Consider the following 84,942-nt stretch of genomic DNA (forward strand, 5'->3'; position numbering starts at 1 on the left):
CAAGCACGGGGCGACGGCGGATTTTAAGGGTCGTTCTGTACGCAATAAGAGGCAGTAACTCGGGCGATCGCTTCCCTAGCCCCCGTCAGTGCACGAACCGCGCCACCACATCCCGGTAGCTCCGGCTGACCTTCACCTGCGCGCCTGAGCCGAGCACGAGGAAGCACTCGCCATTGGTGTGTGGCTTCACTTCTTTCACCAGATCGAGATTGACGATCGTCGAGCGGTGCACGCGCTGGAAGCGGCGCGGGTCTAGCCGCTTTTCCAGATCCTTCATCGTCTCGCGCAGGACGAAGTTATTCTCGCCGGTGTAGATCACCATGTAATCGCCCGCCGCATCGATGCGTTCGATCGTGTCGATGTCGACGCGGAAAATCTGGCCGCGATCCTTGATGTTGATGAGCTTTTCGAAGCGGCTCGACGACGGCGTCTCGGCACTCTCGACCAGATTTTCGACCGAGTCAGGCGCGACTTCGGCCAGCACTTCCTTCAGCCGGTCGACTTCCTCCGCCCCGCGTTTCTCCGCCAGACGTTGGCGGACGCGGTCGAGCGTGTCGGCGAGGCGGCTCTCCTCAACAGGCTTCATCAGATAATCGGTCGCCTGCGCTTCGAACGCGCGGATCGCGTGATCACTATAGGCCGTCACGAACACGAACAGCGGCGGTTCGACTTCCATCAGCCCCTGGACGACCGAAAAGCCGTCAAAGCCGGGCATCTGGATATCGAGGAAAACGAGGTCGGGCTTGTGGGTCTTGATGCTGCGGATCGCCTCGCGACCGTTCTGGCAGGTGTCGATGATCTCGACGTCGTCATGCGCTTGCAGGCGGAGCTGTAGCCCCTGGATCGCGAGCGTCTCATCGTCGACGAGAATGGTACGTATCGTCATGCGGCCTCTTTCACCCGTTCTTCGAGTTCGAACGGAATTTCAATTTCGACTCGGAAACCGCCCCCGGGCGCCTGCCCGGTCTCAAATCGGTGGTCGGGCCCGTAAGCCTGCGCCAGCCTGTCCCTGATATTGGCAAGTCCGACCCCGGTTGAAAGGCTGGGGCGCGATTTAGTTTCACTCAAGCCCGGTCCGGTATCGGATACGACGATCTGCACGCGTTCGCCGACCAGTTGTGCAACCACCTTGATATCGGCACCACCTTCCTGCGGCGTGACCGCATATTTGATTGCGTTTTCAACGAGCGGCTGGAGCAGCAGCGACGGCAGCCGTGCCTTGGCAACGCGCGGGTCGATCGAGAAATCGGGGCGGAGCCGCTCTTCGAAGCGCATCTTCTCGATTTCGAGATAGAGTTTGAGCGTTTCGACTTCCTGCGCGATCGTGACATGCGCGGTCGGCTCATTGGCGAGCGTGTAGCGCAGGAATGACGACAGGCGGCTGAGCATCATGTTCGCGCGTTCGGTCTGCTTGAGCAGCACCAGCGTCGAGATCGAATTGAGCGTGTTGAACAGGAAATGCGGGTTGAGCTGATAGCGCAGCATTGCCAGTTGCGCGCTCGACGCCTGGCTCCCCAAGCGTTCGAGCTGGTCGATCTGGTCCTCGACGATCAGGTAGAAGTTGATCCCGAAATACAGCGCCGACCACCCGGCCAGCACGATGAAGTTCAGGAACAGCGTCGCCAGCACCAGCGACAGGTTGATGCCGGGGCTGTCGAGCTTGATGAACGAGAAGGAAAAGGCGTCGAGCACCGAATAGAGCATCGTCGCCAGCCCCAGCGTCACCGCGCTCAACAGCACGAACGGAACGCGCGGCAGTGTGCGGAAATAGCCGTACAGCGCCGACAGCAGCAGCGTGATGCAGTAACCGACGATCGATTCGATCACCACCGGGATGATCGCGGTCAGCGGCAGGCCGTTCGATATGCTCGACACCGACCGCAGCAACAGATAGCCGGTCCACCCCGCCGCCTGCAAAATCCAGAACGCGCGGTTCTTGCGCTCGAAGAACGGGCGCGAGATGATGTCAGGCCGGTGGCGGCGGTCGATCGCGGGTGGGGGCGGCGCTAGCGATGCCATGCCCGCTTATACCCGCTGACAAGCGCATCGGAAGGGGCGTATGTTGCGCGCAGAGGGAGAGAGACGATGAGCGACGCCGAGCTGATGGCAGACCGCGCCCAATTCACCGCGATGATCGAGGGCACGCAGGAAGACTGGACGACGATTGCCACCCATTTTCGCGATTTTTCGAAAGGGCTGCCCGATCGGGTGCTGACGCATCTGAAGCTGCTCGACGGCGATTATGGCGGCTTCCCGGTCGACCGGCTCGAACATTCGCTGCAGACCGCGACGCGCGCGTGGCGCGACGGGCGCGACGAGCCCTATGTGGTAACGGCACTGCTCCACGACATCGGCGACACGCTGGGGAGCTTCAACCACCCCGAGATTGCCGCGGCGATGCTGCGCCCGTTCGTGAGCGAGGAACTCCACTGGATTGCCAATAATCACGGCGTGTTCCAGGGCTATTATTATTTCCACTATCTCGGCATGGACCGCGACCTGCGCGAGCAATATCGCGGCCACCCGCACTTCGAAGCCTGCGCCGAATTTTGCGAGAAATACGATCAGGCGGCGTTCGATCCGAATTACGAAAGCGCGCCGCTCGATTTCTTCGCGCCGATGGTCGCGCGGGTGATGGCGCGGCCGATCAACAGCATCTACGCCAAGGTTTGAGCGGCACGCACCGGCGCTCTGCGCCTCGGCCACATCGCGCCATTAGCCCAAAAGAAAACCGCCGCTCCCTCGGGTGAGGGAGCGGCGGCTGATGTTCGGCCGTGACCGGGCGCTTAGAAGGTGAAGCGCGCGCCGATACGGATCGAGTAGGTCGATGCGTTGAAGTTCGGCGCAAGGTTCGTTTCCGGCGCGCGATAGGCCGAGAAGCGATACTGTGCGCAGTTCTGCGACGTGTTGGTGTTGACGATGCCGGCCCCCGGCGTAGTACCCGTCGCGACCGGCGCGCTGAGGCACTGGACGCTGACGACAGCCGCCGAACCGATCGACCGCAGACCACCCCAATCGGCGTTGATCAGGTTGGGCAGGTTGTTGATGTCAGCGAAGATCGCGATGCGCGACTTGCCGACGAACAGCGGGATTTCCTGCTCAAGGTGAAGGTCGATGCGAGTCACCGCACGGTTGCGCGCAATGTTCTTGGCGGTCACCCGGCCACGATAGTTGCGCAGCGCCGTGTTGTTGATCAGCGTGTCGAGGGCGTTCTGCGTGTCGACCGAGTCATAGCTGACGATCGGATCGTTGGTGCCGGTCGGCACATAGAGCAGGTTCGACGGCGCGTTCGAGGTCAGGACGGTACCGAAGACCGACGAGCGCGTGCTGACGTTGTCGAGCATGTAGAAGCTGAACGGGTTGCCCGCGCGGGTTTCGCCGAACAGTTGGATCTTGGTGCGATAGTCCTTGTAGAAGGCATGATCGTAACCGATGCCGTACTTGAACTGCCAGCGCGTCTGGTTGTCCGAGGTGCCGAGCACCGGGATGTTCGGGTCAGCAAACGTCTGGAAGCGGTAGTTCGAGTTCGGCGTCGATGCGCTCGCGCTGCCGACGTCGCGCACATCCTGCAGGATGTAGGCGCCGTTCAGCGACAGACCGAAGTCGAACTGCTTGTCGAAGCGGATCACGCCGATGTGGCTGCGGCCACCCTCGGTGTTGTAGGTGACGACGTCCCAGCCGTTGTCGTTGAAGCCGAGGCGACCGGTGTAGCGCGTGCGGCCATCCGGCAGGCGGCCGATCGCGATCGAGCGTGCATCGTAGAACGCCACGTCGTTGCGCGTCTTCGAGAACAGATAGTCTGCGCCGAAGTGGATGCCGAAGAAGTCCCATTCAGCCGACAGCGTGGCCTTCAGCGACGTCGGCAGCCGGAAGTTTGGCGACAGTTCCGCGGTGTTCGTGCCGGCTGCCGCCGTCCCGCCCTGCGCGAACTGCGTCAGGAGCGGATTGACGTTGGCGCCGATGTTGTTGAGCGCGGCCGCGCAAACCGCGGCGGTCAGGTTGGCGGTGCCAGTGCAGCCTGGTGCCGTCGCCGACCGCGTGATCGTCAGCGAGTTCGTGGTCACCGTGTTCGAGAAGCTGTTGGACATATAGATGTCCGGGTTGCCGCCCGCCAGAATGCCGACGCCACCATGCAGGCGCAGGGTCGGCGTGACCTTCCAGTCCATGCTCAGGCGCGGTTCGAAGGTTTCCTGGCCGGCATAGGTGTTCAGGTTGCTGAAGCCGGTGCGATCGGTGAACGCTTGGTTGAACACCGGCCGTTCGTTCATCGCATAGATGTTCCAACGGAAACCATAGGTGACCGTCAGACCGGGGGCCGGACGCCAATCGTCCTGAAGGCCGACCGAAATCTGGTCATAGCGGAACCGCGCGGCAGCGCCGGTTGCGCCGGGAACGACCACGGCGGCGTACTGGATCTGGTTGGCGTTGCCGGCCTGGAAGTCGGCGAGCGAGTCGAAGTAATAGCTGCCCAGGCTGTTCGGCACGAAGTTGTTGAACGTCGCGTTGCGGGTGAATTCCGCCAGCAGCTTGAGTTCGTGATTGTTCATGCTCAGGCGGCCGAGGAACGAGCCGCTGTAGGTGTCGGTGCGCAGCGTGTTGGTCTGGCGGAAATTGTCCGGACCGAAGAAGATGCGCGGCACGCCGGTCGAACAACCCGTCGTGCTGCCAACCGAGGTTGCGTCCTGACAAATCTGGAACTGCGAATTGCCGCGGCCGCCCAGCGGTTCCTGACCGCGGACATAGCTCTTGTAGCTGAAGCGGATTTCGGTCGACAGCGAGCTCGACCAGGTCGAGTTGAGCTGGGCGATACCAGCGCGGAGCAGTTCGCTCAGCGTATAGGCGTTCGACGTCAGGCCGTAGGACGGCGTCGTGCCCGAGGTCGAGGTGTTGTTCGGGCTGACGAGCGAGTTGTAGGCGTTGACATAGGAGATCGACAGACGCTGACCGTCGGTGATGTTCCAGTCGATGCGCGTTGCGAACTTTTCGTCGAGGCGCGGGTTGATGCGCAGCACGTCGCCATAGGCAGCACCGGTGATGCCGTAGCGCGGCGCGGCAGCGAGCGTGCCGAGCGCGGTCACCTGCGTCAGCGCGAGGCCAGGGATGTTTTCGGGCTGCGTGCCGAACGAGCGCGGGTCGCTGTTCTTTTCGTAGGAGAACATCAGGAACAGCTTGTCCTTGATGATCGGGCCGGCGATCGTCGCACCATAGGTTTCCGACTTGAAGCGCGGCAGGACCAGCCGGGTCGCGCCGATGCGGTCGCCCGACAGGCCATCGGTGTTCTGCGAATAGAAACCGGTCAGGAACAGCTGGTTGGTACCCGAACGCAGCACGGCGTCGATCACGCCGCCCTGATAATTGGTCTGGCGAATGTCGAAGTTCGCCGCCGAGGTCGTCACCTGGCCGAGCGCGTCATAAGGCACCGGACCGCGGATGTTGGGGCTCGCGTCCTGGTTCAGACCGAAGGTGTCGCCGACGGTCACGCCGTTGATGGTGAAGCGGTTGAAGCGCGGGTTGACACCGGCGAAGCGGATCGCGCCGCCGCGGTCGGTCGAGTTGCCGAGATCGAAGGTGGCGAACGGGTCGCGGCGCTGGATGTCGCGGATGTCGCGGTTGACCGAGGCGACCTTCGAGATGTCGTCGGCGTTCAGCGTGGTCTGCACGCCCTTCGAAACGTTACCTGCGCCGCGGATCTTCGACGCGGTCACGACGACTTCGTTCGACGACTCAGCGCCGAGTTCGATCGGCAGGTCATAGGTCTGCTGGACGACCGTGTAGATGTCGGTGACCGAGGTGTTGCCCTGGCTGCTCTGGACTTCGACGGTGTAGGGACCGCCGACGCGCAGGCCGGGGAGAGTGAACTGACCGTCCGACGACGTCGTCGTGCTCAGCCGGGTGCCCGATGCGACGTCGGTCGCGGTGACGGTCGCGCCCGCAACCGGTGCGCCTTCGCGCGTGACCGAACCACGGATGATCGAGGTGGTTTCCTGCGCGTTGGCCGCTGCCGGAATGATGAGCGCAGCCGCTGCCACGCCCAGAAATAGCTGATGTCGCATAATATTCCCCTTGAGACGACGAGTCGCTTGATAGCGCGGTGTCTTTCACCGTCGGCGACGGCCCCTGCACCGCTATTATTTCGCTTCTATGACAGCGCCGACCGTGGGAGATTAACCCTGCATTAAGCTGATGGTGCGTTGCAAAAAGGCATCACTGGCAAGGTCGGCTTTTCGCTACGAAGCGGCAACGATCGCCGCCCATCCGGCCTCATCAATCACTTCAATGCCCAATTCGGCGGCTTTCTTCAGCTTCGATCCGGCGCCTGGCCCTGCGACGACCAGATCGGTCTTGGCCGATACCGATCCCGCCACGCGCGCGCCCAATGCCTCGGCCTGCGCCTTGGCTTCGTCGCGGCTGATGGTTTCGAGGCTGCCGGTGAAGACGATGGTCTTGCCGGTGACCGCCGACGCGCGGACGGTCGAGACGAAGTCGGCGGGCGTTACTTGGCCGAGCAGGTCCGCCCAGGCGGTGCGGTTATGATCTTCCGCAAAAAACGCGATCAGTGCGTCGGCGACGACCGGGCCGACGCCCTCGACCGAGGTGAGTTCGGCGCGGGCGGCTTCGTCGTCGTGGGCGCGGATCGCTACATCGGCGACCTTGGGTACGCTGCCGAACGCCTTGACCAGATCGCGCGCCGTCACCGCACCGATATGGCGGATGCCCAGACCAAAGAGAAAGCGCGCCGGATCGGGCGTCCGTCGCGCCTCGATGCTGGCGAGCAGATTGTCGACCGACTTTTCCTTCCAGCCTTCGCGCGCGAGCAATGCGTCGCGGTGCGCACGCAGGCGGAAGATATCGGCGGGGCTGTGCAGCCAGCCGAGATCGAAGAGTTCAATGATCGTCTTTTCGCCGAGGCCATCGATGTCGAGCGCGCCGCGCGACACGAAGTGCTTCAGCCGCTCGACGCGCTGGGCGGGGCAGATCAGCCCGCCGGTGCAGCGGACATCGACTTCGCCGTCCTCACGCACCGCGTCGGATTGGCATTCAGGGCAGACCTTGGGGAAGGGCCAACTCCCTCGCGCCTCATCGCGCGAGAGATTGTCGACGATCTGCGGGATCACATCGCCCGCGCGCTGGAGCACGACGCGGTCGCCGGGCCAGACGTTCAGCCGCGCAATCTCGTCGGCATTGTGAAGCGTGGCATTGGTGACGACGACGCCGCCGACTGTTACCGGTTCGAGCCGCGCGACGGGCGTGAGCTTGCCGGTGCGGCCGACCTGAATGTCGATCGCGCGCAAGGTGGTCTGCGCCTGCTGCGCGGGGAATTTATGCGCAAGGCCCCAGCGCGGCGCACGCCCGACGAAGCCCAGCCGCGCCTGCCATTCGAGCCGGTCGACCTTATAGACCACGCCGTCGATGTCGAAGGGCAAGTCGGCGCGTTCGGCCTCGATCGCCTTGTAGGTCGCAAGCGCGGCATCGAGACTGGCGCCGGGCTGGAACTGTGCGGTAACGGGAAAGCCCCAGCCGCGGATCGCGGCGATGACTTCGGACTGGGTCGTGCCGCGCAGGGCGCTCGCTTCGCCCCAGCCCCATGCGAAGAAGCGCAATGGGCGGCTGGCTGTGACGCTCGCATCCTTCTGCCGCAGCGATCCGGCGGCGGCATTGCGCGGATTGGCGAACTGGCGCGCTTCCTTGCCCGTCGCTTGCGCCTCGGCGGCGAGCCGCGCGTTGAGATCGGCGAAAGCGGCTTTCTCCATGTAGATTTCGCCGCGCACTTCGAATGTGTCGGGGGCGTCGGCGGGAAGCGTGGCGGGGATGTCGGCAATCGTGCGGACATTGGCCGTCACATCCTCGCCAACCTGCCCGTCGCCGCGCGTAAGCGCGCGCACGAGGCGGCGGCCTTCGTAGCGGATCGAGCACGACAGTCCGTCGATCTTGGGCTCCGCCGTCAGCGCGACCTCGGCATCGTCGGCAAGCGACAGGAAGCGGCGGACGCGGCCGAGGAAATCGGCGACATCTGCGTCGCTGAACGCGTTATCGAGGCTGAACATCGGCCGCGCATGCGCCACCTTGGCGAGGTGCGCGGCGGGCGCGGCGCCAACAATTTTGCTCGGCGAGTCGGCGCGGATCAGGTGCGGGAAAGCGGCTTCGATTGCCGCATTCGCGCGGACGAGTGCGTCATATTCCGCGTCGCTGATCTCGGGCGCGTCATCGGTGTGGTAGCGCCGGTTGTGATGCGCGACCTCAGCGGCAAGCCGTTCGAGCTCGGCGGCGGCTTCAGCGTCGGTTGCGGGGAGCGGCGGCATCGGCCTTGGCTACCGATGGCGGCGGCGGGGATCAAGCGACCGATCCGGATTATCGGCTTTCGCTCGACCCCGGAAATGCGAGCATCGGACGCTAAGCTCCCGGCGGGCTGCCGGAACAAAATGGCTAGGCTTGTGTCTGCGAAACGGAGCCGACCTTGTGTCGTGCCAAAAATTCAAACAGAACGACAACCAAGCCATAGCCAGCGAGCACGACCGTGCACCAAATGGCGGGCCAAATCATCGTCTGACCGCCGCTGCCGTCGCCAAAGCCAATGGCGGCAAAAACCAGCATCACGAACAAATACCCGGCCAAACTGACCCCGAATCCAAGGCGCATGTTGGCGGCAATTTTAACGGCCTGCTGGACCGCGTGCTGTTTGTCCTTCTCGTCGCGATTTTCGGTGAGGTCTGACGTCGCGATATTGAAAGCGGCCGCCAGCGCCATCAGCGATTCATTCGAGGCCTTTTCGCCATTTTCGATGCGTTGAACGGTTCTGACGCCGATGCCTGCCAAATCGGCAAGATGTTCCTGGGACCAATGCCGGTCCTCGCGCAGCTGTTTCAACTTTGCCGCATCCAAGCTTATCGACATCTGCTACTCCCGTGATCCGGCGTTGACCCGTGGTCGCCGTTATGGCCGAACGGGACGGCACACGCTACGTCACCAGCCCGCCATTGATCCGTCAGTTGCAGGCCGGGTTCGTTGTATCGGGCGTGGCAGAACAGCCCTCACGCCGCCTCCAGCAACCGTACCGCCTGCGCCCGGGCTTCGTCGGTAATCTCCGCGCCCGACAGCATCCGTGCGATTTCCTCGCGGCGTTCGTCGTCGCTTAGCGTGCGGACACCGGTGCGCGTGACCGTCCCATCGTGGCTCTTGGCGATCAACAGGTGATGCGCGCCGCGCGCGGCGACCTGCGGGCTGTGCGTTACCACCAATAGCTGGGTGCTCTCGGCCAGCCGTGCCAGCCGCTCGCCGATCGCACTCGCCACCGCACCGCCGACGCCGCGGTCGATTTCGTCGAAGATCATCGTCGCCGCCCCGCCGCGCTCGGCCAGCGCGACCTTGAGCGCCAGGATGAAGCGCGACAATTCGCCGCCCGAGGCGATCTTGGTCAGCGGAGCAAAAGGCGCGCCGGGATTGGTCGATATCTCGAACTCGACCCGGTCCTTGCCCGCGCCCGACCAGGCCTCCGCCCCCAGCGGCGCCACTACCGTGCGGAAGCGGGCGGCGTCGAGCTTCAAGGGCGCCAGTTCGCGCTTCACCGCTGCGTCCAGCCGTTCGGCGGCCGCAATGCGGGCCGTGGTCAGCGCCGCCGCGGCATCGTCATAGGCTGCCGCCGCAGCACTGGCATCGGCGGCAAGCTTGGCGATGCTGCCCGCGCCGCCTTCGATCCGTTCGAGCTTGGCGGCAAGCTCCTCGGCCAGCGCCGCGAGATCGTCGGGCTGGACGCGGTGCTTGCGTGCAACCGCACGCAGTTCGAACAGTCGCGTCTCATCGGCTTCGAGCTGGGCGGGATCGAAGGCGAGCGCGCTGGCTGCCGCGTCGATACGGTCTTGCGTCAGCGTGGCATCGTTGATCGCTCGGTCGATCGCCGCGAGCGCGTCGCCGAGTGCGTCATGCTCGTCGGCAATCCGCTCGAGGATGCGCGCCGCTTGCCGCAGCCGCGACAGACCGCCGTCGCTGCCGTCGAGCAGGTCGGCAATCGCTTGCAGGTCGACCGCGATCTTTTCGCCGCGCTGCATGTCGGCGCGGGCGGCGGCGAGCGTCGCTTCCTCGCCGGGCTCGGGGGCGAGCCGCGTCAGTTCGGCGACGGCGTGCTCCAGCCATTCACGGTCGCGCGCGGCACTGTCCTGCTCCGCGCGGGCAGTGGCGAGCGCGGCTTCGGCAGCGCGCCACGCCGTCCAAGCATCGGCAGCGGGCCGTCTGTCGATCCGCCCGAAAATGTCGAGCAGCGCGCGGTGCCCGGCGGGGCTCAGCAGCCCGCGATCGTCATGCTGGCCGTGGATTTCGACCAGCAGGCCGCCAAGGGCACGCAGCAGCCCGGCCGATGCCGGCTGGTCGTTCACAAAGGCGCGGCTGCCGCCGTCGGCCTTGACGATACGGCGGATCAGCAGCGGTTCGCCGCGATCGAGGTCGAGGCCATTAGCCTCGAACAGCTCCGCGATCGGGCCGTCGGGTGCGGGCGGATCGAAGGTCGCGGTCACCACCGCCTGGCTGGCACCCTGCCGCACCAGTCCGCTGTCACCGCGCGCGCCGAGCGCCAGCCCCAGTGCATCGAGCAGGATCGACTTGCCCGCGCCGGTCTCGCCGGTCAGCACGCCGAGTCCCGCCCCGAAATCGAGATCGAGCGCGTCGATCAGCACGACGTCGCGGATGGCAAGCGCAGTCAACATCGCGCTTGTCTCTGCCCTAAGCCATCGCCGCGTGAAAGAGGGTCAGGCCTGCTTTTGGAAATGCGCAAGTTGCGCATGCCAGACGAAATTGGCGGTCCGCCAATTTCTGAAAAGGCTCTCAGGCGTCCTTCTTGACCTTGGGCGGCTTGACGCGCTTCTCGCGCTTTTCACGGATATCGCCGTTGCGCGCGATCAGCTTATAGGCGCGATCGTACCAGACGGTCCCGGGATAGTTGGCGCCAAGCACCGCCGCGGCCTTCTTCGCTTCTGCCGGCACGCCGAGCGCGAGATAGGTTTCGGTCAGCCGCATCAGCGCTTCGGGGACGTGCGTCGTGGTCTGGTAATCGTCGATGACGCGGCGGAACCGCATCGTCGCGCCAAGCCATTCGCCGCGCTTTTCATAAAAGCGGCCGATCTCCATTTCCTTGCCCGCAAGGTGATCGCGAACAAGGTCGATCTTCAGCCGCGCGTCGGCGGCATAGCGCGATCCGGGATAGCGGCGCGACAGTTCGCCGAGCGCGTCGAGCGCCTGCTGGGTGATCTTCTGGTCGCGTGTGACGTCGGAGATCTGCTCATAATAGCAGAGCCCGATCAGATAATAGGCATAGGGCGCGTCGCGGTTGCCGGGATGGACCGTGAGGAAGCGCTGCGCCGATTCGATCGATTTGGTGTAATTGGCATCGAGATAATAGCTGAACGCGCTCATCAGCTGGGCACGGCGGGCCCACACCGAATAGGGGTGCTGGCGCTCGACTTCGTCGAACAGCACCGCCGCCTCTGGATAGCGCCCGCGATCGAGAAATTTCTTAGCGCTGGCATAGAGCGTCGACACGTCGCGCGCGACATAAGGCACGTCGCCCTTCGACCGGTTGCCGCCGCAGGCAGCGAGCGGCAGGGCACAGGCGCCAATCAGCGCGAGCGTGGCGAAGCGGGACGTTGGGATACGCATTGCCGCTTCATTAGCCGAGCCGGGCTTGCGCGAACAATGGTTTTTCGTGCGAGGGGCGCGGCAGGCGGATCGGATGGCGCGGCGGGCGCGTTCGCGCTAGAGGCCATGCCCAGCGGAGAACCTAACCGATGCCAGCCACGCTGCTTACCACCCGCCGTGTCGAAAAGCCCTGGGGCAGCCATAAGCTGTGGCCGGGCTTTGCCGATCCCGCGCCGGGTGCGCCGCCGGTCGGCGAAGTCTGGTTCGAAGCACCGGGCGAGCCCGACCTGCTCATCAAATATCTGTTCACCAGCGAGAAACTGTCGGTCCAGAACCATCCCTCCGACGAAGAAGCGCACAAGCGCGGGCTGCCGCGCGGCAAGGACGAATGCTGGCTGATCCTCGCCGCCGAACCCGACTCGACGATCGCGATCGGCCCCAAGGCGCCAATGACCGCCGACGAGCTGCGCGCGGCGGCGCTCGACGGGTCGATCGAGCACAAGCTCGACTGGAAACCGGTGCAGGCGGGCGATTTCTTCTATTCGCACTCGGGCGTCATCCACGCGATCGGCGCGGGACTGACGCTGATGGAGGTCCAGCAGAACAGCGACACCACCTATCGGCTCTACGACTATGGCCGCCCGCGCGAGCTGCATCTCGAAGACGGCGTCGCGGTCGCGGAGCTTGTCCCTTATGTCGCGCCGTCGGCCCCCGGCGAGGTCGCGCCGGGGCGGACGATTTTGGTCGAAGGCCCGAAATTCGTGCTCGAACGCTGGGGTGGTGGCGCGCGCGACATCGTGCTCGGCGCGGGGCGGCAGGGCTGGCTGATCCCGGTGACGGGGGCAGGCAACGTTGGCGGCGTCCCATTTGAAGCCGGCCAATGCGTGCTGGTCGAGGGCACCGAAAAGCTGGACGCCGATGCGGGCAGCGATCTGCTGTTCGCTTATTCTGGAGACAGTCGACTGTAGCGAGCGAGGGGAGGCGGCAATGGCGGGTGCGGGGCTGGAATGGTGGCGGAGCGGACGCGGCGCGCTCGGCCGGATGAAGCCGCTGCTCGGCGACTGGGCCACGGACGCTTCCGGCCCCGGTGGCACCGGGACGATGCACTGCACGCGCAGCTTCGCGCTTTGCCTCGGCAACAGCCATGTGATGCTGAACGCACGCTGGCAGCTTGGCCCGTCGAAAACCTATGAGGAAATCGCGCTGTTCGGCAAAGCCACCGACGGCCTCGTGTTCCACTCCTTCACTTCCGACGGCAAGCGTTCCAACGGCGTGGCCGTCGATGCGCCTGACGTCCACGCGCTTGCGGTCGCGTTTGAAGCCGACATGCCTGCCGGGCGGGCGCGGATGCTCTATTGGCCGGCCGAAGACGGCGCGCTGTTCTTTGCGGTCGAAAGCCGCACCCAAAAGGGCTGGAACCGGTTTCTGCAGCACCGTTATCACCGGACCGCCCCGAATCCTTAACCCGGGCGCGCTATGGCACGCGCGATGCTGCGGGTCCTGACGCTATCCACGCTGTTCCCCGATGCGACGCGCCCCAATTTCGGGGTGTTCGTCGAACGGCAGACGCTCGGGCTGTCGCAGCTACCGGGCGTTGAGTTGCGCGTCGTCGCGCCGATCGGGGTGCCGCCATGGCCGCTGTCGGGCCATGCCCGCTACCGCGCTTTTACCGATGTGCCGCCGCAGGAGAACTGGCGCGGGCTCGACGTGCGACGGCCGCGCTTCCTCAATCTGCCGGGGACCGGGGGGCGATTTCATGCGGGTGCGCTGGTGCGACGGTTGAAGCCGCTGCTGACCGAACTCCGCCGCGATTTCGCGTTCGATGTGATCGACGCCGAATTTTTCTTCCCCGATGGCCCCGCCGCCGTTGCGCTAGGCAAGCATTTCGGCGTGCCGGTATCGATCAAGGCGCGCGGCGCCGACATTCACCTCTGGGGGCAGGGCGCGACCCGTGGGCAAGTGCGCGCGGCCGGGCAGGCGGCGGACGGCATGCTGGCGGTATCGGCGGCGATGAAAGCCGACATGGTCGCGCTCGGGATGCCCGAGGACCGCATCATGGTGCACCACACCGGCGTTGACGCGACGCGCTTCGGGACAGTGACGCGGGGCGAGGCGAAGGCTGCGCTCGGTATCGCCGGGCCGATCGTGCTGTCGCTCGGCGCGCTGGTCGCGCGCAAGGGGCATGACATCGTCATCAATGCCGTTGCCGCGCTGCCCGAGGCGACGCTGCTGATCGTCGGCGAAGGACCGGAACGCGCGAAACTCGAGGCGCAGATCGCCGCGCTGGGCCTCGGCGAGCGCGCCGGGCTGCTCGGCGCGGTGCCGCATGCGGAGATGGGGCGGCTGCTCCCCGCCGCCGATGTGATGGCGCTGGCCTCAGCGTCCGAAGGGCTCGCCAATGCCTGGGTCGAGGCGCTGGCCTGCGGCGTGCCGATCGTCATCCCCGACATCGGCGGCGCGCGCGAAGTGCTGACCGATCCCGCCTATGGCCTGATCGCCGACCGCTCGCCCGCGGCCTTTGCCGAAGCGATCGGGATGCTGATCGCCGCCCCGCCGCCGCCCGAACGGGTGCGCCAGGGCGCCGCGCGCTTCAGCTGGGATGCCAATGCCGCGGCGTTGAAGGCGCATCTGGAGCGGCTGGTGGCGGGGGGTTAGCGCCCGTTCACTGGACATGAACCGTCATCCCCGCGCAGGCGGGGATCCATAGGCATGGCGCGTCGTTCGCGCTTCAAATCTCAGCCAATATGGATTCCCGCCTGCGCGGGAATGACGGACGGGTCTGGGCGGGGCCGATCCCGCAATCGTTCAATGCGCGGCCTTGCGCTTAGGCATCAGCTTGAGCGCCACTATGATCACTGCGCCGATCACGATCCCGACGATCGCCGATCCAATCGCGGTAACCAGCCACTCGACCGCCGCTTCGCCCGCCGGCAGCGCATGTGCCGCGCCGACGGCAAGCTCGTGGATCAGATGCTCGGGCGCCTTCCAGCCGAACTCCGCGAGCGCGTGGACGACGATGCCGCCGCCGACCCACAGCATCGCCGCCGTGCCGATCACCGACAGGATGCTCAGCAGCACCGGCATCGTCTTCACCAGCGCGCGCCCGATCGCGCGCGTCGTCGCCAGTTTCCGCTTCGCCATCGCCAGGCCGATGTCGTCCATCTTCACGATCACCGCGACGACGCCGTACACGCCCGCCGTGATGCCGAACGCGACCGCGATCAGCGCCAGTGCCTGATTGAGCAGCGGCTGACCCTCGATCGTGCTCAGCGCAATCGCCATGATTTCACCCGACAGGATGAAATCGGTGCGGATCGCCCCGCTGACCTGCCGGTCTTCTAGCTGCCGGGCGTCGAGCTTGACGATCGCTTCCTCGGCATGCGGTTCGTGGCTGAGTGCATGGACGATCTTTTCGGCGCCTTCGAAGCACAAATAGGATCCGCCGACCAGCAGAAGCGGGGTGATTGCCCAAGGCGCGAACGCACTCAGCAGCAGCGCGGCGGGGAGCAGGAACACCAGCTTGTTCTTGAGCGACCCCACCGCGATCTTGCCGATGATCGGCAATTCGCGGTCGGGCGTCAGGCCGACGACATAGCTTGGCGTCACTGCCGCATCGTCGATCACCACGCCCGCCGCCTTGCTCGCCGCCTTGGCCGAAGCGCCCGCGACATCGTCGAGCGATGACGCCGCCAGCTTGGCGATTGCGGCAATATCGTCGAGCAGCGCTACCAGTCCGCCGGGCATGTCTTTCCCCTTAGTTGTCGCACAATGTCCGTTCGGGCTGAGCTTGTCGAAGCCCTGTTCTGCCTTGTGAGCGATCGCAGCAGAACTACGGCCCTTCGACAAGCTCAGGGCAACCGGAAATTGGAGCTTGCGAGTGGTTTTTAGGCGCAGCCTGTCACGCCGCCACGCCCTCCAGCGCCTCGCTTGCCTCCAGCCACGCCGCTTCGGCTGCCTCGAGCTGTTCGGCGACATCGGCGCGGCGCTTCATCAGGTCGCTCATCGTCAGCTTGGCAAGGCCCGGCGCCGCCTTCGACGGATCGAACATCGCCAGATCGATCGCGCTTTGCTCCGCCGTCAGCTTGACCACCCGTGCCTCGGCCTCGCTCGCGGCTTTCTTCACCGCCGCCAGCCGGTCGCGCTCGGCAGCCGCCGCCTTCTTGTCCTTTTTCTTGAAGCCTTCGCCACTGCCCTTGGGCTGGTTCTTGCCGAGGATCAGGTCGGTATAATCGTCGAGGCTGCCCGAATATTCCTTCGCGGTGCCGCCATCGACGAGCACCAGCCGGTCGGCGGTCAGCTCGATCATGTGACGGTCGTGGCTCACCACCACCACCGCGCCCGAATAATCGTTGAGCGCCTGCACCAGCGCCTCGCGCGCGTCGACGTCGAGGTGGTTGGTCGGCTCGTCGAGGATCAGCATGTGCGGCGCGTCGCGGGTGATGAGCGCGAGCGCGAGCCGCGCCTTCTCGCCACCCGATAGCGCGGCGACCTTGGTCGTCGCCTTCATCCCCGAAAAGCCGAACCGCCCGAGCTGCGCACGCACCGCCGCGGGCGACTTGCCGTCCATTGCCCGCGTCATGTGTTCGAGCGGGGTGTCGGCGCCGTCGAGTTCCTCGACCTGATATTGCGTGAAATAGCCGACGCGCATCTTGCCCGATTTCGACACATCGCCTTCCATCGCGGGCAATTGCGCCGCGAGCAGGCGCGCGAGCGTGGTCTTGCCATTGCCGTTGCGCCCCAGCAGCGCGAGCCGGTCGTCGGGGTCGAGCCGCAGGTTCAGCCGCTGGAGGATCGGCTTTTCGGTATAGCCCACTGCCGCCATGTCTAGCGTCACCAGTGGCGGGCGCAGCGGCTCAGGGCTCGGGAAGTCGAAGCTCAAGGTCGGGTCTTCGGCCATTGCCGCGATCGGCTGCATCTTCGCCAGCATCTTCATTCGCGACTGCGCCTGCTTCGCGGTCGAGGCACGCGCCGAATTGCGCGCGACATAATCCTGCAGCTTGGCGCGCTGCGCTTCCTGATTCGCCCGCGCGGCGGCGAGCTGGGCGATGCGTTCGGCGCGCTGGCGTTCGAAATCGTCATAGCCGCCGGGGTAGAGGAACACCTTGCCCCCCTCCAGATGGAGGATGTTGTCGACGACATTGTTGAGCAGGTCGCGTTCGTGGCTGATCACGACCATCATCGCCGGATAGCTCTTCAGGAAATTTTCGAGCCACAGCGACGCTTCGAGATCGAGATGGTTCGACGGCTCGTCGAGCAGCAGCAGATCGGGTTCGGAGAATAGCAGCGCGGCGAGCGCGACGCGCATCTTCCACCCGCCCGAATAGCTGTCGAGCGGGCGCGCCTGCATTTCGTCGTCGAAGCCCAGCCCGACGAGGATCTTCGCCGCCCGCGCCTCCGCCGTATAGGCGTCGATCGCCTCCAGCCGCTCGTACAGCTCGGCGATGCGATCGGGATCGTGGCAATGCTCGGCCTCGGCGAGCAGCGCGGCGCGCTCGGTATCGGCGGCGAGCACGGTTTCGAGCGGGGTCGCGGTGCCGTGCGGCGCTTCCTGTTGCAGATAGCCGATCCGCGTCTTGCGCGGCATCTCGATCTCGCCCTCGTCGGGGTCGATCGCGCCGATCATGACCTTCATCAGCGTCGATTTGCCCGCGCCGTTGCGCCCGATCAGCCCGACCCGGCTGCGCGGCGGCAGCGCCGCGGTCGCGCGGTCAAGGATCGTCCGCCCGCCAAGGCGCACCGTGATGCCGTTGAGATTGAGCATGCGCGGGCGGGTAGCATGGGTTGGGGTTTGGTGCGAGGGGCCGCAAAACGAAACGCCGACCCCTATGCGACGACGGGCGTCAGCTCGCGTGTTCGAACACCACGCGCCAGTGGTCGTTGCGTCGTTCCCAAAGCTGCGTGGAGATGCCGCCCATCAACCGCTTTCCATCCCGGGAGATCGACCAGCGCACAACCAGCAGCGCAGCATGATCCGACAGATCGCGCTTGTGCAGAACCTCCCCCGAAAAAGTCCCCATCTGGTCAGGATGATTCGAAAAATCTGCCCGCATCGCGTCAGCGAATTCCTTGAGGCCGAATTCGATGCCCGAACGGTTGACCCAAGTCATCGCAGGATCGTCGAGATAATAGGCGAGCGCCTCCTCAAGCCTGCCGTGATTCCAAGTGTCCCGCTGGGCGTGGAAGCTGGCTTCAGCATTTGCGGAAGGCGTAGCGGGAACGGGCGCTGCCGCGATCAGCACCAACACAGCCGCGCGCATCATGCTGCCCGAAGACGCGCAACAAGCCCTTGGCCGATGATCGCTTCCCAGCCCGCCGTCAGCGACGCGCTCAGATTGGGGCCGATCCGACCGAATACCGAGTCGGTCAGACGGATCACAACCGTCCCCTCTGTCCCGCCAATGTCGAGCCCGATGTGGAGGAGCGAGGTCGCGGGCCCGCCGTACCGGCTGGCGAGCTGGCCGGCGAGATCGATTGATTTGCCCGGTTCGACAGCCACGACGCGGTACCACTCAATACCCGCGCCACTGTCTGCCCTTTCAGCCAGCGATCCGCCGAGCACCGCGTCGAGCATCATCGTCGCGCCCGCCGGCCCCGCCCGATGTTCTAGCGGCCACCATTCGCCCACCTGGCCGGTCAGCACCTGCCATACGGTCTGCAACGATGCAGATACCGTCCAGTCCATAGCGACTTCGACGATCTGTGCCTGAATTTGGTCTGGAGTCGTCATGTCGGTCCCCTCCGAAAGTTGCTGGACGGTGGTGAGCGCCATCGCAAGGCCATGCGCGCGCGGCGGCATCCAGCGCTGATAGAGTGCCGCTAGCGGCGCGCGGTTGAGATGGTTGAGCCGAAACTTGCCGTGACGCCGCGCCGTGATAAGCCCGGCCTGCTCAAGGATCGCGATATGCTTCATCACCCCGAAACGGGTCATCGGCAGGCCCTCGCACAGGGCAGATGTCGTCTTTGGGCCTTTGCTCAAAACATCGACCAGATGGCGACGGGTGGGGTCGCTTAGCGCCTGCCAGAGATCGGGCCGCGCGAGGGTTGAATCGGCCACTGCATACATGTGACCATATGGTCACATGATACCGGTTGCGTCAAGGCTCGTATCGACGCGTGCTGACTTGCTTGGAGCATTATCGCCCATTGCATCCCCCGCCGCCCCGGCGCACCTTCGTCTGCAAATAAAGCGAGGTGAGGATGATCCGGGGCGTCAGCCAGATTGGAGTGCGGGTTCGGCATGCGGGCGAGATCGCGCCGATCGCGCGGTGGCTCGCGGCGGTGCCGGATGCGGGCGGCATGTGCTGGCGGGCGGCGAATGTGCAGCTTGTGGTGGCTGAGGGTGCGGACGATAGCGGCGCGGCGCTCAAGCCGCATGAGCAGGGCATCACTCATTTCTGCCTGCAAGCGCGCGATCCGTGGCCGATGTTTGACGATCTTGCCGCGTCGGACATCCGCTTTACCGCGCCGCTGACGACGCTCGGCAATGGCACGCACTATGCCTATGGCGCGCTGCCGTCCGGCCCCTTCATCGAGATCGAAAGCGCGACGTTCGTGCCCGAAGCGATCAGGGGCGCCTGGGTCGCGCATGTCGCCTTTGCCACGCCCGATCTGCGGCGGCTGAGCGGCTTCTACACCGCGCTGACGGGGCGGGCCTTTACCGGCGGGTTCAGCGTCCCGCCGCGTGCCGAGAACGGCATCATCACCGGCTATGACAATCCGGCGATGCGCGTCGGCTGGGTGCCGTGCGGCAACATCATGCTCGAATTCTGGCAATATGCCTCGCCACCGACGTTGCCGCGCGACGCCCTGGCGCCCGACGCACCGGGCTATACCGCGCTGGTGTTCGAGGTGACCGGGCTGGGGCAGGGGACCGAGGCGCTCGCCGCCGCCGGAGTCGCCGATCTGTCGCCGGTGCGGCGCGAGGAGGACGGCGCGCTCTATGCGCAGGGGCGCGATCCCGATGGCAATGCGATCGGCTTCGTGTGTTTCGACGACGTGCCCCATTCGCCGCGGGCGCTCGCCGCACTCGACGATCCCTGGCTGATGCCGCGCCTCAGCGCGCTGCGTTCGACGCTGCCCCCGCCCCATTTTCGACCGGAGATGACATGGTGACACCACTTGCAGGACAAGTCGCGCTGATTTCGGGCGCGGCCAAGGGCATTGGCCTCGCGACCGCGACGCGGCTCGCGCGCGACGGCGCCGACATCGTCGCGCTCGATCTGGCGGGCAGCGATGTGAGCGCGCTGGCGGCCGCCGTGGCCGAGGCGGGGCGCGGCCTCGAAGTCGTCGAAGGCGATGTCAGCACGCCCGAGGGCTGGGACGCGGCAGTCGCTGCGGCAGTTGCGCGGTTCGGCGGCATCGACATTCTGGTCAACAATGCCGGCATTTCGGGGCCGTTCGCGCCGATCGAGCGCTATCCGATCGAGGATTTCGACCGGGTGATGGCGGTCAACGCACGCGGCAGCTGGCTCGGCATCCGCGCGTGCATTCCCGAACTGCGCAAGCGAAAAGGTCGTGTGGTCAACATCTCGTCGACCGCCGGGCTGGGCGGCCCGCCGACGATCAGCGGCTATACGATGAGCAAGCACGCCGTGATCGGCCTCACCAAGATGGCCGCGATGGGGCTCGCTGCAGACGGCATCCGGGTGAATGCGGTGTGCCCGTCGCCGACCGACACCGACATGATGCGCGGGCTCGAAGTCGGGCGCAGCGACGCCGAAGCGCGGATGATCCGCGCGCGCTTCGAAGCCGATTGCCCGCTCGGCCGCTATGCCGCGCCGGAGGAGATTGCGGCCGCGATTGCGTTTCTGGCGGGGCCGGAATCGTCGTTCGTCACGGGCGCGATCCTGTCGGTCGATGGCGGGGTGAAGGCGCGTTAGCAGTTGCGGATGCTGGTCCTTCGTCATTCCCGCGCAGGCGGGAATCCATAGCGGCTAACATCGCGGCTGGTCACTGCGTCCGGCGATTATGGATCCCCGCCTGCGCGGGGAAGACGGGCGGTGGTGACGGAGAAGGGCGTTAGGCCGCCAGCAAGCTCGTCGCGCCGCCCAGATCGACCGATACCAGCCTGCTCACCCCCTGTTCGATCATCGTCACGCCGAACAGGCGGTGCATCCGGCTCATCGTCACTGCATTATGGGTGACGATCAGATAGCGGGTCGCGGTCTCGCGGGTCATCGCGTCGAGCAGGTCGCAGAAACGCTCGATATTGGCATCGTCGAGCGGCGCGTCGACTTCGTCGAGCACGCAGATCGGCGCGGGGTTGGTGAGGAACAGGCCAAAGATCAGCGCCACCGCCGTCAACGCCTGCTCGCCGCCCGACAGTAGGGTGAGCGATTGCAGCTTCTTGCCCGGCGGCTGGGCCATGATCTCGAGCCCGGCTTCGAGCGGATCGTCCGAATCAACGAGCGCGAGATGCGCCTGCCCGCCGTTGAACAGCGTCGTGAACAGCCGCCGGAAATGCGCGTCGACGGCCTCGAACGCGGCGAGCAGACGCTGGCGCCCCTCGCGGTTGAGCGTGCCGATCGAGCCGCGCAGCCGGTTGACCGCCTGCCCCAGCTCCTCGCGCTCCTCGGCGTTCTTGATGCGCGCGGCATCGATTTCGGCGAGTTCGGTGTCGGCGACGAGGTTGACCCCGCCCAGCCGCTCGCGCTCCAGCGTCAGCCGCTCGTGGCGCGCGGATTCGTCGGATGGCCCGCGCACTTCGTCGGGGCGGAAGCCGACGCGCTCGGGAAGCAGGACGGGCGGGCATTCGAAGCGCTCGCCCGAGACGCGGCCGAGTTCGACCCGGCGCGCTTCCTGTGCCTCCGCGCGCGCGGCGGCGCCGGCGCGGTGCTCGCGCGCCTCGGCAAGCCGTTCGGCGGCTTGCGCGGCGACCTGCTCGGCGGTGCGCAAGGCGGCTTCGCCTGCGCGTTCGGCGGCTTGCGCGGTGTCGGCGTCGACGCGCGCGGCGGCGTGCTCGGCGTCGACTTCGGCGATGCGGCGGTCGAGGATGTCGGGGCGGACGGCGAGGATCGCGGCTTCTTCGGCGAGCGTTTCGGCGCGCTTGGCCATGTCGGCGATGCGGCGGACAGCATCGCCCGAGCGGGCGCGCCAGCTCTTCGCTTCGGCCTGCCCCTGCGCGAGCCGGTCGCGGTCGGCGGCGAGTTCGCGGTCGAGCGCGGCGCGGCGCGCACGGGCGTCGGCGGTGGCGGCGCGCGCGGCTTCGGCTTCGCGGCTGAGGGTGGCGACGCGGGTGCGGGTGGCGCTGCCGTCGGGAAGCGCGGCGATCGCGGCGTCGGCGCGGGCGACGTCGGCCTGTGCTTCATCGGCTTCGGCTTGGGTGCGGCGCTGGCGTTCCGCGAGGTCAGCGCGCTGCGCCTCGACGCGCTCGATCGCGGCGGCGGCGCGGTCTTCGGCGCGGGCGGCGTCGCGCGCGCGGGTTTCGGCGGCGTCGAGCAAGCGGCGCGCGTCGGCGGCGGCGCGTTTGGCCTCGGCGATCGTCTCGTCGATCCGGGCAAGTTCGGCTTCGGCAGTTTCCACCGCCCGGACGGCAGGCGCCCGCGCCTTTTCGAGCGCGCGCAGCCGGTTCATCCGTTCGAGGCGTTCGGCTGCCGCCGCCCCGCCCGAGCGCGCGACGAAGCCGTCCCAGCGGCGCAGCGTGCCCATGGGCGTCACCAGCCGCTGGCCGACCGCGAGTGGCTGGCCGTCGTCGCTCTCGGCGACGAACACCTGGGCGAGGCGGCGAGCCAGGGCGGCGGGCGCCTTGACCTGGGCGGCGAGCGGCGTGGCGCCCTGCGGGGTGCCGGGATCACCCGGAAGCGGCTGCGCGCCCGCCCAATGCCGCTCGCCCGCCGGGTCGAGGCCTGCCTCCAGATCGTCGCCAAGCGCGGCGGCGAGCGCGCGTTCGAAGCCCGGATCGGGCTGGAGCGCATCGAGCACGCGGTCCTTGCCGCTCGCCCGCGTCGCCTTGGCGAGCGCCGCGCTTTCGCTGTCGATCGCGGCAAGTTCGGCGTGCGCCGTAGCGCGGGCGGATTGCGCTGCGTCGCGTGATTCGCGCGCGGCGCGTTCGGTGCCGTCGGCGCGGGCGAGGCTGGCGCGCGCCTGCTCGGCATGCGCCAAGGACTGCGCGCGATCGGCCGCTGCAGCGTCGCGCTGGGCGATCAGCGGTGCCGGGTCGGCGAGCGCGCGGGCTTCGGCGGCGACGCGGGCGGCATCGCGCTGCGCCCGATCGAGCCGCGCCCGCGCCGCGGCAAGCGCGGCCTGCGCCACCCGCGCATCGGCGGCTTCGGTCGCCTGCTCGGCAAGCGCCTGCGCCAGTGCCACCTCGGCATCGCGCGCGCGGCGCTCGACCTCGGCAACGGCGGCTTCGAGCGCGGGCAGTTGCGCCGTCGCGGTCGCGAGCCGAGCCTCGATCGCCTTGGCCTCCTCGGCCAGTCGGGCGGTGGCGGCGGCGGCATCCTCGGCGAGCGCCCCCTCACGCTCGCGGTCGGCGACGAGGCGCGCCTGTGTGTCGGCAAGCTCGGCGATGCGGCGCACGGCGGTCTCGCGCTCGGCCTTCAGCCCCGCGAGCGCATGCCCCGCCTCGCTCGCCCGGTCGCGTGCGGCAAGCGCCGTCGCGCGCGCGGTGGCGAGCGCCTCGGTCGCGGCATGCTGGTGCGCGGCGGCGGCGCGCTGGGCTTCGGCGGCCTCTGCAACCCGCGCTTCAGCAGCACTCGCCTCCGCCTTCGCTGCATCGGCCGCCGCGGCCGCATCGCGCCAGCGCGCGAAGATCATCCGGGCCTCGGCCGTGCGAATCTGGTCGGACAGCGCGCGATAGCGCTCGGCCTGCTTGGCTTGGCGGCGCAGGGCCGCCACCCGCGCTTCCTGATCGGCAATCACCTCGTCGAGTTTCGCCAGATTGGCCTCGGTCGCGCGCAGCCGCTGTTCGGCGTCCTTGCGGCGGACGTGGAGCCCGGCGATCCCGGCGGCTTCCTCGAGCATCGCGCGGCGCTCGGCGGGGCGGGCGTTGATCACCGCGCCGATCCGCCCCTGGCTGACGAGTGCTGGCGAATGCGCGCCGGTCGCGGCATCGGCGAATAGCAGTGCGACGTCCTTCGCGCGCACGTCGCGCCCGTTGATGCGATAGGCGGAGCCCGCGCCGCGCTCGATCCGGCGGACGATCTCGGTTTCCTGATTGTCTTGGCCGTCGATCAGCATCGACACTTCGGCAAAGTCGCGCTGCGGCCGCGTCGCGGTGCCGGCGAAGATCACGTCTTCCATCCCGGCCCCGCGCAGCGATTTGGCGCTCGCTTCGCCCATCGTCCAGCGCAGCGCCTCGAGCAGGTTGGACTTGCCGCAGCCATTGGGGCCGACGATGCCGGTCAGCCCGGGTTCGATGCGCAGATCGGCGGGATCGACGAAACTCTTGAAACCGGTCAGCCGCAGCCGCTTGATCTGCACCCGTCAGCGATCCTTCAGGCGCCCGCCGCTTTCAGCGCGGGTTCGAGCTTGGCCCAGTCGCCGGTGTCTTCCAGCACCTTGCCGTTGAGGATGAAGGTTGGCGTACCGCGGACATTATATTGCTGGTTGGCCTTGTCCGCGTTGGCGGCGAGCGTTGCGATCTTCGCCTTGTCGGTCAGGCATTTGCGCGCCTGATCTTCAGGCACGCCGCGCTGCTTGACGAAATCGAGATAGCCCAGCTCCTCGGCAAAGGCAGTGGCGACCTTGGTGGGTTCGCCAAGTGCCGTTGCCTGCGGAATGACCTGTTCGGCCTTGGCAAGCAGCGTTGGCTGGTTCGCCATCATCTGGTCGAGCATCGGGAAAAAGGCATCCGCCGACAGGCAGTGGCCGAGCAGTATCGGCGCCACGTCGAGCGCGCCATGGATCGGATAGTCGCGGAATTCGTAGGAGACCTTGCCGCTGGCGATATAGGTCGATTTGAGCGGGCCCATGCCCTCTGCCGAGAACTTCGCGCAATAGGGGCAAGCACGCGAGCCGAATTCGAGCAGCTTCAGCGGCGCATCGGGATTGCCCATGCGATAGCCGCCCTCGGGCGTCGCCGTCACGACGTCGACCCACGCCTTGCCAGCCGGCGCCGGCTTGCCTGCGACCGGGGCGCTTGCGACCGGAGCCGAGCCGTTTTCGCTGCCCGCGCCACCGCAGGCGGCAAGCAGAGCGACGGGCAACAGGGCGATCGGGGCAGTCAATTTCATCGGGCTAAACTCCTGCACAAAAGTCATTGCGCGCCTTGCGCGCGGAGGATCGGTTCGAGCGATGCCCAGTCATAGACTTTGGCATCGCGCCCGCCGACATAGAAAGTCGGTGTATATTCGATGATCTTGGCGCCCGCCGCGCCGATTTTCAGCACCGGGTTCACGATCTGCGGATCGGCGAAGCACGCCTTAATCTGCGCGTCGCTCAACCCCTGTGCCTTGGCGATGTCGTTGAGTCCGATCGACTGCGCCATGATCCTGATCTGCTCGAGCGGCTTTTCGGCGGCGAAGCGGCGCAGCTCGCGGTTGACGAAATTGACGCCGAGCGGGCTCCATTCGTCCTGATGGGCAAAGATCGCCTCGACAGTCGCTGCATAGCGCGCCGGCCCCGTGCAGCGCGCGATGATGGCGGCGGTCAGGTCGAGCTGGTTCGACGTCAGCGGGCGAAATTCGAGGCTGGCCTTGCCCGACTTCACCATCTGGCCCTTGAGCGTCGCGGCCGATTCGCGGGCGAAGGCGGCACAATGCGGGCAAGTGAAGCTCAGATATTCGACGATCTTCACTTTTGCGGCCGGATTGCCGATGCGGACGCTGCCCGCGGGCGTGAGCGCGGCGACCTTGCTCCAGTCAGCAGGTGTGGTTTTGCGCTGCGGCTTGCCGGGCGCCGCGGGGGCGGCAACCGCAAAGCCGATGAGGGCGAGGGCGAGCAGCCTGTGCATCATGCCGCGTCCTCGCCATCGATCACCGGCGGGCCTTTGGTCGCAGCAACGCCCGCTGCCAGCGCCGCCAGCACTGCTTTCAGTTCGGGGTCGGCGATCGCGCGCAAGCTGTCGCCGAGTTCGACCGGCACGGGTTTAAGCGACGGCTGCGCCGCACGCGGGCGCGGCGGGGCGACATCGCCCTGACGCATCACCACGCGTGCGACGGCGGGATAGCCGAAGAAGCGGTTCACGCGCTCGATGATCTCGGGCGCGACATGCTGCATCATCACGCCGTGGGCGCCGCGCACGACGAGATGCAGCGTCCCGTCCTGCCGACTGCCGCGGGGAAAGCGAATCGATTCGGGGACCGATACGGCGGCAAAGCGCGTGCCGACGATTTCGGGCCAGCGGCTCACGATCGAACTCTGCACGAAGCCGAATTTCTTGAAGGCAACGCCGCCCACCGCTGGCAGCAGATCGCTCAGCGACCGCGCCGGGCCGCCACGCGGCGCTTCATCGGCTTTGGGCGCTTTGGGGGCTTGGGGAGGGCGCAGGGTGTTGCTCACGGCATCGTCCATGCCATAGCCGCGCGGTGGACGCCAAGCTTGATCATGACCCCGCCGCGATCGCGCCCGCGCTGCTCGGCTGGTATGATGCGCATGCCCGCGACCTGCCGTGGCGCGCGAAGCCGGGTGAAACCGCCGATCCGTACCGCGTCTGGCTGTCCGAAGTGATGTTGCAGCAGACGACGGTCGCAACGGTGCGCCCGCGCTTTGCCGATTTCGTTGCGCGCTGGCCCGATGTCGCGGCGCTGGCGGGCGCAGAGGATGCCGATCTGATGGCGGCATGGGCGGGGCTCGGCTATTACGCCCGCGCGCGCAATCTGCTCGCATGCGCCCGGGCTGTGGTCGACCGGCACGACGGCGCCTTCCCTGCCGACGAAACCGCACTTCGGCAATTGCCGGGGGTGGGCGACTATACGGCGGCAGCGGTTGCGGCGATTGCCTTTGGCCAGCGCGCCGTCGTCGTCGACGGCAATGTCGAGCGCGTCGTCGCGCGGCTGTTCGCGCTTTCCGATCCGCTGCCGGGGGCCAAGCCGACGATCCGTGCGCTGACCGATCGCATCACGCCGCACGATCGCCCCGGCGATTTCGCACAGGCGATGATGGATTTGGGGGCCACGCTGTGCAGCCCGCGCAATCCCGCCTGCGCGCTGTGTCCGCTGGCGGCGATGTGCGCGGCACGCGGCGAGGGAAATCCGCAGGCCTATCCGGTCAAGGCCGCCAAGAAGGCGCGGCCGCAACGCTATGGCACGGCGTTCTGGATTGAACGCGACGGCGCGGTGCTGCTCGTTCGGCGTCCGCCCAAGGGGCTGCTCGGCGGCATGCGCGCGTTGCCGACCGGGCCATGGGCCGATGCGCCGCCGGGCCTAGCCGGCGCCCCAACGCCCCACGCGGACTGGATGATGGCCGCGGGCACGGCCACTCATGTCTTCACTCATTTCCGCCTCGAACTCGTGCTTGCGGTTGCGCGCCACGACGGGCAATCAGGCGCCGTGCAAGGCGAATGGTGGCCGATCGACGATCTTGAGTCGGCGGGCCTGCCCACGGTGTTCGCCAAGGCAGCGCGATTGAGGAGAGAGTGATGGCGAAACTTAGGGCGATGACGGTGGCGGCGCTGGTGGCGCTCGGTTCGGCAACCGCGCTGGCAGGCGTCGCTTTTGCAAATCAGGCTCAGCGTCAGGCAGCGCCCTTGCCGCCCGCGCCCGTCGCGTTGACGACGTCCAACGCGCTGCTCGATAGCTATCCGGCGACGCGCAAGGCACCCGGCGTCGTCGCCGTCGTCGGCATCGGCGATACGGTCAACGTCCATGCCGCGGGCAATCTCGCGTTCGACGCGGGCGCGCCCAAGGCCGACGGTGACTCGCTTTGGCGCGTCTATTCGATGACCAAGCCGATCACGGCGATGGCGGCGATGATGCTGATCGAGGAAGGCAAGCTCAAGCTCGACGACCCGGTCAGCAAGTTCATTCCCGCTTACAAGAACATGACCGTGCTGGTCGACGGCACCAAGGACCTGACCGCGGTGCCCGCCAAAAGCCAGATCACCGTGCGCCACCTGATGACGCACACGGCGGGTCTCGGCTACACGATCATCACCAAGGGGCCGCTGCTCAAGGCCTATGAGGAAGCCGGCATCACGCCGTTCACTCAGACCGCGCAGATCGAGCAAGCTATGCGCAAGGTTCGCCCTGCCACGCTTCAGGCCTTTGCCGAAAAGGTCGCGACGTTGCCGCTGATTGCCGAACCCGGCACCAAATGGAGCTATTCGATCGGCCTCGACGTGCTCGGCGCGGTGATCGAGAAGGCGAGCGGGATGCCGTTCGAGGCTTTCCTGCAGAAGCGCATCTTCACCCCGCTCAGCATGAAGTCGACGTACTTCACCGTGCCCGCGGTGGACGCGGCGCGGCTGGCGACCGGCTATGCTTTCTTTGGCGAAAACCCGCTGCCGCTCGATCCCGGCGCGACGTCAGTGTTCCTGCAGCCGCCGAGCTTCCCCTATGGCGGGGCGGGGCTGGTGATGTCGGCGAATGATTACGACCGCTTCCTGCACATGCTGCAGAATGGCGGCACGCTCGACGGCGTGCGCATCCTGAAGCCGGAGACCGTCGCGCTGGCGATGTCGAACCTGCTGCCGGCGGGGGTTACCTACCCGGGCGCCGTCGCCAATACCGGTGGCGCGCCGGGGCCGTCGCAGGGCTTTGGTGCGGGCGGGTCGGTGTATTTGGTCGATATTCCCGGCGGCCCCGGCAAGGGCACCTATGGCTGGGGCGGCGCGGCCGGCACGATCGCTTGGGTCGATCCCAAGCACAAGCTGCGCGCGACGGTGATGGTCAACTATATCCCCGGCGATCGCTGGCCGCTGCGCACCGATTTCACCAAGGCGCTCTACGCCGATCTGGCGCACTGATACGCCGATGCTGGTGCCGGGCTTTACGGGCGGGCAGCTCGACCGTGCCGATCATCTGCGCCACGACGCCGAGGCGCTGGCGGCACTGCGCGGTGACTGGCGCGCGCGGCTGCTGAAGCTTGAGAACTTCGAGCCCGAACTGACGGGCGAAGGCAAGCTGGCGTGGACGTCGCTCGCTGATGCGCCCGACGATGCCGAACTGCTGCTGCTGGGGCTCGACGAGGGCAAGCGGCCGTACTTCGCGGCTTATGTGCCCGGCATGCGTGCGCCGTCCGGGCGGCCGATGCGGCTGTTTGCGATGCTCGATCGGTTCGCACCCGGCGAAGCCGCAACCTATGCCGCCGCGCGCAGTGTGCTCGACTGGCACAGCCGGCACGGCTTTTGCGCCAATTGCGGTACGCCGACCGCGATGATCCGGGCGGGCTGGGCGCGCAAATGCGGCAATTGCGGCGCCGAACATTTCCCGCGCGTCGACCCGGTGGTGATCATGATTGCCGAACATGATGGCCGAGCCTTGCTGGGCCGCGGCAAGGGCTGGCCGCCGGGGCGTTATTCGGCGCTCGCCGGGTTCGTCGAGCCGGGCGAATCGATCGAGGAAGCCGTCGCGCGCGAGATCTTCGAGGAAGCGGGCGTGCGTGTGTCGGGCGTCCGCTACGTTGCCAGCCAGCCCTGGCCGTTCCCGTCGTCGCTGATGATGGCCTGTGTCGCGGTCGCCGAAGACGATGCGCTGACGGTCGATCCGAACGAGCTCGAGGATGCGATGTGGGTGTCGCGCGAAGAGGTGCGCACCGTCATGGCGGGCGGTGAGGGGCCGTTCCTGGCCGCACCCCCCTATGCGATCGCGCACACGCTGCTGACCGAGTGGTCGCGCGGCTAGCGCTCGCGCGCCATCGGATAGGTGCCGAGCAGCCGGACCCATTCGGCATGGAAGCCGAGTTCGCTGAGCGCGCGGTCGACCGCCGGGTCGCCGGGGCGGCCGATGAAATCGGCGTAAAATTCGGTCGCAGTAAAGCTTGCGCCGCGCTGATAGCTCTCGAGCTTGGTCATGTTGACGCCCGCCGTCGCGAAGCCGCCCAGCGCCTTGTAGAGCGCGGCGGGCGCATTCGGCAGCGCAAAGATCAGCGTCGTCACGAACGGCCCGTCGCCGTCGAGCGGGATTGCCTGCTGCGCGAGCAGCACGAAGCGAGTCATGTTGTGCGCTTCGTCGGCGATATCCTCGACCAGCAGCTTCAGCCCATAGGTATCGGCAGCGATGGCGGGCGCGAGCGCCGCGACCCGCAGCCACTGGCGGCACTGGCCCAGTGCCTGTGGATGGCTGACCGCCTCGCGCACGTCACCGCGCGTGCCCAGCCCCATCATCGCGTAGCGAATCGGCAGGAAGAATTCGCCGATGATCGTCAGCCCCGATTCGGGCAGCAGGAAATGAATATCGGCAACGCGGCCGTGCAGCGAATTTTCGATCGGGATGATCGCCAGCTCGGCACTGCCCGATTGCACGGCCTCGATCGCGTCGTCGAAATCGAAACAGGGCAGCGGCAGGCCGTCCGGCACTGCCTGAAGGGCGGCGATGTGCGAATTGGCGCCCGGCGCGCCCTGAAAGGCGACCGCGTGGGCAGGATCGGCAGCGGCGGCCGCGGTCATCGCGGCGACGATCGGGCGGGCGGGGGCGGGGAAGCGTTCCATCTGCGGGCGGCGCTTATCCGCCCTTCGCAGATGCGGCAAGCGCTGCTTGCGCATGCCGGTCGGCGAACCTAAAGGGAGCGCAATTCACTTTCTGGGGCATGTCGGCACATGAGCTTTCGGACGAACATCATCGTGGGTTGGGTTCTGGCGGCGATCTTCGTCGGGCTGGGCCTGACGCTGGTCGCCGGGAAGATTTACCACGCCGAGCGGCCCGAAAAGATGGGCTATCCGATCGAGGGCGTCGTCGAAGCGGCTGCCGAAGGCGCCGCGGCTGCGCCCGAAGTGCCGATCGCCAACCTGCTCGCGACGGCCGACGCTGCGAAGGGCGCCGAAGTCTTCAAGAAGTGCACCTCGTGCCACAGCATTGCCAATGGCGGCGCCAATGGCATCGGTCCGAACCTGTGGGGCATTGTTGGCAAGGGCATCGCTGCCCATGCCGGCTTCGCTTATTCGGACGTGCTGAAGGGCAAGGGCGGCACCTGGACCTTCGACGAGCTCAACAAGTGGCTCACCAACCCGAAGTCCTATGCGTCCGGCACTAAGATGAGCTTTGCTGGCCTTGCCAATCCGCAGGACCGCGCAAACGTGATCCTTTACCTCAACACGCAGGGCTCGAACCTGGCGCTGCCGACGCCTGAAGCGGCGCCGGCGGCTGCCCCCGCCGAGGGCAACAGCGCCGCGCCCGCTGGCGAGGGCAATGCGGCGGCGCCCGCCGCCGAAGGCAATGCCGCCGCACCCGCCAAATAAGCAATTCGCTGGGCGAGGGCGTCAGTCCTCGCCCATCGGGTCGCGCACCATCGGGTCGGGCCGGTCGCGGTAGAATTCCTTGACATAATCCCACGCCTCTTCCGCGGTTTCGACGAAGCGGAAGATCTGCAGGTCGCGCGGCGAAATCACGCCTTCCTCGCACAGCGCTTCGAAATTGACGACGCGGTTCCAGAAATCGCGGCCGAACAGCATCACCGGGATCGGGTCGATCTTGCCGGTCTGGATCAGCGTCAGCAGCTCGAACAGTTCGTCGAAGGTGCCATAGCCGCCGGGGAAGGCCGCGAGCGCGCGCGCGTGCAGCAGGAAATGCATCTTCCTGAGCGCGAAATAGTGGAACTGAAGGCTGAGCCGCGGCGTGACATAGGGATTGGGCGCCTGCTCGTGCGGCAGCACGATGTTGAGCCCGATCGATTCGGCGCCGACATCGCACGCACCGCGATTGGCGGCTTCCATGATCGACGGCCCGCCGCCCGAGCAGACGACGAACTGCCGCATGCCGTTGGCGTCGGGCGGCACCTGGCTCACGATCTGGGCGAGCCGGCGCGCTTCGTCATAATAACGCGACTTAGCGACGAGGCTTTCGGCGATTTTTCGCGCCGCTTCGCCCTGGGCCACGTCCAGCATCGCTTGCGCCTTGGCGGGCTCGGGAATGCGCGCTGACCCATAGAAGACGAAGGTCGAGCCGATGCCGGCCTCGGCGAGCAGCAGTTCGGGCTTGAGCAGCTCGAGTTGAAACCGCACCGGCCGCAAATCTTCGCGGAGCAGGAAGTCCATGTCCTGAAACGCCAGCCGATAGGCGGGGTCTTCGGTCTGCGGGGTCTGGACGATGCCGCGGGCGGTTTCGGCATCCTCGCTGGCGCGTGCAAAAACGCGCGGCGGAACTTTGGGGTCGCTCATCACGCTGCCCTAACGGTTTTGCGGCCGATTAGAAACGGATCAGCGGCAAAAACCAGCGCGGTCATCTTCCAGATGGAGGTGGTTGTAATGCGCGGTGTTGTAATCGGGGCTCAGCACGGTGCCGAACCGTTTGCAGGCAGAGGCATGGATAACCTCGAAGAAGCGGCGCACATCGGGTTCGCTCGACCGCCAGCCCTTTTCCACGGTGATGCGTCGCCCGTCGGCAAGCACGAAGCCGCTGACGTCGATCGCATTGCCGACTGCATGGCCCGACAGCCGGGTATAGGCGGTGGCCGTGCCGACGGTGTTGCGGCAGGCATAGCTGCCGAAGGTTTCGATCCGCACCAGATCGCTGCCGAGGATCTGGCGCGCGGCGGGCGCGAGCGCAAACCGTGCCCAACCGGTGAAGCGGCGTGCCAAGCCGCAGCGCATGCCCTTGATGCCTGTCACCGGCACGCCGATGTCGACCAGTTGCACCGCGCCGACGAGCGAACAGCCGCCGCCATAGTCGCGGTCGGGCAGCGCGTTGTAACGGACGTCAGCGCGCGCCAGATCGGCAAGACAGGCCTGCGTTTCGCGGCTGGTCGGCAGGCTGGCGGCGGCGGGGCGCGAGGCGGCAGGGCGCGCGGGCGGCGCACGATCGCTGCCGCCGCATCCGGCCAGGGCAAGCATCAGCAGGATCGCGGCACGGCGCATCGCAAGCGAGGATAGCGATGGAATTGGCCCCGATGCAACGCACTGGCTCGCGGACGAGCGCAGGATCAGACCGCCGCGCCCGCCGCTGCGCCGCTCGCCCAAGCCCATTGGAAGTTATAGCCGCCGAGCCACCCCGTCACATCGACTGCTTCGCCGATCGCATAGAGTCCCGGCACCTTGCGCGCCATCATCGTTTGTGACGACAAGCCGTCGGTCGAAATGCCGCCGACCGTCACTTCGGCCTTCGCAAAGCCTTCGGTGCCGCTCGGCTGAAAGCGCCAGTCCTTCAGCCGCCGCGCGGCGTCAGCGAGCACGCGGTCGGTAAGCCCGCCGAGCTCGCCCGCCAGCCCCAGCCGCTCTGCCAGTGCCTCGGCCAGACGGGCGGGGAGGGAGTCGGCAAGCGCAGCTTTCAGGCTCCCACGCGGGTGCGCGCGCTTGGCGGCAGTGAGCCAGTCGGGCGCGGCGTCGGGGACGAAATCGATCGCGACGGCCTCGCCGTGGCGCCAATAGCTCGAGGCTTGCAGGATGGCGGGGCCGGACAGGCCGCGGTGGGTAAACAGCGCCGCCTCGCGGAACGCTGCCTTGCCGGCGCGCGCGACGACGTCGGTCGCGACGCCCGAAAGCGCCGAAAACAGCGCCTCGGCGCCGCCCAGCGTCAAGGGCACGAGCGCCGGGCGCGGCTCGACCACTTTCAACCCGAATTTGCGCGCGAGATCATAGGCAAAGCCCGTCGCGCCGAGCTTCGGGATCGCCGGACCGCCGGTCGCAATCACCAGTGCTGGGGCGGTATCGGTCCGCGTGCCGTGCACCACCGTGAAGCGGCCATCGGCATGCGCCACATCGCGGATCGCGCTGCCAAAGGCGAAATCGACGCCTGCGCATTCATCGACCAGCATCGCGACGATCTGCTTCGCCGATCCGTCGCAGAATAGCTGCCCGAGAGTCTTTTCGTGCCAAGCAATCCCATGCGCATCGACCAGCGCGATGAAATCCTGCGGGCTGTACCGCCCCAGTGCCGATTTGGCGAAATGCGGATTGGCCGAAATAAGCCGGTCGGGCGCCGCACCCAGATTGGTGAAGTTGCACCGCCCGCCGCCCGAAATCAGGATCTTGCGGCCCGGCTCTTGGTTGTGGTCGATCAGCAGCACCCGGCGCCCGCGCTGACGGGCAACGCGCGCGGCCATCATGCCCGCCGCACCCGCGCCGAGGACAATCACGTCATAAGGCGGCCGCGTGGCTATTCGGGTTTGCCCCAATACCACATTCGCTGCAGCTCGCGCTGACCGTCGAGGAACTGGTGCTTGAGCGCGCCCAGAATGTGCAGGCCGGCCAGCACATAGACGAGCTTGCCGATGACATCATGTGCCTCGCCAAAGCCATCGTGCACGGCGAGCTTGGTGGCCGGATCCAGCGCCATGATGAAGCCGATGCGCGGCCATTCGAACAGCCCGAAAAGGTACATCGGGTTCTCGGCAGCACCCTTCCACGCCGAATCCATGATCCAGCCAGTCAGCGGCATCGCGAAGATCAGCACATAGAGCGCGATATGCGTCCAATGCGACAGCCGCACTTCCCAGGCCTTGTATCCGGTCGGCAGGGCAGGTGGCCGATGCGCAAACCGCCACAGCAACCGCATGATGGCCAGCCCCAGTACGGTGATGCCGACCGACTTGTGCAAGTTGATCAGCGGCCGGACCTGTTCGTCGGCGACGACTGGCCAGATCCATGTCAGCGCCAGATTGAGGATGATGCCGATCGCGACGAGCCAGTGGAAGGTGATGGCAAGGCTGGTGTAACGGCGGTCAATCATTCGGGTCGCTCCACGTCCTGCCGCGACGCACCACTGGCGATTGCGGCAGGCAATCCTTACCTTTGGCTCGCCGAACATTCACCCCCATTTTGCGGGAAGTCCCTTGCCAGCGATTGCCCGCCTCTCCCGATCGCTAATGGTTGAATCGCCGCGCCTTTCGCCGCGCCGCGCGCCGTGGCAGAGCTATGCCATCGGCGGTGGCGCGCTGGTCGTGCTGGTGCTGCTGACCGCGCAGGTGCTGTTTCGCAACAATCTGGCGGGCTGGTCGGTCGGAATCGCTTACATCGGGTACGATACCGCACTGTTGCTGTTCACTGCGCGCCACGCCTGGACGCTGATGCGGCCAACCGAGCCCTTGCCCATGCCGGAAGTGCGGCCGACGCTGGGGGTGATCGTCGCCGCGCATAACGAAGCTGGCGTGCTGGCGGTCACCATCGGCGAACTGGCGGGAGCCGACGACCCGCCCGAGCTGATCCTGATCGCCGATGACGGCTCGACTGATGCGACGCCCGAGATGATGGCGCGCGAGTTCGAGCTTGAGCCGCCGCCGCTCGGCACGATCAGCGCACCGTCGCCGGTGCTGCCGAGCTTGCGCTGGCTGCGCGTGCCGCATGACGGCAAGGCGCGCGCGCTCAACGCCGCGATTGTCGAGGCCGATACCGAGATCGTGCTGACCGTCGATGCCGATACCCTGCTCGATCCCGGCGCGCTGGCGGCGATGCGTGCGGCGTTCGCGGCAGAGCCCGAGCTGGTCGCCGCCACCGGCGTGCTGACGCCGATCTGTGGGCCTTCACCCGCCGGGCGGCTGTTCCAGTGGTTCCAGAGCTACGAATATGTCCGCAACTTCCTGGGCCGCTATGCCTGGATGCAGGCGCACAGCCTGTTGCTGGTGTCTGGCGCGTTTGCGGCGTTCCGGCGCGAAGCACTCGTCGATGTCGGCGGCTTCGATCCCGCCTGTCTGGTCGAGGATTATGAGCTGATCCATCGGCTCCACCGGCATGCCGCCGACCATGGGCTCGACTGGCGCGTGCGCGTGGTCGGCGCGGCGCACGCCCGCACAGATGCGCCCGCCTCGGTCATCGGTTTTCTGCGGCAGCGGCGGCGCTGGTTCGGCGGGTTCCTCCAGACGCATTACTGGAACCGCGACATGATCGGGAACCGGCATTTCGGGATGCTCGGCACCGCGCACATGCCGGTCAAGACGCTCGATACGCTGCAACCGGTCGCGGGCGTCGCTGCCTTCCTCATCCTGATCGCGCTGCTGGCGACCGGGCAGTTCGTGATCGCGCTGCCGATCCTGATCATCATGATCGGCAAGATCCTGTTCGACTTGAGCTTCCTGATCTGGTCGCTGCGGCTCTATGCGCGCTGGACCGGGCAGGAACGCGGGCTGTCGGTGCGCGGCGCGCTGCTCGCGGCCGCGCTCGAGCCGTTCAGTTTCCAGCTGCTGCGCCATGCGGGCGCGCTGTGGGGCTGGCACGCATTCCTGACCGGGCGCGAGACCTGGGGGCGGCAGAAGCGCACCGCGATCGAGGCAGTGGCGGCGGAGTAGCACGCAGCGCGCGCCTCGGTTCCGGCCATCCCTTCATCCGTTTGCCCTGAGCCTGTCGAAGGGCCGTTCTTTCTTTTTCACTGGCGGGGCAGAAGAAGGACTTTGCTTCGACAGGCTCAGCACGAACGGATCATGGGTGATCGCACGCCGCTTAGCACTGGAGCTACAAAAACCCAATCAGCAGCGTCGCGTTGAGCCCGATCACTATCGCTGCCACACCCCAGGCCGCGGCCTGAAGCCAGCGCGGGTTGGCGAAGTCGCCCATCACTGCGCGGTCGCTGGTGAAGGCGACGAGGGGCACGATCGCGAACGGCAGTTGCAGGCTCAGGATGACCTGACTCAGCACCAGCAGGCTGGTCGCGCCGCTGTCCCCCAGCCAGCCGACGACGACCACCGCCGGCACGATCGCGAGCAGCCGCGTCGCCAGCCGCCGCAACCAGACCGGCAGCTTCAGGTCGAGGAACCCTTCGGCGACGATCTGCCCGGCAAGCGTGCCGGTAATGGTCGAATTCTGCCCCGACGCCAGCAACGCCACCGCAAAGACGACGCTCGCCGCGCCCGCACCGAGCATCGGGCTGAGCAGCCGGTAAGCCTGGTCGATATCGGCGACGTCGGTGCGCCCGGCCTGATGGAAGGTCGCCGCCGCCAGGATCAGGATCGCCGCATTGATGAACAGCGCGAGCCCCAGCGCGATCGTCGAATCGAGCACCGCGAGCTTGACCGCCTCGCGCTTGCCTGCCGCGTCGCGCGCGAAGGCGCGGGTCTGGACGATCGACGAATGGAGATAGAGGTTGTGCGGCATCACCGTCGCGCCGAGAATGCCGATCGCGATGTAGAGCATCGCCGGATTGGTGACGATCTCGGGATGCGGGGCCAGCCCGGCGGCAATCGCCGCGACATCGGGTTGGGCGATGGCGAGTTCATAGGCGAAGCAACCCGCAATCACCACCAGCAGCGTGACGATGAACGCCTCGAGCAGCCGGAAGCCCCAGCTCTGGAGCGTCAGGATCAGCAGCACGTCGAACCCGGTCAGGATCACGCCCGCGACGAGCGGCAGCCCGAACAGCAGCTTCAGCGCAATCGCGGTGCCGAGCACTTCGGCAAGATCGCAGGCGATGATCGCCAGCTCGCACAGCACCCACAGCGTCAGGTTGACCGGCCGTGGGTAGCGCGCGCGGCACGCCTGGGCGAGGTCCATGCCGCTGGCGATGCCGAGCCGCGCGGCGAGCGCCTGCAGCAGCATCGCCATCAGATTGGCGAGCAGAATTACGGCGAGCAGCCGGTAACCGAACGCCGATCCGCCGGCGATGTCGGTCGCCCAGTTGCCGGGGTCCATATAGCCGACCGCCACCAGATAGCCCGGACCTGAAAAGGCGAACAACCGCCGCCAGAAGCTGATGGTTGAGGGCGGAACGGCGACGCTGCGGTAGCTCTCGCTGAGCGAAGGACGCGGCGGCACCAGCTCGGCGCTCACGCCGACGGTTTCATGCGCAAAGGGCGGAGGCGGCGCCATGTCATTCTATGTGGGGCAAAAGCATCTCGATACAAACCCCCGTGTCCGGCATCGTTCCGAAATTATCCGGGCCGGTGGCGGAGGCGCGCCATCACCGCGTCGAGCTTCGCGAGCATCGCCGGATCGCGCTTGGCCGGATCGGTGATAAGGGCGGCGTCGAGCACGGTGTCGATCGGCGAGGGCGTGCGCGCAGGCGGCAGTGCGGCCAGCAACGCGGCGACCGTGCGCCGCGCGAGATCGCCATTGGCATGCATCTGCGCGATCACTTCGCTGACTTCGACATGGGCTTCGCTCTCGCGCCAGCAGTCGTAATCGGTGACCATGCCGATCAGGGCGTAGGGCAGCTCGGCTTCGCGCGCGAGCTTGGCCTCGGGCATTGCCGTCATGCCGATCACATCGGCGCCCCATTGGCGGTAAAGCAGGCTTTCGGCGCGGCTGGAGAATTGCGGGCCTTCCATTGCGACATAGGTCGCGCCCTTGCTCATCTTGCCGCCTGCGCTCGTGATGGCTTCGGCGGCAAAGGCGGACAGGCGCGGGCAGACGGGCTCAGCCATCGAGACGTGCGCGACCATGCCGGTGCCGAAAAAGCTCGACGCGCGGCCGACGGTGCGGTCGATGAATTGTTCGACCACCACGAACCGGCCGGGCTCGAGCTCTTCCTGCAACGAACCGATCGAGGAAATCGCGAGAATGTCGGTGCAGCCGCTGCGCTTCAGCGCGTCGATATTGGCGCGCGCGTTGAGTTCGCTCGGCGGAATAACGTGCCCGCGGCCGTGGCGGGGCAGGAACACGATGTTGACATGGCCGACGCGACCGAACAGCAGCTGGTCCGACGGCGCGCCCCACGGCGTCTCGACGGTGCGCCATTCGGCCTGTTCGAGACCTTCGATCGCATAAAGGCCTGATCCGCCGATGATGCCGATTGTCCACGCGTCGTTCATGCTGTTACTCCGAAAGAAGACCGACCCGCCAGATAAGGACATTGCCGATGCGGTTGATTGCTGCCCTTGCGCTGCTGACGCTGCCTGCCGCCGCTCATGCCGCCGAGCCGATCACAGGGCAATGGCTGACGAAGGAGGGCAAGGCAATTGTCGCGATCGCGCCGTGCGGCAAGGGCGTGTGCGGTCACATCGCCAAGGTGCTGAAGCCCAATCCGGGCGGGCGCGGCGTCGACGAGCGCAACCCCAACCCGGCGCTGCGCAACCGGCCGATCGTCGGCCTGCCGATCCTGACCAATTTTACCGATGCCGGCCGCGACTGGCGCGGGCGCATCTATGATCCGGAAGGCGGCAAGGAATATCGCTCGATCCTGAAACGGCTGCCCGACGGCAGCCTGCAAGTGCAGGGCTGCATTGCCTTTTTCTGCCAGACGCAGACCTGGAAACCGGCGCGGTAGGGCGGGATGCCGCTCGCCGGGATCTAACCCGTCCCGTTCGTGTCGAGCGAAGTCGACACAGCTTGCGCGCGGCTTCTGGCCTGTTTCTCGACTGCGATTAAAACAAGCGCGGGGAAAAAAACATGCCCCGACGCCCGCTCAAACCACCGCCATGTCGACCTTGTAATGGTGCCACGCCATGATCGCCGCCGCGCCCCGGTGCGGGCGCCAGGGTTCGGCAAGCGCACGCGTCGCCTTCTCGGTCGGGCGCGCCTCCAGCCCCAAGATGCGCCCGATCTCGATTTGCACCGCCAGGTCGCCCGCCGGCCAGATGTCGGCGCGGCCCTCGGCGAACAGCAGATAGATTTCCGCCGACCAGCGGCCGATGCCCTTGACGCTCGAGAGCGCCGCAATCGCTTCCTCGTCGTCGGCGGAGAGATTGTCGAGGTCGAGCGCACCACTCGCCACCGCTTCGGCAAGGCTGTGCGCATAGCTCGCCTTTTGCCGCGACAGGCCGAACGGGCGCATATCCTCGATGCTCACCGCCGCCAGTGTCGCCGGGTCGTCGAGATTGCCGAGGCCGTCTTCCAGCTTCTTCCAGATCGATTGCGCGGCGGCGACGCTGACCTGCTGACCGACGATCGTGCGCAGCAACGTGCCGTAACCGCGATCGCGGATGCGCGGCGGCGGATAGCCAGCACGCTCGATTGCTGCCGCCATTGCCGGTTCGATCGCAGCGACGGCGTCGAGGCAGTGCTTCAGTTGCTCGGCGGAAAGGCCCATCGACTGTGTCCCTTGAAATCGCCGCGCCCGCACGGCAAGGCGGGTCCGACACCGCCTGAGGAGAAATAGATGCCGCAGCTTATCGTCGTGACCCGCAATGGGGAAGAACGGGCAATCACGGGCGAGGCCGGCCTTTCGGTGATGGAAGTCATCCGCGACGCCGGGATCGACGAGATTCTGGCGCTGTGCGGCGGCTGCTGCAGCTGCGCCACCTGTCACGTCCATGTCGACCCGGAATTTGCGGCCAAACTGCCGAAAATGAGCCCCGACGAGGACGATCTGCTCGATTCGACCTCCGACCGCGATGAATTTTCGCGGCTGTCGTGCCAGATCCCGTTCACCGACGCGCTCGATGGGCTGAAGGTACGCGTGGCGGCGGAGGATTGAGGGGGCGCCCTTTGGGCCAAACCTCTCCGCCGTTCGTGCTGAGCTTGTCGAAGCACTGTCCTTTCTTTGCGACGTCATCGCAGAAGAAGGGCAGCCCTTCGACAAGCTCAGGGCAAACGGGGGATATGGCTGATTTGGAGAGTAATTAAGGCGCCATCCCCGCCAGCTTCAGCACGGCCGTCGGCGCCTGTTTCAGCGCGGGCGTGGCCTTCCAGACGATCTGCTTCCGCCCGCCCGCGACCGTCTGCGCACCGCTTTCCTCATTCTGGCTGACGATCTCGGCGTCGGTGTCGAGCGTGAACACGCCGTCGAGCCCGCTTGTCATATCGGGGGCGCCCATGCCGCCCGCTTGCGACAGGCCGGGCACCGATTTCGACCCTTCATTGGCGAAGGCGGGTGCCTTCACACGTACCACGCCGCCCTGGCGCAACTCGATCGACACGAACGGGAAAATAACTTCGCCGTCGAGATTATAGGGCCAGTTGAAACCATGAGTCAGCACGCCCTTGATCGCATAATCGATCATGAACTTGCCTTCGCCCAGATAAACGACCTTGCGATAGCCCGCTTCCTTGGTGAGCGCGGCGGCGATCGCGCGGTTGCGCTTTTCGGTTTCGGCCTTGGCGGCGGCCTTTTTCGCGGCCTGCTTGGCTTCGGTGTCGGCAGATTTCTTGTCGCTACCCTCGGTCGAGGATTTCAGATCCTCCAGCCCTTTCAGTCCATCGCCGGCATCGACCGCAATCACTTCGCCGATATAGCTGAACGCGAAACTGCGGTCGGCGTTGATCGTCAGCATCGAGGTGAATTTGCCCGGGGTGAGCACGCAACTCGCCAGCAGGAAGGGGAGCAGCAGACCGGCAATCAGGCGCGCACGCATTGGCAGGTTCCCCCTTCAGTCTCCCCGTGTCGCCACTGCATATAGCGCAATAGCTGCCGCATTCGAAACGTTCAGGCTTTCGACCTTGTTAGAGATTGGCAGCCGCGCGAGCACGTCGCAGTGCGCTTCGGTGTTCTGGCGCATGCCTTCGCCCTCGGCGCCGAGCACAAGGCAGGTCTTGCCGCCGCCTTTCAACGATTCGGCAAGCGTCACCTTGCCTTCGCCGGTCAGCCCGATCCGCCAGTAATGCGCCTCGGCAATCTCGTCGAGCGCGCGGGCGAGATTGACCACGCGCACCCACGGCACGACTTCGAGTGCGCCCGACGCGGCGCGCGCGACTGTCCCCGACTCGGGCGGCGCGTGCCGGTCCTGCGTGACGATGCCGAGCGCGTCGAACGCGGCCGCCGAGCGCAGCACCGCGCCGACATTGTGCGGGTCGGTCACTTGGTCGAGCACCAGCAGCGGCCGGTCGCTATCGCGGCCCTGCTCGATCAGGTCGCCGAGCCAGATGTCCTCGAGCGGATCGGCTTCGCAGACGATGCCCTGATGCGGCGCATCGCTCGGCACCAGCCGCGCAAGATCGGCGACGTCGGCATAGACGGTCGGCACGTCCGCCGGCATCACGATCGCGGATGCCGCCTCATGCGTGATCCACAGCTTGCGCACCACGCGCTCGGGATTGTCGAGCGCTGCGTAAACGGCGTGCCGCCCCCAGAAACGGGGGCGGTTGCCTTGCACCTTGCTCGGACGGTGGCCGCGCTTAGCCATGCACCGGCTCAGTCGTCGTCATTGGTCACCGCATAGGGATCGGTGACGGCGGGCTTGGTCGGTAGCGGCGGCTTGGGCAGCGGCTTGTCGGCGTTGGCGGCATTGACGAGGAAGCTCGCGAGAATCGTCGACGCCTGCCGCATGTCGTCGCCCTTCAGGTGATCGAAGGTGTCGACGCTGGTGTGGTGGACGCGCGGGAAATAATCGAGCGGGTCCTGGATGAACTGGAAGCCCTGCAAGCCGATTGCCTGCAGGAAGACGTGATCGGTGCCACCGGTCTTCTGGATCACTACATTGGTCGCCCCCATCGGGGCGAACGGCGCGAGCCATTCGCGGAAGATCGGCACCACGGCGGGGTTGTTCTCGGCATAGATGCCGCGGACCTTGCCCGAGCCATTGTCGAGATTGAAATAAGCGGCCAGCTCCGAATAGCCGGGCTTGGGGGTGATCGGCCAGCGATCGTTCCAGCCGTAATAACGCTTCATGCCGGTCTGCTTCGGGTCGTTCGGGCTGCCGCGCGTCGCCAGATGCTGTTCGACATAGGCAAGGCTGCCGAGCAGGCCCTGTTCCTCGCCCGCCCACAGCGCGAAGCGGATCGTACGTTTGGGCTTGATGCCGGTTGCGGCAATGATGCGCGCCGCTTCCATGATCATCGCAGTGCCCGCGCCATTGTCGGCGGCGCCATCGGCGGCGTGCCACGAATCGAGGTGCGCACCGGCCATCACATAGCCGGCCTTGGGATCGCTGCCGGGGATTTCAGCGATGATGTTATAGGCCTGGGTGTCGCCGTCCTCGAAATGCACCTTGCTGTCGATTTCGAGCGTCGGCGCCATGCCGATCTTGGCGAGGCGGGCGAGGCGGCGGTAATCCTCGGCGGCGATTTCGATACCGGGCAGGGCCGGGGTGTCGCCCTTGCCAAACAAATAGCCTTCGCCATGCACCAGCTTGCCGTCGAGCCGCGACTTCTGCACCCACGCGACCGCGCCTTCGGCCTTCAGGAACGCATCGAGCTTCTTGGCGTAATCAAGCCGCTTCAGACGACGGTCGGCGCCTTCGGGGTCGTAGCGCGGCTGTTGAAACTGGTCGAACTTCGCCAGATCCTCGCCGGTATAGCGCTTGAACGGCGGGTTGGCGGGTTCGTCGCCGGTGCCGGGCAGCGTCAGCATCACGATCTTGCCCGCGAGCTTGCCCTTCCACTTGGCGAAGTCGCTTTCCTTGGCGATCGGCGCGACGATGACAGGGGCCGAGAGCGGGCCGTTGGTGCCCGGCGTCCAGGCGATCGGAATCGCCGTCAGCTGCAGCGGGCGCGGCGCGACCATCCGCACGCTCGACCGCTCGATCCACCAGCCGCGACCGAAATCGAAGCCTTCCTTATGGACGTTCGCGAGGCCCCACACCTTGAAGCGGCTTTGCGTCCACTCCTCGGCCTTGCGCATGCCGGGGGAATTGGTGACGCGCGAGCCGATCACGTCCGATAGATATTCGGCGGTCGGCATCACCTCGCTGTGATTGATGCCCTGATCGATGATCTGGTTGACGACGGTGCGGTCGACCGACTGGGCGAGTGCAGGAGCGGCAATCACAATGGCGGCGGCAGCGAGCAACGAACGCATCAAATCCCCTTTCAAGCAACAATGTTGCGGCAGGGTTATGCGGGCATCGGGCCAAGCGCAAGCGGCGTTGACAGCGCCATGCGAGATAGGCATTGAGCCGCCTCGCTTTTGGCGCCCCCCAATGGACAGGTGGCCGAGTGGTTAAAGGCAGCAGACTGTAAATCTGCCCGTGCAAGCGTACGCTGGTTCGAATCCAGCCCTGTCCACCAAATCCCGCGCGAGCTAGGCTGCGTCGCATGAACCCCGTTTACGCCCAGCTCGGCACCACGATTTTCGAAGCGATGTCGGCGCGGGCACGGGCGACGGGCGCCGTCAATCTCGGGCAGGGCTTCCCCGACGGCAGGGGTCCGCTCGACGTGTTGCAGGAAGCGGCGCGCGCACTGCTGGGCGAATCAAACCAATATCCGCCGATGGCGGGGCTGCCCGTGCTGCGGCAGGCAGTGGCGGATCATTATGCCGTGCATCAGGGCCTCGATCTGGCGGCGAGCGAAGTGATCGTCACGTCGGGCGCGACCGAGGCGCTGGCGGCGGCGATCTTCGCGCTCGTCTCGCCCGGCGACGAAGTGATCCTATTCCAGCCGATGTACGACGCCTATCTGCCGCTGGTCGAGCGGGCAGGGGGTGTGGCGCGCTTCGTGCGGCTGGAGCCGCCCGAGTGGCGGATCACGCGTGCGGCGCTGGAGCGCGCGGCGTCACCCCGGACCAAACTCATCCTGTTCAACGACCCGCTCAACCCGACCGCGACGATGGCAAGTGCGGCCGAGCGGAAATTGCTCGCCGAGTTCTGCGTCGAGCGCGACCTGATCGCGATCTGCGACGAAGTGTGGGAGCATGTCGTGTTCGATGGCCGCGCGCACGCTTCGCTCATGGCCGAACCGGGCATGCGTGATCGGGCGGTGAAGATCGGGTCGGCGGGCAAGATTTTCTCGCTGACCGGGTGGAAAGTCGGCTGGCTCGGCGCCGCGCCTGCGCTGTCGGGCGTGATCGCCAAGGCGCATCAGTTCCTCACCTTCACCACGCCTCCCAACCTGCAGGCAGCGGCAGCTTACGGGCTTGGCAAGGACATGGATTATTTCACCGGCATGCGCGCCGGCTTCGCGCGTTCGCGCGACCGGCTGGCGGCAGGGCTGGAGGGGCTGGGCTACCGCGTGCTGCCGAGCGCCGCGACCTATTTCCTCTCGATCGATCTTGCCGCCAGCGGCGTCGCGATGGGCGACGTGGCCTTCTGCGAATGGCTGGTCGAGAAGCGCGGCGTCGCGGCGATCCCGGTCAGCGCCTTCTACGCGCAGGACGCCGTCACCAACGTTGTGCGGCTATGCTTTGCCAAGGCCGACGATACGATCGACGCCGCGATCGAGCGGATGGGGCGGCGACCCTAGGCGCGGACTGCCGACTGCAATGCCGAGGGGAGTGGAGCGGGTAACGGGAATCGAACCCGTGTATTCAGCTTGGAAGGCTGCTGCACTACCATTGTGCTATACCCGCGCCCGGGATTTGCCGCTTACCGTCCGGCGCGCGCGGGCGCAAGCGGGGTGACGGCACGCCGCTAGCGCGAAAAGCTTTAGGCATTGCTTACCATTGCCGCGCTATCACCCGCCGTGATGCTGCACGATCCTGCCCTTGCCCGCGCCGCCGCTGCCGATCCGCGTCCGGTGTCCGCCGTCAGTACCGGGGTCGGCGTCGTCGGGCTGATCGGCCTGTTGTGCTGGGTCGCGATCGCGCGCTGGTTCAAGATGGATGGGCCGCTGTCGGCCATGACCAATCTGGTCGCGTGCGGCGTGCCGATGGTGCTGTGGTCGGTGTTCGTGGACAAGGTCCACCGCCGCCCCTCGACCGGCATCGACTGGGAACAGACCCGGAGCTGGCGCGAGACGATCGACATCAGCCTGACCAAGCTGGCTGGCCTGTGGATCACCTGGGTCGGCATTGCGCTCATCTATTTCACTTGCCGCTTCTATTGGACCGATCGCTTCGCCTTTTCGATGACCGTGTTCGGGGCGGTTGCGCCTTTCGTGTTCATGTTGTCGATCCCCTATGTGATCTGGCTCGACCGCAAGCTGGTCGAGCCCAAGGACGGCGCCTGGGCGCTCGGCGCGTGGATGATGGGGACTGACAAGGTCGCGCCCGAGGCGATCTACAGCCATTTGCGCAGCTGGGCGGTGAAGGCGTTTTTCCTCGCCTTCATGCTCGCGATCGTGCCGCCGGGGTTCGGCGATTTCATCCGCGCCGACTGGCAGGTGGTGCTGACCAATCCGGTCGCGCTCGCCAATTGGCTGATCACTTTTATGTTCGTGATCGATGTGGCGTTTGCGACGGTCGGCTATGTGCTGACGATGCGGCCGCTCGATGCGCATATCCGCAGCGCGACGCCCTACGCGGCGGGCTGGACGGCGGCGCTGATCTGCTACCCGCCGTTCGTGCTGATGGATGTCGGCCGCCCGCTCGATTATCACCCCGGCACGGCCGACTGGACGCACTGGCTGAACGGGCAGCCGGTGCTGATGGCCGTGTTCGGCGTGGCGCTGGTCGGCCTGACGGCGGTGTACGCCTGGGCGACGGTGGCGTTTGGCTTTCGCTTTTCGAACCTCACGCACCGCGGCATTTTGACGCACGGCCCCTATGCGATCTCGCGCCATCCGGCTTACCTGTCCAAGAATCTGTTCTGGTGGCTGTCGACCTTGCCCTTCTTTACCACCGGCAGCTGGGTCGATGGCGCGCGCGCGACGATCCTGCTCGCGGTCGTCAGCGGCATCTATTACTGGCGCGCCAAGACCGAGGAATGGCATCTGGGCGAGGACCCCGATTACCGCGCCTATTGGGAATGGATGGAGCGCAACGGCCCGGTGCCGCGCTTCTTCGGCTGGCTGACGGGCAAGGCCGCACCGGCGCGACCGGTGGCGGCGGAATAGCGGCTAGAAGCGCATCTCGTTATAGATCGGCGCGACGCTTTCGCCCCAGCCGCCGTGATAGCGATCGAGCAGCGTCTGCGCTGGCACTTTTCCCGACCGCACGATTTCGCGCAGCGGGTCGAGGAAGCCGGTTTCGTCGCTGCCGCCGCCGTCGTGCCGCGCGCGCGCCGCAAGCCCCGCATGGGCGATGTCGAGCACGTCCCCCGCAATGTCGCGCAAGGTCCCGCCGCCCGGCAGCGGTGCATCGAGCGCCAGCCGGGGGACCGACGACCGCAGCGTCTCGCGCGCGTCCATGTCCCAGCCCTTGACCAGATCCCACGCGGCATCGAGCGCGCCCTGATCGTACAACAGCCCGACCCACAGCGCTGGCAACGCGCAGATGCGGTTCCACGGCCCGCCGTCGGCGCCGCGCATTTCGAGGAAGGACTTCAGCCGCACTTCGGGAAAGGCGGTCGAGAGGTGATCGTTCCAGTCGTCGATCGTCGGCAGTTCGCCGGGCAGGACCGACAGCTCGCCCTTCAGGAAATCGCGGAAGCTGAGGCCCGCCGCGTCGATATATTGGCCGTCGCGGTAGACGAAATACATCGGCACATCGAGCGCATAGTCGGCGTAGCGTTCGTAGCCGAAGCCGTCATCGAACACGAACGGCAGCATGCCAGTGCGCGCCGGATCGGTGTCCGACCAGATGTGGCTGCGATAGCTCAGCATGCCGTTGGGCTTGCCTTCGGTGAAGGGCGAATTGGCGAACAGCGCGGTCGCGAGCGGCTGAAGCGCCAGGCCGACGCGAAATTTCTTCACCATATCGGCTTCCGAACTATAGTCCAGATTGACCTGAATGGTACACGTCCGCAGCATCATGTCGAGCCCCATGCTGCCGACGCGCGGCATGTGGCGCAGCATGATCGCATAGCGGCCCTTGGGCATGATCGGCAGTTCGGCGCGGGTCTTGTCGGGCCACATGCCGAGGCCGAGGAAGCCGATGCCGAGCTTTTCACCGACCTTCAGCACTTGCTCCAGATGCCGTCCGGTTTCCGCACAGGTCTGGTGGAGATTGTCGAGCGGCGCGCCCGACAGTTCGAACTGGCCGGCGGGCTCGAGGCTGACCGAGCCGTCGCTTCCGGTGAGGGCGATGACGTTGCCGTTCTCGATCACCGGGGTCCAGCCGAATTCGGTAAGCGCCATCAACAGGTCGTGGATGCCGCCGGGTTCGTCATAGCTCGGCGCGCGGTGATCGTCGGTCCTGTAGACGAATTTCTCGTGCTCGGTGCCGATCCGCCAGCGATCCTTGGGCTTTTCGCCCTTGGCGAAGGTCGCGATCAACTGGTCGCGGTGCTCGATGACCGCTGATTTGCTATCCGAAACGGTCTTCGTGCTCATGGCCAGCGCCTTTAGCGGGCGCGACAGGTCTGCGCTAGAGGCGCCAGTCGCCCGCGGGCGTCAGTCTCCGCACCGTTCGTGCTGAGCTTGTCGAAGCACTGCTCTTCCTTTGCGAGTCGAGGGCAGAAGAAGGACGGCCCTTCGACAAGCTCAGGGCGAACGGAACGGAAGCGTCATGCCTGGAATAATTACCCGCGCCAGTCTCCTGCGCTCGCCATCCACAGCGCGACGGTAGCCGCTGCCGCCGTGTCTGCACGCAGGATGCGCGGGCCGAGGCCGACGCCGACTGCCTGCGGGGTGCTGCGGATCGCGTCGCGCTCGTCGGGCGTGAAGCCGCCTTCGGGGCCGATCAGGATCGCGGCCGGGCCGGGGCGTGCGGCCATCGCGGCGGCGGCGGGCGCGTCGCCGGTCTCGTCGGCGAAGAACAGCGCGCGCTCCGCCGGCCAGTCGCGCAGCAGCGCGGCGAGCTTCACCGGTTCGGCAAGTTCGGGCACGGCGGTGCGCCCGCATTGCTCGGCGGCTTCAACCATATGGGCGTAAAGCCGCTCGCCATTGAGCCGATCGACGATTGTGCGCGCGGTGACCACCGGCACCAGCCGGGCGACGCCGAGTTCGCAGGCTTTTTCAGCCACCCAGTCGATCCGCCCCTTCTTCAGCGGCGCCGCGCAGAGCCACAGGTCCGGGACCGTTTCGGTCGCGCGCAATTGCTCGGTGAGCTCGACCGTCAGTGCCTTGCGACCCGCGTCGCGCACCAGCGCGAGCCATTCGCCGCTCACGCCGTCGAACAGCTTGACCGGATCGCCGGGCTTCAGCCGCATCACTTGCGCGAGATAATGCGCCTGCGGCCCGTCGATCACGCGCAGCCCCGCAGCCAGCGGCGGCGCGACAAACAGGCGCGGCGTCGATTGCGGGGGCCAGGCAGGCGTGGCGGGCATGGTGTGGCCCTAGCGCGACAATCCCGCGCCGTCATCTCTCCCCCTAAGTTACTCGGTGTTCACCTTTGGAATTTGATCGGCTAAAGCGGGCGCTTGAACATAGGAAAAGTGCATGTCGACCGAACCCAAAACGCCGCTGCTCGATCAGGTCCGCTATCCCGCCGACCTGCGCAAGCTGGCCCCCGAGCAGCTTACCCAATTCGCCGACGAGCTGCGGCAGGAAGTGATTGCGGCGGTTGGCGTTACCGGTGGCCATCTCGGTTCGGGGCTGGGCGTGGTCGAGCTGACGACCGCGATCCATTATGTCTTCAACACCCCCGATGACCGACTGGTGTGGGACGTTGGCCACCAATGCTATCCGCACAAGATCATCACCGGCCGCCGCGACCGCATCCGCACGCTGCGCATGGGCGGCGGGCTGAGCGGCTTCACCAAGCGCAGCGAGAGCGAATACGACCCATTCGGTGCGGCGCACTCTTCGACCTCGATTTCGGCCGCGCTCGGTTTTGCCGTTGCCAACAAGCTCGCTGACCAGCCGGGCAAGGCGATTGCCGTGATCGGCGACGGCGCGATGTCGGCGGGCATGGCCTATGAAGCGATGAACAATGCCGAACAGGCGGGCAACCGGCTGGTCGTCATCCTGAACGACAATGATATGTCGATCGCGCCGCCCGTTGGCGGCCTGTCGGCCTATCTGTCGCGCATTGTGTCGAGCCGCGAATTCCTCGGCCTGCGCGATCTGGCGAAGAAGCTTGCCAAGCGGCTGCCGCGGCCGATCGCCGAAGGCCTCAAGAAGACCGACGAATTCGCGCGCGGCATGGCGATGGGCGGCACGTTGTTCGAAGAACTCGGCTTCTATTATGTCGGGCCGATCGACGGCCATAACCTCGACCAGCTGATTCCGGTGCTCGAAAACGTCCGCGATGCCGAGGAAGGCCCGATCCTCGTCCATGTCGTGACCGTAAAGGGCAAGGGCTATGCCCCCGCCGAGGCGGCAGCCGACAAATATCACGGCGTCCAGAAATTCGACGTCATCACCGGCACGCAGGTGAAGGCACCGCCGGGACCGCCGGCCTACCAGAATGTCTTCGGCGACGCACTGATCAAGGAAGCCCAGCGCGACCCGACGATCTGTGCGATCACTGCTGCGATGCCGTCGGGCACCGGCGTCGACCGCTTCGCCAAGGCGTTCCCCGATCGCAGTTTCGACGTGGGCATTGCCGAACAACATGCCGTGACGTTCGCGGCCGGGCTTGCTGCGCAGGGTATGCGGCCGTTCTGCGCGATCTATTCGACCTTCCTGCAGCGCGCCTATGATCAGGTCGTCCACGATGTCTGCATCCAGAACCTGCCCGTGCGTTTCGCAATCGACCGCGCTGGTCTGGTCGGCGCCGACGGCTCGACGCACGCCGGATCGTTCGACATCACCTATCTCGCCACGCTGCCCAACATGGTGGTGATGGCCGCCGCCGACGAAGCCGAGCTGGTGCACATGACGCACACCGCGGCGCTGCACGACAGCGGCCCGATTGCGGTGCGTTATCCGCGCGGCAGCGGCACCGGCGTGGCGCTGCCCGAAGTTCCGCAGCGGCTCGAAATCGGCAAGGGCCGGATCGTCCGCCAGGGCCACAAGGTCGCGATCCTGTCGCTCGGCACACGCCTTGCCGAGGCGCTGAAGGCCGCCGACGCGCTCGATGCCAAGGGGCTGTCGACGACGGTCGCCGACTTGCGCTTCGCCAAGCCGCTCGACGAGGAGCTGATCCGCAAGCTGCTGACGACGCACGAAGTCGCCGTCACGATCGAGGAAGGCGCGGTCGGCGGGCTCGGTGCGCATGTGCTGACCTTCGCGAGCGACACCGGGCTGATCGATGCGGGCCTGAAGCTGCGCACGCTGCGGCTGCCGGATCGTTTCCAGGATCAGGACAAGCCCGAAAAGCAATATGCCGAAGCCGGGCTCGACGCCGATGCAATTATCGATTCGGTGCTGAAGGCGCTGCGCTGGAACGAAGGCGCGGTCGCGGGAGAAGCGCGGGCGTGAACAAAATCCTATTGCTGGCGGGGGGCGCGGCGTGCCTCGTCGCGCCGGGCGCTCTTGCGGCTGCGCGTCCGGGTCAGGCTGGCGCGGTGCTGACGATCACCATCACCAACATCCGCGCGACGACGGGCAAGGTGCATGTCGATCTGTGCCGCCAGACCGAGTTTCTGAAGACCTGCGCGGTTATCGCCGAAACCAAGCCGGTGCGCGGCACGACGGTGATCACGCTGCCCAATGTCCAGCCCGGCGACTATGCCGTGCAGGCGACCTATGACCAGAATGGCAATGGCAAGGTCGACCGCGGACTGTTCGGCATTCCCAAGGAAGGCGTCGGCTTTTCGAACGATGCGCCGATTCGGCTCGGTCCGCCGAGCTGGAAGGACGCTGTCTTTAACGTGAGCGGCGACAAGGCGATCACGCTGCGGATGCGCTATTTCAGCGGCGGGGATAACAAGCCCTGACCGAGGCGGCAGCCACGGCCATCCATCGGATCGTCGCGTTCAGCGCGCGGCGTGCGTGGCTATTGTTGCTTGCGTTGATGCTGGCAACGGTCGGCGCGGGCTGGTTCGCTGCGAACAATTTCGCGATGACCACCGACACGCAGGCGCTGATTTCGCCCAAGGTCGCGTGGCGCGTGAACGAGGCCGCGGTCAACAAGGCCTTCCCGCAACAGGCGCTGACCATTTTGGTGATCGTCGACGGCAAGACGCCTGAGCTCGCCGAACTCGCGACGGCGCGGCTCGCCGAACGGCTGGCAAGCGACAAAGCGCAGTTCCAGAGCGTCAAGCGGCCGGACGGCGGCACATGGCTATCGCAACATGGCTTGCTGTTCGGCTCGGTCGCAGAAGTCCGCTCGACCACGCAATCGCTGATCGCCGCGCAGCCGTTGCTCGGGCCGCTTGCTGCCGATCCGTCGCTGCGCGGGATCGCGGGGGCGTTCGGGACGATCCTGACCGGCGTCGAGAATGGATCGGCCAAGCTTGCCGATGTCGACCGGCCGATGGTGGCGCTCGACGATGCGCTGACGAAAGTCGAAGCGGGCAAGCCGGCCTATTTCTCGTGGCAGGGGTTGTTCGCCAAGGATGGACCCGCCCCGCCGACGCGGCGGCTGATCCTCGCCAAGCCGGTGCTCGACTTCGCTTCGCTCAAGCCGGGCGAGAAGGCCGTCGCCGCGATCAACGACGCCGCGCGCGACATGAAGTTCGACCCTGCTCACGGCGTCCGGGTGCAGGTGACCGGCGACGTGCCACTCAATGACGAGGAATTTTCGTCGCTTGAGGAGAATATCGGCATCGTCGGGCTGATCATGGCGCTGGCGATGCTGGTGACGCTGTGGTTCGCGACCAAATCGGCCAAGATCGTGACGGCGATCGTCGTCACCATTGTCGCGGGGTTGGTGATCGCAACCGCCGTGGGGCTGGCGGCGGTGGGGACGCTCAACCTGATCTCGGTCGCGTTCATTCCGCTGTTCGTCGGGCTCGGCGTCGATTTCGGCATCCAGATCAGCGTGCGGTTCAACCATGAGCGGGCAGAAGGTGCAGCGACTGCCGAGGCGCTGGAGAATGCCGCTGCCGCGCTCGGCGCGCCCTTGTCGCTGGCGGCAGGGGCGGTGTTCCTAGGGTTCGGCGCCTTCCTGCCGACGGATTATGTCGGTATTTCCGAACTCGGCATCATCGCCGGGCTGGGGATGGTGATTGCGCTTGCGCTGTCGGTGACCCTGCTGCCCGCGCTGATCATGCTGCTGAAACCCGGTCGCCCGACCCGCGAAGTTGGTTTTGCCGAAGCCGCCCCGCTCGACCATTGGCTCGCACGCCACCGCAAGGCCGTGCTCTGGGCGTTCGGTCTGTCGATGGCGGGGTCGATCGCGCTGCTGCCGCTGGTCGATTTCGACTTCAACCCGCTGCACCTGCGCAATCCGAACGGCCCGGCGATGAAGTCGCTCGCCGACCTGATGCGCGATCCGCTGCGCACGCCCAACACCATCTATGTGCTCGCGGACAACGCCGATGCCGCGCGGGCGATCGCCGATCGTGCGGGCAAGCTTCCCGAAGTCGCCCAAGCCGTCGCGGTCGACAGCTATATCCCTGAGCAGCAGGATGAAAAGCTTGCGCTGGTGCAGGATGCGTCGCTGCTGCTCGACCTGACGCTCAATCCGTTCGATGTCGCGGCACCCCCCAGCGATGCCGAGACCGTCGCCGCGCTGGCCGCGACGCGCGACCAGCTTGCCCGCGTCGCCGCGACGCAGACCGGTCCTGCCGCCGCACATGCCAAGGCGCTGGCGGCCACGCTTGGACGGCTGGCTGCGGCCAAGCCCGAAGTGCGCGCGCGCGCGAGCGAGGTGCTGGTGACGCCGCTGGGGGTGATGCTCGATCAGGCGCGCTCGGCGCTACAGGCAAGCACCGTGACACGCGACACGCTGCCCCCCGAAATTGTCGAGGATTGGATTGCCAAGGACGGGCGCGCGCGGGTGCAAATTTTCCCCAGGGGCGACAGCAACGACAATCGCGTGTTGACGCGCTTCACCGCCGTCGTTGCCAAGATCGCCCCGACCGCAACCGGCCTGCCGGTCGCGACGCAGGAAGCGGCGCGGACGGTCGCCTGGGCGTTCGTCCAGGCCGGGATCATCGCGCTCGCGCTGGTCAGCCTGCTGCTGTGGATCGTGCTGCGCGACCTCCGCGAAGTCGCCTTCACGCTGGCACCCGTCGTGCTGTCGGGCTTCCTGACGCTCGGCAGCTGCGTGCTGATCGGCCAGCCAATCAACTTTGCCAACATCATTGCCTTCCCGTTGCTGTTCGGGGTCGGCGTCGCGTTCCACATCTATTTCGTGATGGCGTGGCGCGGCGGTGCGACCGACCTGCTCCAGTCGAGCCTCGCGCGCGCGGTGTTGTTTTCGGCGCTCGCGACCGGCAGTGCGTTCGGCGCGCTCTGGCTATCCTATCATCCCGGCACGGCGAGCATGGGCAAGATCCTGATGATTTCGCTGGCGTGGACGCTCGTCTGCGCGCTGATCTTCGAGCCGGCGCTGCTCGGCCCGCCGCGTCAGATCCGCCAGTCGGAATAAGTTACGAACGCCAGCGTCGCACCTTGCGGCGTGGGCGTGGGCGTGGGCGTCGGCGTGGTCGCGGGCACCGGATCTGCGGGCGCGGCATCGCTCGGCGGCGTCGGCTCCGCAGCGGGCGGCGTGCTATCGCCGGGCTTGGCTTCGGGATCGGCAAGCGGGTCGGCCAGCGGATCGTCGAGCGGGGACGCCGTTGCCTCGCCGCGGACCTCGGCAACCTCCAGCGCGCGATTCTGCAGATAAACCGAACGCAGCGTCGCATAGGGATCAGCGGCACCGTCCAGCAAGGCCTTCAACTGCGCATCCGATTCGACGCGCAGGTCGAGCCCGCCGAACACGCCGCGCGGGACCTGATACTCCAGCCGGTCGAACGGCTTGCCGACGCCCAGCGGCAGGACGAGGCCATCGCCCTGCGCCCCGACGAAATCGCGCAACGTCGACGGCCCGAAGAACGGCAGGAACACATAAGGTCCCGACTTGACTCCGTAGCGCGCGAGCGTGTTGCCAAAGCCATTGTCGCGGTGCGGCAGTCCATCGTCCTTGGCAAGATCGAGCAGGCCGCCGATGCCCGCAGTCGAATTGATCAGGAACCGCGCAAAGGTCTTGATCGCGCGCTTGGGCTTGAGCTGGAGCAGATCGTTCAGGAACACGATCGGCTCGGTCAGGTTCGAAAAGAAATGGCGCAGTCCGCCGCGCACCGGCTTGGGCACGACGGCCTTGTAGGCGAAGGCAACCGGACGGAACACCGCGCGGTCGAAGCCCCGGTTCAGCCGGAACATCGCCCGGTTGAAGCCTTCCCACGGGTCGCCCTTGGCATGGATACGGCGCGCCGGTGGTTCGGCGATCGACAGCGGTGCAGGGCTTTGCTGATCGACCGATGGAGGCGCGGCCGCTGGGGCAGGTGCGGCGCCCGGGACAGCGGGGGAGGCGGCCTGATCGGCGTTGGCCGGTGGCGTCGCGGCCTGCTGGCCGGGCACGCCGCCCGACGCCAGCATCAACGCGATGACAAGCTCGCTCCCGGTACCGGTCAGGCCCCCCATGCCGATCAGCGCTTGTCGGCGAGCGCGTTGATATGGCTGACCAGCGCCGACGGCCCGCCGCGCGCCAGAATCGCTTCGAAATCCGCACGGCGCGTGGTCAGCTGGCTGATCGCGTTCCGGAAATAGACGTCGCTGATCTTCCAGTCGCTGCCGACCTGATGCACGCGGTAAGCGATCATCACCGGCGCCTCGCGCGGCGCGGTCAGCGTGGTGCGGACCAGCCGGTCACCGCCGCGCGCGTCGACCTTGGGGTCGATCATGAATGCCTGGCCCGACCAGTCATCGAAATTGCGCGCATATTCGTTGATCGTCAGCTTGCGGAATGCCGCCTGCAGCGCGGCGCGCTCGGCGGGCGAGGCCTTGACCCACGGCGGGCCGACCGCGAGCCGGGTCATCAGCGGCAGATCGAAGGCACGGTCGATGACAGGCGCGATCTGCGCGGCGCGCCCGGCAAGGCCAAGCTTCTTGCCGTTCTTCATGATCGCGATCAGCCCGTCGTCGAGCGCCTGCACCGGCGCGCGCGCGGCATCGGGCGCTTGTGCCGGGGCGGCCACCGCGATCGTCAGCGCGACGGCGATCGGGGCGACGGCTGCGCCGCGCGCCAGCGACCGGGGCAGGGAAAAGCGGATCATCATCAAACTCCTGCAGTGATTGGGGCGATAAAGAGGTGCGTCATTGGCGTCCACCCCCTGAACCCAAGCTTGCGGAAACCGGCACCAACGCGGCTCTTTTGCGTGCGATGCATGGTGGCTGGTTTGCGGTGGCGAGTGATCGGGCCGGATTTTGCTTTTTTTCTTGCCGCACTGCACTATTATGGCCGCTGCCTTTTTAAGGCCGGGGCATGGGTCAAGGATGGTCACGATGTTGCCCGATTCGTCTCGGAAAGAGCTCGGGCAGCGGCTCTTGGGGGTAGGGAAAGGGACTATTCCTTGGAAGTAATTCTGGCAAAGCCGCGTGGATTTTGCGCTGGCGTCGTGCGCGCGATCGAAATCGTCGAGCGTGCCCTCGATCGCTATGGCGCGCCCGTTTATGTGCGGCATGAGATCGTTCATAACCGTCACGTCGTGAATAAGTTGCAGCGCAAGGGCGCGATTTTCGTCGAGGAACTCGACGAAATCCCCGACGGCGCGCGCACGATTTTCAGCGCGCACGGCGTGTCGCGTGCGATTGAAAGCGAGGCCGAGCGGCGCGGGCTGCCGGTGCTCGACGCCACCTGCCCGCTGGTCACCAAGGTGCATATCCAAGGTCGCCGCTATGCGAGCCAGGGGCGTGCGATCGTGCTGATCGGCCATGCCGGCCATGCCGAGGTCGAAGGCACGATCGGCCAGATCGGCACGCCGGTATATCTGGTGTCGACCGAAGCCGATGTCGCGGCGCTGACGCTCGCCGATGATGCGCCGGTCGCTTACATCACCCAGACGACGCTGTCGGTCGATGACACGCGCAGCGTGATTGCGGCGCTCGAAGCGCGCTTTACCGACCTCGTCGGCCCCGATGTCACCGAGATCTGCTATGCGACGCAAAACCGCCAGACCGCCGTGCGCGATCTGTGTCGGGTGGTCGATCTGCTGCTCGTGGTCGGCGCCGAAAATTCGTCGAACTCCAATCGTCTGCGCGAGATCGGCGTCGATGAAGGCCTGCCGAGCTATCTCGTTGCCGATGGGTCGGCGATCGATCCGGCGTGGTTCGATGGCGTCGAGGTCGTCGGGCTCACGGCCGGCGCATCGGCGCCTGACGAATTGGTCGACAGCGTTATCGCCGCGCTCGGCAATCTCGGCCCCGTCAAGGTCTCGCAACTCGACGGCATCGAGGAAAGAGTGGAATTCAGCCTGCCTTCTGAGCTAAGGCACGCCGCTCCCGCGCATCACACCGCCATCGAACCCGCCAAAGTGTCGGCGGCATAGGAAATCATCCCATGAGTCTTCCGCTATCGCTGCTCGCCCGGATCGGCAGCTACACCGTCAGGAATGAATTCAGCGGTCGCAAATACCCGCTGGTCCTGATGCTCGAGCCGCTGCTGCGCTGCAATCTCGCGTGCCCCGGCTGCGGCAAGATCGATTACCCCGATGCGATTCTCAACCAGCGGCTGAGCGTGCAGCAATGCATGGACGCGATCGACGAATGCGGCGCGCCTGCCGTCTCGATCGCGGGCGGCGAACCGCTGCTGCACCGCGACATGCCCAAGATTGTCGAGGGTTATATCGCGAAGAAGAAGTTCGTCATCCTGTGCACCAACGCGCTGCTGCTGAAAAAGAAGATCGACGACTATAAGCCCTCGACCTTCTTCACCTGGTCGATCCACCTTGATGGCGACAAGGGCATGCACGACCATGCGGTCGATCAGGAAGGCACTTACGAAGTCGCGATCGAAGCGATTGAAATGGCGAAGGCGCGCGGTTTCCGTGTGCAGGTGAACTGCACCGTGTTCGACGGTGCCGATCCCGCACGGCTCGCGGCGTTCTTCGACGAGATGGAAAAGCGCGGTGTCGAGATCACGATTTCGCCCGGCTACTCGTACGAGCGTGCTGCCGATCAGGAGCATTTCCTGACACGCGAACGCACCAAGAATTTCTTCCGCGACGTGTTCCGTCTTGGCGACGGCGGCAAGAAATGGACTTTCACCAATTCGCCGCTGTTCCTCGACTTCCTCGCGGGCAACCAGACCTATGAATGCACGCCCTGGTCGATGCCGCTGCGCACCGTCTTCGGCTGGCAGAAGCCCTGCTATCTGGTCGGCGAAGGCTATGTCGACACCTTCGCCGAGTTGATGGAAGGCACCGACTGGGACCAGTACGGCGTCGGCAAGTACGAGAAATGCTCGAACTGCATGGTGCATTGCGGGTTCGAAGGGACGGCGGCGAGCGATTCGATCCGCAACCCGCTGAAGATGTTCCAGATCGGCCGCAAGGGCATCCGCACCGAAGGTCCGATGGCCCCCGACATCGACTTGTCGAATGCGCGCAAGGCGCAGGACGTCCACTCGCTCCACGTCGAGCGCGAGCTGGAGAAGATCAAGGCCGCCGATCCCGAAGGTTATAAGCGGGTGCAGCGCGCGGCTTAAGCCGCGCTGAGGGCCGCGATTGCTTCGGCGACGCGGCCCAGCGCGCGAAATGCTGCTTCGGCGTTCCGCCCGGTGCGGATTAGCGCGGGGAGTTGCGCGGGCCGTCGCGCGAGGCTGAGCAGGACCTTGCCGATTGCCATCGATCCGTCGGGATTCATGCCGACGAGTGCAGCTGGGGGCAGGGTTTCGCTGGCCGTATCCGAAATTGTCCTGATCGCCGCGAAGGGCCGGCCGTGGCGCGCGGCGACGCGGGCGGCGATGTGCGTCTCCATGTCGACCGCGAGAGCCCCGGTGGCGGCGTGGAGCGCGGCCTTTTCGGCGACGGTGGCGGCGATGTGATCCTGGCCGATGATGCGGCCGTGGTGGGCGTGGGGGAGGGCTGACGTTAGCCCTTGCACCCAGCTTCCCCAACCGTTCGTGTCGAGCGCAGTCGAGACACCGCGCGAATCGTTCAAGGCCTGTTTCTCGACTTCGCTCGAAACGAACGGGGGGAGGTGGAGGACGACATCCCCCGCCTTCAGCGCCGGATCGAGCGCACCGGCGATGCCGCACGACAGCAGCATCGCCGCGCCGGGCGCCGCCGCCTCGAGCGCCGCCTCCAGCCGCGCGGCGTCGCCGCCGCCGGGGATCGCCCGCACGCCCTCGCGCGACAGGATGGCGGCCTCGCGTTGCAGCCCGCAGGCGATGAGGATGGTCATCGCTTCACCTCAGCCGTCATGCTGAACTTGGTTCAGCATCCAACGCCCCACAAGGGCGGACAGGGTTGGGGCGCGATGGACCTTGAAACAAGTTCAGGGTGAGGGCGGGAGGGGTAATGAGCGCAGTCGGCAAACGCCGCCCGCCTCACATCCCCCACGCGACATCCCGCGCGTTCGACCGCTTTAGATTGCGATACCGCGCCACGGCCCAGAGCGGGAAATATTTCGGATAGCCGTGATAGCGGAGATAAAACACCCGCGGGAAACCGCCGCCGGTGTAATGTTCCTGCCCCCACAGCCCGTCTTCGTCCTGATGCTCGACGAGCCAGGCGATGCCGCGATCGACCGCTTCGCCATCGACACGCCCCGCCGCCATCAGCGCGAGCAGCGCCCACGCCGTCTGCGACGCGGTCGACGGCGCGGGCTCATAGCCCGCATAATCGAGCTTGTAGCTGTCGCAATCCTCGCCCCAGCCGCCATCGGGGTTCTGGATTTCCTCGAGCCAGTCGGCCGCGCGCGCGATGCTCGGATGGTCGGCACCCAGCCCCGCGGCGTTGAGCGCGCACAGCACCGACCAGGTGCCATAGATGTAATTGACGCCCCAGCGCCCGAACCAGCTGCCGTCGGCCATCTGTTCCTTGGCGAGATACTGGATCGCCGCCTGCATCCGCGGGCTGTCGAGCGGCTCGCCACGCTGGGCGAGCATCGAGATGCAGCGCGCGGTCACGTCGGCGGTCGGCGGATCGAGCAGCGCACCGTGATCGGCGAAGGGGATGTTGTTCAGATAGTCATAGGTATTGTCGGCATCGAACGCGCCCCAGCCGCCGTTCTTCGATTGCAGCCCGACGGTCCATTCGATCCCGCGATCGATCGCCTCGTCATAGCCGTCCGCGCCAACACCAGCAGGCGCGAGCTTGTCCTTGGCGCGGTCGAACGCCATCACCACGACGGCGGTATCGTCGAGATCGGGATAGTGATCGTTGCGATACTGGAACGCCCAGCCGCCGGGACGCACCTCTGGCTTGTCGTCGGCCCAGTCGCCCTTCAGGTCGAGCACTTGCAGCGGCTTGAGCCATTCGAGCCCGGCGCGGGCGCGCGCCTCATTCTCCTCGCCGCCGACCTCCAGCATCGCGTGCGCCGCCAGCGCGGTATCCCACACCGGCGAGACGCAGGGCTGGCAATAGGCTTCGTCGTCCTTGATCACGAGCAGCTTTTCGACCGACGCCCGCGCGATCGCGCGGTGCGGGTGATTCTCGGGGTAGCCGAGGCAGTCGAACATCATCACGCTGTTCGCCATCGCCGGATAGATCGCACCCAGCCCGTCCTCGCCGTTCAAGCGCTCGACGACGAAATCGACGCAGGCCTTGATCGCGCGTTCGCGGCTGCCCTTCGGCCAGACCGGTTCGACCGTCTTGAGCACGCGGTCGATGGCGCCGAAAAACAGCTGCCAGTGCCGCTTGGCGCCTGCGACATTGCTTTTGAGGGGGGCGGCCTTGACGGTGTAGAGTTCGTCGACCTTGATCCCGCGCGGATTCTTCGCGACCGGCTTCATCACGCCGAGCACGAGCAGCGGCACGATCACCGTGCGCGCCCAATAGCTCATCTTCGACAGATGCACCGGGAACCAGCGCGGCAGCAGGATCAGCTCGGCGGGCATCGTCGGGATGACGCTCCACGGCCCCGCGTCGAACAGCGCGAGCTGGATGCGGGTGAAGACGTTGACTGCCGCCGCGCCGCCCGCCTTGTGGATCGCCGCGCGGGCGCGGGCCATGTGCGGCGCGTCGATGTCGTCGCCGATCATCTTGAGCGCGAAATAGGCCTTCACGCTCGCCGAAATGTCGAACGCGCCGGCGTGGAACAGCGACCAGCCGTCGTGCTTTTCGGACTGGATGCGGCGCAGATAACGGCCGATCTTGGCTTCGAGCCCGGCGTCGACGGGCTCGCCGAGATAATGGCGCAGCAGCACATATTCGGCCGGGATGGTGCAATCGGCTTCGAGCTCGAACACCCAGTGCCCGTCGTCGCGCTGCACGTCGCGCAGGGCCGCCGCGGCGCGCGCGGTGGCGGCGTCGGCAGCAGCGATCAGATCGGGTCGAGTTTCAGCAACGGTCAGCATGTGGCGAACTTCAATCTCTCCAACTTCCCCAGACCGTCCGTGTCGAGCGAAGTCGAGACACCGCGCGACTCGCGCGCGGCCCGCCCCTCGACTTCACCCGGGACGAACGGTTAGCTGGTCTTTAGTCTAGGCCGATCGATTGTGCCAATTTTGCGGCAGTCGCGCCGGAACGAATTGCCCCTTCGATCGTTGCGGGCAGCCCGGTCTGGGTCCAGTCGCCCGCGAGGAACAGGTTGCGGTACTGGGTCGCCGCCCCGGGGCGCAGCGCATCCTGTTCAGGCGTGGCGGCGAAGGTGGCGCGCTTTTCCTTGACGATCTGCCACGGCGGCAGCTCGGGCGGCAGCTTGTGGACCTGCGCGATCTCCGCCCAGAAAGTACGCGCGAGCGCCTCGCGGTCATGGTCGACGAGCCGATCGGCGCCGCTGACTGTCACCGAAATCCGGTCTTCGAAGGCGAAGATCCATTCGGCCGTCCCGCCGATCACGCCGATCATCGCTGGTGTGCCCGCCGGCGGGGCATAGGCGAAATGCGCGTTGACGATCGCGCGGAATTCGGTCGGCGCGGAAAGGCCGGGGAGCAGGCTTTGCGCGACCCACGGCGGCACCGCGAGGATGACGGCGCCGTGCACCGGCTCGATGCCATCGCCGAAATCGAGCCCCGTCACCCGGTCGCCTTCGGTGACCAGCGCGCGCAGCCGGGTGCCGGTCGCCAGCTTGCCGCCGCGCAAGGCGAGCCACGCGAGCGCAGGCTCGACGAAGGCGGCCGCCAGCGTCGGCTCGGCGATGCGCGGTGCGCTCGCCCTGCCGCCGCGCGCGAGCGATCCCTGAATCACCGCCGCCGCCAGCCGCGCCGACCCTTCGCGCGGATCGGTGTTGAGCGCGGACAGCAGCACCGGGTCGATCAGACGCCGCCCTAGCTGTCCGGATAAGTCGATGCGGTCTGACACCCGGTCAGAAATCCGGCCTACGAGAAGACGCCCCAAGGCGGCGTATGAGGCGATAGAAGTGCCGGGGACGCGACGCCTCGCGAACAGCAGCCACCACGGGATCGGACCGTCATTCGGTCGAATCGTCCAGCGCGCGCCGTCCTGCAGGTCAACGAAGTCGAAGCTCGCACTCGCGGGGCCGACCACCCGGTCGCTCGCGCCAATCGTTTCCAGATAGCGCGCCACCGCCTGATTGCCCGCCAACACCAGATGATTGCCATTGTCGATCACGCGCCCCAGCTGCGGGTCGTGATAGCTGCGGCAGCGCCCGCCAGCCTGGGCCGCGCTATCGGCGAGCTCGACCTTCCAGCCGTCGCGGGCGAGCTCGACCGCCGCCGACAGCCCCGCCATGCCCGCCCCGATGATCGTCGCGCGTCGGCTCAACGCAGCAGCCACAGCCTGGCGACAGTGAACAGCAGCGCCGCCTTGTTGACCTTGATCCGCGTGCGCGGGGGTCCCCAGCCAACTTGCTCCATCCGCGTCAGGATTTTCTCATAGACCGCACCCATCAATCGCGGCGCGATCAGATGCCCCTTGGGGCGACGCTTCAGGATGGCGTGCGCGGCGGCGTAATGCTCATGCGCGAGCTTCGCCAGATCGCGCGCGGGCTGGTCGAGCCGGGGATCGGCGGCAACGGCTTGCGGCGACGACAGGTCGACGCCGGCCTGCTCAAGATGCTCGCGGGCGAGGTAAACGCGGCCGATCGCGGCATCCTCGTCGATGTCGCGCAGGATGTTGGTGAACTGCAGCGCGCGGCCGAGGTGGTGCGCGAGCTTGATGCCCTCGTCATGCTCCATGCCGAAGATTTTCACTGACAGCCGACCGACCGCCGACGCCACCCGGTCGCAATAGAGATCGAGCGTCTCGAATACGGGCCAGCGCACGTCGTCGACCACGTCCATTGCCATGCCGTCGATCACCGCGTGGAAATCGGCCTTGTCGAGATGGAAATGGTGGACAGCCTCGGCGACCAGCTCGGCGCGGCCCGGCTGCTGCCCGGCGTAAAGCGACTCGATGTCGTGGCGCCACGCATCGAGCGCCGCGGCACGGCTGGCGCGGTCGCCCTGCTGGTCGTCGGCGATGTCGTCGACCGCGCGGCAAAAGGCATAGACGGCGTACATCGCCTCGCGCTCGGCCTTGGGCAGCACGCGCATCCCGGCATAGAAGCTACTGCCCGAAACCTGTGCCTGCAGCGCGGCGGGGGTGTTCTTCGGGTTCATGCGACCAGCCGCCGGAGCGCGGCCCAGGCGGCGAGCCCCGCCATTTCGGGCTTCGAATGGTGGACGCGCTCGCTCAGCGGGTCGCGAGTGATCAGCCGCCGGGTCAGGCTTTCGGCGAGCCGCTGGATCACGGCGACTTCGACCGCGAGGCGCCTGTCGCGGATCATCGCCGAGAACGCTGCCGACTGGACCAGCAGCCCCTGCGTCTGCCGGGCAAGCGCGACAATCACCGATCGCAGCGCTGGGCTGGCCTTGGCGGCGCCCAGATCCTCGATCCGGCTACCGGCCGCGCTGAGCATGTCGATCGGGATATAGACGCGGTCGATCGCACGGTAATCCTTGCCGCAATCCTGCAAGTGATTGATTACCTGCAGCGCGGCGCACAGCGCATCGGATGCGGGCCAGGTCGCCGGGTCCTCGCCGTGGACGTCGAGCACATAGCGCCCGACCGGCGCCGCCGAATAGCGGCAGTAATCCATCAGATCGTCCCAGCTTGCATAGCGGCTGACGGTGCAGTCGCGCTCGAACGCCGTCAGCAGGTCGAGCCCGTGCTGCGGCGTGAGGGCGTGCTGGTCGAGCACGGCGCGCAACGCCTTGGCCTCGGGATTGGCGTCGCTGGTTCCCGCCAGCGTTGCGCGCATCGCACCCAGCAGCGCGAGCTTCTCGTCGGCGCTGGCGGCGGCATTGTCGGCAACGTCATCGGCCGCGCGCGCGAAATGGTAGAAGGCCATCACCGGCGCGCGGTGCTCGCGCTTCAGCAGGAACGAGGCGACCGGGAAATTCTCGTCCCGGTGCCCCTTGCCCGAGGCGAGCGTCGCGGCTTCGGCGGTGATCGCGGTCATGCGCCGATCGCCGCTTGTGCGCGGCCCTTCCACATGCCACCGCGCCCGCGCCAATGCGCCCAGGCCGACGCAAAAGTTTGGGCCGCGTAGAACAGCGCGATGGCGGGCAGCGCGACGCCCCACAAGGGCGAGCGACGATAGAAGCGCAGCATCGGTTGGAAGGCGATCGTCATCAGCACCCACGCGGCAAGCCCAAGCCCGCGCGCATAGCCTTCGCCGAACAGGGTGAGCAAGACCGGGGCCAGGTAAATTAACGCCAACCCGACCAGAGTGCCCGCCAGCAGCACCGGCGAATAGCGCAGCTGTGCATAGGCCGATCGCGAGATCATCGCGCCGACCGAGCCCCAGGTCTCATAACGCCGGATGCTGACCGAGCGATCGGTCAGCCCAAGCCAGACGCGGCCCTGCCGCTTCATCAGCGCGCCGAAAGCGCAATCGTCGATCAGCGCATTGCGGACCGCGGCGATGCCCCCGGCGGCTTCGAGCGCGTCGCGGCGCGCGAGCATGCACCCGCCCGCCGCCCCGCCGATGCCGGTCGCGCGGTTCACGGCGGCAAAGGGATAGAGCATCGCGAAGAACCAGACGAACGCCGGGATCAGCGCGCGCTCGGCCAGGCTTTCGCAGCGCAGCCGCGCCATCAGCGTCACCAGCACGCGATCATCGCCGACCGCGCGAGTGACAAGGGTGGTGAGCGTGTCGGGCGCATGGGCGATATCGGCGTCGGTCAGCCACAGATAATCGGCCGCGCCCGCAGCGGCGATACCCTGGTGGACTGCCCATAGCTTGCCGGTCCAGCCGGGCGCCAAAGGGGCGCCGGAGATTATTGATAGTCGGCTAGCGTTGCTAAGCCCCTCCCCTTCAGGGGAGGGGAGGGGGTGGGGCCGCGCCTCAGGGTCTTCGGTCTCGGTGAGACCGAAACGCCCCACCCCATACCCCTCCCCTGAAGGGGAGGGGCTTAGGGCTTTCGCAGCCTCCGCCACGCCCCGCGCGATTTCCGCCGTGCCATCGCTCGAATTATCGTCGACCAGCACCACCCGGAAATCGCCGGGATAGTCCTGCGCGATCAGGCTGCCGATCGAGCGGGCGATGACCTCGGCTTCGTCGCGCGCGGGCACGACCGCGACCACCGACGGCCAGACGACGGGCGGCGGCGGCAGGTCCGCCGTGTCGCGCTCGCGGGTCAGCCAGAAGCCGTCGCGCGCGAACACCAGCACCAGCCATACCGCCAGCGCGACGCCGCCGATCCAGATCATGCGATCCGCCCGTTGGCGCGGAACCAGTCAACCGCGTCGCGCAACGCCTCGGCATAGGGCCGCGCGCGATAGCCCAGCTCGGCCTCGGCCTTTGCCGAGGAGAAATACATGTTGTGCGCGGCCATCTTGAGCGAATCGACCGTCAGGAACGGGTCGGTCTTGCCGGTCAGGCGGCACCAGGCTTCGTTGGCATAGGCGAGCGGAAACAGCGGCGCGCGCGGGATGACGACCGAGGGCGGCTTGCGCCCGGTAATGCGCGCAATCTCGCCCAGCATCGCGCCGAGCGACACATCCTGCCCGCCGAGGATGTAACGCTCGCCGATCCGCCCCTTCTCCAGCGCCAGCAGATGCCCCGCCGCGACATCGTCGACATGGACGAGGTTGAGCCCGCTTTCGACATAGGCGGGCATCTTGCCGTTCGCGGCCTCGACGACGATCCGCCCGGTCGGGGTCGGCTTGACGTCGCGCGGGCCGATCGGCGTCGAGGGATTGACGATCACCACCGGCAAGCCATCCGCCGCCATTGCCTCGACCAGCCGCTCGGCAACGACTTTCGAGCGTTTGTAGGCGCCGACGGCCTGTTCGGGTGTCGCGGCGCGGGTTTCGTCGGCAGCGCCGCCGTCGAGCGGCTTCAGCGTCGCGACGCTCGAGGTATAGACGATGCGCTCGACGCCTGCCGCGCGCGCGGCATTCATTACGGCCTGCGTGCCTGCGCGGTTGTTGCGGACGATCTCCTCGGGGTCGGGTGCCCAGATCCGATAGTCTGCAGCGACGTGAAAGAGATAGCGCACGCCTTCGGCCGCGCGCCGCACCGATGCTTCGTCGCGCAAATCACCTTCGGCGAGCTCGGCATCGAGCCCGTCGATGTTGGTCCGGTCGCTGCTCGCGCGCACCAGCAGCCGCAATTGCGCGCCCTGCGCCGCCAGCGCGCGCGCCACCGCAGCGCCAACGAACCCGCTGGCCCCCGTCACCAGGCACTTTTCGCCCTTAAAATGCATTACTGCTCCAAATTAGGCTTCCTACACCCTAGCCACGCGGCCCGCTTCGTGGAAAGTTGCCGGTGGGGAGGGGCTTGGAGACAAGCCCATATGTCGACGTTTGCGATTCTGCTGCTGGGCATGGCAGCCATCGGCACGCTGTTCAACCTTGCTGCGGCGGCGCTGGTGCGCCCCGTGCGGGCGATGCGGCCCCGTGACCAATGGCCGTCGGTAACGGTGCTCAAGCCGCTCCACGGGTTGGAGCCGTCGCTCGAGGCCAATCTCGAAACTGTTTTCACGCAAGCCTATCCCGGTCCGGTGCAGGTCGTGTTCGGTACCTCGAGCGCCAGCGATCCCGCGATCGCGTTGGCTGCGCGCGTGGCCGATCGCCACCCCGACGCCGTGGTCGCGCGAATCAGCAGCGCGCGGATGATCGGCGCCAATAAAAAACTTTGCAATCTCAGTAATATGGCCGAGTTTCAGGCGCATGACATCGTCGTCATCGCCGACAGCGACGTTGCCTGGGCGCCCGATACGCTGGCGCGCGTCGTCGATGCGCTCGACCGGCCCGGCGTCGGCCTCGTCAGCTGCCGCCATGTCGGGCGCGGCGATGCCGGTTTCTGGTCGCGCGTCGCGGCGATGGACATTGCCTATCGCTTCATGCCGAGTGTCATCCTCGGCCGCGCGGTTGGCCTTGCGCAGCCCGTGCTCGGCCCGACGATGGCGCTGCGGGCCGAAACGCTCGCGGCGATCGGCGGCTTTCCGGCGTTCGTCGATCTGCTTGCCGATGATTATGAAATCGGGCGCGCGGTGCGCGGGATGGGGCTGACGACCGAGCTGTCGGACTTTTTCATCGTTCAGGGGTGCAGCGAACCGACGTTGGGCGCGCTGTTCAGCCATGAACTGCGCTGGTCGCTGACGGTGTTCCGAATCGATCCGTTCGGCTTTGCCGGCAGCGTGCTGACTCATGCGGTGCCGCTCGCGCTGCTGGCCGTGCTCGTATCGGCGGCCAATCCCGCCGCGATTGCCTGGCTCGCGCTTGCGTTCGTGTCGCGGCTGGTGGTCAAGCTGCGGATGGACCGGGCGACGGGCTTCGCTAGCGGCCCGGCAATCCTGCTGCCCTTGCGCGACTTGTTGTCGTGCGCGATATTCGTCGCCACTTTCTTCATCGACAAAGTCGATTGGCGCGGCAGCCAATTCCGGGTAACGCGCGACGGAAAGTTACAGTTGCGATAAGGTTTCACGGTCCATGGTTATGCGCACGCTCTTCCTCCAGGCGCCCTCGTTCGACGGTTATGACGGTGGCGCAGGCTCGCGCTATCAGGCCAAGCGCGAGATCAAGTCCTTCTGGTATCCGACCTGGCTCGCGCAGCCCGCCGCGCTGGTCGAAGGATCGAAGCTGATCGACGCGCCCGCGCACGACCTGTCGTTCGACGACATCAAGCATGAAGCCGCGCAGCGCGACCTCGTCGTCATCCACACCTCCACGCCGGGCTTCAAGCAGGACGTCAAGGTCGCGGGCATGCTCAAGGAGCTCAACCCCAACCTGAAGGTCGGCTTCATCGGCGCGACCGTCGCGGTCGATGCCGCCTGGGCGATGGCGAATGCGCCGACGGTCGATTTCGTCGCGCGCAACGAATTCGACTTCACCATCCTCGACGTGGCGCAGGACAAGCCGCTCGCCGACATCAAGGGCATCAGCTTCCGCAATTCGGAAGGCGTCATCGTCCATAACGAGGACCGCGAAGTCCTGATGGACATGGACCAGCTGCCCTTCGTTTCGCCGATCTACAAGCGCGATCTGGTGATGGAGAATTACTTCATCGGCTACCTCAAGCACCCCTACGTCAGCTTCTACACGGGGCGCGGGTGCAAGAGCCGCTGCACTTTCTGCCTGTGGCCGCAGACGGTCGGCGGGCATAATTACCGCACGCGCTCGGTCGGCCATGTGATCGAGGAAGTGAAGTATGTGCTTAAGGCGTTCCCGCAGATGCAGGAACTCTTCTTCGACGACGACACGCTGACCGACAACGTCCCGCGCGTGCAGGAACTGGCGCGCGAACTCGGCAAGCTCGGCGTCACCTGGTCGTGCAATGCCAAGGCGAATGTGCCCTACGAAACGCTCAAGATCATGCGCGACAACGGGTTGCGGCTGCTGCTCGTCGGCTATGAAAGCGGCAACCAGCAGATCCTGCACAACATCAAGAAGGGCCTGCGCATCGAAGTCGCCAAGCAGTTCGCCAAGGACTGCCGCGCGCTCGGCATCAAGATCCACGGCACCTTCATCATGGGCCTGCCGGGCGAGACCAAGGACACGATCCAGGAAACGATTCGCTACGCCAAGGAAGTCAACCCGCACACGATCCAGGTATCGCTCGCGGCGCCCTATCCGGGGACGTTCCTTTATAAGCAGGCGATCGAGAATGGCTGGTTCGACGGCACCGATCATCTGGTTGCCGACGGCGGCGGGCAGATCGCGCAGCTGACCTATCCGCACCTCGCCTCGGACGAGATTTTTGAAGCGGTCGCCGAATTCTACAAGAAATTCTACTTCCGCCCGTCGAAGGTCGGCGCGATCGTCGCCGAAATGGCAACCAGCCCGACGATGATGAAGCGTCGCCTGCGCGAAGGCGTCGAGTTCTTCGACTTCCTCAAGAACCGGAATACTGAAGCGGCGTGAGGCGTCGAGCCCGCGTATCCAATCGCTCGTCTAGTTGAAAGATTGATACCTTCGACCCGTTCGTTTCGGACGAAGTCGAAAAACAGGCTAAGGGCGACGTCGCTTGTCGCCTGTTTCTCGGCTTCGCTCGAAACAAGCGGCGGAGGGTTCATGCGCGGTTGCTGCCCCCCTCAAACCGATACCAGAACCAGAAGCCCGGCAGGCCGATCGCGACATCGGCGATGCGCTTGATCAGCGACAGCGCGAGCGCGGCCTCGGCCGGGATTCCGAAGCCGCCGCAGAGCAGCACGAAGGCGCCTTCCTGCACGCCGATCGCGCCGGGGACCGCGAACGCCGCGCCGCGCACCGCCTGGCCGATGCTCTCGATCACCAAAGCCTCCGCCAGCGTCACCGGATGGCCCATGAAGCCGAAGATGACGTACACTTCAAGGCACCCGACGATCCACGCCGCGAGATGCGTGACCCAGCTCACCAGCATCGGCTGGCCGCGCTCGCGGATGCGGGCGAGCGCCGCATAAAAGGCATCGGTCGCGGCGAACGCCGACCATTCCTGACCACCGGCGAGCTTCTTGAGCGCGGTCACCAGTAGCGCACCGAACCCCAGCCGCTGGATGAAGTAGAAGGCCACCAGCAACGGCACCGCAATCAGCAGCCCGGTCACGACGGTGCGGATGATCGACGGATCGGCGCCCAGTTGCAGCAACAGCAACGTGCCGCCGAGCGTGAAGACGAACTGCGACACCACTTGCAGGAACAGGTCGACCACCACCCCCGCCGCAGCCATCGGCGCAGTCAGCCCGCGAAAGGTCATCAGCCGTGCCGCAACGATATCGCCGCCGATCTGTGTCGTCGGCAGCAGCGTGTTGACGGTGTCGCGGACGATGCGGATCGCCGCGCTTTGATGGAACTTCGGCCGCTGGTCGCGCGGCATGATCACCCAGGACGAATAGGCGAGCATCAGCGTGAGCGCATAGCGCACCAAAATGGCGAGCAAGATGCCCCAGCCGACCAAAGCAACCGCGCGTGCGATGTCCCCCAGCCGAATGCCCGACCAGACAAGGCCTGCGATCGCCACGGCCAAAACCGTGCCGACAATCAGGAAACGTTTCATATTGCTGGACAAAATATCTCGACTGACGCTGTCGGAACCGATTGGTTGCGGATCGCAATCCCCTTGGGCTACGAGAGCGGCGGGGTCAATCGGATCGATGTCGCCATTTCCGAAAGGAGAGGCGGGATGGGGAGGGCCATCCAGTCGGCCGATCGACAGAGCAATTACCGGGACATGAAGGCATGACGAACGAACTGGGCGCAATCGAACGGACCGCGATCGACGGCGACCCCACCGCCGGCCCCATCACCAGCGACGCGGCGGCGCCTGCGGCAGCCGCGACCGGCCCGGTCATGTCCTACAATGAATGGGATCCGCTCGAGGAAGTGATCGTCGGGCGGCTCGAGGGATCGACCGTGCCGTCGGTGCACGTCACCGTCACCTACAACCTGCCGCCGCTGATCTCGCGGCTGTACCGGCTCGCGGCGGGGATGAAATACCCCAAATGGCTGGTCAACAAGGCGCAAGCCGAGCTCGACGGCTTCATCGCGATATTGGAAGGCGAGGGGATCAAGGTCCGCCGCCCCGACATCATCAACCACCGCAAGAAATTCGTGACGCCCGAGTTCAGCTCGCGCGGTTTCTGCGTCGCCTGTCCGCGCGACGGCTTCATGGTCGTCGGCGACGAGATCATCGAAACGCCGATGTGCTGGCCGACGCGTTATTTCGAGGGCAATGCCTATCGCTCGCTGTTCAAGGAATATTTCAACGGCGGTGCGCGCTGGACGTCGGCCCCGCGCCCGCAGCTTTCGGACGAGCTGTACGATTATAATTACCAGCTGCCGACCGGGCCGGGCACGCCCGAGAAATATGTCATCAGCGAATTCGAGCCGGTGTTCGACGCCGCCGATTTCGTGCGCTGCGGCCGCGACATTTTCGTCACCCGCTCGAACGTCACCAATCTCGCCGGCATCAACTGGCTGCGGCGGCATCTCGGCAGCGATTACACGATCCACGAGCTGCCGAGCATCTGCAAACAGCCGATGCACATCGATTCGACCTTCATGCCGCTCGCACCGGGCAAGGTGCTGGTCAATCCCGACTATCTCGATCTCGACCGGCTGCCGCCGATCCTGAAGAAATGGGACGTGCTGGTGGCCCCCCGGCCCGATCCGATCGACAATGTCATCGCCAAAATGTCGATGTGCAGCCCGTGGACGAGCATCAACGTGCTGTCGCTGACCGAGAAGAAAGTCGTCGTCGAGCGCCAGCAGCCGACGCTCATCAAGGCGCTGAAGGATTGGGGCTTCGACCCGATCCCGTGCGATTTCTTCAGCTACGGCCCGTTCGGCGGCGCATTCCATTGCGCGACGCTCGACGTGCGGCGGCGGGGGACGTTGCAGTCCTATTTTTGAGGGGTGGAGAGGCCTGACGCCTCACTGCGCCCGCTGCGGCACGTCGTCGGATATGGTATAGTAATCGCCCTTGTCGGCGACGAAAATGTGCATGTGGAGCCGGGTGCCGCTCGGCGTGTCGAGCGCGCCCATTGCCACGTCGAGCCGTCCACTGTCCGCCAAATCCCAGAACAGGAACGATCCGCAGATCGCGCAAAAGCCGCGCCGCGCCTTTTCGGAGGACTGATACCAGGTGAGCTTGTCCGCGCCCTCAATCGTCACGGCATCGCGCGGCACTTCGCTCGCGGCCCAATAATGGCCCGATTGCTTGCGGCACTGGCTGCAATGGCAGGCAGTGGGCGAGGTGAGGGGCCCCTCAATCGTAAAGCGCACCGCGCCGCATAGGCACGATCCGCGCGCGGGCGTGTTGGGCGCGCTCACCCCTGCAACCTTTCATGATGGCGGATCACTTCGTCGATGATGAAGCGCAGGAATTTCTCGCTGAATTCGGGGTCGAGCTCGGCGTCTTTCGCCAGCGCGCGCAGGCGGGCGATCTGCGTTGCCTCGCGCGCGGGGTCGGCAGGCGGCAGATCGTGCGTGGCCTTGTAGCGGCCGACCGCCTGCGTCACCTTGAAGCGTTCGGCGAGCAGGTGGATCAGCGCGGCATCGATGTTGTCGATGCTCTTGCGATAGCCGCTCAGCGTGTCGTCGGTCATCGCGCGTCCCGTTCCCCTGTCCAACTATCGTCTTTTTGCGGGCCCGCGTCGCAGTGCGCAAGCCCGCCCCTTGCCTTTGCCCCGCCGAGGCGCCAGATGCGCCGCAGCATGACCGCGACCATCCATCGCCTTCCCCAGCATCAGCCGTCGCTCGAACCGATGATGGCGCTCGTCGCGGGCGACCTCAATCTGGTCAATGCGGTGATCCTCGATCGCATGCAGTCGCAGATTCCGCTGATTCCCGAACTCGCCGGGCATCTGATCGCGGGCGGCGGCAAGCGAATGCGGCCGATGCTCACGCTCGCGAGCGCGCGGCTGATCGGCTATGCCGGCACGCGCCACCACCGGCTCGCCGCCGCGGTCGAATTCATCCACACCGCGACTTTGCTCCACGATGATGTCGTCGATGGCAGTGACCTGCGGCGCGGGCGGCGCACCGCCAACACCATCTGGGGCAATCCGGCGACGGTGCTGGTCGGCGATTTCCTGTTCAGCCGATCGTTCGAACTGATGGTCGAGGACGGCAGCCAGAAGGTGCTCAAGATCCTGAGCGCTGCGAGCGCCGTGATCGCCGAGGGTGAAGTCAACCAGCTGACGGCGGCGCGCAAGGTCGATCTGGGCGAGGAACGCTATCTCGACATCATCGGCGCGAAGACCGCAGCGCTGTTCGCTGCCGCGTGCCGGATCGCCGCGGTCGTCGCCGAACGCAGCGAGGCGGAAGAACTGGCACTCGACGCTTACGGTCGCAATCTCGGCATCGCTTTCCAGCTCGTCGACGACGCGATCGATTATGTCTCCGACGCCGGCACGATGGGGAAGGACCGCGGTGACGACTTCCGCGAAGGCAAAGTCACGCTGCCCGTCATCCTTGCCTATGCGCGCGGCAATGCCGATGACCGCCGTTTCTGGAAGGACGCGGTCGAAGGGCGGCGCGACAGCGACGCCGACCTTGCGCATGCGGTCGAGCTGGTCCGCAATAGCCGCGCGATCGACGACACGCTGGCCCGCGCGCGCCATTACGGCCAGCGCGCGATCGACGCACTCGGCCCGTTCGGCGCGAGCGAGGCCAAGACCGCGATGGTGCAGGCAGTCGAATTCGCGGTCGCCCGGGCATATTGACGCCGCCGCTTCAGTCCCGTCGCGCGATTGTTGGGCCGCGCTAATCATTGTAACGCGCCGCTGGCCCGGTAACATGGGGCCGAGGGTCGTCGCCGCCGAGCGACGTTGAGACAGGCACGCGCTCGGGGGATTGATGCTCAAATATTTCCGCGAATCGATTGTGTTCACGCTGATCTGCGGCGGGCTTGCGGCGTGGCTCGGCTGGTCGAGCACGCAATCGATGATGGGCACGTTGGGCGTGTTGTGGATCGTCGCGGTCCTCGGCGTGCTCGAACTGTCGCTGTCGTTCGACAATGCGGTCGTCAATGCGACCGTCCTGCGCGAGATGTCGCCGGTGTGGCAGCGCCGCTTCCTGACCTGGGGCATTTTGATCGCGGTGTTCGGGATGCGGATCGTGTTCCCGCTGGCGATCGTCGCCATCGCCGCCAATCTGGGGCCGGTCGAGGCGGTCACGCTCGCGATGACCGATCCGGTCGCCTATGAACGCATCATCACCGGCGCGCATGTCGCGATTTCGGGCTTCGGCGGCGCGTTTCTGGCTATGGTTGGCCTCGCCTTCTTCTTCGACGAAGGCAAGGACGTGCACTGGATCGGCGTGGTCGAACGGCCGATCGCGCAGCTGTCGCGCATTTCGGGAATCGCGATCGGGCTGGTGCTGCTCGCGCTCTACGGCATTGCCCAGTCGCTCGAGCCGGGCGAGGGGATCACCTTCCTCGGCGCCGGGATCATCGGGCTGCTGACTTATATTGCGGTGCACGCCATCGGCGCGCTGCTCGAACAGGGGACCGACGATGGCGGTGCCGCGCACAGCATGGCGCGGTCGGGGCTGGCCGCCTTCCTCTATCTCGAAGTGCTCGATGCGTCCTTCTCGCTCGACGGAGTGATCGGCGCCTTTGCGCTGTCGACCAATTTGTTCATCATCGCGCTGGGCCTCGGCATCGGTGCGATGTTCGTGCGCTCGCTGACGGTGATGCTGGTCGATCGCGGCACGCTTACCGAGTACCGCTTCCTCGAACATGGCGCGTTCTACGCGATCGTGGCGCTCGCGGTGATCATGCTGATTTCGGTGCGTGTCGAAGTGCCCGAGGCAGTGACCGGGCTGATCGGCGCGGGACTGATCGGCCTTGCCTTCGTCGCGTCGCTGCGCGCGAACCGCGCCGAGGATGACAGCGACGCCGTGGGGGCGTGACCCTGCTCCCCATCCACGCCGTGTTGCCCGATCTGCTCGCAGTCCTGCGCGCGCGGTCGACTGCCGTGCTGGTCGCGCCGCCGGGGGCGGGCAAGACGACGGCGGTGGCGCCTGCGCTGCTGGCTGAGCCGTGGTGCAGCGGCGAAATCCTGCTGCTGTCGCCGCGCCGGATCGCCGCGCGCGCCGCTGCCGAGCGGATGGCGGCGGTGGCGGGCGAGGCGGTCGGGCGCAGCTATGGCTATGCGACGCGGATGGACAGCAAGCGCTCCGCCGCGACGCGCGTGACGGTGATGACCGAGGGCATTTTCGTCAATCGCATCCAGGCCGATCCCGAGCTGGCGGGCGTCTCGGCGGTGTTGTTCGACGAAGTGCACGAACGCAGCCTCGACAGCGACTTCGGGTTGGCGCTTGCGCTCGACGCGGCGGGCGCGCTGCGGCCCGACCTGCGGCTGGTGGCGATGTCGGCGACGCTCGACGGCGCGCGGTTCGCGAGCCTGATGGGGGATGCACCCGTCATTGAAAGTGAGGGACGCAGCTATCCACTGACCTTGCGCCATCTGGGCCGCGCGGCGGAAGCGCGGATCGAGGACGAGATGGCGCGCGCAATCCGGCTGGCGCTGGGCGAAGCCGAGGGCGGGGTGCTCGCCTTCCTGCCCGGCGTGGCGGAGATCGAGCGTGTCGCCGAACGGCTGGGCGACCTGCCCGGCGTCGTGCTCCACAAGCTCCACGGCACGCTGCCGCCCGCCGAACAACGCGCGGCGATCGCGCCGTCGGACGCGCGCAAGTTGGTGCTCGCGACTTCGATTGCCGAGACCAGCCTGACGCTCGACGGCATTCGCATCGTCGTCGATTCGGGGCTGGCGCGGCGCCCGCGCTACGATCGCGCGGCGGGGATGACGCGACTGGTGACCGAACGCGCGAGCCAGGCGGCGGTGACACAGCGCGCGGGCCGCGCCGCGCGGCAGGGGCCGGGGGTCGCGTATCGGCTGTGGGAGGAGGCCGCGACGGCGGGGCTGCCGCGATTCGATCCGCCCGAGATCCTCGAGGCCGATCTGTCGGCACTCACGCTCGACTGCGCGCGTTGGGGGGAGAGCGATCCGCGTCGGTTGCGCTGGATCGATCCGCCCCCCGACGCCGCGGTGGCCGAGGCGCGGTCCCGGTTGCTGGCGCTGGGGGCGATCGACGGCGCGGGGCGGGTGACGCCGCATGGCGAGGCGGTGGCCAGACTGCCGCTGCCGCCGCGGCTCGGCCACATGCTGATCGAGAGCGCGCGGCTCGGGTTGGGGGACGTGGCGGCCGAAGTCGCGGCGCTGCTCGGCGAGCGCGGGCTGGGCGGGAACGACCCCGATCTCGACGCGCGGCTGCAGCGGTGGCGGCGCGAACGCGGCGGGCGAGCCGAGAGTGCGCGGAAGCTGGCGGCGCGGTGGGTCGCGCTGACTGCTCCCTCTCCCCTCCGGGGAGAGGGTCGGGGAGAGGGGGAGCCCCACGCACCGTCGCCTGTGGCCCCCCTCTCCCAACCCTCTCCCCAGAGGGGAGAGGGCTTTGACGTCGCCACCTGCATCGCGCTCGCTTTCCCCGATCGTGTCGCGCGCCGTCGCGAGGCTTCGGGCGAGCAATGGGCCTCGGTCGGCGGGCGCGGGTTCAGGCTCGACCCCACCTCCAGTCTCGCCCGCGCCGAATGGCTCGCGGTCGCCGAGACGCAAGGCATGGCGGCGGGCGCGCGCATCCTTGCCGCTGCTCCCATCGACGCGGTGACCGTCGAGGCGCTGTTCGGCGACAGCATCGAAACCCGCCGCCACGTCAGCTTCGATCCCGCGACCGGCGGCGTGCAGGCGGTGCGCGAGCGACGGCTCGGCGCGATCCGGCTGAGCGGTGGGCCCGACCCGAACGCCGACACGGAGGACATCGCCGCCGCGCTGCTCGATGGCCTGCGCACCCATGGCCTCGACCTGCTGCCCTGGCCCGATTCGGCAACCGCACTGCGCCAGCGCGCCGCCTTTGCCGCGCAGCACGGTGCGCCCGACTTCGCGCTCGACGATCAGGCATTGCTCGACCGCGCCGACGAGTGGCTGGTCCCGCTGCTGGCGGGCAAGCGCCGCCTCGACCAGATCGATCCCGCCGCGCTCAACGATGCGCTGCGCAACCTCATCGGCTGGGATGCGTTGCAGGCGATCGACCGGCTCGCGCCGCCGCGCTTCGAATCGCCCGCGGGTAGCAGCCACGCGATCGACTATACCGCCGAAGCTGGCCCCACCGTCGAACTCCGCCCGCAGGCGCTGTTCGGCCTCGCGACTCACCCGATGGTCGCAGGCGGGCGGGTGCCGCTGGTGCTATCGCTCACCTCGCCCGCCGGTCGCCCGATCCAGACGACGCGCGACCTGCCCGGCTTCTGGGCGGGCAGCTGGGCGGCGGTCGCGAAGGAAATGCGCGGCCGCTATCCGCGCCATCCCTGGCCCGACGATCCGGCGAACGCCAATGCGACGCTCAGGACCAAAAATGCGGATGCACGCGCGCAAGGCTTGCGGTAAGGCGCAGGACATGACGACCGCACGCATCTATCAGCGCCCCAAGAACGCGATGCAATCGGGCCGCGCCCGCACGCAGCAATGGGTGCTCGAATTCGAGCCCGCCGAAGCCAAGCGGCCCGATCCGCTGACCGGCTGGGCAGGCTCGGGCGACACGCGCGAGCAGTTGCGGCTGGCGTTCCCGAGCGCGGAAGCGGCGATTGCCTATGCGACGCGCGAAGGCATCGACTATCACCTGATCCCGGCGCCCGAGCGCAAGCTCAAGCTGCAGGCTTACGCGGACAATTTCCGCTAGGGGGCTGCCCCCCTCTACTCTTTCCCGTCCTCGCCGTTCAGATCCCCGGCAAGCCGGGGTGCGCTTGCTCGGCCAGGCCTTCGATCGCGTCGAGCGAGAGGTCCTGCGCTTCGATCATCGCCTGCAGCCGTTGCGCGGCGGCTTCCTGTTCGGCGATCGACGTGCCGCCGCCCGGACTGTCGAGCGCGACCACTTCGGTCGCCATCCGCGGCGCTGACGGGGCGATGCCGAACGCGTCGCTGGTTGACAGGTTGGTATTGAGGCTGACGCGCTCTTCCCATCGCGGCCCGCCCCACAGCACGGCATAATACATCAGCTTGGCTTGGACCGCACCGACGCCCGAGGCGATCATGCCGTCGTAGAAGACACGGTGCGTCGCCTGCCACGTCCGTGTGCGCTTGTCGCAAAACCAGTCGTGGATGATCGAGGCGTTGCGATATTTGCCCTCGAGCGGCCCGCCGATGATGCTCCAGAAGCCTTTCGGGATCGAGGCGCCGTCAACGACCGCGCCCTTTGGTGCTGCCCAGCGCACATCGGCAGGGTCGATGAAGACCAGGTCCGATTCGAGCCGGATGTTGCGCCCGTCATCGAGCAGGGTGACCAGAAAGTCGCCTTCGAACCGTGCCGCCATTGCCCGCTGCCCTCGCTGCCGAATTCGCGCGATATTCCCATGCACGTCCAAGGTGCGCAAGCGGCGGTTGCCCTTCGCGGCGTGGGGCTTACCTAAAGGGCGTGACCAGCGCCGTGACTGCCCGACTCGCCGATGGCGTCCGCCGGATTGCCCCGGCGGACTGGGATGCCTGTGCCGGGTCCGCCAATCCGTTTCTCAGCCACGCCTTTCTGTCGATCCTCGAAGAATCGGGCAGCGTTGGCCCGCGCGCCGGGTGGCAGGCCGTGCCGATCGTCGTCGATGGCGCCGATGGTCGCCCCGCCGCGATTGCGCCCGCCTATGCCAAGAGCCACAGCCAGGGCGAATATGTGTTCGACCATGCCTGGGCCGATGCCTGGGAACGCGCAGGCGGGCGTTATTACCCCAAGCTGCAGGTCGCGGTGCCCTTCACCCCGGTGCCGGGGCCGCGGCTGCTGCTGCGCGATGAAGCTGCTGCGCCGGGGTTGATTGCGGCGATCGAGGCGGTGGTCAACCAGCACGGCATGTCGAGCGCGCATGCGACCTTCGTCGCGACCGACCAGCTGCCGCTGTTCGAAGCAGCGGGCTGGCTGATCCGCGCGGGCACGCAGTTTCACTGGGCGAACGACGGCTATACGAGCTTCGACGATTTCCTCGCCGCGCTGGCCAGCCGCAAGCGCAAGGCGATCCGCAAGGAACGCAGCTGCGCGGTCGAGGGGCTGACGATCCGCCACGTCACTGGCAGCGACCTGACCGAGGCCGATTGGGACGCCTTCTGGGTCTTCTATCAAGATACCGGCGCCCGCAAATGGGGCTCCCCCTATCTTACACGCCCCTTCTTCTCGCTGCTGGGGGAGCGGATGGGCGACCGCGTGTTGTTGATGCTGGCCGAGCGCGGCGGGCGGCCGATTGCGGGCGCGCTCAACCTGATCGGCGCCGACACGCTCTATGGTCGTTATTGGGGCTGCACCGAGGACGTACCCTTCCTCCATTTCGAGCTGTGCTATTATCAGGCGATCGAGGCAGCGATCGCGCGCGGGCTGAAATTCGTCGAGGCCGGCGCGCAGGGCGAACACAAGCTCGCGCGCGGCTATGCGCCGGTCACGACCTGGTCGGCGCATTACTTGCCCGATCGCAATTTCCGCCGGGCCGTCGCCGATTTCCTGTTGCGGGAGCGCGAAGCCGTCGCCGCCGACCAGGAATATCTCGGCGCTATGACTCCATTTCGGAAGGCGGCGGAGGCGTAATCAGGTCGCGGGTCAGCTCGGGGCCGGGCTTGCCGTGGTCGATCTTGAACAGCGCGCTGGTGCCGTCGCGCCACACGGGAATCAGCCCTTGCTCCAGCCGCTTCTCATAGGGCGGCGGGATGATCAGCCAGACATAATCGAACGCCTCGCGCGGGAAGCGCGCCAGGCTGCGCCCGATCGGCCGCCACCATTCGCGCGGGCATTGCTGGTAGGTCACCAGCTGCGACGGGTCGTGCGAATAGCGCGCGGCGGGGCGATATTTGGTGACCAGCAACTGCGCGCCCGCCATCGACCATTGATCGTTCGAATAGGCCATTTTGCGTTCGAGTGCGAGCGCGGGCAGGTGCTGCAACCGGCTCATGAACCATTCGCTGTGGCACGTTTCGCCGACGAAGCTGACCAGCCGCGCGCCTTCGGGCAAATGGTCGAGCGCCTTCAGCTCGCGGTCATAGCTGTTGCTGTAGAAATAGAAGCTCGCGGTATTGCCCGCGATCCGCACGAGGAAGAAGGCGAGGCCGAGCGCGGCCACCGTCATCGTGCCGCGGATCGACAGGCCGGGCTTGGGGCGCAGGCCGATCATCGCAATCGCGATCATGAAGGGCGCGAGCCGCATATCGGCATAGGCCGAGCCGAACACGATGCGCGGCAGCAGGATGAACACCGCCAGCAGGAACAGCGCCGACAGCAGCAGGTTGCGCGAATATTCGATGTTGGGATCGCGCACGCCCTTGAAGATGATGAGGTAGAGGACGGCAGTCGAGGCGATGTCGAATGCCTGCCAGCGGTCGCGGATCGGCATCGTCAGCCAGCTGATCTTGGCGCGCAGGTTGAACCAGTCGCCGGTCTGCCCCTTCACGTCGGCGCCGCTGCGCCACGCGACCATCAGCGCGATCGGCAGCGCGAGCGGCAGGCAGCCGATGCCGGCACGTATCCATGCGCCCAGCCAGTGCGTCGCCCGCTCGCCCCAGCCGTTGGACGTTTCGGGCAACCGGTCGTGCTGGCGGATCATCTCCGCCGAAAAGGCCATCACGCCGAGGAAACCCCAGCCGAAGGTGTGGCACACCCACAGCGCGCAGCTGAGCGGCACGAAGATTACCGCGCGCAAACCGAAGCGATTGTGGCGCGCCAGCCACAGCCACAGCCCGAACAGATTTAGCGCGAGCGCCATCGACAGCGCGAAATTGACGAAGCCGAAATGCAGGGGGAAGCTATAGGCAAGCGGGAGTGCGAACAGCGCGGTCGCGGGTACCCGGCCATGGACTTCGCGCGCGATCCACAGCAGGCCGGTAACGGTCAGTACCGGAATGCTGATCACCAGCAGCTTGACCGCCAGTTCCAGCCCGAAAATCGGTGCCAGCGGGATGATGAGGAGATCAAAGCCGAGATTGCCGATCAGCGACCATTTGAAATCATACCAGTCGAGCAGCCACGGCGCCTGTTCCCCTGACAATTGCACGCGGTAACGACCCATGTGCCCGGGCAAGTCGACCAGTGGCGGAATCGTCGGCCACAGCAAGGGAATGGCCGCAATCGCCGCCATCGCGACGACGAACCAGCGCGTTTGCCACCAGTGGATTTTGCCCTCCATCCGCGCGCTCTAGTCTGCGCGGGGGGCTTCCCGCAAGCGCGGTGCAACGCGCCACAGCTTCGCCCCCGATGCGGTGGCGACGGGGGTGAGCCAGCCGGGCGCCTTGTCGGCGCGCAGCCGGCCCAAGAGGCGGTGCGGATCATTGACGAGCGGGCGGTCGAGTTCGGCGAAATCGCCGGGGCAGAGCAGGACATAATCGGCCCGCCACTTCGCGGCGATCGCCTGCGCGGCTTGGGGGCTGCCAAGGAAAAAGCGGTACATCGCGGCGTTGCCGCCATTGTTGCGGTGATAGGGGGCGGCGATCATCCGGTGCGGCCCCGCCGCAATCGCATAAGCCCCGACATCGATCGGCGCCATCACCGTCCCGGTCGGCAGCGCGGCGAGCGCGGCTTGCGGGTTGCAGGCGGCACTCGGCGTGCCGGTTGGCGCGAAGGCTTGCGCGGCGATTGGATAGAGCATCCCTGCCGAACCGAGCCATGCGCCCGCCAGCCACAGCGCCCCGCGCGTGCGCGCTTCGCCGATCGCGACTGCCAGCGCAGGGGTGCCGAGGATGACGCCGGCATAGACGCCGCGCAGTTCGAAACAGGCGACCGCAAAAGCGGCAAGCTGGAGCGCGAGTAGCAGCGCCCAACCGCGCTGCTGGCGCTGCCAGACCTGCCACAAGGTCGCCGCGATCCCGGCGATCAGCAGCCCGGCATAAGCGACGGCGGTGGCGAAGGGCGCCGCGAACAACGATTGCGCTTCACCGACGTGATCGAGCCACAGCCGCGCGACCAGCGGGTCGACCGCGCCATAGGGATTCGCACAGCCATGCGCGATCGGCAGCAGCGGCAGCGCGATCATGCCGCCCGCCATCAGGCTCGCCGCCGCCCGCAGTGACCGTGTGGCCAGCAGCGGCGTAGCCAGGCTCAGCACCAGCGGGGCCACCGCGCCGATCTGCGCCGCCATCCACACGGTGCTGGTGAAGCTGTCGCAGGCGGCATAGCCCCAGTCGGTCGTGGCAAAGATTGTCGCGCCAAGTGCCAATGTGCCGCTCAGGCCCGTTCCGAGCCCGGCTAGCTGTCCGGACGCGCCGCCGCGACCAAACCACCAGCCGACCCATACGGACAGCGAGACGAGGCTCAGAACCGGCGCCATCTCCATGCCCACGATCAGGCTCGCGCCCGTCGCGACGCCAGCCACAATCCCGCTCGCCCAACCGGGCGTCGCGAGCAACGCGCGCACGGCAACCAGCACCAGCACAATCTGCAAGCCGTGGTGATCGATCCGCCCCGGCGCGAACAGGGTGGTGACGGGATAGGCGACGCCTGCGACGATGATTGCGGTGCGCGCTGCGTCGGGCGCCAGCTTGCGGGTGATGCTCGCGACCAGCGCCAGCGCCGCGCCGAACAGCGCGAGTGGCCAGGTGGTGACGGCGGCGATTTCAGCGGCATGGGGGCCGATCAGCGGGCGCAGCAGCGCTATGATCGCCGCAGGGACCAGATCAGGCAACCGAGACCAATGCATCGCGAGACCGCCCGCCAGCCGGTGCTGCCGCACATCCGCAAACGCCTGCCCGCCGAGCCAGTCGCGGATCTGCTGCAACCGCATCGCATCATCGGTATCGGGGAGCCGCAGCGCCGACAGGTTCCCCCAATCGCGCGCCGCCCAGGCAAGGCCGAGCAGCAGTGCGAAGGCGAAGGCGATCAGCAGGTCGCCGCGATCTGCCCGGTGGTGCTGCGAAGTCCCCATGGCACCGGGGTAGCGGCGCCGTGGTTAATGCGGGGTTTCGCCGTCACCCCTGATCCCGCCGCCCCAGCAGCCGCAGCCGCAGCGCATTGAGCTTGATGAACCCCGCCGCGTCGCGCTGGTCATAGGCGCCCTGATCGTCCTCGAAGGTCACGACCTTTTCCGAATAGAGCGAATAGGGCGACTTGCGGCCGATCACATAGACGCCGCCCTTGTAGAGCTTGAGCCGCACCGTGCCCGTCACCTTCAACTGGCTGTGGTCGATCGCCGCCTGCAGCATCTCGCGCTCGGGCGAGAACCAGAAGCCGTTGTACAGCAGCTCGGCATAGCGCGGCGCGAATTCGTCCTTCAGATGCGCCGCCCCGCGATCGAGCGTGAGCTGTTCGATCCCGCGGTGGGCGAGGTGATAGATGGTGCCGCCCGGCGTCTCGTACATGCCGCGCGACTTCATACCGACGAAGCGGTTCTCAACCAGATCGAGCCGTCCGATGCCGTGACGGCGGCCGAGTTCGTTGAGCGCGGTCAGCAGGCTCGCGGGCGACATCCCCTCGCCGTTGAGCGCGACGCCGTCGCCGCGCTCGAAATCGATCGTGATCACCTCGGGCGCGTCGGGCGCGTCCTCGGGGTTCACCGTGCGCGAATAGACGTAATCGGGCACTTCGTCCCACGGATCCTCGAGCACCTTGCCCTCGCTCGAGGTGTGCAGCAGATTCGCGTCGGTCGAAAACGGCGCTTCGCCGCGCTTGTCCTTGTTGACCGGAATCTGGTGCGCCTCGGCGAATTCGATCAGCTTGGTGCGGCTGGTCAGGTCCCATTCGCGCCACGGCGCGATCACCTTGATGTCGGGCGCGAGCGCATAATAGCCGAGCTCGAAACGGACCTGGTCATTGCCCTTGCCGGTCGCGCCGTGGCTGACGGCATCGGCGCCGACTTGCCGCGCGATCTCGATCTGCCGCTTGGCGATCAGCGGCCGCGCGATCGACGTGCCGAGCAGGTACAGCCCCTCGTACAGCGCGTTGGCGCGCATCATCGGGAACACGTAATCCTTGACGAAAGTCTCGCGCAGATCGTCGATGAAGATATGCTCGGGGCGGACGCCCGCCATCTCGGCCTTCTTGCGCGCGGGCTCGAGTTCCTCGCCCTGGCCCAGATCGGCGGTGAAGGTCACCACCTCGCAATTATAGGTCTGCTGGAGCCACTTCAGGATCACGCTGGTGTCGAGCCCGCCCGAATAGGCAAGGACGACTCGATTGATCTGGTCGGTCATGGCAAACTCCTGAAGGCGAGAAAGCGGCGCGTGTTACGAAGCCGCGGGCGCGTGCGCAAGCGACTAGGGGGAAGCCATGGCCAAGGCAAACAAGACCGTCGAAACCGACGCAAGCGTCGAAGATTTTCTCGGCAAGGTCGAAGTGCCGCAGCGCGTTGCCGATGCCCGTGTCCTGATCGACCTGATGGCGCGCATTTCGGGCGAGCCGCCCAAGCTGTGGGGCCCGTCGATCATCGGCTTCGGCAGCGTCCATTATCGCTACGAAAGCGGGCGCGAGGGCGACATGCCGGCAATCGCCTTTTCCCCGCGCAAGGCCGAACTGGTGCTCTATGTCGGCGCGGGCACGCCGAATATCGCCGCGCTGCTCCCGGAATTGGGCAAGCACAAGACGGGGAAGGCTTGCCTCTACGTCAAGAAGCTCGCCGATGTCGACGACGCCGTCCTGGAAGCGGTGGTACGGACGGCGTGGGAAAATCGGCTGGCGAATGCGCCAGCGTAACGGCTCGCTTCGACCGCTTTTGCTACCGCCTGGGCAAGTTTGTTTCGCAGTCGCAATATACTGATAGATTGCAAATTATCCGACCCGCTACCCGAGACGATGTTCGTGTCGGGAGCCTTCGTGATGCCGCAGCAAGACCAAGTGAGCGATATGTTGCCCGATGTTGCGGCGGGATGGCGCCCGTTCCGCGTGGCGCGCGTGGCCGATGAAAGCAGCGTGATCCGCTCCTTTTATCTGGAACCGGTCGATGGCGGGACGCTTCCTCCCGCGGCGGCCGGCCAGCATCTGCCGATCCGCCTCGACATTCCCGGTGCCGATGGTCCGGTCATCCGCACTTACACGATTTCGGGTGCCTCGATCACCGGACATTACCGCCTGAGCGTGCGCAAGCTGGGCTTGGCCTCGACCTATTTGCACGAACAAGCCGCCCCGGGTACGATCATCGGCGCCAAGCCACCGGCGGGCGATTTCATCATCGACGACCAGGTGGAGCACACGGCCGTGCTGGTTGCGGCGGGCGTCGGCATTACGCCGATGCTGGCGATGCTGCACCATCTTGTCGCGGGCGAAGTGGCCGGGCGACCGATGCGGCCCGCTGTGCTGTTCTACGCGGCCCGCTCGCTGGCAGAGCGCGCCTTCGACGCCGAACTGGCCGTGTTGCGCGAACAATCCGGCGGCAAGCTGCGACTGGTCCGGCTGCTGCAGATTACCGACGACGCCGAAGCGGGGCGCGATCATGACGAAACCGGCTTTCTCGACGCGAGCATGTTCCAGCGTCACCTCGGCTTTGGTCGCCATGACTTTTATCTGTGCGGGCCGCCGCCGTTCATGCAGGCAGCCTATGGCGCGCTCCGCGGGCTGGGCGTTGCGGACGGCGCGATTTTTGCCGAGGCATTTGGTCCGGCCTCGCTCCAGCGGACGCCCGATGCGGCTGCGCCGACCGCACCCCAACCGGTTGCAGCAACTGGCCCTGCCCTGGTGACCTACCAGCCAACGGGCACCGAGGCGCGCTGGGCACCCGGTGCCGGCAGTCTGCTCCAACTCGCCGAGGCGGCGGGTCTGAAGCCCGAATTCGGCTGCCGCGAAGGTGCCTGTGGCGCGTGCAAAAGCAAGCTGGTTCAAGGCGAGGTCGCCTATTTCCGGACCACCAGCGCAGCGCATGGCGCCGATGAAGTGCTGATCTGCAGCGCCGTGCCCGCGGCCGGCGCGGCGGGCGACGCGCCGTTGGTCATCGCCCTCGGCTAGGCAGGCTCAGCCGCGCATCGCCCGCTCGGCTTCACCCATGTAATTGCGGGTGATCGGCAGCGTGTGGCGGTTGCGGGC

The 84,942-nt window shown here is 66.6% G+C and carries 74 protein-coding genes and 2 tRNA genes; 31 read left to right on the plus strand and 45 right to left on the minus strand.

Annotated elements, in window-relative coordinates:
- Window positions 1–85 precede the first annotated feature (85 nt).
- Both AX672_RS06150 and AX672_RS06155 read right to left on the minus strand, forming a co-directional pair.
- Window positions 86–886, minus strand: coding sequence for a LytR/AlgR family response regulator transcription factor (locus tag AX672_RS06150; protein ID WP_066649937.1), 801 nt, complete (start codon window positions 884–886; stop codon window positions 86–88).
- Window positions 883–2,019, minus strand: a complete 1,137-nt coding sequence (locus AX672_RS06155; protein ID WP_066649943.1) for a sensor histidine kinase — start codon at window positions 2,017–2,019, stop codon at window positions 883–885. The genes AX672_RS06150 and AX672_RS06155 overlap by 4 nt, the downstream gene beginning before the upstream one ends.
- Window positions 2,020–2,103: 84 nt before the next feature.
- Here AX672_RS06155 and AX672_RS06160 point away from each other — a divergent pair, with 84 nt between their 5' ends.
- On the plus strand, window positions 2,104–2,673 hold the full coding sequence (locus AX672_RS06160; RefSeq protein WP_066650097.1) for an HD domain-containing protein: 570 nt from the start codon (window positions 2,104–2,106) through the stop codon (window positions 2,671–2,673).
- Window positions 2,674–2,786: 113 nt separating this feature from the next.
- Here AX672_RS06160 and AX672_RS06165 read toward each other — a convergent pair whose 3' ends face one another.
- The 5 genes from AX672_RS06165 to AX672_RS06185 form a co-directional block, all read right to left on the minus strand.
- Entirely contained in the window at window positions 2,787–6,053 is a 3,267-nt protein-coding gene (locus AX672_RS06165; protein ID WP_066649945.1) for a TonB-dependent receptor, read from the minus strand.
- 174 nt (window positions 6,054–6,227) lie between these two features.
- Window positions 6,228–8,300 (minus strand): NAD-dependent DNA ligase LigA, encoded by a 2,073-nt coding sequence (gene ligA / locus AX672_RS06170; RefSeq protein WP_066649947.1) that lies wholly within the window; start codon window positions 8,298–8,300, stop codon window positions 6,228–6,230.
- 124 nt (window positions 8,301–8,424) lie between these two features.
- A complete protein-coding gene (locus tag AX672_RS06175; protein ID WP_066649950.1) occupies window positions 8,425–8,892 on the minus strand; it encodes a helix-turn-helix domain-containing protein in 468 nt (155 codons plus the stop codon).
- 137 nt (window positions 8,893–9,029) lie between these two features.
- On the minus strand, window positions 9,030–10,694 hold the full coding sequence (recN, locus tag AX672_RS06180; protein ID WP_066649952.1) for a DNA repair protein RecN: 1,665 nt from the start codon (window positions 10,692–10,694) through the stop codon (window positions 9,030–9,032).
- A gap of 118 nt (window positions 10,695–10,812) precedes the next feature.
- Window positions 10,813–11,643 (minus strand): outer membrane protein assembly factor BamD, encoded by an 831-nt coding sequence (locus AX672_RS06185; RefSeq protein WP_066649954.1) that lies wholly within the window; start codon window positions 11,641–11,643, stop codon window positions 10,813–10,815.
- A gap of 128 nt (window positions 11,644–11,771) precedes the next feature.
- On the opposite strand from AX672_RS06185, the gene AX672_RS06190 reads away from it, so the two are divergent.
- From AX672_RS06190 to AX672_RS06200, 3 genes are read left to right on the plus strand one after another with little or no spacing between them, the layout of a single operon-like run.
- The gene (locus tag AX672_RS06190; RefSeq protein WP_066649956.1) at window positions 11,772–12,590 is read left to right on the plus strand and encodes a class I mannose-6-phosphate isomerase; all 819 of its coding nucleotides are present in this window, start codon (window positions 11,772–11,774) and stop codon (window positions 12,588–12,590) included.
- Between the two features lie 19 nt (window positions 12,591–12,609).
- A complete protein-coding gene (locus tag AX672_RS06195; RefSeq protein ID WP_066649961.1) occupies window positions 12,610–13,086 on the plus strand; it encodes a hypothetical protein in 477 nt (158 codons plus the stop codon).
- Between the two features lie 24 nt (window positions 13,087–13,110).
- On the plus strand, window positions 13,111–14,277 hold the full coding sequence (locus tag AX672_RS06200; RefSeq protein ID WP_066650099.1) for a glycosyltransferase: 1,167 nt from the start codon (window positions 13,111–13,113) through the stop codon (window positions 14,275–14,277).
- Window positions 14,278–14,427: 150 nt separating this feature from the next.
- Here the strand turns inward: AX672_RS06200 and AX672_RS06205 are convergent, their stop codons facing one another.
- The 4 genes from AX672_RS06205 to AX672_RS06220 form a co-directional block, all read right to left on the minus strand.
- Complete coding sequence (locus AX672_RS06205) at window positions 14,428–15,366, minus strand: DUF808 domain-containing protein (RefSeq protein WP_066649962.1); 939 nt, start codon at window positions 15,364–15,366, stop codon at window positions 14,428–14,430.
- Window positions 15,367–15,520: 154 nt separating this feature from the next.
- Window positions 15,521–17,383: an ABC-F family ATP-binding cassette domain-containing protein gene (locus tag AX672_RS06210; protein WP_066649964.1), complete on the minus strand. Its 1,863-nt coding sequence runs from the start codon at window positions 17,381–17,383 to the stop codon at window positions 15,521–15,523.
- A 79-nt stretch (window positions 17,384–17,462) separates the two neighbouring features.
- Window positions 17,463–17,867, minus strand: coding sequence for a nuclear transport factor 2 family protein (locus tag AX672_RS06215; protein WP_202189255.1), 405 nt, complete (start codon window positions 17,865–17,867; stop codon window positions 17,463–17,465).
- Window positions 17,868–17,878: 11 nt separating this feature from the next.
- Complete coding sequence (locus tag AX672_RS06220; RefSeq protein ID WP_066649968.1) at window positions 17,879–18,685, minus strand: ArsR/SmtB family transcription factor; 807 nt, start codon at window positions 18,683–18,685, stop codon at window positions 17,879–17,881.
- Between the two features lie 134 nt (window positions 18,686–18,819).
- Between AX672_RS06220 and AX672_RS06225 the strand changes: the two genes are divergently transcribed.
- Both AX672_RS06225 and AX672_RS06230 read left to right on the plus strand, forming a co-directional pair.
- The gene (locus AX672_RS06225; RefSeq protein WP_168727365.1) at window positions 18,820–19,734 is read left to right on the plus strand and encodes a VOC family protein; all 915 of its coding nucleotides are present in this window, start codon (window positions 18,820–18,822) and stop codon (window positions 19,732–19,734) included.
- Entirely contained in the window at window positions 19,731–20,501 is a 771-nt protein-coding gene (locus tag AX672_RS06230) for an SDR family NAD(P)-dependent oxidoreductase (protein ID WP_202189257.1), read from the plus strand. Before AX672_RS06225 ends, AX672_RS06230 begins: the two co-directional genes overlap by 4 nt.
- A 139-nt stretch (window positions 20,502–20,640) precedes the next feature.
- Here AX672_RS06230 and smc read toward each other — a convergent pair whose 3' ends face one another.
- The 4 genes from smc to AX672_RS06250 are packed head-to-tail and all read right to left on the minus strand — an operon-like array spanning window position 20,641 to window position 26,073.
- Window positions 20,641–24,042: a chromosome segregation protein SMC gene (gene smc, locus AX672_RS06235; RefSeq protein WP_066649977.1), complete on the minus strand. Its 3,402-nt coding sequence runs from the start codon at window positions 24,040–24,042 to the stop codon at window positions 20,641–20,643.
- Window positions 24,043–24,056: 14 nt separating this feature from the next.
- Window positions 24,057–24,794, minus strand: a complete 738-nt coding sequence (locus AX672_RS06240) for a DsbA family protein (RefSeq protein WP_066650101.1) — start codon at window positions 24,792–24,794, stop codon at window positions 24,057–24,059.
- A 23-nt stretch (window positions 24,795–24,817) separates the two neighbouring features.
- On the minus strand, window positions 24,818–25,513 hold the full coding sequence (locus tag AX672_RS06245; protein WP_202189258.1) for a thioredoxin domain-containing protein: 696 nt from the start codon (window positions 25,511–25,513) through the stop codon (window positions 24,818–24,820).
- Window positions 25,513–26,073, minus strand: coding sequence for a DUF721 domain-containing protein (locus AX672_RS06250; RefSeq protein WP_066649982.1), 561 nt, complete (start codon window positions 26,071–26,073; stop codon window positions 25,513–25,515). The genes AX672_RS06245 and AX672_RS06250 overlap by 1 nt, the downstream gene beginning before the upstream one ends.
- A 14-nt stretch (window positions 26,074–26,087) precedes the next feature.
- Here AX672_RS06250 and mutY point away from each other — a divergent pair, with 14 nt between their 5' ends.
- The 3 genes from mutY to nudC are packed head-to-tail and all read left to right on the plus strand — an operon-like array spanning window position 26,088 to window position 29,342.
- Window positions 26,088–27,140 (plus strand): A/G-specific adenine glycosylase, encoded by a 1,053-nt coding sequence (gene mutY / locus AX672_RS06255; RefSeq protein ID WP_066649985.1) that lies wholly within the window; start codon window positions 26,088–26,090, stop codon window positions 27,138–27,140.
- The gene (locus tag AX672_RS06260; protein ID WP_082730408.1) at window positions 27,140–28,465 is read left to right on the plus strand and encodes a serine hydrolase domain-containing protein; all 1,326 of its coding nucleotides are present in this window, start codon (window positions 27,140–27,142) and stop codon (window positions 28,463–28,465) included. Before mutY ends, AX672_RS06260 begins: the two co-directional genes overlap by 1 nt.
- A 7-nt stretch (window positions 28,466–28,472) precedes the next feature.
- Window positions 28,473–29,342: an NAD(+) diphosphatase gene (gene nudC, locus AX672_RS06265; protein WP_066649991.1), complete on the plus strand. Its 870-nt coding sequence runs from the start codon at window positions 28,473–28,475 to the stop codon at window positions 29,340–29,342.
- Here nudC and AX672_RS06270 read toward each other — a convergent pair.
- The gene (locus AX672_RS06270; RefSeq protein WP_066650106.1) at window positions 29,339–30,148 is read right to left on the minus strand and encodes a prephenate dehydratase domain-containing protein; all 810 of its coding nucleotides are present in this window, start codon (window positions 30,146–30,148) and stop codon (window positions 29,339–29,341) included. The genes nudC and AX672_RS06270 overlap by 4 nt on opposite strands.
- A 108-nt stretch (window positions 30,149–30,256) precedes the next feature.
- Here AX672_RS06270 and AX672_RS06275 point away from each other — a divergent pair, with 108 nt between their 5' ends.
- Window positions 30,257–30,895 carry a c-type cytochrome gene (locus AX672_RS06275; protein ID WP_066649994.1) on the plus strand — a complete coding sequence of 213 codons (639 nt, stop codon included), beginning with the start codon at window positions 30,257–30,259 and terminating at the stop codon, window positions 30,893–30,895.
- A gap of 21 nt (window positions 30,896–30,916) precedes the next feature.
- Here the strand turns inward: AX672_RS06275 and AX672_RS06280 are convergent, their stop codons facing one another.
- The 4 genes from AX672_RS06280 to AX672_RS06295 all read right to left on the minus strand — a co-directional run bounded on the left by AX672_RS06280 (window position 30,917) and on the right by AX672_RS06295 (window position 34,319).
- The gene (locus AX672_RS06280; RefSeq protein WP_066649995.1) at window positions 30,917–31,813 is read right to left on the minus strand and encodes an LOG family protein; all 897 of its coding nucleotides are present in this window, start codon (window positions 31,811–31,813) and stop codon (window positions 30,917–30,919) included.
- 39 nt (window positions 31,814–31,852) lie between these two features.
- On the minus strand, window positions 31,853–32,509 hold the full coding sequence (locus AX672_RS06285) for an extensin family protein (RefSeq protein ID WP_231731174.1): 657 nt from the start codon (window positions 32,507–32,509) through the stop codon (window positions 31,853–31,855).
- Between the two features lie 65 nt (window positions 32,510–32,574).
- Window positions 32,575–33,726 carry an NAD(P)/FAD-dependent oxidoreductase gene (locus AX672_RS06290; protein WP_372587568.1) on the minus strand — a complete coding sequence of 384 codons (1,152 nt, stop codon included), beginning with the start codon at window positions 33,724–33,726 and terminating at the stop codon, window positions 32,575–32,577.
- Between the two features lie 20 nt (window positions 33,727–33,746).
- Entirely contained in the window at window positions 33,747–34,319 is a 573-nt protein-coding gene (locus AX672_RS06295; protein WP_066649998.1) for a cytochrome b, read from the minus strand.
- A 136-nt stretch (window positions 34,320–34,455) separates the two neighbouring features.
- On the opposite strand from AX672_RS06295, the gene AX672_RS06300 reads away from it, so the two are divergent.
- On the plus strand, window positions 34,456–35,871 hold the full coding sequence (locus AX672_RS06300) for a glycosyltransferase family 2 protein (protein WP_066649999.1): 1,416 nt from the start codon (window positions 34,456–34,458) through the stop codon (window positions 35,869–35,871).
- 163 nt (window positions 35,872–36,034) lie between these two features.
- Here the strand turns inward: AX672_RS06300 and AX672_RS06305 are convergent, their stop codons facing one another.
- The gene (locus AX672_RS06305) at window positions 36,035–37,384 is read right to left on the minus strand and encodes an Nramp family divalent metal transporter (RefSeq protein ID WP_066650001.1); all 1,350 of its coding nucleotides are present in this window, start codon (window positions 37,382–37,384) and stop codon (window positions 36,035–36,037) included.
- A gap of 62 nt (window positions 37,385–37,446) precedes the next feature.
- On the minus strand, window positions 37,447–38,325 hold the full coding sequence (gene mtnP / locus AX672_RS06310) for an S-methyl-5'-thioadenosine phosphorylase (RefSeq protein ID WP_066650004.1): 879 nt from the start codon (window positions 38,323–38,325) through the stop codon (window positions 37,447–37,449).
- A 47-nt stretch (window positions 38,326–38,372) separates the two neighbouring features.
- Here mtnP and AX672_RS06315 point away from each other — a divergent pair, with 47 nt between their 5' ends.
- A complete protein-coding gene (locus AX672_RS06315; RefSeq protein ID WP_066650005.1) occupies window positions 38,373–38,780 on the plus strand; it encodes a DUF2147 domain-containing protein in 408 nt (135 codons plus the stop codon).
- 138 nt (window positions 38,781–38,918) lie between these two features.
- On the opposite strand, the gene AX672_RS06320 is transcribed toward AX672_RS06315, so the two are convergent.
- Window positions 38,919–39,542 carry a DNA-3-methyladenine glycosylase family protein gene (locus AX672_RS06320; RefSeq protein WP_066650006.1) on the minus strand — a complete coding sequence of 208 codons (624 nt, stop codon included), beginning with the start codon at window positions 39,540–39,542 and terminating at the stop codon, window positions 38,919–38,921.
- A 69-nt stretch (window positions 39,543–39,611) separates the two neighbouring features.
- Between AX672_RS06320 and AX672_RS06325 the strand changes: the two genes are divergently transcribed.
- Complete coding sequence (locus tag AX672_RS06325) at window positions 39,612–39,929, plus strand: 2Fe-2S iron-sulfur cluster-binding protein (protein ID WP_066650012.1); 318 nt, start codon at window positions 39,612–39,614, stop codon at window positions 39,927–39,929.
- A 145-nt stretch (window positions 39,930–40,074) separates the two neighbouring features.
- On the opposite strand, the gene AX672_RS06330 is transcribed toward AX672_RS06325, so the two are convergent.
- From AX672_RS06330 to AX672_RS06340, 3 genes are read right to left on the minus strand one after another with little or no spacing between them, the layout of a single operon-like run.
- Window positions 40,075–40,806, minus strand: coding sequence for a hypothetical protein (locus tag AX672_RS06330; protein WP_066650017.1), 732 nt, complete (start codon window positions 40,804–40,806; stop codon window positions 40,075–40,077).
- A 15-nt stretch (window positions 40,807–40,821) separates the two neighbouring features.
- Window positions 40,822–41,574, minus strand: coding sequence for a 23S rRNA (guanosine(2251)-2'-O)-methyltransferase RlmB (gene rlmB, locus AX672_RS06335; protein ID WP_066650019.1), 753 nt, complete (start codon window positions 41,572–41,574; stop codon window positions 40,822–40,824).
- Between the two features lie 8 nt (window positions 41,575–41,582).
- Window positions 41,583–43,187: a M20/M25/M40 family metallo-hydrolase gene (locus AX672_RS06340; protein WP_066650022.1), complete on the minus strand. Its 1,605-nt coding sequence runs from the start codon at window positions 43,185–43,187 to the stop codon at window positions 41,583–41,585.
- Window positions 43,188–43,310: 123 nt separating this feature from the next.
- Here AX672_RS06340 and AX672_RS06345 point away from each other — a divergent pair.
- Both AX672_RS06345 and AX672_RS06350 read left to right on the plus strand, forming a co-directional pair.
- Window positions 43,311–43,396: transfer RNA gene (locus AX672_RS06345), tRNA-Tyr, on the plus strand.
- Window positions 43,397–43,423: 27 nt separating this feature from the next.
- A complete protein-coding gene (locus AX672_RS06350) occupies window positions 43,424–44,566 on the plus strand; it encodes an aminotransferase (protein WP_066650024.1) in 1,143 nt (380 codons plus the stop codon).
- 32 nt (window positions 44,567–44,598) lie between these two features.
- Here AX672_RS06350 and AX672_RS06355 read toward each other — a convergent pair.
- A tRNA-Gly gene (locus tag AX672_RS06355) sits at window positions 44,599–44,672 on the minus strand.
- Window positions 44,673–44,788: 116 nt separating this feature from the next.
- Between AX672_RS06355 and AX672_RS06360 the strand changes: the two genes are divergently transcribed.
- Window positions 44,789–46,096: a methyltransferase family protein gene (locus AX672_RS06360; RefSeq protein WP_066650026.1), complete on the plus strand. Its 1,308-nt coding sequence runs from the start codon at window positions 44,789–44,791 to the stop codon at window positions 46,094–46,096.
- Between the two features lie 3 nt (window positions 46,097–46,099).
- On the opposite strand, the gene AX672_RS06365 is transcribed toward AX672_RS06360, so the two are convergent.
- Together AX672_RS06365 and AX672_RS06370 are read right to left on the minus strand one after the other, a co-directional pair.
- Window positions 46,100–47,473, minus strand: coding sequence for a glutamate--cysteine ligase (locus AX672_RS06365; protein ID WP_066650030.1), 1,374 nt, complete (start codon window positions 47,471–47,473; stop codon window positions 46,100–46,102).
- A 188-nt stretch (window positions 47,474–47,661) separates the two neighbouring features.
- Window positions 47,662–48,408: a 16S rRNA (uracil(1498)-N(3))-methyltransferase gene (locus AX672_RS06370; protein WP_066650032.1), complete on the minus strand. Its 747-nt coding sequence runs from the start codon at window positions 48,406–48,408 to the stop codon at window positions 47,662–47,664.
- A 112-nt stretch (window positions 48,409–48,520) separates the two neighbouring features.
- Between AX672_RS06370 and dxs the strand changes: the two genes are divergently transcribed.
- Genes dxs through AX672_RS06385 form a run of 3 tightly spaced genes read left to right on the plus strand, consistent with a single transcriptional unit; the run spans window position 48,521 to window position 53,504 of the window.
- Window positions 48,521–50,446 (plus strand): 1-deoxy-D-xylulose-5-phosphate synthase, encoded by a 1,926-nt coding sequence (gene dxs / locus AX672_RS06375; RefSeq protein ID WP_066650034.1) that lies wholly within the window; start codon window positions 48,521–48,523, stop codon window positions 50,444–50,446.
- Window positions 50,443–50,904: a DUF2141 domain-containing protein gene (locus AX672_RS06380; protein WP_066650037.1), complete on the plus strand. Its 462-nt coding sequence runs from the start codon at window positions 50,443–50,445 to the stop codon at window positions 50,902–50,904. Before dxs ends, AX672_RS06380 begins: the two co-directional genes overlap by 4 nt.
- The gene (locus tag AX672_RS06385; protein WP_066650039.1) at window positions 50,901–53,504 is read left to right on the plus strand and encodes an MMPL family transporter; all 2,604 of its coding nucleotides are present in this window, start codon (window positions 50,901–50,903) and stop codon (window positions 53,502–53,504) included. The genes AX672_RS06380 and AX672_RS06385 overlap by 4 nt, the downstream gene beginning before the upstream one ends.
- Here AX672_RS06385 and AX672_RS06390 read toward each other — a convergent pair.
- Both AX672_RS06390 and AX672_RS06395 read right to left on the minus strand, forming a co-directional pair.
- Window positions 53,483–54,541 carry an MlaA family lipoprotein gene (locus AX672_RS06390; protein WP_066650041.1) on the minus strand — a complete coding sequence of 353 codons (1,059 nt, stop codon included), beginning with the start codon at window positions 54,539–54,541 and terminating at the stop codon, window positions 53,483–53,485. The two genes, AX672_RS06385 and AX672_RS06390, sit on opposite strands and share 22 nt — an antisense overlap.
- Before the next feature lie 5 nt (window positions 54,542–54,546).
- Window positions 54,547–55,173 (minus strand): ABC transporter substrate-binding protein, encoded by a 627-nt coding sequence (locus AX672_RS06395; RefSeq protein ID WP_168727366.1) that lies wholly within the window; start codon window positions 55,171–55,173, stop codon window positions 54,547–54,549.
- A gap of 297 nt (window positions 55,174–55,470) precedes the next feature.
- Here AX672_RS06395 and ispH point away from each other — a divergent pair, with 297 nt between their 5' ends.
- Together ispH and hpnH are read left to right on the plus strand one after the other, a co-directional pair.
- Window positions 55,471–56,445 carry a 4-hydroxy-3-methylbut-2-enyl diphosphate reductase gene (ispH, locus tag AX672_RS06400; protein WP_066650043.1) on the plus strand — a complete coding sequence of 325 codons (975 nt, stop codon included), beginning with the start codon at window positions 55,471–55,473 and terminating at the stop codon, window positions 56,443–56,445.
- 11 nt (window positions 56,446–56,456) lie between these two features.
- A complete protein-coding gene (gene hpnH, locus AX672_RS06405) occupies window positions 56,457–57,602 on the plus strand; it encodes an adenosyl-hopene transferase HpnH (protein WP_066650045.1) in 1,146 nt (381 codons plus the stop codon).
- Here hpnH and AX672_RS06410 read toward each other — a convergent pair.
- From AX672_RS06410 to hpnA, 7 genes are all read right to left on the minus strand, one after another.
- Entirely contained in the window at window positions 57,599–58,300 is a 702-nt protein-coding gene (locus tag AX672_RS06410) for a phosphorylase family protein (protein ID WP_066650048.1), read from the minus strand. The two genes, hpnH and AX672_RS06410, sit on opposite strands and share 4 nt — an antisense overlap.
- A gap of 145 nt (window positions 58,301–58,445) precedes the next feature.
- On the minus strand, window positions 58,446–60,416 hold the full coding sequence (shc, locus tag AX672_RS06415; protein ID WP_082730410.1) for a squalene--hopene cyclase: 1,971 nt from the start codon (window positions 60,414–60,416) through the stop codon (window positions 58,446–58,448).
- 121 nt (window positions 60,417–60,537) lie between these two features.
- Window positions 60,538–61,785 (minus strand): hydroxysqualene dehydroxylase HpnE, encoded by a 1,248-nt coding sequence (hpnE, locus tag AX672_RS06420; RefSeq protein ID WP_269454032.1) that lies wholly within the window; start codon window positions 61,783–61,785, stop codon window positions 60,538–60,540.
- Window positions 61,782–62,621, minus strand: a complete 840-nt coding sequence (hpnD, locus tag AX672_RS06425) for a presqualene diphosphate synthase HpnD (protein ID WP_066650051.1) — start codon at window positions 62,619–62,621, stop codon at window positions 61,782–61,784. Before hpnD ends, hpnE begins: the two co-directional genes overlap by 4 nt.
- Window positions 62,618–63,463, minus strand: coding sequence for a squalene synthase HpnC (gene hpnC, locus AX672_RS06430; RefSeq protein WP_066650127.1), 846 nt, complete (start codon window positions 63,461–63,463; stop codon window positions 62,618–62,620). Before hpnC ends, hpnD begins: the two co-directional genes overlap by 4 nt.
- Window positions 63,460–64,716 (minus strand): glycosyltransferase, encoded by a 1,257-nt coding sequence (locus tag AX672_RS06435; protein ID WP_066650054.1) that lies wholly within the window; start codon window positions 64,714–64,716, stop codon window positions 63,460–63,462. Before AX672_RS06435 ends, hpnC begins: the two co-directional genes overlap by 4 nt.
- Window positions 64,713–65,714: a hopanoid-associated sugar epimerase gene (hpnA, locus tag AX672_RS06440; protein WP_066650060.1), complete on the minus strand. Its 1,002-nt coding sequence runs from the start codon at window positions 65,712–65,714 to the stop codon at window positions 64,713–64,715. Before hpnA ends, AX672_RS06435 begins: the two co-directional genes overlap by 4 nt.
- 90 nt (window positions 65,715–65,804) lie before the next feature.
- Between hpnA and hpnI the strand changes: the two genes are divergently transcribed.
- Window positions 65,805–66,929 (plus strand): bacteriohopanetetrol glucosamine biosynthesis glycosyltransferase HpnI, encoded by a 1,125-nt coding sequence (hpnI, locus tag AX672_RS06445; protein ID WP_066650063.1) that lies wholly within the window; start codon window positions 65,805–65,807, stop codon window positions 66,927–66,929.
- 13 nt (window positions 66,930–66,942) lie between these two features.
- Window positions 66,943–68,373, plus strand: coding sequence for a hopanoid biosynthesis associated radical SAM protein HpnJ (gene hpnJ, locus AX672_RS06450; protein ID WP_202189259.1), 1,431 nt, complete (start codon window positions 66,943–66,945; stop codon window positions 68,371–68,373).
- Between the two features lie 148 nt (window positions 68,374–68,521).
- On the opposite strand, the gene AX672_RS06455 is transcribed toward hpnJ, so the two are convergent.
- A complete protein-coding gene (locus AX672_RS06455) occupies window positions 68,522–69,484 on the minus strand; it encodes a flippase-like domain-containing protein (RefSeq protein WP_066650069.1) in 963 nt (320 codons plus the stop codon).
- Between the two features lie 182 nt (window positions 69,485–69,666).
- Between AX672_RS06455 and AX672_RS06460 the strand changes: the two genes are divergently transcribed.
- Window positions 69,667–70,839, plus strand: a complete 1,173-nt coding sequence (locus tag AX672_RS06460; RefSeq protein ID WP_202189260.1) for a hypothetical protein — start codon at window positions 69,667–69,669, stop codon at window positions 70,837–70,839.
- 21 nt (window positions 70,840–70,860) lie between these two features.
- Here the strand turns inward: AX672_RS06460 and AX672_RS06465 are convergent, their stop codons facing one another.
- Together AX672_RS06465 and AX672_RS06470 are read right to left on the minus strand one after the other, a co-directional pair.
- Window positions 70,861–71,259, minus strand: coding sequence for a GFA family protein (locus tag AX672_RS06465; protein ID WP_066650072.1), 399 nt, complete (start codon window positions 71,257–71,259; stop codon window positions 70,861–70,863).
- Window positions 71,256–71,534, minus strand: a complete 279-nt coding sequence (locus tag AX672_RS06470) for a chorismate mutase (RefSeq protein ID WP_066650074.1) — start codon at window positions 71,532–71,534, stop codon at window positions 71,256–71,258. The genes AX672_RS06465 and AX672_RS06470 overlap by 4 nt, the downstream gene beginning before the upstream one ends.
- A gap of 108 nt (window positions 71,535–71,642) precedes the next feature.
- On the opposite strand from AX672_RS06470, the gene AX672_RS06475 reads away from it, so the two are divergent.
- The 4 genes from AX672_RS06475 (at window position 71,643) to AX672_RS06490 (ending at window position 76,662) form a co-directional block, all read left to right on the plus strand.
- Window positions 71,643–72,653: a polyprenyl synthetase family protein gene (locus AX672_RS06475; RefSeq protein ID WP_066650141.1), complete on the plus strand. Its 1,011-nt coding sequence runs from the start codon at window positions 71,643–71,645 to the stop codon at window positions 72,651–72,653.
- A 133-nt stretch (window positions 72,654–72,786) separates the two neighbouring features.
- Window positions 72,787–73,842, plus strand: a complete 1,056-nt coding sequence (locus tag AX672_RS06480; RefSeq protein ID WP_066650076.1) for a DUF475 domain-containing protein — start codon at window positions 72,787–72,789, stop codon at window positions 73,840–73,842.
- Window positions 73,839–76,370 (plus strand): ATP-dependent helicase HrpB, encoded by a 2,532-nt coding sequence (gene hrpB / locus AX672_RS06485; RefSeq protein ID WP_066650078.1) that lies wholly within the window; start codon window positions 73,839–73,841, stop codon window positions 76,368–76,370. The genes AX672_RS06480 and hrpB overlap by 4 nt, the downstream gene beginning before the upstream one ends.
- Before the next feature lie 10 nt (window positions 76,371–76,380).
- Window positions 76,381–76,662 (plus strand): ETC complex I subunit, encoded by a 282-nt coding sequence (locus AX672_RS06490; RefSeq protein ID WP_066650144.1) that lies wholly within the window; start codon window positions 76,381–76,383, stop codon window positions 76,660–76,662.
- Between the two features lie 37 nt (window positions 76,663–76,699).
- Here the strand turns inward: AX672_RS06490 and AX672_RS06495 are convergent, their stop codons facing one another.
- Window positions 76,700–77,293: a DUF1353 domain-containing protein gene (locus AX672_RS06495; RefSeq protein ID WP_066650080.1), complete on the minus strand. Its 594-nt coding sequence runs from the start codon at window positions 77,291–77,293 to the stop codon at window positions 76,700–76,702.
- A gap of 101 nt (window positions 77,294–77,394) precedes the next feature.
- Between AX672_RS06495 and AX672_RS06500 the strand changes: the two genes are divergently transcribed.
- A complete protein-coding gene (locus AX672_RS06500; RefSeq protein WP_066650081.1) occupies window positions 77,395–78,537 on the plus strand; it encodes a GNAT family N-acetyltransferase in 1,143 nt (380 codons plus the stop codon).
- Here the strand turns inward: AX672_RS06500 and AX672_RS06505 are convergent.
- The 3 genes from AX672_RS06505 to AX672_RS06515 are packed head-to-tail and all read right to left on the minus strand — an operon-like array spanning window position 78,503 to window position 83,120.
- Window positions 78,503–80,125, minus strand: coding sequence for a hypothetical protein (locus AX672_RS06505; RefSeq protein WP_066650083.1), 1,623 nt, complete (start codon window positions 80,123–80,125; stop codon window positions 78,503–78,505). The two genes, AX672_RS06500 and AX672_RS06505, sit on opposite strands and share 35 nt — an antisense overlap.
- A 9-nt stretch (window positions 80,126–80,134) precedes the next feature.
- On the minus strand, window positions 80,135–81,856 hold the full coding sequence (locus tag AX672_RS06510) for a hypothetical protein (protein ID WP_066650085.1): 1,722 nt from the start codon (window positions 81,854–81,856) through the stop codon (window positions 80,135–80,137).
- 43 nt (window positions 81,857–81,899) lie between these two features.
- Complete coding sequence (locus tag AX672_RS06515) at window positions 81,900–83,120, minus strand: argininosuccinate synthase (RefSeq protein WP_066650087.1); 1,221 nt, start codon at window positions 83,118–83,120, stop codon at window positions 81,900–81,902.
- A gap of 76 nt (window positions 83,121–83,196) precedes the next feature.
- On the opposite strand from AX672_RS06515, the gene AX672_RS06520 reads away from it, so the two are divergent.
- The gene (locus AX672_RS06520) at window positions 83,197–83,619 is read left to right on the plus strand and encodes a DUF1801 domain-containing protein (RefSeq protein ID WP_066650089.1); all 423 of its coding nucleotides are present in this window, start codon (window positions 83,197–83,199) and stop codon (window positions 83,617–83,619) included.
- Between the two features lie 123 nt (window positions 83,620–83,742).
- Window positions 83,743–84,864, plus strand: coding sequence for a 2Fe-2S iron-sulfur cluster-binding protein (locus AX672_RS06525; RefSeq protein WP_202189261.1), 1,122 nt, complete (start codon window positions 83,743–83,745; stop codon window positions 84,862–84,864).
- Window positions 84,865–84,942: the final 78 nt, after the last annotated feature.

This window comes from Sphingomonas sp. CCH10-B3 (assembly GCF_001556185.1).
Lineage (GTDB): Bacteria > Pseudomonadota > Alphaproteobacteria > Sphingomonadales > Sphingomonadaceae > Sphingomonas > Sphingomonas aquatica.

Excerpts from the sequence above, each read along its gene's own strand:
- AX672_RS06150 (WP_066649937.1), bottom strand. The coding sequence starts at position 886 with ATGACGATACGTACCATTCTCGTCGACGATGAGACGCTCGCGATCCAG.
- AX672_RS06155 (WP_066649943.1), bottom strand. The coding sequence starts at position 2,019 with ATGGCATCGCTAGCGCCGCCCCCACCCGCGATCGACCGCCGCCACCGG.
- AX672_RS06160 (WP_066650097.1), top strand. The coding sequence starts at position 2,104 with ATGGCAGACCGCGCCCAATTCACCGCGATGATCGAGGGCACGCAGGAA.
- AX672_RS06165 (WP_066649945.1), bottom strand. The coding sequence starts at position 6,053 with ATGCGACATCAGCTATTTCTGGGCGTGGCAGCGGCTGCGCTCATCATT.
- ligA (WP_066649947.1), bottom strand. The coding sequence starts at position 8,300 with ATGCCGCCGCTCCCCGCAACCGACGCTGAAGCCGCCGCCGAGCTCGAA.
- AX672_RS06175 (WP_066649950.1), bottom strand. The coding sequence starts at position 8,892 with ATGTCGATAAGCTTGGATGCGGCAAAGTTGAAACAGCTGCGCGAGGAC.
- recN (WP_066649952.1), bottom strand. The coding sequence starts at position 10,694 with ATGTTGACTGCGCTTGCCATCCGCGACGTCGTGCTGATCGACGCGCTC.
- AX672_RS06185 (WP_066649954.1), bottom strand. The coding sequence starts at position 11,643 with ATGCGTATCCCAACGTCCCGCTTCGCCACGCTCGCGCTGATTGGCGCC.
- AX672_RS06190 (WP_066649956.1), top strand. The coding sequence starts at position 11,772 with ATGCCAGCCACGCTGCTTACCACCCGCCGTGTCGAAAAGCCCTGGGGC.
- AX672_RS06195 (WP_066649961.1), top strand. The coding sequence starts at position 12,610 with ATGGCGGGTGCGGGGCTGGAATGGTGGCGGAGCGGACGCGGCGCGCTC.
- AX672_RS06200 (WP_066650099.1), top strand. The coding sequence starts at position 13,111 with ATGCTGCGGGTCCTGACGCTATCCACGCTGTTCCCCGATGCGACGCGC.
- AX672_RS06205 (WP_066649962.1), bottom strand. The coding sequence starts at position 15,366 with ATGCCCGGCGGACTGGTAGCGCTGCTCGACGATATTGCCGCAATCGCC.
- AX672_RS06210 (WP_066649964.1), bottom strand. The coding sequence starts at position 17,383 with ATGCTCAATCTCAACGGCATCACGGTGCGCCTTGGCGGGCGGACGATC.
- AX672_RS06220 (WP_066649968.1), bottom strand. The coding sequence starts at position 18,685 with ATGTATGCAGTGGCCGATTCAACCCTCGCGCGGCCCGATCTCTGGCAG.
- AX672_RS06225 (WP_168727365.1), top strand. The coding sequence starts at position 18,820 with ATGATCCGGGGCGTCAGCCAGATTGGAGTGCGGGTTCGGCATGCGGGC.
- AX672_RS06240 (WP_066650101.1), bottom strand. The coding sequence starts at position 24,794 with ATGAAATTGACTGCCCCGATCGCCCTGTTGCCCGTCGCTCTGCTTGCC.
- AX672_RS06245 (WP_202189258.1), bottom strand. The coding sequence starts at position 25,513 with ATGCACAGGCTGCTCGCCCTCGCCCTCATCGGCTTTGCGGTTGCCGCC.
- AX672_RS06250 (WP_066649982.1), bottom strand. The coding sequence starts at position 26,073 with ATGGACGATGCCGTGAGCAACACCCTGCGCCCTCCCCAAGCCCCCAAA.
- AX672_RS06260 (WP_082730408.1), top strand. The coding sequence starts at position 27,140 with ATGGCGAAACTTAGGGCGATGACGGTGGCGGCGCTGGTGGCGCTCGGT.
- nudC (WP_066649991.1), top strand. The coding sequence starts at position 28,473 with ATGCTGGTGCCGGGCTTTACGGGCGGGCAGCTCGACCGTGCCGATCAT.
- AX672_RS06270 (WP_066650106.1), bottom strand. The coding sequence starts at position 30,148 with ATGGAACGCTTCCCCGCCCCCGCCCGCCCGATCGTCGCCGCGATGACC.
- AX672_RS06275 (WP_066649994.1), top strand. The coding sequence starts at position 30,257 with ATGAGCTTTCGGACGAACATCATCGTGGGTTGGGTTCTGGCGGCGATC.
- AX672_RS06280 (WP_066649995.1), bottom strand. The coding sequence starts at position 31,813 with ATGAGCGACCCCAAAGTTCCGCCGCGCGTTTTTGCACGCGCCAGCGAG.
- AX672_RS06285 (WP_231731174.1), bottom strand. The coding sequence starts at position 32,509 with ATGCGCCGTGCCGCGATCCTGCTGATGCTTGCCCTGGCCGGATGCGGC.
- AX672_RS06295 (WP_066649998.1), bottom strand. The coding sequence starts at position 34,319 with ATGATTGACCGCCGTTACACCAGCCTTGCCATCACCTTCCACTGGCTC.
- AX672_RS06300 (WP_066649999.1), top strand. The coding sequence starts at position 34,456 with ATGGTTGAATCGCCGCGCCTTTCGCCGCGCCGCGCGCCGTGGCAGAGC.
- AX672_RS06305 (WP_066650001.1), bottom strand. The coding sequence starts at position 37,384 with ATGGCGCCGCCTCCGCCCTTTGCGCATGAAACCGTCGGCGTGAGCGCC.
- mtnP (WP_066650004.1), bottom strand. The coding sequence starts at position 38,325 with ATGAACGACGCGTGGACAATCGGCATCATCGGCGGATCAGGCCTTTAT.
- AX672_RS06315 (WP_066650005.1), top strand. The coding sequence starts at position 38,373 with ATGCGGTTGATTGCTGCCCTTGCGCTGCTGACGCTGCCTGCCGCCGCT.
- AX672_RS06320 (WP_066650006.1), bottom strand. The coding sequence starts at position 39,542 with ATGGGCCTTTCCGCCGAGCAACTGAAGCACTGCCTCGACGCCGTCGCT.
- AX672_RS06325 (WP_066650012.1), top strand. The coding sequence starts at position 39,612 with ATGCCGCAGCTTATCGTCGTGACCCGCAATGGGGAAGAACGGGCAATC.
- AX672_RS06330 (WP_066650017.1), bottom strand. The coding sequence starts at position 40,806 with ATGCGTGCGCGCCTGATTGCCGGTCTGCTGCTCCCCTTCCTGCTGGCG.
- rlmB (WP_066650019.1), bottom strand. The coding sequence starts at position 41,574 with ATGGCTAAGCGCGGCCACCGTCCGAGCAAGGTGCAAGGCAACCGCCCC.
- AX672_RS06340 (WP_066650022.1), bottom strand. The coding sequence starts at position 43,187 with ATGCGTTCGTTGCTCGCTGCCGCCGCCATTGTGATTGCCGCTCCTGCA.
- AX672_RS06350 (WP_066650024.1), top strand. The coding sequence starts at position 43,424 with ATGAACCCCGTTTACGCCCAGCTCGGCACCACGATTTTCGAAGCGATG.
- AX672_RS06360 (WP_066650026.1), top strand. The coding sequence starts at position 44,789 with ATGCTGCACGATCCTGCCCTTGCCCGCGCCGCCGCTGCCGATCCGCGT.
- AX672_RS06365 (WP_066650030.1), bottom strand. The coding sequence starts at position 47,473 with ATGAGCACGAAGACCGTTTCGGATAGCAAATCAGCGGTCATCGAGCAC.
- AX672_RS06370 (WP_066650032.1), bottom strand. The coding sequence starts at position 48,408 with ATGCCCGCCACGCCTGCCTGGCCCCCGCAATCGACGCCGCGCCTGTTT.
- dxs (WP_066650034.1), top strand. The coding sequence starts at position 48,521 with ATGTCGACCGAACCCAAAACGCCGCTGCTCGATCAGGTCCGCTATCCC.
- AX672_RS06390 (WP_066650041.1), bottom strand. The coding sequence starts at position 54,541 with ATGGGGGGCCTGACCGGTACCGGGAGCGAGCTTGTCATCGCGTTGATG.
- AX672_RS06395 (WP_168727366.1), bottom strand. The coding sequence starts at position 55,173 with ATGATCCGCTTTTCCCTGCCCCGGTCGCTGGCGCGCGGCGCAGCCGTC.
- hpnH (WP_066650045.1), top strand. The coding sequence starts at position 56,457 with ATGAGTCTTCCGCTATCGCTGCTCGCCCGGATCGGCAGCTACACCGTC.
- AX672_RS06410 (WP_066650048.1), bottom strand. The coding sequence starts at position 58,300 with ATGACCATCCTCATCGCCTGCGGGCTGCAACGCGAGGCCGCCATCCTG.
- shc (WP_082730410.1), bottom strand. The coding sequence starts at position 60,416 with ATGCTGACCGTTGCTGAAACTCGACCCGATCTGATCGCTGCTGCCGAC.
- hpnD (WP_066650051.1), bottom strand. The coding sequence starts at position 62,621 with ATGAACCCGAAGAACACCCCCGCCGCGCTGCAGGCACAGGTTTCGGGC.
- hpnC (WP_066650127.1), bottom strand. The coding sequence starts at position 63,463 with ATGACCGCGATCACCGCCGAAGCCGCGACGCTCGCCTCGGGCAAGGGG.
- AX672_RS06435 (WP_066650054.1), bottom strand. The coding sequence starts at position 64,716 with ATGATCTGGATCGGCGGCGTCGCGCTGGCGGTATGGCTGGTGCTGGTG.
- hpnA (WP_066650060.1), bottom strand. The coding sequence starts at position 65,714 with ATGCATTTTAAGGGCGAAAAGTGCCTGGTGACGGGGGCCAGCGGGTTC.
- hpnI (WP_066650063.1), top strand. The coding sequence starts at position 65,805 with ATGTCGACGTTTGCGATTCTGCTGCTGGGCATGGCAGCCATCGGCACG.
- hpnJ (WP_202189259.1), top strand. The coding sequence starts at position 66,943 with ATGGTTATGCGCACGCTCTTCCTCCAGGCGCCCTCGTTCGACGGTTAT.
- AX672_RS06455 (WP_066650069.1), bottom strand. The coding sequence starts at position 69,484 with ATGAAACGTTTCCTGATTGTCGGCACGGTTTTGGCCGTGGCGATCGCA.
- AX672_RS06460 (WP_202189260.1), top strand. The coding sequence starts at position 69,667 with ATGACGAACGAACTGGGCGCAATCGAACGGACCGCGATCGACGGCGAC.
- AX672_RS06470 (WP_066650074.1), bottom strand. The coding sequence starts at position 71,534 with ATGACCGACGACACGCTGAGCGGCTATCGCAAGAGCATCGACAACATC.
- AX672_RS06475 (WP_066650141.1), top strand. The coding sequence starts at position 71,643 with ATGACCGCGACCATCCATCGCCTTCCCCAGCATCAGCCGTCGCTCGAA.
- AX672_RS06480 (WP_066650076.1), top strand. The coding sequence starts at position 72,787 with ATGCTCAAATATTTCCGCGAATCGATTGTGTTCACGCTGATCTGCGGC.
- AX672_RS06490 (WP_066650144.1), top strand. The coding sequence starts at position 76,381 with ATGACGACCGCACGCATCTATCAGCGCCCCAAGAACGCGATGCAATCG.
- AX672_RS06495 (WP_066650080.1), bottom strand. The coding sequence starts at position 77,293 with ATGGCGGCACGGTTCGAAGGCGACTTTCTGGTCACCCTGCTCGATGAC.
- AX672_RS06505 (WP_066650083.1), bottom strand. The coding sequence starts at position 80,125 with ATGGAGGGCAAAATCCACTGGTGGCAAACGCGCTGGTTCGTCGTCGCG.
- AX672_RS06510 (WP_066650085.1), bottom strand. The coding sequence starts at position 81,856 with ATGGGGACTTCGCAGCACCACCGGGCAGATCGCGGCGACCTGCTGATC.
- AX672_RS06515 (WP_066650087.1), bottom strand. The coding sequence starts at position 83,120 with ATGACCGACCAGATCAATCGAGTCGTCCTTGCCTATTCGGGCGGGCTC.
- AX672_RS06520 (WP_066650089.1), top strand. The coding sequence starts at position 83,197 with ATGGCCAAGGCAAACAAGACCGTCGAAACCGACGCAAGCGTCGAAGAT.
- AX672_RS06525 (WP_202189261.1), top strand. The coding sequence starts at position 83,743 with ATGCCGCAGCAAGACCAAGTGAGCGATATGTTGCCCGATGTTGCGGCG.